The sequence below is a fragment of the Thalassobaculum fulvum genome (genome assembly GCF_014652915.1).
GTDB lineage: Bacteria > Pseudomonadota > Alphaproteobacteria > Thalassobaculales > Thalassobaculaceae > Thalassobaculum_A > Thalassobaculum_A fulvum.
The window spans coordinates 371,185-482,495 of sequence record NZ_BMZS01000002.1 but is presented as its reverse complement, the minus strand read 5'-3'; the positions used below and the strand labels follow the sequence as shown (position 1 = coordinate 482,495).

Annotated in this window: 109 protein-coding genes and 1 tRNA gene (2 of these 110 only partly in view); 44 read left to right on the top strand and 66 right to left on the bottom strand. The window is 71.6% G+C overall.

Annotated features, from left to right (window positions below):
- Positions 1 to 1,124: the 3' portion of an MFS transporter gene (locus tag IE246_RS05540; RefSeq protein WP_229836436.1), read on the top strand. The gene continues 142 nt to the left of window position 1, outside the view; the window shows 1,124 of its 1,266 coding nt (coding positions 143-1,266); its start codon lies off the left edge, out of view; its stop codon occupies positions 1,122 to 1,124.
- A gap of 31 nt (positions 1,125 to 1,155) precedes the next feature.
- Positions 1,156 to 1,503, top strand: coding sequence for a DUF4286 family protein (locus IE246_RS05535; protein ID WP_189987940.1), 348 nt, complete (start codon positions 1,156 to 1,158; stop codon positions 1,501 to 1,503).
- A gap of 49 nt (positions 1,504 to 1,552) precedes the next feature.
- On the opposite strand, the gene IE246_RS05530 is transcribed toward IE246_RS05535, so the two are convergent.
- From IE246_RS05530 to IE246_RS05520, 3 genes are all read right to left on the bottom strand, one after another.
- On the bottom strand, positions 1,553 to 3,178 hold the full coding sequence (locus IE246_RS05530) for a vWA domain-containing protein (RefSeq protein ID WP_189987939.1): 1,626 nt from the start codon (positions 3,176 to 3,178) through the stop codon (positions 1,553 to 1,555).
- A 150-nt stretch (positions 3,179 to 3,328) separates the two neighbouring features.
- Positions 3,329 to 4,249, bottom strand: a complete 921-nt coding sequence (locus tag IE246_RS05525) for a glutaminase (RefSeq protein ID WP_189987938.1) — start codon at positions 4,247 to 4,249, stop codon at positions 3,329 to 3,331.
- A gap of 25 nt (positions 4,250 to 4,274) precedes the next feature.
- Positions 4,275 to 5,582 carry a DUF1835 domain-containing protein gene (locus tag IE246_RS05520; protein WP_189987937.1) on the bottom strand — a complete coding sequence of 436 codons (1,308 nt, stop codon included), beginning with the start codon at positions 5,580 to 5,582 and terminating at the stop codon, positions 4,275 to 4,277.
- A gap of 275 nt (positions 5,583 to 5,857) precedes the next feature.
- Between IE246_RS05520 and IE246_RS05515 the strand changes: the two genes are divergently transcribed.
- The 3 genes from IE246_RS05515 (at position 5,858) to IE246_RS05505 (ending at position 9,397) form a co-directional block, all read left to right on the top strand.
- Positions 5,858 to 6,508, top strand: a complete 651-nt coding sequence (locus IE246_RS05515) for a CatB-related O-acetyltransferase (RefSeq protein ID WP_189987936.1) — start codon at positions 5,858 to 5,860, stop codon at positions 6,506 to 6,508.
- A gap of 109 nt (positions 6,509 to 6,617) precedes the next feature.
- A complete protein-coding gene (locus IE246_RS05510) occupies positions 6,618 to 8,969 on the top strand; it encodes a xanthine dehydrogenase family protein molybdopterin-binding subunit (RefSeq protein ID WP_444545900.1) in 2,352 nt (783 codons plus the stop codon).
- Positions 8,970 to 9,181: 212 nt separating this feature from the next.
- Positions 9,182 to 9,397, top strand: coding sequence for a hypothetical protein (locus IE246_RS05505; protein WP_189987935.1), 216 nt, complete (start codon positions 9,182 to 9,184; stop codon positions 9,395 to 9,397).
- A gap of 33 nt (positions 9,398 to 9,430) precedes the next feature.
- Here the strand turns inward: IE246_RS05505 and IE246_RS05500 are convergent, their stop codons facing one another.
- The 14 genes from IE246_RS05500 to IE246_RS05435 form a co-directional block, all read right to left on the bottom strand.
- Positions 9,431 to 9,790, bottom strand: coding sequence for a hypothetical protein (locus IE246_RS05500; RefSeq protein ID WP_189987934.1), 360 nt, complete (start codon positions 9,788 to 9,790; stop codon positions 9,431 to 9,433).
- A 51-nt stretch (positions 9,791 to 9,841) separates the two neighbouring features.
- Positions 9,842 to 10,516, bottom strand: a complete 675-nt coding sequence (locus IE246_RS05495) for a hypothetical protein (RefSeq protein ID WP_189987933.1) — start codon at positions 10,514 to 10,516, stop codon at positions 9,842 to 9,844.
- 23 nt (positions 10,517 to 10,539) lie between these two features.
- Complete coding sequence (locus IE246_RS05490) at positions 10,540 to 11,337, bottom strand: shikimate dehydrogenase family protein (RefSeq protein WP_189987932.1); 798 nt, start codon at positions 11,335 to 11,337, stop codon at positions 10,540 to 10,542.
- 224 nt (positions 11,338 to 11,561) lie between these two features.
- Positions 11,562 to 12,071, bottom strand: coding sequence for an NADH-quinone oxidoreductase subunit B family protein (locus IE246_RS05485; protein WP_189987931.1), 510 nt, complete (start codon positions 12,069 to 12,071; stop codon positions 11,562 to 11,564).
- 9 nt (positions 12,072 to 12,080) lie between these two features.
- Positions 12,081 to 13,589 (bottom strand): hydrogenase large subunit, encoded by a 1,509-nt coding sequence (locus IE246_RS05480; protein WP_189987930.1) that lies wholly within the window; start codon positions 13,587 to 13,589, stop codon positions 12,081 to 12,083.
- Positions 13,590 to 13,604: 15 nt separating this feature from the next.
- On the bottom strand, positions 13,605 to 15,056 hold the full coding sequence (locus IE246_RS05475; protein ID WP_189987929.1) for a hydrogenase 4 subunit F: 1,452 nt from the start codon (positions 15,054 to 15,056) through the stop codon (positions 13,605 to 13,607).
- On the bottom strand, positions 15,053 to 15,715 hold the full coding sequence (locus IE246_RS05470) for a hydrogenase-4 component E (RefSeq protein WP_189987928.1): 663 nt from the start codon (positions 15,713 to 15,715) through the stop codon (positions 15,053 to 15,055). Before IE246_RS05470 ends, IE246_RS05475 begins: the two co-directional genes overlap by 4 nt.
- Positions 15,715 to 16,671: a respiratory chain complex I subunit 1 family protein gene (locus IE246_RS05465; protein ID WP_189987927.1), complete on the bottom strand. Its 957-nt coding sequence runs from the start codon at positions 16,669 to 16,671 to the stop codon at positions 15,715 to 15,717. Before IE246_RS05465 ends, IE246_RS05470 begins: the two co-directional genes overlap by 1 nt.
- Positions 16,662 to 18,671: a hydrogenase 4 subunit B gene (gene hyfB / locus IE246_RS05460; protein ID WP_189987926.1), complete on the bottom strand. Its 2,010-nt coding sequence runs from the start codon at positions 18,669 to 18,671 to the stop codon at positions 16,662 to 16,664. Before hyfB ends, IE246_RS05465 begins: the two co-directional genes overlap by 10 nt.
- A 10-nt stretch (positions 18,672 to 18,681) precedes the next feature.
- On the bottom strand, positions 18,682 to 18,963 hold the full coding sequence (locus IE246_RS05455; RefSeq protein ID WP_189987925.1) for a helix-turn-helix domain-containing protein: 282 nt from the start codon (positions 18,961 to 18,963) through the stop codon (positions 18,682 to 18,684).
- A gap of 534 nt (positions 18,964 to 19,497) precedes the next feature.
- Positions 19,498 to 20,355, bottom strand: a complete 858-nt coding sequence (locus tag IE246_RS05450; RefSeq protein WP_189987924.1) for a carbon-nitrogen hydrolase family protein — start codon at positions 20,353 to 20,355, stop codon at positions 19,498 to 19,500.
- Between the two features lie 34 nt (positions 20,356 to 20,389).
- Positions 20,390 to 20,656, bottom strand: coding sequence for a glutaredoxin 3 (gene grxC, locus IE246_RS05445; protein WP_189987923.1), 267 nt, complete (start codon positions 20,654 to 20,656; stop codon positions 20,390 to 20,392).
- A 97-nt stretch (positions 20,657 to 20,753) separates the two neighbouring features.
- Positions 20,754 to 21,161: a hypothetical protein gene (locus IE246_RS05440; RefSeq protein WP_229836433.1), complete on the bottom strand. Its 408-nt coding sequence runs from the start codon at positions 21,159 to 21,161 to the stop codon at positions 20,754 to 20,756.
- A gap of 103 nt (positions 21,162 to 21,264) precedes the next feature.
- A complete protein-coding gene (locus IE246_RS05435; protein ID WP_189987921.1) occupies positions 21,265 to 22,026 on the bottom strand; it encodes a ComF family protein in 762 nt (253 codons plus the stop codon).
- Between the two features lie 71 nt (positions 22,027 to 22,097).
- Here IE246_RS05435 and IE246_RS05430 point away from each other — a divergent pair, with 71 nt between their 5' ends.
- Both IE246_RS05430 and IE246_RS05425 read left to right on the top strand, forming a co-directional pair.
- On the top strand, positions 22,098 to 23,009 hold the full coding sequence (locus tag IE246_RS05430; protein WP_189987920.1) for a methyltransferase domain-containing protein: 912 nt from the start codon (positions 22,098 to 22,100) through the stop codon (positions 23,007 to 23,009).
- A 258-nt stretch (positions 23,010 to 23,267) separates the two neighbouring features.
- Complete coding sequence (locus IE246_RS05425; protein ID WP_229836431.1) at positions 23,268 to 25,205, top strand: methyl-accepting chemotaxis protein; 1,938 nt, start codon at positions 23,268 to 23,270, stop codon at positions 25,203 to 25,205.
- Positions 25,206 to 25,247: 42 nt separating this feature from the next.
- Here IE246_RS05425 and IE246_RS05420 read toward each other — a convergent pair whose 3' ends face one another.
- Complete coding sequence (locus IE246_RS05420) at positions 25,248 to 25,841, bottom strand: LysE family translocator (RefSeq protein WP_189987918.1); 594 nt, start codon at positions 25,839 to 25,841, stop codon at positions 25,248 to 25,250.
- Positions 25,842 to 25,885: 44 nt separating this feature from the next.
- Between IE246_RS05420 and IE246_RS05415 the strand changes: the two genes are divergently transcribed.
- A complete protein-coding gene (locus tag IE246_RS05415; RefSeq protein ID WP_229836428.1) occupies positions 25,886 to 26,770 on the top strand; it encodes an AraC family transcriptional regulator in 885 nt (294 codons plus the stop codon).
- Between the two features lie 64 nt (positions 26,771 to 26,834).
- Here the strand turns inward: IE246_RS05415 and IE246_RS05410 are convergent, their stop codons facing one another.
- The gene (locus IE246_RS05410) at positions 26,835 to 27,947 is read right to left on the bottom strand and encodes an SMP-30/gluconolactonase/LRE family protein (protein WP_189987916.1); all 1,113 of its coding nucleotides are present in this window, start codon (positions 27,945 to 27,947) and stop codon (positions 26,835 to 26,837) included.
- A gap of 227 nt (positions 27,948 to 28,174) precedes the next feature.
- Positions 28,175 to 29,083, bottom strand: coding sequence for a LysR substrate-binding domain-containing protein (locus IE246_RS05405; RefSeq protein ID WP_189987915.1), 909 nt, complete (start codon positions 29,081 to 29,083; stop codon positions 28,175 to 28,177).
- 120 nt (positions 29,084 to 29,203) lie between these two features.
- Here IE246_RS05405 and IE246_RS05400 point away from each other — a divergent pair, with 120 nt between their 5' ends.
- The gene (locus IE246_RS05400; RefSeq protein ID WP_189987914.1) at positions 29,204 to 29,422 is read left to right on the top strand and encodes a hypothetical protein; all 219 of its coding nucleotides are present in this window, start codon (positions 29,204 to 29,206) and stop codon (positions 29,420 to 29,422) included.
- A 40-nt stretch (positions 29,423 to 29,462) separates the two neighbouring features.
- On the opposite strand, the gene IE246_RS05395 is transcribed toward IE246_RS05400, so the two are convergent.
- The 3 genes from IE246_RS05395 to IE246_RS05385 all read right to left on the bottom strand — a co-directional run bounded on the left by IE246_RS05395 (position 29,463) and on the right by IE246_RS05385 (position 32,152).
- Positions 29,463 to 29,918: a (deoxy)nucleoside triphosphate pyrophosphohydrolase gene (locus tag IE246_RS05395; RefSeq protein WP_373297855.1), complete on the bottom strand. Its 456-nt coding sequence runs from the start codon at positions 29,916 to 29,918 to the stop codon at positions 29,463 to 29,465.
- Between the two features lie 13 nt (positions 29,919 to 29,931).
- Positions 29,932 to 31,167, bottom strand: a complete 1,236-nt coding sequence (argJ, locus tag IE246_RS05390) for a bifunctional glutamate N-acetyltransferase/amino-acid acetyltransferase ArgJ (RefSeq protein WP_189987913.1) — start codon at positions 31,165 to 31,167, stop codon at positions 29,932 to 29,934.
- 100 nt (positions 31,168 to 31,267) lie between these two features.
- Entirely contained in the window at positions 31,268 to 32,152 is an 885-nt protein-coding gene (locus IE246_RS05385; protein WP_189987912.1) for a peptidylprolyl isomerase, read from the bottom strand.
- 75 nt (positions 32,153 to 32,227) lie between these two features.
- Between IE246_RS05385 and IE246_RS05380 the strand changes: the two genes are divergently transcribed.
- Positions 32,228 to 32,512, top strand: coding sequence for a hypothetical protein (locus IE246_RS05380; protein ID WP_189987911.1), 285 nt, complete (start codon positions 32,228 to 32,230; stop codon positions 32,510 to 32,512).
- 81 nt (positions 32,513 to 32,593) lie between these two features.
- On the opposite strand, the gene IE246_RS05375 is transcribed toward IE246_RS05380, so the two are convergent.
- Complete coding sequence (locus tag IE246_RS05375) at positions 32,594 to 33,274, bottom strand: hypothetical protein (protein ID WP_189987910.1); 681 nt, start codon at positions 33,272 to 33,274, stop codon at positions 32,594 to 32,596.
- A gap of 393 nt (positions 33,275 to 33,667) precedes the next feature.
- On the opposite strand from IE246_RS05375, the gene secA reads away from it, so the two are divergent.
- Positions 33,668 to 36,433 (top strand): preprotein translocase subunit SecA, encoded by a 2,766-nt coding sequence (gene secA / locus IE246_RS05370; RefSeq protein ID WP_189987909.1) that lies wholly within the window; start codon positions 33,668 to 33,670, stop codon positions 36,431 to 36,433.
- Positions 36,434 to 36,469: 36 nt separating this feature from the next.
- Here secA and IE246_RS05365 read toward each other — a convergent pair whose 3' ends face one another.
- Entirely contained in the window at positions 36,470 to 37,537 is a 1,068-nt protein-coding gene (locus IE246_RS05365) for a S8 family serine peptidase (protein ID WP_189987908.1), read from the bottom strand.
- A 513-nt stretch (positions 37,538 to 38,050) separates the two neighbouring features.
- Here IE246_RS05365 and IE246_RS05360 point away from each other — a divergent pair.
- The 3 genes from IE246_RS05360 to IE246_RS05350 all read left to right on the top strand — a co-directional run bounded on the left by IE246_RS05360 (position 38,051) and on the right by IE246_RS05350 (position 40,086).
- A complete protein-coding gene (locus IE246_RS05360; protein ID WP_189987907.1) occupies positions 38,051 to 38,551 on the top strand; it encodes an RNA polymerase sigma factor in 501 nt (166 codons plus the stop codon).
- Positions 38,548 to 39,345: an anti-sigma factor gene (locus IE246_RS05355; protein ID WP_189987906.1), complete on the top strand. Its 798-nt coding sequence runs from the start codon at positions 38,548 to 38,550 to the stop codon at positions 39,343 to 39,345. Before IE246_RS05360 ends, IE246_RS05355 begins: the two co-directional genes overlap by 4 nt.
- A gap of 240 nt (positions 39,346 to 39,585) precedes the next feature.
- Positions 39,586 to 40,086 (top strand): hypothetical protein, encoded by a 501-nt coding sequence (locus tag IE246_RS05350; protein ID WP_189987905.1) that lies wholly within the window; start codon positions 39,586 to 39,588, stop codon positions 40,084 to 40,086.
- A 45-nt stretch (positions 40,087 to 40,131) separates the two neighbouring features.
- Here the strand turns inward: IE246_RS05350 and IE246_RS05345 are convergent, their stop codons facing one another.
- Genes IE246_RS05345 through puuE form a run of 4 tightly spaced genes read right to left on the bottom strand, consistent with a single transcriptional unit; the run spans position 40,132 to position 44,282 of the window.
- Positions 40,132 to 41,544: an MFS transporter gene (locus IE246_RS05345; RefSeq protein ID WP_189987904.1), complete on the bottom strand. Its 1,413-nt coding sequence runs from the start codon at positions 41,542 to 41,544 to the stop codon at positions 40,132 to 40,134.
- Positions 41,541 to 42,650, bottom strand: coding sequence for an AbrB family transcriptional regulator (locus tag IE246_RS05340; RefSeq protein ID WP_229836425.1), 1,110 nt, complete (start codon positions 42,648 to 42,650; stop codon positions 41,541 to 41,543). Before IE246_RS05340 ends, IE246_RS05345 begins: the two co-directional genes overlap by 4 nt.
- Positions 42,651 to 42,676: 26 nt before the next feature.
- Positions 42,677 to 43,315 (bottom strand): flavin reductase family protein, encoded by a 639-nt coding sequence (locus IE246_RS05335; protein WP_189987903.1) that lies wholly within the window; start codon positions 43,313 to 43,315, stop codon positions 42,677 to 42,679.
- 49 nt (positions 43,316 to 43,364) lie between these two features.
- A complete protein-coding gene (puuE, locus tag IE246_RS05330; protein ID WP_189987902.1) occupies positions 43,365 to 44,282 on the bottom strand; it encodes an allantoinase PuuE in 918 nt (305 codons plus the stop codon).
- A 125-nt stretch (positions 44,283 to 44,407) separates the two neighbouring features.
- Here puuE and IE246_RS05325 point away from each other — a divergent pair, with 125 nt between their 5' ends.
- Positions 44,408 to 45,748 (top strand): amidohydrolase family protein, encoded by a 1,341-nt coding sequence (locus IE246_RS05325; protein WP_189987901.1) that lies wholly within the window; start codon positions 44,408 to 44,410, stop codon positions 45,746 to 45,748.
- A 13-nt stretch (positions 45,749 to 45,761) separates the two neighbouring features.
- Here IE246_RS05325 and IE246_RS05320 read toward each other — a convergent pair whose 3' ends face one another.
- Genes IE246_RS05320 through IE246_RS05310 form a run of 3 tightly spaced genes read right to left on the bottom strand, consistent with a single transcriptional unit; the run spans position 45,762 to position 49,114 of the window.
- Positions 45,762 to 47,324: an inorganic phosphate transporter gene (locus IE246_RS05320; RefSeq protein WP_189987900.1), complete on the bottom strand. Its 1,563-nt coding sequence runs from the start codon at positions 47,322 to 47,324 to the stop codon at positions 45,762 to 45,764.
- Positions 47,325 to 47,372: 48 nt separating this feature from the next.
- Positions 47,373 to 48,299: a dihydrodipicolinate synthase family protein gene (locus IE246_RS05315; protein ID WP_189987899.1), complete on the bottom strand. Its 927-nt coding sequence runs from the start codon at positions 48,297 to 48,299 to the stop codon at positions 47,373 to 47,375.
- Positions 48,300 to 48,331: 32 nt separating this feature from the next.
- A complete protein-coding gene (locus IE246_RS05310) occupies positions 48,332 to 49,114 on the bottom strand; it encodes an HpcH/HpaI aldolase family protein (RefSeq protein ID WP_189987898.1) in 783 nt (260 codons plus the stop codon).
- Positions 49,115 to 49,292: 178 nt separating this feature from the next.
- On the opposite strand from IE246_RS05310, the gene IE246_RS28105 reads away from it, so the two are divergent.
- Entirely contained in the window at positions 49,293 to 50,726 is a 1,434-nt protein-coding gene (locus IE246_RS28105; RefSeq protein ID WP_189987897.1) for an FAD-binding oxidoreductase, read from the top strand.
- A 304-nt stretch (positions 50,727 to 51,030) separates the two neighbouring features.
- Here the strand turns inward: IE246_RS28105 and IE246_RS05300 are convergent, their stop codons facing one another.
- The gene (locus IE246_RS05300) at positions 51,031 to 52,281 is read right to left on the bottom strand and encodes a GAF domain-containing sensor histidine kinase (protein ID WP_189987896.1); all 1,251 of its coding nucleotides are present in this window, start codon (positions 52,279 to 52,281) and stop codon (positions 51,031 to 51,033) included.
- 95 nt (positions 52,282 to 52,376) lie between these two features.
- Positions 52,377 to 53,576 carry an MFS transporter gene (locus tag IE246_RS05295; protein ID WP_189987895.1) on the bottom strand — a complete coding sequence of 400 codons (1,200 nt, stop codon included), beginning with the start codon at positions 53,574 to 53,576 and terminating at the stop codon, positions 52,377 to 52,379.
- A 71-nt stretch (positions 53,577 to 53,647) separates the two neighbouring features.
- Here IE246_RS05295 and IE246_RS05290 point away from each other — a divergent pair, with 71 nt between their 5' ends.
- On the top strand, positions 53,648 to 54,472 hold the full coding sequence (locus tag IE246_RS05290) for an AraC family transcriptional regulator (RefSeq protein WP_229836422.1): 825 nt from the start codon (positions 53,648 to 53,650) through the stop codon (positions 54,470 to 54,472).
- On the opposite strand, the gene IE246_RS05285 is transcribed toward IE246_RS05290, so the two are convergent.
- The 6 genes from IE246_RS05285 to IE246_RS05260 form a co-directional block, all read right to left on the bottom strand.
- Entirely contained in the window at positions 54,469 to 55,467 is a 999-nt protein-coding gene (locus tag IE246_RS05285) for an NAD(P)-dependent oxidoreductase (RefSeq protein ID WP_189987894.1), read from the bottom strand. The two genes, IE246_RS05290 and IE246_RS05285, sit on opposite strands and share 4 nt — an antisense overlap.
- A 120-nt stretch (positions 55,468 to 55,587) precedes the next feature.
- On the bottom strand, positions 55,588 to 55,911 hold the full coding sequence (locus IE246_RS05280) for an NIPSNAP family protein (protein ID WP_189987893.1): 324 nt from the start codon (positions 55,909 to 55,911) through the stop codon (positions 55,588 to 55,590).
- An 82-nt stretch (positions 55,912 to 55,993) separates the two neighbouring features.
- Positions 55,994 to 57,529 (bottom strand): bifunctional metallophosphatase/5'-nucleotidase, encoded by a 1,536-nt coding sequence (locus IE246_RS05275; RefSeq protein ID WP_189987892.1) that lies wholly within the window; start codon positions 57,527 to 57,529, stop codon positions 55,994 to 55,996.
- 95 nt (positions 57,530 to 57,624) lie between these two features.
- Positions 57,625 to 59,523: a cobaltochelatase subunit CobT gene (gene cobT, locus IE246_RS05270; protein WP_189987891.1), complete on the bottom strand. Its 1,899-nt coding sequence runs from the start codon at positions 59,521 to 59,523 to the stop codon at positions 57,625 to 57,627.
- A gap of 24 nt (positions 59,524 to 59,547) precedes the next feature.
- Positions 59,548 to 60,552, bottom strand: a complete 1,005-nt coding sequence (gene cobS, locus IE246_RS05265; protein WP_189987890.1) for a cobaltochelatase subunit CobS — start codon at positions 60,550 to 60,552, stop codon at positions 59,548 to 59,550.
- Between the two features lie 45 nt (positions 60,553 to 60,597).
- Positions 60,598 to 61,173 (bottom strand): J domain-containing protein, encoded by a 576-nt coding sequence (locus tag IE246_RS05260; RefSeq protein ID WP_189987889.1) that lies wholly within the window; start codon positions 61,171 to 61,173, stop codon positions 60,598 to 60,600.
- Positions 61,174 to 61,276: 103 nt separating this feature from the next.
- Between IE246_RS05260 and IE246_RS05255 the strand changes: the two genes are divergently transcribed.
- The gene (locus IE246_RS05255) at positions 61,277 to 61,543 is read left to right on the top strand and encodes a BolA family protein (protein ID WP_189987888.1); all 267 of its coding nucleotides are present in this window, start codon (positions 61,277 to 61,279) and stop codon (positions 61,541 to 61,543) included.
- A gap of 132 nt (positions 61,544 to 61,675) precedes the next feature.
- Positions 61,676 to 62,071: a ribbon-helix-helix domain-containing protein gene (locus tag IE246_RS05250; protein ID WP_268245267.1), complete on the top strand. Its 396-nt coding sequence runs from the start codon at positions 61,676 to 61,678 to the stop codon at positions 62,069 to 62,071.
- Positions 62,072 to 62,080: 9 nt separating this feature from the next.
- On the opposite strand, the gene IE246_RS05245 is transcribed toward IE246_RS05250, so the two are convergent.
- Genes IE246_RS05245 through IE246_RS05230 form a run of 4 tightly spaced genes read right to left on the bottom strand, consistent with a single transcriptional unit; the run spans position 62,081 to position 65,710 of the window.
- Entirely contained in the window at positions 62,081 to 62,698 is a 618-nt protein-coding gene (locus IE246_RS05245) for a DUF2889 domain-containing protein (RefSeq protein WP_189987886.1), read from the bottom strand.
- A gap of 46 nt (positions 62,699 to 62,744) precedes the next feature.
- Entirely contained in the window at positions 62,745 to 64,028 is a 1,284-nt protein-coding gene (locus tag IE246_RS05240; protein WP_189987885.1) for an HlyC/CorC family transporter, read from the bottom strand.
- 22 nt (positions 64,029 to 64,050) lie between these two features.
- Positions 64,051 to 65,175, bottom strand: a complete 1,125-nt coding sequence (gene aroB / locus IE246_RS05235) for a 3-dehydroquinate synthase (protein WP_189987884.1) — start codon at positions 65,173 to 65,175, stop codon at positions 64,051 to 64,053.
- A 28-nt stretch (positions 65,176 to 65,203) separates the two neighbouring features.
- On the bottom strand, positions 65,204 to 65,710 hold the full coding sequence (locus tag IE246_RS05230) for a shikimate kinase (protein WP_229836521.1): 507 nt from the start codon (positions 65,708 to 65,710) through the stop codon (positions 65,204 to 65,206).
- Positions 65,711 to 66,013: 303 nt separating this feature from the next.
- Here IE246_RS05230 and IE246_RS05225 point away from each other — a divergent pair, with 303 nt between their 5' ends.
- The 7 genes from IE246_RS05225 to IE246_RS05195 all read left to right on the top strand — a co-directional run bounded on the left by IE246_RS05225 (position 66,014) and on the right by IE246_RS05195 (position 72,626).
- Positions 66,014 to 66,151: a hypothetical protein gene (locus tag IE246_RS05225; RefSeq protein ID WP_189987882.1), complete on the top strand. Its 138-nt coding sequence runs from the start codon at positions 66,014 to 66,016 to the stop codon at positions 66,149 to 66,151.
- Positions 66,132 to 68,021 (top strand): hypothetical protein, encoded by a 1,890-nt coding sequence (locus IE246_RS05220; protein WP_189987881.1) that lies wholly within the window; start codon positions 66,132 to 66,134, stop codon positions 68,019 to 68,021. Before IE246_RS05225 ends, IE246_RS05220 begins: the two co-directional genes overlap by 20 nt.
- Before the next feature lie 20 nt (positions 68,022 to 68,041).
- Entirely contained in the window at positions 68,042 to 68,968 is a 927-nt protein-coding gene (gene xerD / locus IE246_RS05215) for a site-specific tyrosine recombinase XerD (RefSeq protein WP_189987880.1), read from the top strand.
- A gap of 83 nt (positions 68,969 to 69,051) precedes the next feature.
- Positions 69,052 to 70,005, top strand: a complete 954-nt coding sequence (locus tag IE246_RS05210; protein ID WP_189987879.1) for an acetyl-CoA carboxylase carboxyltransferase subunit alpha — start codon at positions 69,052 to 69,054, stop codon at positions 70,003 to 70,005.
- A 100-nt stretch (positions 70,006 to 70,105) separates the two neighbouring features.
- On the top strand, positions 70,106 to 70,966 hold the full coding sequence (locus IE246_RS05205; protein WP_189987878.1) for an NYN domain-containing protein: 861 nt from the start codon (positions 70,106 to 70,108) through the stop codon (positions 70,964 to 70,966).
- Between the two features lie 25 nt (positions 70,967 to 70,991).
- On the top strand, positions 70,992 to 71,723 hold the full coding sequence (locus IE246_RS05200) for a S1 family peptidase (RefSeq protein ID WP_189987877.1): 732 nt from the start codon (positions 70,992 to 70,994) through the stop codon (positions 71,721 to 71,723).
- A gap of 54 nt (positions 71,724 to 71,777) precedes the next feature.
- On the top strand, positions 71,778 to 72,626 hold the full coding sequence (locus IE246_RS05195) for a shikimate dehydrogenase family protein (RefSeq protein ID WP_189987876.1): 849 nt from the start codon (positions 71,778 to 71,780) through the stop codon (positions 72,624 to 72,626).
- Here IE246_RS05195 and IE246_RS05190 read toward each other — a convergent pair whose 3' ends face one another.
- Genes IE246_RS05190 through IE246_RS05180 form a run of 3 tightly spaced genes read right to left on the bottom strand, consistent with a single transcriptional unit; the run spans position 72,627 to position 74,482 of the window.
- On the bottom strand, positions 72,627 to 72,845 hold the full coding sequence (locus tag IE246_RS05190; protein ID WP_189987875.1) for a GDCCVxC domain-containing (seleno)protein: 219 nt from the start codon (positions 72,843 to 72,845) through the stop codon (positions 72,627 to 72,629).
- Between the two features lie 12 nt (positions 72,846 to 72,857).
- Positions 72,858 to 73,454: a DJ-1/PfpI family protein gene (locus IE246_RS05185; protein ID WP_189987874.1), complete on the bottom strand. Its 597-nt coding sequence runs from the start codon at positions 73,452 to 73,454 to the stop codon at positions 72,858 to 72,860.
- Positions 73,451 to 74,482: a GlxA family transcriptional regulator gene (locus tag IE246_RS05180; RefSeq protein ID WP_189987873.1), complete on the bottom strand. Its 1,032-nt coding sequence runs from the start codon at positions 74,480 to 74,482 to the stop codon at positions 73,451 to 73,453. The genes IE246_RS05185 and IE246_RS05180 overlap by 4 nt, the downstream gene beginning before the upstream one ends.
- 129 nt (positions 74,483 to 74,611) lie before the next feature.
- On the opposite strand from IE246_RS05180, the gene IE246_RS05175 reads away from it, so the two are divergent.
- Both IE246_RS05175 and IE246_RS05170 read left to right on the top strand, forming a co-directional pair.
- Positions 74,612 to 75,136, top strand: coding sequence for a PAS domain-containing protein (locus IE246_RS05175; RefSeq protein ID WP_189987872.1), 525 nt, complete (start codon positions 74,612 to 74,614; stop codon positions 75,134 to 75,136).
- A gap of 36 nt (positions 75,137 to 75,172) precedes the next feature.
- A complete protein-coding gene (locus tag IE246_RS05170; protein ID WP_189987871.1) occupies positions 75,173 to 75,568 on the top strand; it encodes a hypothetical protein in 396 nt (131 codons plus the stop codon).
- Positions 75,569 to 75,577: 9 nt separating this feature from the next.
- On the opposite strand, the gene IE246_RS05165 is transcribed toward IE246_RS05170, so the two are convergent.
- Positions 75,578 to 77,626, bottom strand: a complete 2,049-nt coding sequence (locus tag IE246_RS05165) for a molybdopterin-dependent oxidoreductase (RefSeq protein ID WP_189987870.1) — start codon at positions 77,624 to 77,626, stop codon at positions 75,578 to 75,580.
- Positions 77,627 to 77,816: 190 nt separating this feature from the next.
- On the opposite strand from IE246_RS05165, the gene IE246_RS05160 reads away from it, so the two are divergent.
- The 5 genes from IE246_RS05160 to panC all read left to right on the top strand — a co-directional run bounded on the left by IE246_RS05160 (position 77,817) and on the right by panC (position 83,258).
- Entirely contained in the window at positions 77,817 to 78,584 is a 768-nt protein-coding gene (locus IE246_RS05160; RefSeq protein WP_229836416.1) for a TVP38/TMEM64 family protein, read from the top strand.
- A gap of 74 nt (positions 78,585 to 78,658) precedes the next feature.
- Positions 78,659 to 80,086: a dihydrolipoyl dehydrogenase family protein gene (locus IE246_RS05155; RefSeq protein WP_189987868.1), complete on the top strand. Its 1,428-nt coding sequence runs from the start codon at positions 78,659 to 78,661 to the stop codon at positions 80,084 to 80,086.
- A gap of 10 nt (positions 80,087 to 80,096) precedes the next feature.
- Positions 80,097 to 81,470, top strand: coding sequence for a sensor histidine kinase (locus tag IE246_RS05150; RefSeq protein WP_189987867.1), 1,374 nt, complete (start codon positions 80,097 to 80,099; stop codon positions 81,468 to 81,470).
- Between the two features lie 109 nt (positions 81,471 to 81,579).
- Positions 81,580 to 82,314, top strand: coding sequence for a helix-turn-helix domain-containing protein (locus IE246_RS05145; RefSeq protein WP_229836413.1), 735 nt, complete (start codon positions 81,580 to 81,582; stop codon positions 82,312 to 82,314).
- Positions 82,315 to 82,382: 68 nt separating this feature from the next.
- A complete protein-coding gene (gene panC / locus IE246_RS05140) occupies positions 82,383 to 83,258 on the top strand; it encodes a pantoate--beta-alanine ligase (protein WP_229836409.1) in 876 nt (291 codons plus the stop codon).
- 150 nt (positions 83,259 to 83,408) lie between these two features.
- Here the strand turns inward: panC and gpt are convergent, their stop codons facing one another.
- On the bottom strand, positions 83,409 to 83,915 hold the full coding sequence (gpt, locus tag IE246_RS05135) for a xanthine phosphoribosyltransferase (protein WP_189987865.1): 507 nt from the start codon (positions 83,913 to 83,915) through the stop codon (positions 83,409 to 83,411).
- 125 nt (positions 83,916 to 84,040) lie between these two features.
- On the bottom strand, positions 84,041 to 85,219 hold the full coding sequence (locus IE246_RS05130) for a hypothetical protein (protein ID WP_229836405.1): 1,179 nt from the start codon (positions 85,217 to 85,219) through the stop codon (positions 84,041 to 84,043).
- A 273-nt stretch (positions 85,220 to 85,492) separates the two neighbouring features.
- Between IE246_RS05130 and IE246_RS05125 the strand changes: the two genes are divergently transcribed.
- A tRNA-Arg gene (locus IE246_RS05125) sits at positions 85,493 to 85,569 on the top strand.
- A gap of 78 nt (positions 85,570 to 85,647) precedes the next feature.
- Here the strand turns inward: IE246_RS05125 and IE246_RS05120 are convergent.
- Positions 85,648 to 86,454, bottom strand: a complete 807-nt coding sequence (locus IE246_RS05120) for an SDR family NAD(P)-dependent oxidoreductase (protein WP_189987864.1) — start codon at positions 86,452 to 86,454, stop codon at positions 85,648 to 85,650.
- Positions 86,455 to 86,552: 98 nt separating this feature from the next.
- Positions 86,553 to 87,641, bottom strand: a complete 1,089-nt coding sequence (locus IE246_RS05115) for a GlxA family transcriptional regulator (protein ID WP_189987863.1) — start codon at positions 87,639 to 87,641, stop codon at positions 86,553 to 86,555.
- A gap of 110 nt (positions 87,642 to 87,751) precedes the next feature.
- Between IE246_RS05115 and IE246_RS05110 the strand changes: the two genes are divergently transcribed.
- Positions 87,752 to 88,837, top strand: coding sequence for a class I SAM-dependent methyltransferase (locus IE246_RS05110; RefSeq protein WP_189987862.1), 1,086 nt, complete (start codon positions 87,752 to 87,754; stop codon positions 88,835 to 88,837).
- Between the two features lie 37 nt (positions 88,838 to 88,874).
- Here the strand turns inward: IE246_RS05110 and IE246_RS05105 are convergent, their stop codons facing one another.
- The 3 genes from IE246_RS05105 to IE246_RS05095 are packed head-to-tail and all read right to left on the bottom strand — an operon-like array spanning position 88,875 to position 92,841.
- Positions 88,875 to 90,245: a c-type cytochrome gene (locus tag IE246_RS05105; RefSeq protein WP_189987861.1), complete on the bottom strand. Its 1,371-nt coding sequence runs from the start codon at positions 90,243 to 90,245 to the stop codon at positions 88,875 to 88,877.
- A gap of 29 nt (positions 90,246 to 90,274) precedes the next feature.
- On the bottom strand, positions 90,275 to 92,398 hold the full coding sequence (locus IE246_RS05100) for a xanthine dehydrogenase family protein molybdopterin-binding subunit (protein ID WP_189987860.1): 2,124 nt from the start codon (positions 92,396 to 92,398) through the stop codon (positions 90,275 to 90,277).
- Positions 92,395 to 92,841: a (2Fe-2S)-binding protein gene (locus IE246_RS05095; protein WP_189987859.1), complete on the bottom strand. Its 447-nt coding sequence runs from the start codon at positions 92,839 to 92,841 to the stop codon at positions 92,395 to 92,397. The genes IE246_RS05100 and IE246_RS05095 overlap by 4 nt, the downstream gene beginning before the upstream one ends.
- Positions 92,842 to 93,062: 221 nt before the next feature.
- Here IE246_RS05095 and IE246_RS05090 point away from each other — a divergent pair, with 221 nt between their 5' ends.
- The 3 genes from IE246_RS05090 (at position 93,063) to IE246_RS05080 (ending at position 95,709) form a co-directional block, all read left to right on the top strand.
- Positions 93,063 to 93,944 carry an alpha/beta fold hydrolase gene (locus IE246_RS05090; protein WP_189987858.1) on the top strand — a complete coding sequence of 294 codons (882 nt, stop codon included), beginning with the start codon at positions 93,063 to 93,065 and terminating at the stop codon, positions 93,942 to 93,944.
- A 55-nt stretch (positions 93,945 to 93,999) separates the two neighbouring features.
- Positions 94,000 to 94,965 carry a UDP-glucuronic acid decarboxylase family protein gene (locus IE246_RS05085; RefSeq protein WP_189987857.1) on the top strand — a complete coding sequence of 322 codons (966 nt, stop codon included), beginning with the start codon at positions 94,000 to 94,002 and terminating at the stop codon, positions 94,963 to 94,965.
- Between the two features lie 135 nt (positions 94,966 to 95,100).
- A complete protein-coding gene (locus IE246_RS05080; protein ID WP_189987856.1) occupies positions 95,101 to 95,709 on the top strand; it encodes a class I SAM-dependent methyltransferase in 609 nt (202 codons plus the stop codon).
- Here IE246_RS05080 and IE246_RS05075 read toward each other — a convergent pair.
- From IE246_RS05075 to IE246_RS05055, 5 genes are all read right to left on the bottom strand, one after another.
- Entirely contained in the window at positions 95,694 to 97,154 is a 1,461-nt protein-coding gene (locus IE246_RS05075; protein WP_229836402.1) for a mannose-1-phosphate guanylyltransferase/mannose-6-phosphate isomerase, read from the bottom strand. The genes IE246_RS05080 and IE246_RS05075 overlap by 16 nt on opposite strands.
- Before the next feature lie 25 nt (positions 97,155 to 97,179).
- A complete protein-coding gene (locus tag IE246_RS05070; protein ID WP_189987855.1) occupies positions 97,180 to 97,491 on the bottom strand; it encodes a hypothetical protein in 312 nt (103 codons plus the stop codon).
- Positions 97,488 to 98,042 carry a D-glycero-alpha-D-manno-heptose-1,7-bisphosphate 7-phosphatase gene (locus IE246_RS05065; protein WP_189987854.1) on the bottom strand — a complete coding sequence of 185 codons (555 nt, stop codon included), beginning with the start codon at positions 98,040 to 98,042 and terminating at the stop codon, positions 97,488 to 97,490. Before IE246_RS05065 ends, IE246_RS05070 begins: the two co-directional genes overlap by 4 nt.
- A 39-nt stretch (positions 98,043 to 98,081) precedes the next feature.
- A complete protein-coding gene (locus tag IE246_RS05060) occupies positions 98,082 to 99,473 on the bottom strand; it encodes a hypothetical protein (protein ID WP_189987853.1) in 1,392 nt (463 codons plus the stop codon).
- A gap of 169 nt (positions 99,474 to 99,642) precedes the next feature.
- A complete protein-coding gene (locus IE246_RS05055) occupies positions 99,643 to 100,248 on the bottom strand; it encodes a superoxide dismutase (RefSeq protein WP_189987852.1) in 606 nt (201 codons plus the stop codon).
- Between the two features lie 207 nt (positions 100,249 to 100,455).
- Between IE246_RS05055 and IE246_RS05050 the strand changes: the two genes are divergently transcribed.
- Complete coding sequence (locus IE246_RS05050) at positions 100,456 to 101,256, top strand: phosphodiesterase (protein WP_189987851.1); 801 nt, start codon at positions 100,456 to 100,458, stop codon at positions 101,254 to 101,256.
- Here IE246_RS05050 and IE246_RS05045 read toward each other — a convergent pair.
- The 3 genes from IE246_RS05045 to pcaC are packed head-to-tail and all read right to left on the bottom strand — an operon-like array spanning position 101,241 to position 103,477.
- The gene (locus tag IE246_RS05045; RefSeq protein ID WP_189987850.1) at positions 101,241 to 102,155 is read right to left on the bottom strand and encodes an NAD(P)-dependent oxidoreductase; all 915 of its coding nucleotides are present in this window, start codon (positions 102,153 to 102,155) and stop codon (positions 101,241 to 101,243) included. The genes IE246_RS05050 and IE246_RS05045 overlap by 16 nt on opposite strands.
- Positions 102,155 to 103,084, bottom strand: coding sequence for an NAD(P)-dependent oxidoreductase (locus IE246_RS05040; RefSeq protein ID WP_189987849.1), 930 nt, complete (start codon positions 103,082 to 103,084; stop codon positions 102,155 to 102,157). Before IE246_RS05040 ends, IE246_RS05045 begins: the two co-directional genes overlap by 1 nt.
- Positions 103,085 to 103,099: 15 nt before the next feature.
- Positions 103,100 to 103,477, bottom strand: a complete 378-nt coding sequence (gene pcaC, locus IE246_RS05035; protein WP_189987848.1) for a 4-carboxymuconolactone decarboxylase — start codon at positions 103,475 to 103,477, stop codon at positions 103,100 to 103,102.
- 180 nt (positions 103,478 to 103,657) lie between these two features.
- Between pcaC and IE246_RS05030 the strand changes: the two genes are divergently transcribed.
- From IE246_RS05030 to IE246_RS05020, 3 genes are all read left to right on the top strand, one after another.
- Entirely contained in the window at positions 103,658 to 104,116 is a 459-nt protein-coding gene (locus IE246_RS05030) for a dihydroneopterin aldolase (protein WP_189987847.1), read from the top strand.
- Between the two features lie 96 nt (positions 104,117 to 104,212).
- The gene (locus IE246_RS05025; protein ID WP_189987846.1) at positions 104,213 to 104,923 is read left to right on the top strand and encodes a 2OG-Fe(II) oxygenase; all 711 of its coding nucleotides are present in this window, start codon (positions 104,213 to 104,215) and stop codon (positions 104,921 to 104,923) included.
- Between the two features lie 150 nt (positions 104,924 to 105,073).
- A complete protein-coding gene (locus tag IE246_RS05020; protein ID WP_189987845.1) occupies positions 105,074 to 106,942 on the top strand; it encodes a dihydroxy-acid dehydratase domain-containing protein in 1,869 nt (622 codons plus the stop codon).
- Between the two features lie 107 nt (positions 106,943 to 107,049).
- Here IE246_RS05020 and IE246_RS05015 read toward each other — a convergent pair whose 3' ends face one another.
- Complete coding sequence (locus IE246_RS05015; RefSeq protein ID WP_189987844.1) at positions 107,050 to 107,838, bottom strand: helix-turn-helix domain-containing protein; 789 nt, start codon at positions 107,836 to 107,838, stop codon at positions 107,050 to 107,052.
- An 80-nt stretch (positions 107,839 to 107,918) separates the two neighbouring features.
- Here IE246_RS05015 and IE246_RS05010 point away from each other — a divergent pair, with 80 nt between their 5' ends.
- The gene (locus tag IE246_RS05010) at positions 107,919 to 108,395 is read left to right on the top strand and encodes a hypothetical protein (RefSeq protein ID WP_189987843.1); all 477 of its coding nucleotides are present in this window, start codon (positions 107,919 to 107,921) and stop codon (positions 108,393 to 108,395) included.
- A 48-nt stretch (positions 108,396 to 108,443) separates the two neighbouring features.
- Here IE246_RS05010 and IE246_RS05005 read toward each other — a convergent pair whose 3' ends face one another.
- Entirely contained in the window at positions 108,444 to 109,547 is a 1,104-nt protein-coding gene (locus IE246_RS05005) for a helix-turn-helix transcriptional regulator (RefSeq protein ID WP_189987842.1), read from the bottom strand.
- Between the two features lie 191 nt (positions 109,548 to 109,738).
- On the opposite strand from IE246_RS05005, the gene IE246_RS05000 reads away from it, so the two are divergent.
- The gene (locus tag IE246_RS05000; RefSeq protein WP_189987841.1) at positions 109,739 to 110,344 is read left to right on the top strand and encodes a DUF4347 domain-containing protein; all 606 of its coding nucleotides are present in this window, start codon (positions 109,739 to 109,741) and stop codon (positions 110,342 to 110,344) included.
- A 158-nt stretch (positions 110,345 to 110,502) separates the two neighbouring features.
- Here IE246_RS05000 and IE246_RS04995 read toward each other — a convergent pair whose 3' ends face one another.
- On the bottom strand, positions 110,503 to 111,311 hold the 3' portion of the coding sequence (locus IE246_RS04995; RefSeq protein ID WP_189987840.1) for an SMP-30/gluconolactonase/LRE family protein. Its footprint extends 130 nt past the window's final position; the window shows 809 of its 939 coding nt (coding positions 131-939); the start codon falls outside the window, past its right edge — the gene reads right to left on this strand; its stop codon occupies positions 110,503 to 110,505.

The following is a 111,311-nucleotide window of genomic DNA, read 5'->3' as shown; positions in this document are numbered from 1 at the left end:
CGGCGGTCGAGGCCGAGTTCCAGGTGGCCCGCGCCGACGCCGCGCTGCCCTACACCATGACCATGGTCGGGTTCGCGGTCGGCGGCATCATGATGGGCCGCCTGGCCGACCGGTTCGGCATCCTGGTGCCGCTGCGCGGCGGTACCGTCGCCTTGGCGCTCGGCTATGCGCTGTCCAGCCAGGCGACCAGCCTGTGGCAGTTCGTGGCGGCCCAGGGCCTGCTGATCGGCCTGCTCGGCAGCTCGGCGACCTTCGGACCGATCATCTCCGACGTGTCGCTGTGGTTCGTGCGCCGCCGCGGCATCGCGGTGGCGATCGGGGCGAGCGGCAGCTACCTGGCCGGCACCGTATGGCCGCCGGTGGTGCAGGCGATGATGGATGCCTGGGGCTGGCGCGAGACCCATCTGGCGATCGCGGCGTTCTGCTTCGTCACCCTGCTGCCGCTGTCGGCGACCCTGCGCCGCCGGGCGCCGTCGACCCTGGCCACCGCGTCGGCCTCGGTGGTGCACAAGCCGGCGTCCGGGCCGGCCGCGCCCCCGATGTCGCCGTCGGCGCTGCAGACCCTGCTGATGCTGGCGGGCGTGGCGTGTTGCGTGGCCATGGCGATGCCGCAGGTCCATATCGTCGCCTACTGCTCCGACCTCGGCTACGGCACCGCGCGCGGCGCCGAGATGCTGTCGCTGATGCTCGGCGCCGGCATCGTCAGCCGGCTGACCTTCGGCTGGATCGCCGACCGCATCGGCCCGCTGCCGACGCTGCTGCTGGCGTCGCTGCTGCAGGCGCTGTCGCTGCTGCTGTTCCTGCCGTTCGACAGCGTCGCGGCGCTGTACGTGGTGTCGGCGCTGTTCGGGCTGTCGCAGGGCGGCATCGTGCCGACCTACGCGCTGATCGTCCGGCAGTTCTTCCCGCCGTCCCAGGCCGGCACCCGGGTCGGCCTGGTGCTGTCGGCGACGCTGGTCGGCATGGCGCTGGGCGGCTGGATGTCCGGTGCGCTCTACGACCTGACACTGTCCTACCAGGCGGCGTTCCTGAACGGCCTGGCCTGGAACCTCGTCAACGCGGCGATCGCCCTGTTCCTGCTGCTGCAGCTCGGCCGGCGACGGCCGGCGGCGGCGGTCGCCTGACTCCGAAACCGGCTCGAAAGGAGGACCCGCAATGCCGATTTCCGCCCGCTACGTGCTGATGGCCAGCATGGACGTCGATCCCGACAAGGACGCGATCTTCAACGAGGTCTACGACCAGGAGCACGTGCCCTACCTGCTGGAGGTGCCGGGCGTGCTGTCGGTGACCCGGGCGACCGCCGAGCCGCTGGCGATGATGCTGGGCGGCGAGCGGCGCGAGATGCCGTTCGAGGGGCCGCGCTACACCGCGATCTACGAGATCGAGAGCCCGGACGTGGTGCTGAGCCCGGAATGGGCCGCTGCCGTCGAGCGCGGCCGCTGGCCGAGCGAGGTCCGGCCCTACACCCGCAACCGCCAGCACAAGCTGTTCAAGGTCAGCTGACGGCGTCGGGCGGCACCGTCGCGGACGACGCCGCCCCGTTGCGTCCGCGTCAGGAGCCCTGCAGGCCGCGCGCCAGATCGACCAGGGTCAGGAAGCCGGCGCGGTAGCCCAGCGGGTCGTCGCCGCGGGCGCCGCGCGCCAGCTCGAGCACGTCGCCGTAGTCGAACCCGCCGGTGTGCTCGCCGCCGCGCAGGATCTGACCGAACGCCGCCACCGCCGCGGCGAAACGCAGGTCGGCACTGGCTTCGATCGAGCCCGACCCTTCGAGCAGGCTCGCCGCCAGCGGCTGCTCGATCAGCCGGCTGCGGTCCTGCCCGGGCAGCTTGTAGCGCAGCTTCAGGAACGCGAACTCCGCGGCGTCCGGCGAGACCGCGGCCGGACCCGTCGTGCCGTAGCGCAGCGGGTCGACCGAGCCGCGGCCGCCGGCCGGCACGATCTCGTACAGCGCCGTGACCGTGTGCCCGGCGCCGATGTCGCCGGCGTCGACCCTGTCGTTGTTGAAGTCGGCGCGCTTCAGCACCCGGTTCTCGAAGCCGATCAGGCGGTACTCCGCGACCTTGGCCGGGTTGAACTCGACCTGCACCTTCACGTCCTGGGCGATGGTGAACAGGGTCGAGCTCATCTCGTTGACCAGCACCTTGCGGGCCTCCGCCAGGCCGTCGATATAAGCGTAGTTGCCGTTGCCGACGTCGGCGATCTGCTCCATCAGCGCTTCCTGGTAGTTGCCGGTTCCGAAGCCGAGCGTGGTCAGCGTGATCCCGGTCCGGCGTTTGGCCGCGATCAGCTCCCTGAGTTGTCCGACGTCGGAGACGCCGACGTTGAAGTCGCCGTCGGTGGCCAGCAGCACGCGGTTGACGCCGCCGTCGATGCGGGCCCGCTCGGCCAGCTCGTAGGCCCGCTTCAGCCCGGCACCGCCGGCGGTGCCGCCGCCGGCCTGCAGCCCGTCGAGCGCCGCCCTGATCTCGGCCTTGCGGTCGCCCGGGGTCGGCTCCAGCACGGTGCCGGCGCGGCCGGCGTAGGTCACCACCGCGATCCGGTCGCGGGCGGTCAGCTGATCGGTCAGCATCTTCAGGCTCTGGACCACCAGAGGCAGCTTGTCCCGGGCCTGCATGGAGCCGGAGACGTCGACCAGGAACACCAGGTTGGCCGCCGGCCGGTCCGCGCGATCGATGTCGTAGCCCTTGATGCCGATCTGCAGCAGGAAGCTGTCCGGGTTCCACGGCGTGCGGGCCACCTCGGTGGTGACCGCGAACGGGGTCCCGGCGTCGGCCGGCCGGGCGTAGCCGTAGTCGAAGTAGTTGACCAGTTCCTCGACCCGCACCGCATCGGCCGGCGGCATCGTGCCGGCGTTCAGGAACCGGCGGACGTTGCTGTACGAACCGGTGTCGACGTCGACGCCGAAGGTCGACACCGGGTGCTCGGCCGCCAGCCGGACCGGGTTGCTGTCGATCGGCTGGTAGCTCTCGCGGTTCCTGGCGAGCGGCGGGAGGGCCGGCGCGGCGAACAGCCCCTGGGCCCGGGCCCTGGCGGGCGACGGTCCGGCCGGCGCCGGGGCGACGGCGGTGCTCCCCAGGGCCCGGTCGAAAGCATGGTCGGGCTGGGTCTCGCAGCCTGCGAGCAGGGCGATGGCGGCCAATGCCGCCATGGCACCGGCGCGATGGGCGATCGTGCGCATTCGGGTCCTCCCCCTTCGGATGGAACGGAACCGGGTGAGGAGACGGCGGTATTGCGGCGCAGGCCGGACCGTTGCAGGGCGAAAGCGGGTTCAAACGGGGCAATGCAGGGGCAGCACGCGATATCGAGGTCGTCCGCACATGCGGGGAGCTCAGAACACGCTCCAGCCCATCTCGTCGGCCAGCAGCTCGAGCGCGATGGTCCCGGCGTGCGAGTTGCCGTTGGCGTTCAGGCCCGGCGACCAGACGGCAATCGCAGCGCGTTTCGGCACGACCGCCAGGATGCCGCCACCGACCCCGCTCTTGCCCGGCAGGCCGATGCGGAAGGCCACGTCGCCCGATGCGTCGTAGTGCCCGCACGTCAACATCAGGGCGTTGATGCGCCGGGCGCGCTCGGCCGCCACGACCTGCTCGCCGGTCAGGGGATCCCGGCCGCCGGCGGCCAGGAACAGCCCGGCGCGCGCCAGCTGCACGCAGTTCATGCTGAGGGCGCACTGGTGGAAGTAGACGGACAGCGCGTCGTCGACCGGATTGCGGAGCCGGCCGAAGCTGGCCAGGAAATGCGCGAGGCTGTAGTTGCGGTGTCCGGTCTCGGACTCGGAGCGCGCGACCTCGTCGTCGATCGCCACCGTCGGGTCGTCGGCCCGCCGCCGTACGAAGCCGAGGATCTCGTCGATCGTCGTCCGTGGCGGCCGGCCGTCCAGCAGCACGTCGGTGACCACGATGGCGCCGGCGTTGATGAATGGGTTGCGCGGTATGCCGCCTTCGCGCTCGAGCTGCACGATCGAGTTGAAGGCGGATCCCGACGGCTCGCGACCGATGCGCTCCCAGAGGCTCTGGCCGACCTTGCCGAGCGCCAGGGTCAGCGTGAAGACCTTGGAGATGCTCTGGATCGAGAACGGCATCCGGGCGTCGCCGGCGGTCCAGACCTGGCCGTCTACCGAAACCACGGCGATTCCGAACCGCGACGGGTCGACCCGCGCCAGCGCCGGGATGTAGCCGGCCACGTGGCCTTCCGTCAGGTGCCGTCGCGCCCGCTCGGCGACCCGTTCGAGCGTCGAGGTCAGGTCCATCGTGCGATGCCCCCGGCCGATGCGCTCAGACCGGCACCGGCGCCTCCCGGTCCGGCGACCAGCGCCAGGATTCCGCGTCGCGCCGGATCGCGACGCCGCCGACCCAGCGTTCCGGAGGCCGGCAGGCCAGCCAGTCGACCCGCCGGTCCAGCACGTCGTGGCCGTCATAAGTCAGGACCAGCCGGCGGTGAGGCCAGGGTTCCAGCGCGGTCGCCGGATCGACCGCGAACGGCGGCCGCTCGGCCCGGTTCATCGCCGCGATGACGGCCCACAGCATCAGGTCGCCGAGGAACGGCAGCGGCTCGGTCTCGCGGGTCAGGACGCCGAACACCCGGCCGGCGGTGTCCGGCTCCGGTCGCAGGGCCGTCAGCGCCAGCCGCTCGGTCAGGGCCAGCCCGTCGGTCGTCCAGGGCAGTTCCTGGAGGTGGCGGTGGAGGGCCCCCGCCATGGTCGGCAGCTCCGGCGTGCCGGCGGTGGCGATCGCGTGCAGGGCGCTCGGGTCCGGTGCCCGCAGCGCCGCCCAGACCTCGGTGCCGAGCGCCAGCTGGGTGTCGAGCACCGGCGTCCGGGTCGACCACAGGCTGCGCAGCTCGACCGGGCTGAGCTGGCCGAGGCCGATGAAGCGGTCGATCAGCGGGAACCGGTCGATGCAGATGAGTTCCAGCCGCGGCGGTAGGGCGTTCGCGGCGAAGTGCGCCAGGACCCGCGCCAGAATCAGCTGGTCGTAGGAGTCGTGCTCGAACCACAGCACGACCCGGTCGTAGCCGTCGGCGGCCGACGCCAGCCCCTCGGCCTCGGCGTCCAGCCGCCGCCGCGCCTCGGCCGGCGGCAGGCCGTAGGCCTCGGCGACGAAGCGGGCCCGGACGGCCCGCAGGTCGCCGTCGGCCGGTACCGGACCCTGGCAGACCGGGTCGGAGACCTCCAGGAAGTCGCCGGCGAAGCCGGCCGCCCGCAAGCCGTCGCGGATGTCGCTGCCGCACCGGACGTGCAGGGTCGGGCGGTCGGCGTCCGGCGCTGTTGGCGGGCCGGCCAGGGTCCGTCGTGCCTCGGCCAGCCGGCCGGCATGGGCGACCAGTGCCGGCCAGCTGCCGAGCCCGAGCTCGCGGGCGATGACCAGCTGGGCATCGTCCGGCTGCAGGTGGATGGCGGCGAGGCTCTCGTCGGACAGGCCGGCGGCCCGCGGATGATGGGCCCGCAGGCGGGCGAGCGCGTCCGGCTCGCCGGCCAGGACCGCGCGCTGCAGGTCGCGGGCGCGCTGCCGCTGGCCTTCCAGGTCGAGCGGGCGGGGATCGTCGAGTTCGAAGTCGGGCTTCGCGGGCACGGCAACGGACATGGCGGCCTCCCTTGGACCGGCTCCGGTCCGGTCGGGCCCCCCGGACGGGCGGAGGGGCGCGCGGCCTGTCGGCGACGAGGGCTCCGGCGGACCGTCCGGTCGGCAGGGGTCCCGCCCTGCGCGCCGCCTCGTCGATGGACCGGATCTGCATCGGTCTCGTCCGACGACGCTAGCCACGGACCGGCCGGGGTGCAAGGGCGGCGCATGCGCAGTGGGTGCGGCCGGGCCGATCGGGTAGTGTCCGGTTCCACGCGACCGCAACCCGCCGGTGCATCATGGCCCCACCCGATCCCGACCGGCTGTACCCGCTGCCGGGCCACGACCGAACGGTGTTCCTGAAGCCGCTCCTGCGGCAGCGGCTGGCCGAGTGCGGGCGGCCGGACAACGTCGAGGTCGGCGATTTCAGCTACTACGACGACGCCGTCGACCCGCTGCCGTTCTTCGAGCGCAACCTCCGCTACAACTACGGCTACAGCGGCGCCCGCCTGACGATCGGCAGGTACTGCGCCCTGGCGTCGGGGACCACCTTCGTGATGCCCGACGCCAACCACGCGATGGCGGGGTTCACGACCTACCCGTTCCCGATCTTCGGCGGCGAGTGGGCGGAGCGGTTGCCGGTCGCGGAGCTGCCGGTGCCCGCGACGGGCGACACCATGGTCGGCCACGACGTCTGGTTCGGCTGCGAGAGCATGGTGATGCCCGGAGTCACGATCGGGACCGGCGCGGTCGTCGGCGCGCGGGCGGTGGTGGCCCGGGACGTGCCGCCCTACACGGTGGTGGCGGGCAATCCGGCCCGCGTGGTGCGCCGGCGCTTCGACGACGCCACGGTCGCCCGGCTGCTCGACCTCGCCTGGTGGGACTGGCCGGTCGAGCGGGTCACCGAGGCGATCCCCGACCTGGTGTTCGGTCGGATGGAGCGGCTCTGACCCGCCGTTCCCCGGCACGGGTGTCTTCCAGGCACGGGACTGGGCGAAGGCCGCGGAGTTCGTCTAGGTTTCGGCGCGACCGTCCGGTCCGCTGTGCAGGAGACATGCCGTGAACGCGATTTTCGACGAGGCGGAGCTCGCCACCATGAAGTTCGGCGTGGGCCAGCCGGTGCCGCGCAACGAGGACCCGACACTGCTGACCGGCCGGGGCCGGTACACCGACGACCTGAACCGCGACGGCCAGGCCTACGGGGTGTTCGTGCGCTCGTCGGTCGCGCACGGCGTGCTGAACGGCATCGACGCCTCGGATGCCCTGGCGATGCCGGGCGTGCTCGCGGTCTACACCGGCGCCGACCTCGCGGCCTACGGGCCGATCCGGTGCGCCGCACCGCTGAAGAACGCCGACGGCTCCGAGATGCGCAACCCGCTGCGCCCGTCCTTCCCGACCGACAAGGTGCGGTTCGTCGGCGACCCGGTGGCGCTGGTGGTGGCCGAGACCGCGGCGCAGGCGCGCGACGCCGCCGAGGCGGTGATGCTCGACATCGACCCGCTGCCGGCGGTCACCGACGCCCGCGCCGGTGCGGCCGACGGCGCGCCGCAGCTCTACGACGGGACCCCGAACAACGTCGTCCTCGATTACCACTACGGCGACCGCGAGGCGGTGGCCAGGGCGTTCGCCGAGGCCGCCCACGTCACCCGCCTGACGATCCGCAACAACCGCGTCGTGGTCTCGGCGCTGGAGCCGCGGGCCGCGATCGCCGAGTACGACCCGGCCGACGACCGCTGGACGATCCGCCTCGGCAGCCAGGGCGCGTTCGGGCTGCGCAACCTGCTGGCCGACGACATCCTGAAGGTCGACCGGGCCAGGGTCCGGGTGCTGACCGGCAACGTCGGCGGGTCGTTCGGCATGAAGGCGTTCGTGTACCCGGAGTACGCGCCGCTGCTGCACGCCGCCCGGGCGCTCGGCCGGCCGGTGAAGTGGACCGCCGACCGGTCGGAGAGCTTCCTGGCCGACCAGGCCGGCCGCGACCACGACATGACCGCGGAGCTGGCGCTCGATGGAGACGGCCGGTTCCTGGCGGTGCGGATCGACGGCTACGGCAACATGGGCGCCTATGTCGGCCAGGTCAGCCCGGTCGCGGCGACCCTGAACATCGTCAAGAACGTCACCAGCGTGTACCGGGTGCCGGCGCTGGAAGTGTCGAGCAAGTGCGTGTTCACCAACACCTCGCCGGTCAGCGCCTATCGCGGCGCCGGGCGGCCCGAGAGCAACTACTACATGGAGCGGCTGGTCGACACCGCCGCCCGCGAGACCGGCATCGACCGGATCGAGCTGCGCCGCCGCAACCACATCCCGGCCGACGCCATCCCGTACGACGCCTGCTCCGGCCTGACCTACGACAGCGGCGACTTCACCGCGCTGATGGAGCAGGCGGTGCGGTTCGCCGACTGGGACGGCTTCGCGGCGCGCAAGGCCGAGAGCCGGGCGCGCGGCAAGCTGCGCGGCCTCGGCCTCGGCGACTACCTGGAGGTGACGGCGCCGCCGGCGAACGAGATGGGCGGCATCCGCTTCGAGGACGACGGCACGGTCACCGTCATCACCGGCACCCTGGACTACGGGCAGGGCCACTGGACGGCGTTCGCCCAGGTGCTGCACAGCCGGATCGGGGTGCCGTTCGAGAAGATCCGGCTGCTGCAGGGTGACAGCGACGAGCTGATCGCCGGCGGCGGCACCGGCGGGTCGAAGTCGATCATGGCCAGCGGCGCCGCCATCGTGGAGGCCGGCGACAAGGTGATCGAGGCCGGCCGGCAGATTGCCGGCCACCTGCTGGAGGCGGCGGTGCCCGACATCGAGTTCAGGGCCGGCCGGTTCTCGATCGCCGGCACCGACCGGTCGATCGGGATCATGGAGATCGCCGAGAAGCTGCGCGCCGGCCTCGATCTGCCGGCCGACGTGCCGCACACCCTGGACGTCCGGCACGTTCACAAGGCGTCGCCGTCGGCGTTCCCGAACGGCTGCCACGTCGCCGAGGTCGAGATCGACCCGGACACCGGCGTGGTCGAGGTCGTGCGCTACCACATGGTCAACGACTTCGGGACGGTGGTGAACCCGCTGCTGGTCGAGGGCCAGTCGCATGGCGGCATCGTCCAGGGCATCGGCCAGGCGCTGATGGAGCACTGCGTGTACGACCGGGACGGCCAGGTGCTGACCGGCTCGTACATGGACTATGCGGTGCCGCGCGCCGGCGACGTGCCGATGTTCGCGTTCGAGACCCATTCGGTGCCGGCGACCACCAACCCGCTGGGCGCCAAGGGCTGCGGCGAGGCCGGCTGCGCGGGCTCGCTGACATCGGTGATGAACGCCGTGGTCGACGCCCTTTCAGAGCTCGGAATCAAGCATATCGACATGCCGGCCACGCCCGAGAAGGTGTGGCGGGCGATCCGCGACGCGCGCCGCTGACCGACGGAACCGACAGCCGGCGGACGTTCGGACTGGCCGTCGGCGGGCTTTTCGGCAATGCTGCCGGGTGCATGGGTCTTGTGCTGCGTGGAGTGACGGCGATGCGTGCGTTGATGGCGGCGGTACTGCTGCTCACGGCAGTTGCGTTGGTTCCGCGGGGCGCGTCGGCCGAGGCGTCCGCCCCGGCGGCCGCTTCCGGAGGTTGGTTCGGCGTGTCGACGGAGGCGCCGTCGGCGCATCAGACCACCGGCGACGACGTCATGCGGTCCATGTACGTCGCGATGGGGGCGATGACCGGCTACATGTTCGCGGTCATGCCGGTCACCACGACGGCGGTGACCGCCGCGGTCGCCAGTGGCCTGGTGTCGATGTGGGCGTACGACTACATGCTGGCGCCGGCGCCCTTGCACGGCGCGCCGGCCCAGTAGAGGACGCCGGCACCCGCCACCCGTTGCGGCGGGCTATTCGCTGACCAGCCAGTAGCCGACGCCGGCGCCGGCCGCCGCGGTCGCCAGGACCGTGATGGTGCGGCACAGCGCCTGACGGGCCGGCGCCGACAGGGCGGCGGCGCCGAGCATGTTGCCGCCGACCGCGTTCGACACCGCCGGGCCGACCATCGGGGCCAGCATCGTCCCGCCGGTCACCATGTTGAGGGCGACCACGCCGACCACGGCGCCGGTTCCGACCGCCAGCATGGTGGCGGTGCTCCATCCGCCGCTATCGGCGGCCGGCGCTGCCGGTACCCCTGCAGTCTGGGCCGCGGCGCCGACCGGCGCGAGCAGGAGGCCGAGCGCTACAGCAACTGCTTGGATCGTCCGCATAAGATCCTTCCCTTTCCGGTGGCGGTCACCAGGGTACCACAACCGGGCGGGCTATTCCTGCAGCAGGTAGGCGAGGGTGTAGTTCTGCCGGAAGCCTGGGCGGAAGCCGAGGCCGGCCGACGCGACCAGGGCTTCGATGTCGCCGGCCGCCGCGTCCAGCAGGCCGGGGTCGTAGGCCTCCACCACCACGACGCCGTCCAGCGACTGCTCGCCGGTGGCGCTGCGCAGGGCGCGTTCGTTGGTCTCGGTGCGGGTGACCTCGCGGTCGCATATCCCGATATGCGCACCGACGACGCCCTCGATCCCGGCGACCCGCTCGACCAGCGTCCGGGCGGCCGCTTCGTCGAGGCTGCCGTCGGGCTCCAGGCGGATCGTCAGGACGCTGCCGGCATAGCCGTGCGCGGCGCCGGCCGTGGCAACCCGGCGGCAGGCGCCGCGCATGAAGTTGCGGAACGCCGGTGCCATCTTGCGGGTCCACTCGGTCGGCGCGTTCAGGCGCTCGAGATAGGCCGGGCTGTTGAATACCGACAGGTCGGCGCCCTCGTATAGCGTGAAGCAGCGCTGCTGCGGGGCGTCGTCGCGCATGTAGCGGCGGCCGGCCAGGAAGCCGGGGATGCCGACGCGCTCGGGCATGTGCTCGTAGGTGTGCCAGCGGTGCCACTCGGGCTCCATGGCCGGGTCGATGTCGTGCCAGATCGCCAGGAACGCGCCGGTGCGGCTCTGCATGGTTTCCTCCGGTTGTCTGTTGGTCAGTCGCGACCGAGCAGGAAGTCGGTGATGACGTCGACCTGGGCCCGGTACATCTCGGTGCCGGTGTTGGTGGTGCAGCCGGCGGCCCGCGCGGCGACGATCAACGGTGGCACCTCGGGGGCGGTCACCACGTCGCCGACGTGCATGGCCGGGGTCAGCCCGGCGGCGTCGACCGGCAGCGGGTCGTCCGGCCGCATGCCGGCGGGCGAGGCGTTGGCGATCAGCCCGTAGCCGGCCGGGTCGGCGGCCGGCGCGGCGGCGACGTTCGGATATCGCGTCGCCAGCTTGCCGACCAGCGCGTCGCGCCGACCGGTGTCCAGGTCGAACACCGCCAGGCTCTCGACCCCGCCGTCGAGCAGCGACAGCGCGATCGCCGAGCCGGCGCCGCCGGCGCCGATCAGCAGGGCGCGGCGACCGGCGAGGCCGATGCCCTTGGCGCGCACCGCGTTGCAGAAGCCGATGCCGTCGGTCATGTCGCCGTGCCAGCCGCCGTCCGGGTTCCGCCGCAGTACGTTGGCCGCGCCCAGCAGCTCGGCGCGCGGCGAGACCGTGGCGCAGGCCTGGCGGGCCCGGAACTTGTGCGGGATTGTCACCACCATGCCGTCGAGGTTGCCGATGTCGGCGGCCAGCTCGAAGAACATGTCGATGCGGTCCGGCGGCACCTCGACCGGGACCAGGATCGCGTTGGCGCCGCGCGCCTCGAACCCGCGGGTGATGCCGCCGGGCGACTTCACCTGGGGGATCGGGTGGCCGACGGTGAGATACAGGCGGGTGTCGCCGCTCAGGCGCTCGAGCATGGAGCCCTCGGTTCCGGTCCGGACCGGGGCATCATGCCATCGTTGGGGGCGCTGCCAAGGGGCGCCCGTCGCTTCGTGGGTCCCGGATGCGGGCCGCCTCCGGCGCTCCGCTCCGGGATGACGTCAGGAAGAAGGGCGCCGGCGGCGTTTCTTTCCCGACGTCATCCCGGACGGACGCGCCGCCCCGGCGCGGTCGATCCGGGATCCACCGGTTGCTCCGTCGGCTACCCCCGCTCGGCCTTCTCCAGCAGCGCCAGCAGGCCCTGCAGCAGGGCGGTCGGCGAGGGCGGGCAGCCGCGGATGTGCAGGTCGACCGGGATCACCGACGAGACCCCGCCCTCGACCGCGTAGCTGCCGGCGAACAAGCCGCCGTCGAGCGCGCAGTCGCCGACCGCGACCACCCATTTCGGGTCGGGGGTGGCGTTCCAGGTCCGTTCCAGGGCCTCGCGCATGTTCCTGGTCACCGGCCCGGTCACCAGCAGCACGTCAGCGTGGCGCGGCGAGGCGACGAACCGGATGCCGAACCGGTCGAGGTCGTAGAACGCGTTGTTGAGGGCGTGGATCTCCAGCTCGCAGCCGTTGCACGAGCCGGCGTCGACCTCGCGGATCGACAGGCTGCGGCCCAGTTTCCGGCGGATCCGGGTCGCCAGCTCGGCCAGCCCGGCATCGTCCGGCGGCGGTGCCGGCTCGGTCAGTGGGCGCTTCAGCAGGCCGTCGAGGAGGAGCTTGCGCATCGCCGTCTCCTAGAGATCGTGGCCGGAGTAGGAGCAGTTGAACGATTTGTTGCAGAGCGGGAAGTCCGCGACGATGTTGCCTTCGATCGCGGCCTCCAGCAGCGGCCACTGGAACCAGGACGGGTCGCGCAGCCGGCAGCGCTCGACCGTCCCGTCGGCGGCGATCCGCACCCAGGCGTGCACGTCGCCGCGGAACCCCTCGACCAGCGCCGCACCCTCGCCGGAACCGGCCGGCAGCGGCACGTGGAGCGGCCCGCCGGGCAGGCGCTCCAGCAGGGCCTCGATCAGCGCCAGGCTCTGGCCGACCTCCTGGATGCGGATCCAGACCCGGGCGTTAACATCGCCGTCGTGGCGCACCGGCACCTCGAACGGCAGGTCGGCATAGGGCGCGTAGCCGGGCAGCCGGCGGGCGTCGAAGCTGCGGCCGGAGGCACGGCCGACATAGCCGCCGGCGGCGTACTGCCGGACCAGCGGCTCACCGACGATGCCGGTGGTCACCGTGCGGTCCTGCAGCGAGGCGGTCTCGTCGTACAAGGTGACCAGCGGCGGGAAGCTGCGGTGCGCCTCGGCCAGCAGGGCGCGGATCGCGGCGATGCCGTCGGCGGTAAGGTCGACGGCGACGCCGCCCGGGACGACCCGGTCGCGCATCAGCCGGTGCCCGAAGGCGGCGTCGGATGCGCGCAGCACGCGCTCGCGCAGCACCCCGGTGTGGGCGTGCATCATCGCGAACGCCGCGTCGTTGCAGATCGCGCCGATGTCGCCGAAGTGGTTGGCCAGCCGCTCCAGCTCCGCCATCACCGCGCGCAGGGCGACGGCGCGGGCCGGAACCTCCATCCCGAGTGCGGCCTCGACCGCCGCCGAGAAGGCCAGCGCATAGGCAACGGTGCTGTCGCCGGAGGTGCGGCCGGCCAGCATCGCCGCACGCTCGATCGCCGCGCCGGCCATCAGGCTGTCGATGCCCTTGTGGACGTAGCCCAGCCGTTCCTCCAGCCGCACCACGGTCTCGCCGTTGGCGGTGAATCGGAAATGCCCGGGCTCGATGATGCCGGCATGCACCGGGCCGACCGGGATCCGGTGCAGGCTCTCGCCCTCGGCCGGCAGGAACCGGTACTTCGGCAGCGGCTCGAAGTCCTGCTCGGCGCTCCCGAGCGGATGCCGCACGCCCCAGCGGTCATGGTCAAGCCAGGCGCGGTCGTCGGCCAGGCCGACCGGCTCCAGCCCGTACAGGTCGCGCAGCGTACGTTCCAGGCGCAGCGCCGGCGGGTGCCGGCGGGCGATCGACGGGTAGCGGCGATCCGGGCAGTCCAGGCTGACGGTGCCGACGGTGGCGCCGGCCTCCTCCAGCAGCGTCATGTGCACCCGGTCCGGCTCGCCCCACAGGTCGAGCAGCGACCAGTCGCCGGCCGCGAGGTGCGCGGCCGCGACCTCCCACAGGTCGGCGTCGACGATGGCGCGCGGCCACGGCCGGTGGCCGTCGACCGGCCGGCCCTGCTGGATGAGATCGATCAGCGCCGTCATGTCCGCGTCTCCCTCCTAGCCGAGCAGGGCGGCGACGTTCTGGAACCAGGCGACCACCGGCCCGGGCAGGAACAGCCCGGCCGCCAGCACCAGCGCCAGATGCGCGAACATCGGGACATACGAGGCGTGGGCCGGGGCGGTCGCCCCTTTCGGCTCGCCGAACGCCAGGCCGTTCAGCCGCATCAGCAGGGCACCGAACGCCAGCAGCAGGCCGGCGACCAGGATCACGGTGAGCACCGGCGCGCGGGCGAAGGTCGAGCTGACCAGCAGGAACTCGCTCATGAAGATGCCCATCGGCGGCAGCCCGGCGATCGCCACGACGCCCAGCACCAGGCTCCATCCCAGCCAGGGATGGGTCTCGGTCAGGCCGCCGATCTCGGACATCCGCTGGGTGCCCTTGATCTGGGCGACGTGGCCGACCGCGAAGAAGATCGCCGACTTGGTGAGGCTGTGCATGACCATGTGCAGCAGCCCGGCGAAGTTGGCGAGCGGCCCGCCCATGCCGAAGGCGAACACGATGATGCCCATGTGCTCGATCGAGGAGTAGGCGAACAGCCGCTTGATGTCGCGCCGGCGGTACAGCATGACCGCCGCCAGCAGCACCGAGGCCAGCCCCATGGTCACCATCAGCGGCCCGGTGGCGATGCCGCCGGGGTTGGCGGCCAGCAGCAGCTTGAAGCGCAGCACCGCGTACAGGGCGACGTTCAGCAGCAGGCCGGACAGCACCGCCGAGATCGGCGTCGGGCCCTCGGCGTGGGCGTCCGGCAGCCAGGCGTGCAGCGGCGCCAGCCCGACCTTGGTGCCGTAGCCGAGCAGCAGGAACACGAAGGCGACGTTGACCAGCGCCGGGTCGAAGCCGGCGGCGCGCTCCAGCAGCACGGTCCACACCATGGCGTCCATGCCCTCGCCGACCACCGGCCGGGCCGCCATGTAGACCAGGATGGTGCCGAACAGCGCCAGCGCGATGCCGACGCTGCCCAGGATGAAGTATTTCCAGGCCGCCTCGAGCGCCTCGTGGGTGCGGTAGATCCCGACCATCAGCACGGTGGTGAGCGTCGCCAGCTCGACCGCGACCCACATCAGGCCGATGTTGTTCGCGACCAGCGCCAGGTTCATCCCGAACATCATGACCTGGTACATGGCGTGGTAGAAACGCAGGTAGGTCGGGGTCAGGCGGCCGCTCTCCAGCTCGTGGCCGATGTAGCTGGCGCTGAACACGCTGGTGGTGAAGCCGACGAAGGTGTTGAGGACGATGAAGACGATGTTCAGGTCGTCGACCAGCAGGTAGGTCCCGGGCTCCGGCCGGCCGTCCAGGACCAGCGCCAGCGCCGCCGCCAGGGTCAGTCCCGAGACCAGCACGTTGAGCCGGGCGGTCAGCCGGTAGCCCGGCAGCACCGCCAGCAGCGCCGCCCCGGCGAGCGGCAGCAGCAGGACCGCGGCGACCGCGTCGAAGCCGAGCCCGTTCATCGCCGCTCTCCCCGGAACCGGTCGAGGGCGTGCAGATCGACGGTGTCGAAGCGCTCGCGGATGCGGAACAGGAAGATCCCGATCACGATGAACGCGATCAGGATCGAGAACGCCACGCTGATCTCGACCACCAGCGGCATGCCTTTGGCGCCGGCGGCAGCCAGCACCAGCCCGTTCTCCAGCGACATGAAGCCGACCACCTGGCTGACCGCATTGCGGCGGGTCACCATCATCAGCAGGCCCAGCAGCACGACCGACAGGGCGAACGCCAGGTCCTCGCGGGCCAGCGGCTCGGCCTCGGGTGTGATCCGCAGCATCACCGCCAGCGACAGCGCCACCAGCCCCATGCCGGCCAGCATGGTCGGGCCGACGCCGCCCACGGTCTCGATCTCGCGGTGGATGCCGAGGCGGCGGATGATCCGGTGCAGGGCGGTCGGGATGACCACCGCCTTGAAGGCCAGGGCGATCGCCGCGGTCACGTACAGGTGCGGCGCGTCCTGCGCGAAGGCCTGCCAGGCGACCGAGGCCGCCAGCACCACGGCGTGCAGGGCGTAGACGTTCAGCAGCGCGTACAGCCGGTCCTGGTACAGCATGACGAAGCTGAGCAGCACCAGGCCGCCGGCGAGCATGTGGGCGATGTCGAAGGTGAGGTCGCCCATCAGAGGCTCCGCGACACGAACAGCAGCAGGGTGCCGAGCAGGCCGAGCATCAGGGCTGCCCCCAGGAACTCCGGCACGCGGAACACCCGCATCTTGGCGATCGAGGTCTCGAACACCGCCAGCAGGACACCGCCGACCGCGAGCTTGGCCAGGTAGGTCACGAGGCCGACGGCGTAGGCGCCGCCGCCGGTGCCCGGCAGCGCCAGCCCCCACGGCACGAACAGCGCGGCGATCAGCGACACGTACAGCAGCAGCTTGAGGGACGCGGCCAGCTCGATCATCGCCAGGTGCCGGCCGGAGTACTCCAGCACCATGGCCTCGTGCACCATGGTGAGCTCCAGGTGGGTGGCCGGGTTGTCGATCGGGATCCGGCCGTTCTCGGCGATCGCCACCATCACCAGGGCGACCAGGGCGAGGCCGAGCGATACCCTGAGGCCGACCTCCGGCCGGGTGAACAGCTCGGCGATGGTAGCGAGCTGGGTCGACCCGGCGGTCAGCGCCAGGGTGAAGACGATCAGCAGCATCGCCGGCTCGGCCAGCGAGGCGATCATCATCTCGCGGCTGGCGCCGATGCCGCCGAAGCTGGTGCCGACGTCCATGCCGGCCAGCGCCAGGAAGAACCTCGCACTGCCGAGCAGCGCGATGATGGCGATCAGGTCGGCCGACCAGCTGAAGATCAGGCCGGTGGCGAAGGTCGGGACCAGGGCCGCGGCCACCCAGGTGGCGGCGACCATCAGGTAGGGTGCCGCCCGGAACAGCCAGGACGCGTTCTCGGCGACTACGGCCTCCTTGCGCAGCAGCCGGGCGAGGTCGCGGTAGGGCTGCAGCACCGAGGCGCCGCGCCGGCGCTGCAGCCGCGCCTTGATCTTGCGCACGAAGCCGGTCAGCAGCGGTGCCAGCAGCAGCACCACCGCCATCTGCGCGCCCTGGACGAGGAGGTCGAGGATCAGGGCCATAGCGCGATCACCATGAGCAGCCCGACCAGCGACAGGAACACCATGCCGAGGTAGCGGCGGATGGTCAGGAACTGCAGCCGGTTCATGCGGTCGGCAATCCACCCGACGGCGGCGGCGACCGGGGCGTACAGCCAGTCCCAGACCGGGTCGTGCATCTCGACCGTCAGCCGCGCCGGGCGGGGATCGCCGGGCGGCGGCATCTCGACCCGCTCGCGGGCGCGGAACGCCATGCTGGCGAACACCCGGCGGATCGGCTGCGCGAAGCTGCCGGCGGTGTACTGGGTGTCCGGGCTCGGCACCGGGAAGCCGCAGTCCCAGGCCGGCGCCCGGCGCACCGCGCGCGAGGCGAACCGGTGGATCGCCAGCACCGCCAGCGACGCCGAGGCGGCGATGAACAGGAACACCAGCAGGCCGTTGTACGAGCTGCGGCTCTCGGCGATCGGCACGATGGTCAGCCAGTCGACCGCCTGCTGGGCCGGCATGCGGCCGCCGACCGCCAGCTCGGCGGCCGGCGCCAGGGCGTCGATCAGGGTGCCCGGCAGGATGCCGGCCAGCAGGCACAGCACGCCGAGGCCGGCCATCGCCGCGATCGACAGCCGGTCGACCTCGTGCGCGGCCTCCGCCGCCGCCGACCGCGGGCGGCCGAGGAAGGTGATGCCGAACGCCCTCACGAAGCAGGCACCGGCCAGCGCCGCCGCCAGCGCCAGCAGGCCGCCGACCGCCGGCACCATGATGCGCAGGCCCCATTGCGGCAGCTCCGGGCTCTGCAGCACCGCCTGGAACGCCAGCCACTCCGATACGAAGCCGTTCAGCGGCGGCAGCGCCGAGATCGCCACGCAGCCGACCAGGAACAGCGCGCTGGTCGCCGGCATCCGGTGGATGAGCCCGCCGAGCCGCTCGACGTTGCGCTCATGGGTCGCCGACAGCACCGCGCCTGCGCCGAAGAACAGCAGGCTCTTGAACAGCGAGTGGTTCAGGACGTGCAGCAACGCTGCGGTGAAGGCGAGGGCCGCCGCCAGCGCCATGCCGTTCGACCGGAATGCCAGGGCGAGGCCGAGGGCCACGAACACGATGCCGACGTTCTCGATGGTGCTGTAGGCGAGCAGACGCTTCAGGTCGGTCTGCATCAGCGCGTACAGCACGCCGAGCACGGCGCTGGCGCCGCCGATCGCCAGCACGACCATCCCCGACCACCACGGTGACGGCCCCAGCAGGTCGAAGACGATGCGCACGAATCCGTAGATCGCGACCTTGGTCATCACCCCGCTCATCAGCGCCGACACGTGGCTGGGCGCCGCCGGGTGCGCCAGCGGCAGCCAGACGTGCAGCGGCACCAGGCCGGCCTTGGAGCCGGCGCCGATCAGCGCGAGCACCAGCACCAGGGTCGCCATGCCTGCCTCGCGCTCTACGCCGCGCATCGCGGCGAAGGCATAGCCGCCGTCCGGCCCCGCCAGCAGGCCGAGGGTGAGCAGCAGGGCGAGCGTGCCGAAGCTGGCCATCACCAGGTAGACGTAGCCGGCGTGACCGTTCTCGGGGTCGCGGTGGTGAGCCAGGACCAGCGCCCAGGACGCCAGCGACATGAACTCCCACGACAGCAGGAAGCCGAAGGCGTCGGCCGCCATCACCACCAGGTTCATGCCGGCCAGGAACGCCGGCAGGAACGGCAGCACCCGGTGCGGCGCCTCCTCGTGGCGGCCGTAGCCGAGCCCGTACAGGCAGGCGAAGGCGGCCCCGAGGTTCACGACCGCCAGGAAGAACGCCGACAGCGCGTCGATCCGGAAATGCGCTCCGAGCCAGGGCAGGCCGAGCGGCAGCACGACCTCGGAAGCGGCGGCCGGGGGCGCGACCATGGCCGCGACCGCCGAGCCGAAGGCGACGACGGTCGCCACCAGACCGAGGCCGTAGACCAGCGGCCGGCCCGCGGGATGCCGGCCCGCCGCCATCCCGACCACGGCGGTCGCGAGCAGCACGGCGACACAGGCGAGGGAGACGACGGTCATCGCGCGCGGCTCACTTGGCCTGGGTCGATGGAGCGTCGGCGGTGGGCGCCGACTTGAGGCGGATGCCGCGGCCGCCGTCGCTGCTGACGGCGCCCTCGGCGATCAGCTCGATGCCGGCGGCGTCCAGGGCGCCGACCAGCTTCATCAGCGAGTCGACGTTGCCCCGGATCACGCCGGCGCTGGCCTCCATGCGCTGGATGGTCGGCACGGACAGTCCCGACAACTCGGCCAGCCGGCGCTGGTCGATGCCGAGGAGGGCGCGGGAGGCGCGCAGTTGGGCGGCGGTGATCATTCGAGTCGGCTGGGTAGACGGACAAGCAGGAGATATGAATGCTGATACCACGTATGTGATGTGTCAAGCATCAAAACTGCCGGATAATGATCGACAGCAACACAGCTATTGCAAGTCATTCGCATTAATGTCACGAATAACGGCGGCAACAGACCCGACGCAGGCGGTCGCCCTGCGGGAAAGGCGAGACGTGACGGTCCAGCGAATGGTGGGGGCGATGGCCCTGGTTCAGGCGATGCGCCGGGATGGAGCGGTGCGGGATGGGGCGGTGGAGATGGAGATGTGGGCACGGCCGACCGTATTGCGCCGCTCGGCACGGGACGAATGGGCCGAGCCCGCGCCGGCCCGGGCGATGCACGAGGTTGCAGCGTCGTAGCCTGCAACCGCGACACTGGTCCCGGCTCTCCGCGGCAGTGCCGCTACGGCCGGGATGAGGACAAAAGTCAGACTACTCCCTCCGGCCTCATCCCGGACGCCGCGCCAGCGGCGAGCCGGGACCCAGGGTAGGGGAGCACTCAGCCGTGCGGCGTGCCGCTACTCACCGGCCTGCCGCAACGCGGTGCCGTAGACCGCCGGGTCGCCGATCTGGCGGTCGTGGGTCAGCGATGGGATCTTGCCGCGGGCCGCCGCCACCTCGTCGAGGTCGATCTCGGCGGTGATCACGCCGACATCCTCGCCGGCGTCGGCCAGCACCCGGCCCCAGGGGTCGACGATCACCGAATGCCCGAAGGTCTGGCGCCCCCCGGCGTGCGTGCCGGTCTGGGCGGCCGAGACCACGAAGCAGCCGGTCTCGATGGCGCGGGCGCGCTGCAGCACGTGCCAGTGCGCCTCGCCGGTGACCTTGGTGAAGGCGGCGGGGGCGAACAGCACCTCGGCGCCGGCATGGGCCAGCTTGCGGTACAGGTACGGGAACCGGATGTCGTAGCAGATGGTCATGCCCATCCGGCCCCACGGGGTCTCGGCGATCACCGCCTCCTCGCCGGGCTGGTAGGTGTGGCTTTCCCGGTAGGTGTGGCCGTCGCCGACCTGCACGTCGAACATGTGGATCTTCGAGTAGCGCGCCACCACGTTGCCGCGGTCGTCCAGCAGGAAGCTGCGGTTGGCGAGCTTGTCGTCGGACACCTTGATCGAGATCGAGCCGACCAGCAGCCATACCCCCAGCTCGGCCGCGAGGCCGCGGAACGCGGTCAGGACCTCGTGGGTCTCCTCGGACTTCGCCTTGGCCAGTGCCTGGTCGCGCTTCGGCTCCAGCATGCCGACGATCTCGGGCGTGGTGATCAACTGGGCCCCGCGTGCCGCCGCCTCGCGGATCATCGGCGACACCAGCTCGACGTTCTCGAGCGGATCGGGCGTCGAGTTGGTCTGCACGCAGGCGACGGTCAGCTTGGTCATCGGGGGCCTCCGGGAGGGCGCGGCAACAACGGGCTCAGGCGGTCAGGCCGAGCATCTCGTCGAGCTTACCCTGACGGTCGAGTGCTGCAAGGTCGTCGGAGCCGCCGATGCCCACATCGTCGATGAAGATCTGCGGCACGGTGTGCCGACCGGCCGCCCGCTCGCGCATCTTGGCGCGCGCCTCGGACGAGCCGCCGACGTCGTATTCGGTGAACTCGACGCCCTTGCTGTTCAGCAGCGCCTTCGCCCGGTAGCAGAACGGGCAGAACATGGTGGTGTAGATCTCGATCTTCTTGGCCATGCGGGTCTCCGTGGGTACCGGCGAAAGATAGGGCCGGTCCGGCGGTTCCGCCAGCGGCGGCGCTGAATGACAGCCGTCACATTCGCGCGCGGAAACGCTAGAAGAAACCGTCGAGGAACGCCGCCGTCCGTTCAGAGATCCCGACGATCTTGTTGGTGGCCTGACGGTAGAACTTGAAGTTCAGCTCGGTCTCGGGCCGGCCGTCGGTCCAATCGGTGAACGGTCGAAGGGCGCTTCGCCCGAGCGGCCGCTTCGCCAGCGCCATGCGTCGGATCGTCAGACTGACGCGCGGGGTCTGACGGGCGATGCCGGGGCTTCGCGCGATGCTCTCGGCGGCCGTAACGATGCCGCGCGCAACGAGGCCCGTTCCGCCCTCGTTCTCGCTGGCGAACACGAAGATCGTGTCGCCCGCGGCGATGTTCTTGCCGCCATACATGGTCTTCTGACCGGCGAGCACGAAGGACCCAGCCGACGGGTCGTCGATGGCCGCCTTGATCGCGAACACTAAACTCATCCTCCCGGGCCGTGCCCGAATGCCGTGTTCAAGCCGCCTGCCCAGGCCGGCGGCGCGCCACCGGGCGGGAAGACCCGCGGCCTCAGGCTGCCAATCATACTACCCGGGCCAGGGTCAGCAGGTCGACCGCGCCGGCGCCGGCGCGCAGCAGCACCCGGGTGCACGCCGCCGCGGTGGCGCCGGAGGTCAGGACGTCGTCGACCAGCAGGACCCGGCGGCCGGCGATCTCGCCCTGCCGCCGCGGCTCGACCCGGAACGCGCCCTGGACGTTGCGGGCGCGCTGGCTGCGGGTCAGGTTGCCCTGGCTCGGCGTGCGCCTGACCCGCAGCAGCGCCCGATCGGCGACGGCGGTGCCGGTGGCGTGGCCGAGCGCTTGCGCCAGCACGGCGGACTGATTGTAGCGCCGGGCGACCAGCCGCCAGCGGTGCAGCGGCACCGGCACGATCACCTCGGCACTGTCCAGCAGCTCGGCCCCGGCCGCCTGCATCCAGCCGGCCAGCAGCGCCGCCAGGTGCAGGCGGTCGCCGTGCTTGAAGTCGAGCACCAGGGGGCGGCTGGCGTCGTCGTAGCGCAGCGCCGAACGGCCGCGCTGCCAGGGCGGCGGGGCGGCGAGGCAGTCGCCGCACAGCGGCTCGCCCGGCGGCGCGGTCTCGAACGGATCGCCGCAGACCGCGCACAGCGGGTGGGCGATGAAGGCCAGCTTCGACCAGCACCCCAGGCACAGGGTGCGCGGCCGGTCGACCGGTTCGTCGCAGGTGGCGCAGCGCGGCGGCAGCAACGCGTCCAGCACGACGGTCGACACGCCGCGCGCCAGGGTCAGGACGGTCGGGCTCAGCACGGTTCCGGGCCGGGTCATTCGGCAGACTATGGAACGGCCAGGCGGAATTCGGGGTGCGCTCGGCCGGCGGCTGCGCCATATACCCGGCCATGACCGACCCGATGCTCGTGTTCGACCGATCCCTGGTGCGCCGCCGCCGCGAGCGCGCGATCCCGGGCTATGCGGACTTCGCGTTCCTGGAGCAGGAGGTCGCCGAGCGGCTGGCCGAGCGGCTCGACGACATCCGCCGCCGATTTCCCGTGGCGCTCGAGCTCGGCGCCCGGTCCGGCGCGCTCGGCCGGCTGCTGCGGGCCAGCGGCAAGGTCGACACCCTGATCCAGGCCGACCTGGCGCCGGCCTGGGCGCGGGCGCGGGCCGCCGACGGCCCGGCCGCGGCGGTCGACGAGGAGGCGCTGCCGTTCGCCGACGGCTCGCTCGACGCGGTGTTCGGCGCGCTGTCGCTGCACTGGGTGAACGACCTGCCGGGCGCGCTCGCGCAGATCCGCCGGGCCCTGAAGCCGGACGGCCTGCTGCTGATGGCGATGCTCGGCGGCGACACCCTGGTCGAGCTGCGCGACGCGCTGTTCGAGGCCGAGAGCGAGGTGACCGGCGGGGTCAGCCCGCGGGTGTCGCCGTTCGCCGACCTGCGCGACGTCGCCGGCCTGCTGCAGCGCGCCGGCTTCGCGCTGCCGGTGGCCGACGCCGACACCATCCCGGTGACCTACGAGACCGCGTTCCACCTGCTGCGCGACCTGCGCGGCATGGGCGAGGCCAACGCCGTGCTGGAGCGCCGCCGGCAGTTCAGCCCGCGCGCCCTGTTCGCCCGCGCCGCCGAGATCTATGCCGAGCGCTTCGCCGGCCCCGACGGCCGGGTGCCGGCACGCTTCCAGGTGCTGTACCTGACCGCCTGGGCGCCGTCGGCCGACCAGCCGAAGCCGCTGCGGCCGGGCTCGGCGTCGGCCCGGCTGGCCGATGCGATCGGGGCGGCCGAGCGCGGAACGGGCGATCTCGCCGGCGGGTAAGCCGCTTGTGGCGGAGCGCAGTTGACCCGGGTAGATACCCGGAAGCGCCGGTGGCTACGCAATGGGGCGAAAACAAATCTTCCTGCTTTCCAGATCCATTCCGAATTCGTCGCGTATATCCACTTGAAGATCTATGTCGGCCCAAGGCGAAAAGCTCGGTCGCGAGATCTCCTTATTGCAGAACGCGGGGAATCAATGAACAACCTTGGGGTATCGGCGAAGGTCGGCATCAACTCTGGCGCGATCCTTTTGTTGTTGTTGGCGGCATCCGCGGTGACCGTGCTGGGGTTGATCCAGGCGGAGGACATGTTCGGGACCTACCGGCGGCTCACCCTTCAGACCAACGCGGTGTCGGCGGTGGAATCGGAGCTGTCGCGGGTCCGTATCGGCGTCAAGACCTTCATCCAGACGGGCGATCCGAAGGCCGCCCAAGAGGTCCAGGAGCGGGAGCGCGCCGCCAAGGCCGCCATCGACGAGACCCTGCAGCTGGTCGTCAATCCGGAGAAGCGGGAACTGGTTCGACAGATCGGTGTCAGCATCGCGGCCTATGAGCAGGCATTCGAGGGAGTCTTGCCGCTCCGCGACAGGCTGGAGGCCTTGGTCGAGACCCTGAACCGCATCGGGACCGAGGCCGAGCAGGAACTCACGGCGGTGATGGAGGCGGAACAGCGGCTGGGCAATGCCGGCGCCGTGTATCGCGGTGGCCTTGCCCTGCGGTCGCTGCTGCTGGCGCGCATCTATTCGAACCGGTTCCTCGTCGAGAACGGCCAGGAACAGATCGACCGCGTGGCACAGGAGTCGAAGGCGCTCCGGGACAACCTGGGCCCCCTGGGCGCCCTGGTCTCGAACGATCAGTCGCGCTCGGGACTCGCCAGGCTGTCGGCGCTGGCGGACGAGTACGATGCAGCGTTCCTGGCGGTCGGCCGGGTGATCTTCGAGCGGAACGCGATCATCGAAGGCAAGCTGGACGTCATCGGTTCGCAGGTCGCCACGGCTCTCGAGGAGCTCAAGGAAGAGAACAGGAGAGGCCAGGACGCCCTCGGCTCGCAGGCGACGGCGGCGATCGTGCGGTCGGAATGGCTGGGTATCGTCGTCTCGATCGCCGCCCTGCTGATAGGCGTCGTACTGGCCTACGTCGTCGGCCGCGGGATCTCCCGCCCGATCGTCGCGATGACCGACGCCATGCGCCGTTTGGCCGGCGGCGACAAGACCACCGAGATTCCGGCCCGTGGCCGCAAGGACGAGGTCGGCGAGATGGCCGAGGCGGTCCAGGTATTCAAGGACAACCTGATCCGCAACGAGCAACTGGCAGCCGAGCAGGAACAGCAGCGTCGTGCCCGCGAGGAGCGCGCGCGCCGGATCGAGGACCTCACCCGCAACTTCGACGCGGCGGTTGCCGAGGTTCTGATGCAGTTCGGCTCGGCGACCGACCAGATGCAGACGACCGCGACCTCGATGTCGGCGACGGCCGAGGAGACCAGCCGTCAGGCGACGGCGGTTGCCGCGGCGGCCGAGCAGGCGTCGGCGAACGTCCAGGCGGTCGCGTCGGCTGCGGAGGAGCTCTCGGGCTCGATCGAGGAGATCAGCCGGCAGGTCACCCAGTCGGCCCGGATCGCCAACGACGCGACCGCCAGCGCGGAGGCCACCAACATCCAGGTGCAGTCCCTTGCGGAGGCGGCGCGCCGTGTCGGCGAGGTCGTCAACCTGATCCAGGACATCGCCGCCCAGACCAACCTGCTGGCGCTGAACGCCACCATCGAGGCCGCCCGTGCCGGCGAGATGGGCAAGGGCTTCGCGGTGGTAGCCGGCGAGGTGAAGAGCCTGGCGTCGCAGACCGCCCGGGCGACCGAGGAGATCAGCCAGCACATCGGCGGCATCCAGACCGCGACGGGCGAAGCGGTGTCGGCGATCCAGGGCATCGGCACGACGATCAACGAGGTGAACGAGATCGCCGGCAGCATCGCCTCGGCGGTCGAGGAGCAGGGGGCGGCGACCCGCGAGATCTCCCGCAACGTCCAGGAAGCGGCGCGCGGCACGCACGACGTCTCGCAGAACATCGTATCGGTCACCCAGGCCGCCACCGACACCGGCGCCGCCGCGGGCCAGGTCAACTCCTCGGCCGGGCTGCTGGCCTCGCAGTCGGCTGCCCTTCGGCGGACCGTCGAGGAGTTCCTCGCCGGCGTGCGGGCGGCCTGATCCGGGCCGCCGGGCGAGGCTCCGGTCTCGCCCGGCGGTGCTTCAGAACGCCACAGCGAACGTCACCGATGCCAGCAGCAGCAGGGCGAAGCCGACGTTGACGAGCCGGCTGGTGCGCGGGTCGCGGAACAGCCGGGTCAGCGCAGCACCGGTGACCAGCCAGGCGATGTTGACGGTGCCGATGACCAGGAACAGCACGGCGATCTTCGCCGCCACGTCCAGCCCGGCGCTGCCGCCGACCAGCACGAAACCGGAGAACAGCGCCGCCATCGCGGCATAGGCCTTGGGATTGACCAGCGACAGCAGGACGCCGGCCAGGAACGACGGCTGGCGCCGGTCGCCGGTGCCGTCGTCGAGCGGCGGTGCGGTGGCGATCCGCCAGGCCAGATAGACGAAGTAGCCGGCGGCCGCGGCCGTGATCGCCGGCGCCGCCCCCGGCACCGCGAACAGCACGCCGATCACCCCGCTGGCGGTGATCGCCATCACCGCGACCATGCCGAGGTTGAGGCCCGTCATGTAGGCGAGGCCCCGGCGCGCCCCGAAGGCGGCGCCGGTGGCGGCGAGGCTGAGGGTGTTCGGCCCGGGGCTGCCGGCGAGCGCGAAGCCGGCCATTACGAAACCCAGCAGGTCCTGCATGTCGACGGCTCTCCTTGGCGCTATGCTGAGCTATGGCAACCGATATGGACCATGGAGCCGCCTCCGGTCTTGAACGATCGTGCGCGGCCGGCGACCGTGCCGGCTGGATCCGCAGCGCACCGCCGGGCCCGGGGCTGGAGCGGATCGAGGCGTATTTCGCAGGCCACGGCTTCGATCCGCATCGCCACGATACTTACGCGATCGGCTTCACGTTGCGCGGCGTGCAGGCGTTCCGGTACCGCGGGGCGTCGACTTGCAGCGTGCCGGGGCAGGTGTTCGTGCTGCATCCCGACGAGGTCCACGACGGCCGGGCCGGGACCGAGGACGGCTTCCGCTACCGCATCCTCTACGTCGAGCCGGCGCTGATCCGGGACGCCCTCGCCGAGACCCGGCGCTCGCTGCCGTTCGCCCGCGACGCGGTGACCGACGACCCGCGGCTGCTCCGGGCGGTGGTTCCGGCCCTGGCCGATCTGGACGACCCGCTCGACGAGCTGCAGCGCGACCGCATCGTGCAGGGCCTGGCGGACGCGCTGGCGGCGGTCGACCCGATCGGCGGACGACCGCTTCCGGCGCGCGACCTGGCCGCGGTGCACCGGGCCCGCGAGCGGCTCGACGTCGCTGTCGAGGCCGGAACCGGGGTCGGGGTCGGCTCGGCCGAGCTGGAAGCCGTCACCGGCCGGTCGCGCTACGCGGTGGCCCGGCTGTTCCGGGCCTGTCTGGGGACCAGTCCGCATCACTATCTGGTGCTGCGCCGGCTGGACCGGGCGCGGTCGCTGATCCGGGCCGGCATGCCGCTCGCCGATGCCGCGACGGCCAGCGGCTTCGCCGATCAGAGTCACATGACCCGGCAGTTCCGGCGCGCCTACGGCCTGTCGCCCGGGCGCTGGTCGGTGCTGGTCGGCATCGAGCGTGGAGCGGCGGCGCGATGATCCTGACAATCCAAAGCCCGGCCGGCGGCGGTCGCCACCCGCCGCCGGTTCGCGTGAGCCGCCGTCAGGTGATGTGGGCGCCCCGGGTCTCGACGTAGACCGCGTACAGGCTCTGGCTGGCGGTCATGAACAGCCGGTTGCGCTTGGTGCCGCCGAAGCAGACGTTCGAACAGATCTCCGGCAGCCGGATCTGCGCGATGCGGGCGCCGTCGGGTGCGAACACGTGGACCCCGTCGTAGCCGTCGCCGACCCAGCCGGCCGACGACCAGACGTTGCCGTCCTCGTCGCAGCGGATGCCGTCGGCGAAGCCGGTGCGGCCCTCCCAGGTCATGCTGGCGAACTCGCGACCGTTGGACAGCGTGCCCTTCTCGCCGTCGAGGTCGAACTGCCAGATCCGGCTGGCGGCGTCCGGATAGTGCGAGACCCCGGTATCGGCCACGTACAGCTTCTTGTAGTCGTGGCTGAAGCACAGACCGTTGGGTTTGAACGGCGCGTCCGTCACCTTGGTGACCGCCCCGCTGTTCGCGTCGATCCGGTAGACCGCCTCCTTGACGAAGGGCTGTACCGAGCCGGTGTCGGCGCGCCGGCCCTCGTAGTTCATCAGCTGGCCGTAGCCCGGATCGGTGAACCAGATCGACCCGTCGTTCGGATGCACCACGGCGTCGTTCGGGGCGTTGAAGCCCTGGCCTTGGTCGTTCTTGTCGGCCAGCACCGTGACGGAGCCGTCGTACTCGTAGCGGACTACGCGGCGGTTGAGGTGCTCGCAGGCGATCTGCCGGCCGCGGTAGTCGAAGGTGTTGCCGTTGCTGTTGCCGGAGGGCGCCCGGAAGCCGCGGCTGACGTGGCCGTCCTCCTCGATCCAGCGGAGCTGCTCGTTGTTCGGGATGTCGCTCCACAGCAGGTAGCGTCCGACCCCGTTCCAGGCCGGCCCCTCGGCCCACAGCGTCCCGAGATGCAGGCGCTGGATCGGGGTGTTGCCGAGCTTGGCCTTGAAGCGCTTGTCCAGGGCGATGATGTCGGGGTCCGGGTAGCGGACCGGCTCGGTGCCCGGCCCGAAGTTGCGGGCGAACGCCTCCGGCGCCATGGCCGTGGTCGCGGCGATCGTCGCGGCGGCGGCCAGGAAGCCCCGGCGGTCGAAACGTGGCGTCCCGTCGTCGGGTCGGTCGGTACGGGTCATGGAGTCCTCCCTCGGTCGGGGCGGGTGCCGTTGGGGCCGGCGGGGGCAGCGGCACAGTGGCGAGTCTCGTCCGCGGCCCCGGCGTCCCGGCCTGCCCTGCACGGCGGGACCGCCCCTTGCTGGTGCCCTGCTGACGCCGTGCCGGCGGAGGTACGGCCGGTGCGTGATCAAATGGCCGTATGGTAGTATGTTATATGACTAATTATGGTGTGGCAACCGATCGGCGATCATTCAGATCCGGAAATCCCCGCTTCCGCGAAAACGAACTCGCGGAACGCGACGATCGCCGGATCGTCCCGGCGGCTGCTCGGATAGCATAGCCAGTAGCTGGCGCCGGCCCCGACCGGCCGGTCGTGCAGGGTCAGCAGCAGGCCCTGGTCGATCAGGCCCCGGGCCAGCGCGACCCGGCCCAGCACCACCCCCTGGGCCGCCATGGCGACGTCGATCAGCACGCCGGCTTCGTGGAACACGGCACCGCTGGACACGTCGGCGCCGACCACCCCGGCGTCGACGAACCAACGCCGCCAGAAGTCGCGGGTCTCCTCGTGCTGAAGCGGGAGGCCGGCGATCGTCTCCGGCGACAGCGGCAGGTCGTCGGCGCTCAGCCCGTGACGCTCCAGCAGTGCCGGCGAGGCGATGGGCAGGGCGTGGCCCGGCATCAGCGGATAGGCGGTCAGGCCTGGCCAGGGGCCGGTGCCGTAGCGGATCGCCACGTCGACGCTCTCGCGGGTCAGGTCGACCAGCCGCGTGGAGTGTTCGAGCCGGACGTCGATCTCCGGGTGGGCGGCGCTGAACGCGGCCAGCCGCGGCACGATCCACCGGTAGGCGACCGAGGGAGCCGAGGTGATGGTCAGGATCTGCCGGCCGCCCTGGGCCCGGATCTCCGACGCCCGGGCCGCCAGCCGGTCGAACGCGTCGGTGACCACCGGCAGCAGCCCGGCCCCGGCCTCGTTCGGCTCGATCCGGCGATGCTCGCGGCGGAACAGCGGTCGCCCGAACCAGTCCTCCAGGGCGCGCAGCTGGTGGCTGACGGCGGCGTGGGTCACCGACAGCTCGTCGGCAGCCCGGGTGACGCTGCCGAGCCGGGCGGTCGCCTCGAAGGCCCGCAGTGCGGTCAGCGGCGGCAGGGTGCGCATGTTTGTGAGAATAACTTACACATCCGGTGAAAACGTATCGTTTGAGAAACCGGCAGTACAGCACGATTTTCCGGGCATGGCACAGAGCCCCGGTGGCTCGATCATGTAAGGAGAATTGTCATGCTGAGCGAAGCGCTTTTCCGACTGGTCAACGTTGCCGGCGGGCTCGGCCTGGACGACGAGCTGTGGCACCGGCAGGTGCTCGGTCCGGATCCGGCGGCCGGACGTCGGTCCGCGCGCGAGCGGATCGCCGCGGCCGCCGAGGCCCGGCGCCGGCAGCCGGCAGCACCGTCGCTGAACCGGCTGACGCCGCGGGCGGCCCTGGTCTCCTGGTGGTAGGTCGCTTGCGGGCGCCGTTCGGGGATGGCCGTGCTCGGCGCTATCCCAGGATGTCGTGGACCATCGCGATCAGCGGCGCGTCGGCCGGCGGCATCGGGTAGTCACCGAGCCGGGCCGGTCGCACCCAGGCGAGCTTCTGGTGCTCGCGCGCGGTGACCGTGCCGATCCAGCGCCGGCAGGCATACAGCGGCATCAGCAGGTGAAAGCTGTCGTAGCGGTGCGAGGCGAAGGTGAGCGGCGCCAGGCAGGACTCGGCGGTGTCGATGCCGAGTTCCTCCCGCAGCTCGCGGATCAGCGCGGCCTCGGGGGTCTCGCCGGGATCGACCTTGCCGCCGGGGAACTCCCACAGACCGGCCATCGACTTGCCTTCCGGGCGCTGGGCGATCAGCACCCGGCCGTCGACGTCGACCAGGGCGACCGCCACCACCAGCACGGTCGGAACCGGCGGCAGGTCGGCGGCGGCCGAGGCCGCCATGCACCCGTCGAGCTCGCCCATCGCCGGCGCCGCGTCAGCTGCGGTAGTCGGCGTTGATGTCGATGTAGCCGTGCGTCAGGTCGCAGGTCCATACCGTCGACCGCCCGCGGCCGACCCCGACATCGACGGTGATCGCGATCTCGCTTCCCTTCATGTGGGCCGCCACCGGGGCCTCGTCGTAGCCCTCGACCCGGGCCCCGTCGCGCGCCACCACGACGCCGCCGATGTCGACGGCGAGCCGGTCGCGGTCGGCCTTCTGGCCGGACTTGCCGACCGCCATGACGATGCGGCCCCAGTTCGCGTCCTCGCCGGCGATCGCGGTCTTGACCAGCGGCGAGTCGGCGATCGCCAGGGCGATCCGTCGGGCGGCCCGCTCGGAGGCGGCGCCGGTCACGGTGACCTCGACCAGTTTCTGGGCGCCCTCGCCGTCGCGCACCACCTGCAGGGCGAGGTCCTTCAGCAGGTCCTGCAGCTTGGCGCGGAAGTCGCGCAGGGCCGGGTCGCCGGCCCCGGTGATCGCGGCGTGCGGGACCTGTCCGGTGGCGAACAGCAGCAGGGTGTCGCTGGTCGAAGTGTCGCTGTCGACGGTGATCGCGTTGAAGGTGCGCGCGGTCGACCGGCTCAGCAGGGTCTGCAGCACGTCGGCCGGGACCTGCGCGTCGGTGACCACGAACGATAGCATGGTCGCCATGTCCGGCGCGATCATGCCCGAGCCCTTGGCGATGCCGTTGATGCGCACCGGCACGCCGCGGATGTTGGCGGTCCGGCTGGCGGCCTTGGGGAAGGTATCGGTGGTCATGATGGCGCGGGCGGCGTCGGCCCAGCTGTTGTCCGACAGCGACGCCTGCGCGCCCGGCAGCGCGGCGACGATCCGCTCGTAGGGCAGCGGCTCCCCGATCACACCGGTCGAGGCCAGCATGATCTCGGACGGCGGGCAGCCGAGCAGTCGGGCGGCGGCCGCCGCCGTCTCGTTGCAGGCGGTGCGGCCGTGGGCGCCGGTGAACACGTTGGCATTGCCGGCGTTGACCACCAGGCCGCGGGCGCGGCCGGCCGGCAGCTGGGCCCGGCACCAGTCGACCGGCGCGCCCGGCATCTGGTTGCGGGTCAGCACGCCGGCGACGGTGGTGCCGGGGACGAACTCCGCCAGCAGGACGTCGCGGCGCCCCTTGTATCGGACGCCCGCCTCGACTGCCGAGAACCGGCAGCCGGCGACCGGCGGAAGCGCGGGAAGGCCTTCGGGGGCGAGCGGCGAGACGGGGAGCGGGGCCACGGTTCGAACCTCTTGCGGGAGAGGGACGGCCCGGACGGGGATGCCCGGACCGGCAGGCACGGCGGGTCGGTCTGTTCGGGTGTTCCGGTCTGTTCGGGCGTTACTGGGGCGCCGGCATCGGCGTGCCGTCGGGGCCGAAACGCTCCACCTCCACGCCCGAGCGCAGCTCCTGGAGCTTGGCGGAGATCAGTTCGCGCGTCATGTCGGACGCGAGCTGGTCGCGCATCTGCTCGAACGGCGGGGCATCGGCGGTCCGCTTGTCCTCCAGCAGGATGACGTGCCAGCCGAACTGGCTCTTCACCGGCGCCTTGCTGTAGGCGCCGGGCTCCAGCGCGAAGGCCGCCTCGGAGAACTCCGGAACCATCTGCTCGGCGGTGAACCAGCCGAGATCGCCACCTTCGGACGCGCCCGGGTCGGTCGACCGCTCCTTGGCCAGCGCGGCGAAGTCGGCGCCCTTGTCGAGGTCCGCGATCACCGCCTTCGCGGCCTCCTCGGTGTCCACCAGGATGTGGCGGGCATGCGCCTCTTCCCGGCCGGCCGTGTCGGCTGCCGCCTTCTCGTAGCGCTGCTTCAGCGCCTCGTCGGTGATCTGCGCGGCGATCGACTCCGACAGATAGACCTGGGACAGCACCTGATCCTCGGCGCGCCGGATGCGCGTCTTGACGTCGTCGCGCCCGATCAGGTCGGTCTTGCGGGCCGCGTTGGCGATCAGGCGTCCGTCGATCGCGCGCTCGAGCAGGGCCGGGTAGATCATCTGCAGCGGCATCTGCCGGTACTGCGGCGGCAGTTCTTCGCGCATGGCGATCAGGTCGGCGAGGGTGACGGTGTCGTCGCCGACCCGGGCGACGACGATCGTCGCTGGATCCGGCATGGCGCCGGTCTCCGCCGGCGCTGCCGGTGCGGTCTGGGCCAGTGCCGGGGTTCCGGCGGCCGCGGCTGCCAGCAGGGCGATGGCGGCGACGGCCGCAGAGCGCAGGATCGGCATCGTGGTCCTTTCGTTCGGTCGGCGCGTCGGGCGGCCGCGAGGGGTGCTCGGTTGCCACCGCCGGCGCGGTTCGCAGTGGCGCAGGGGTATCAGATCGCCGGTACCCGAACAAGCCGGCGCCTGGCCGACCAGGCGCGCGGTGCCACAGAGCAGATCTCGGGCGAGATCGACGGCATTCGCTCGGTCTCAGGAGAGGTGGTCGGATCGCTCGATGCGATCCGCGGCACCATGCAGGAGGTGCTGGAGTACGTCACGTCGACGGCGTCGGCCGTCGAGGAGCAGAGCGCGGTGGCCAGCGACATGTCGGCGAACATGCAGCGCGCCGCGGCCGAGGCCAACGCCATGGGCAGGGCAGCCTGACCCCGCAGGGGGAATGACGGGGGGATGACCGGGGGATGACGGCAGGCGCGGACGTGGCCGCGGCGGCGGCGGAGCGTCGGGTCAGTCCGACCGGCCGCCGGACCAGCCGGGATCGAACGGGACGTGCACGTCCATGTCGACCACCCAGGTCGACGACCGGCCGGTGACGAAGTCGCTCGCTTCGGCACGGATCAGCACGCACACCCCCTCGGTGTCCTCGGAGATCCCGAAGGACGGCAGGTCCGTTCGCACCGTCTCGACGATGTCGTGGGCGGTCGCGGCCCCGGTCTCGCCGGTATCCACGTAGAAGCCGGGGGTCGGCTCGCGCACGGTCTCCGACGCCCGGATGTCGAAAACCACGCCGGAAGCTCGGAAGTCGAAGGCGTTGCGGAACTCGACGCCGCCGACGTCCACCGACAGGCGGCCGTTGTCGGCGCTGAGCTCCATCTTCACCTGCTCGAACGACAGCCCGATCGGCCGGCGGTCGACGTTGCGGCCGTAGGACCGGTAGCGGGGCAGCGCGTCGCGCACCCAGTCGAGCGCCGCGGCCCGGAAGCCGTCGACCAGACCGCCGGTACGCTTGGAATCGATGCCGAGCAGGGTACCGGCCATCTGCCGGATCGCCTGGCCGCCGCGTCGCAGCACGCTGTCGAGATCGCCGGCGAGCAGCGAAGCCGAGCGCGCGATCACAACCTCGGCCTCGCGGTCGGCCTCCTTGCGGATCGCCTTGGCGACACCGCCATAGGCCTGCACGGCGCGCACCGCGGCCCGCCGGCGCGGCGGCGCGTCCAGCGCATCGTCAAAGGACTCCGGATCGCGGCGAGCATCGGCCTCGCCGTCGTCTCCGACAACCCCCCTCCACCGCCCGCGCTCGCTACCGCGCATGCGGATGGACAACTGTGTCTGGTCCTGCGCCCGCACGCCTGCTGCGGCGACCGACGGAGGCCCCACTATGTTATCGACCATGACGAGGCTTTCTGCCGAATGGTCGCGACGTCCCCGTTGGAAGCATACCGGGGCGTCGTGAAAACGCAACAAATCTGCGCGTTCCGGCGGCTTGGCGCGCGCGCCGGTCGCGTTGACAGGATCACGGCCTCCCCCTAAATGTCGGTGGCCCGTCGGCCGCCGGCCGGGGCGAACAACTCGGGGAACTCCATGCTCGGCGCCATCGCCAAGGCCCTGTTCGGGTCGCAGAACGACCGCATTCTCAAGGGACTGCAGAAGCCGGTCGCCGCGGTCAACGCGCTGGAGGCGGAGATTTCCGCGCTCTCGGACGACGACCTCCGGGCCAAGACCGACGCGTTCCGCAAGCGCCTGGAGGCCGGCGAGAGCCTCGACGACCTGCAGGCCGAGGCGTTCGCGGTGGTCCGCGAGGCCGCCAAGCGCACCCTCGGCCAGCGGCACTTCGACGTCCAGCTGATCGGCGGCATGGTCCTGCACCAGGGCAAGATCGCCGAGATGAAGACCGGCGAAGGCAAGACCCTGGTCGCGACCCTGCCGGTCTATCTGAACGCCCTGAGCGGCAAGGGCGTGCATGTGGTCACCGTCAACGACTACCTGGCCCAGCGCGACAGCGCCTGGATGGGCCAGATCTACCGGTTCCTCGGCCTGACCGTCGGCTGCATCGTCCACGGCCTGACCGACGAGGAGCGGCGCGCGGCCTATGCCTGCGACGTGACCTACGGCACCAACAACGAGTTCGGTTTCGACTACCTGCGCGACAACATGAAGTTCCGCCTGGAGGACATGGTCCAGCGCGACTTCAACTACGCGATCGTCGACGAGGTCGACTCGATCCTGATCGACGAGGCGCGCACGCCGCTGATCATCTCAGGCCCGGCCGACGACAGCTCCGAGTTGTACCGCCAGGTCGACAAGCTGATTCCGCTGCTCAAGCCCGAGCACTACGAGAAGGACGAGAAGCAGCGCACCGTCACGACGACCGACGACGGCGCCGCCGAGATCGAGCGGCTGCTGGCCGAGGCCGGGCTCCTCAAGGAAGGCGCGCTCTACGACATCCAGAACATCTCCCTGGTGCACCACGCCAACCAGGCGCTGCGGGCCCACAAGCTGTTCAGCCGCGACACCGACTACATCGTCAAGGACGACAAGGTCGTCATCATCGACGAGTTCACCGGCCGCGCCATGGAGGGCCGCCGTTACTCCGACGGCCTGCACCAGGCGCTCGAGGCCAAGGAAGGGGTCACCGTCCAGAACGAGAACCAGACCCTCGCCTCGATCACCTTCCAGAACTACTTTCGCCTGTACCCGAAGCTGGCCGGCATGACCGGCACGGCGATGACCGAGGCGGCGGAGTTCGCCGAGATCTACGGCCTCGAGGTCGTGGAGATTCCGACCAACGTGCCGGTCCGCCGCAAGGACGACGACGACGAGGTCTACCGGTCGGCGCGCGAGAAGTACGAGGCCCTGGCCGAGCTGATCGAGGACTGCCGCCAGCGCGGCCAGCCCGTGCTGGTCGGCACCGTGTCGATCGAGAAGTCCGAGACCGTGTCGGCCCTGCTCAAGCAGAAGGGCATCCCGCACCAGGTGCTGAACGCCCGCTTCCACGAGCAGGAGGCCGGAATCATCGCCCAGGCCGGCGTGCCGGGGTCGGTCACCATCGCCACCAACATGGCCGGCCGCGGTACCGACATCCAGCTCGGCGGCAACCTCGACATGCGGCTGGCGGTCGCGCTCGCCGGCGTCGAGGACGAGGCCAGGCGGGCCGAGGTCACGGCTGCGGTGAAGGCCGAGGTCGAGGCCGGCAAGGCCAAGGCGCTGGCCGCCGGCGGGCTGTACGTGATCGCCACCGAGCGGCACGAGAGCCGGCGCATCGACAACCAGCTGCGCGGCCGATCCGGCCGCCAGGGCGACCCGGGCGCCTCGAAGTTCTTCCTGTCGCTGGACGACGACCTGATGCGGATCTTCGGGTCCGAGCGGATGGACGGCATGCTCCAGAAGCTCGGCCTCAAGGAAGGGGAGGCGATCGTCCATCCCTGGATCAACAAGGCGCTCGAGAAGGCGCAGCAGAAGGTCGAGGCGCGGAATTTCGAGATCCGCAAGCAGCTGCTCAAGTTCGACGACGTGATGAACGACCAGCGCAAGGTCGTCTACGAGCAGCGCAAGGAGATCATGCGGGCGCCGGACGTCCACGAGATGATCGCCGACATGCGTCACGAGGTGATCGAGGACCTGGTCGCCCGCTGCATCCCGCAGGGTGCCTACGCCGAGCAGTGGGACCTGGACGCCCTGCACGAGGAATGCCTGAGGCTGCTGGCGCTCGACCTGCCGGTCAGGGACTGGGCCAAGGAGGAGGGCATCGCCGACCGCGAGATCCTGGAGCGGATCCGCGACGCCTCCAACCGCCGGATGGCCGAGAAGGTCGCCAACTACGGCCGCGACCTGATGCGCATGGCCGAGCGCAGCCTGCTGCTGCAGCTGCTGGACCAGCAGTGGAAGGACCACCTGCTGTCGCTCGACCACCTGCGCCAGGGCATCAACCTTCGGGCCTACGCCCAGAAGGACCCGCTGAACGAGTACAAGCGCGAGGCGTTCTCGCTGTTCGAGGCGATGCTGGCGAACCTGCGCCAGGTGGTGACCAGCGTGCTGTCGCACCTGGAGATCCGCATGCAGGCGCCGGAGGAGCTGGAGGCCCGGATGGCCGCCGAGCGCGCCCAGGCCGAGATGCACGAGACCCGGATGGACCCGGCGCTGGCCTCCGACCAGGCGGCCGCAGTGGACGACGAGGGCGCGCTGGCGGCTACCGGCACCGACGGCGGGGCGACCGTCGCGACCCGTCGGCCGGCGGCCGGCGGCGTCGACCCGAACGACCCGTCGACCTGGGGCAAGACCCCGCGCAACGCCCCGTGCCCGTGCGGCAGCGGCAAGAAGTACAAGCAATGTCACGGCAGGCTGGCGTAACCGGACCGTCGTGAGGCGTGGACCGGCCCTGAGGGCCTACCGCCCGCACGGCGTCTCCAGGTGGATGACGCCCCAGCCGTAGACCGGGTCCCGGCCCTGCGGGCCGAGGTCGACGGCGTGGCCGCGGGCCCAGGCCGCGACCTCCTCCGACCGCGTGGCCCGCAGCGGGGCGGCGCCGGCGACGAAGCCGGCGAACAGGGCGGCGGCCAGCGAGGTTCCGGTCCGTCTCTCGCCCGATCCGCCGGTCCCGGCGGTCCACAGCTCCACGCCCGGCGCCGCGAACTGCACGTAGTCCCCCTGGTTGGCCCACACATACGGTCGCTGCCGCTCGTCGACGGCGGTGACTGCAATGACCCGGTCGTACGCCGCCGGATAGGCCGGCGGTGCCGCCGGCCCGCCGTTGCCGGCGGCGGCCACCACCACGATGCCGCGGTCGACGGTACGGGCCAGGGCGGTCTGCAGCAGCAGGTTGGGGGGGCCGGCGAGGCTCAGGTTGATCACCCCCGGCCGTGCCTGCACCAGCCAGTCCAGAGCCTCGGCCAGGTTGAACGCGTCTGCCCTGACGTCGTCCTCGGGGCCGAGCGAGAAGGCGTTGGCGGCGTACAGGCGGGTGTCGGGCGCCATGCCCGGGAACCGGCTGGCGGGATCGCCGACCAGCAGGGCCGCGATCGCCGTCCCGTGCCCGTCGGCAGCCGGCGTCGCACCGGCGGCAGGCAGGAACCGGGCGACCGTGATGGCGCGCGACCGCAAGGCCGGGTGGCTGCGTTCGACCTCGGTGTCGACGATGCCGATCGGCATCGGCTGCCGGCAGGCCGACGACAGCCGGGCGGCGCGCCGCAGCCCGGCCACGGTGCAGCCGCCGTCGCCGCAGGTTCCGGACATCGGCCGATACACGCTGTTCGGGGCGAACACGGCGTTACCCGCCCGCTCGGCCTCGCGCAGACGCACCTGCGCGGCGGCGGCCTGGTCCGGCGTCGCGGCCCGGAACCGCGAGATCACCAGGCCGAGCGACGACAGCGAGCGCTCCTCGACCTCGAGCCCGAGCTGCTGGGCGAGTTCGACGGTGTCCGGCGAGGCGAACAGGCCGACGAACTCGTTGCTCACATCCGGACCCCGGCCGCCGCCGCGCAGCCCGCGCTGCGCCCGCGCGCCGGTGGGCGCGGTCTGACCCCGCTGGCCGGCACCGGGCCTGCCGCCGGCGGTGCCGCCCGCGGGGCCGGCACCCGGCCCGCCCGCCGTGCCGCCTCCCCCGGGGCCCGGTCCGGCTTCCGTACCGCCCGCGGGGCCGCCTGCGCCGGGCCCGCCCGCGCCAGGGCCACCTGCGCCGCCGCCGCCACCTCCGCCGCCACCTCCGCCACGGGCGAAAGCCGGCCCGTCGGCGCCGACGAGCACCATCAGCAGCGCCGCGCAGACCGTCAGAAGTGCCAGCGACACCCGCGGCTTGTTTCGTCGATTGTGGTTTGGCGCCATGCTCTGGCTTCTGCGCGCTTCGCGTCCCTGGTGTGGCCGACAGGCGGTCGAGACCGGAAATCGGGCTTCTGGAGGAGAACGTATGGCGACCAGGGAATTATTCCCGCCGCTGCGGCGTTGTCGAGACAGCAAGGCATCAAGCGACTGATGGCGACGCCCTTCACAGCGCAGCTTGTCGCCTTGCTGCCGAGGCTCAGGCGGTTCGCCCATGGACTGGCGGGCGCCGCCGATCAGGGAGACGATCTCGTGCAGGAGGCCTGCGAGCGTGCGATCCTGCGGCAGCATCAGTTCGAACCGGGCACGCGGCTCGACAGCTGGATGTTCCGCATCATCCAGAACCTGTGGATCGACCGCCAGCGGGCCGGCCGCCGGCGCGGTCCGACGGTCGAGATCGGCGAGGCCGACACCGTCATGGGCGCCGACGGCGAGTCCGACGCGACCGCCGCCGTCGACCTGGCCCGGGTCAGGCGGTGCATCGCCGGGCTGCCGGAGGACCAGCGGTCGGTCCTGCTGCTGGTCTGCGTCGACGGCCTGTCGTACCGCGAGGCGGCCGACGCGCTCGACCTGCCGATCGGGACCGTCATGAGCCGCCTGGCCAGGGCCCGCCGGCGCCTGCACGAAATGTTGAACCCGGGGGATCAGCTGTGAGCGAGACGGAATTCAGCGACGAGGTGCTGATGGCGTTCGCCGACCGGGAGCTCGATCCCGCGACCGCCCGCGAGATCGCCCGGCGCCGCGAGACCGACCCGGCCCTGGACGCGCGGATCCGCGTGTTCGAGCAGACCGCCGGGCTGGCCCGCCGGGCGCTCGAGCCGCTCGCCCGGGAGCCGGTGCCGTTCCGCCTGCTGGCGGCGGCGCAGGGCGCGAACCAGGGTGACGGCCAGGGGGGCAGCCGGGACGCCGGCCAGGACGCCCGACGGGGCGGGGCCCGGCTCGCGATTCCGCGCGAGCTCATGGCGCTGGCGGCCAGCGTTCTGCTGGTCATCGGCATCGGGGCCGGCTTCCTGGCGAGCGGCTGGCCGGACGGCGAGACGTCCGGAGGACTCGCCGCCCTCGACGCCTGTGGCGGCACGGGCCTGTCGCGCGCCCTGGAGACCACGGCGTCCGGCGAGCGGCAGGTCGAAGGCGGCTGCGCGATCGTCCCGGTCGCCAGCTATCGGGAGGAGGGGACGGTGTGCCGGGCCTTCCAGGCTGTTTCGGGCGGCGCATCCCGTCCCGAGGCGATGGCCGGCATCGCCTGCCGCGACGACGACGGCAGCTGGCGCACTCGGGTCGCCGTCGACCTGACGCCCCGCCCGGGGGCCGGAGACACCTATCGTCCGGCGAGCGGTGCCAGGGTCGGCCTCGACGCGCTGCACACCGCCGCCGGCCTGAAGGCAGCCCCGCTGTCGCCGGCCGACGAACAGGAGCTTCTGCGCAACGCCTGGCAGAGCGCCCGCTGAGCGGCTTCAATCGATAATTTCCCGAACATGCCTCCATCGACGGAATAGATCGGCGGCGCGGTCGTTGTCGAATCGAGGGGCCGAGTGGCGAACACCGCCGCGGCCTCCCGGACGATCGACCGACGGAGAGCCGCCGTGCCGTTCCCTTCCGCAGATCCCGGCTTCGTCGCCCGGTCGGTCCGGCACCCGCGGCCCGAGGGACCGCTTCGACACCCAGTGATCGGGAAGGAGACGATCGTGATGCCACCGGACGACCTCAAAGCCATCGCCGCCTTGGCCGGGCGCCTTCGGTTTCCCGCCGCCGTGCATGCCGGCCCCGCGGGCCGGGAACCGCGGACCTCTGCACCGAAAGGCTCCTTCGAGGCCGCCCTGGAGGCGATCCGGTCGGCGTCCGCAGGCGGTCCGGACCGGGCGACGACCGGGCGCCGCGGCGCGGTCGCGGGCGGCCTGCTCGCGGGCGGGACGCTGGCGGCCCTCGGCCGGGCGGCGACGCCGCCGGACGGCGCGCGGGCGCGGCCGGAACCGTGGCCGGCAGCCGGCGATCCGACGGTCGGCGAGGCCGGCGTCCTGATCTGGCCCGGCCCGAACCCCTGTGCGGCGGGCCGGCGGCGCTCGGCCGGCCAGCCGGCGGGATCCCGGTCGGGGCCGGATCCGACCCAAAGCCCGACCGGAACGGATGCGGTCGAACCACAGGTCGCGGTGGTCGGCGTCGACGAGGAGGAGGCGACGCCACGGGCGTGATCCTCGTCCTGCGGGCAGGGACCGGCGGTCTGCTCTTCCCGGCCGTCAGTCCCGGGACGGCGACGGCGCAGCCGGCGCCGCGCCGTCCGCCCGTTCGAGATGCTTCAGCCGCAGGATGCTGACGACCGCCGAGGTGGCGGCGAAGCCGGCGCCCAGCACCAGCGCCCAGGTGGCGCCCTGGATGCCGAGCCGGCCGAGCAGCAGGGCGACCAGGGCGGCACCGACCGCCTGACCGGTCAGCCGGGCGGTGCCCAGCATGCCGCTGGCGGCGCCGCTGCGGGCGCGCGGCGCGGCGGTGATCAGGGTGCGGTTGTTGGGGGCCTGGAACAGCCCGAAGCCGGCGCCGCACAGCACCATCCGCCAGGCGATGTCGAAGCGCCCCGGGTCGTCCGGCAGCAGCGCCAGGGCCGCCAGCCCGGTCGCCATCAGCGTCATGCCGGCGCTGACGATGATCGCCGGCGACCAGCGGTCCGACAGCCGGCCGGCGAACGGTGCCACCACCGCGATCGCCAGCGGCCACGGCATCATCAGCAGCCCGACCTCCAGTGGCGGGAAGTCGTGGATCCGCTGGAACGTGAACGGCAGCGACACGAACGCCAGGACCTGGGCGACGAACGACGCGGTCGAGGTGGCGATCGACAGGCTGAACACCGGCTTGGCCAGCAGGTCGAGCGGCAGCAGCGGCTCCGGCACCCGCAGCTCGCGGCGGACCAGCAGGGTCGAGGCGATGACGCACGCCACCGCCTGGGCGACCACCAGCGGCCACGCGAGGCCGTGGCCGATGCTGTCGAGGGTGGTCACCACCAGCCCGATCGAGGCGGCGCTGAGCCCGGCGCTGACGACGTCGAAGCGGCGGCTGGCACGGTCGCTGTCCGGCAGGGTGAACCAGCCCATCGCCACCACGATGGCGCCGAGCGGCAGGTGGATCGCGAACAGCCACGGCCAGTCGACGACCGACAGAATCAGCCCGCCGATCGTCGGCCCGACGGTCGCCGACGACGCCACCACCATGGCATTCACCCCGATCGCCGTCCCGAACCGGGCCTTCGGCACCGTATAGCGCAGCAGCGCGGCGTTGACGCCCATCAGCCCGGCGGCGCCCAGGCCCTGGACGATGCGGATCGCCGTCAGCTCGCCCAGCGAGCCGGCGAACGCGCAGCCGACCGCGGCCACCGTGAAAAGCGACACGCCGGCCAGGTAGACCCGGCGGTAGCCGACGATCTCGCCGAGCGAGGCGAGCGGCAGCAGGCTCATCACGATGGCGAGCTGGTAGCCGTTGACGATCCAGATCGAGACCGCCGGGCTGGCGTCGAAGTAGGTGGCGATGGTCGGCAGCGCGATGTTGGCCATCGAGCTGTCGAGCACCGCCAGGGTCACCCCGAGCAGGATGGTCGCCCAGGCCCAGTAGCGTCGCGGCGTGTCGAGTCCGTCCGGCGACTCGGTGGCCGTCTGACTCATGGCCGCACCGCGGGGGCGACCCCGGTGCGGCGCGCGATGAAGCGGGCGAGGCTGGGGCCGGTGAGGATCACGATGATCACGCGGGCGGTCTGCATGGCCATGACGAACGGCAGGTCGACGTTGCTGGACGCGGCGATGATGGCGGCGGAGTCGGCACCGCCCGGGCTGGTGGCGAGGTAGGCGGTCAGCGGGTCGACTCCGGCGAACACCACCAGGGCCGCCGCGAACGCGCCGCACAGCGCGATCAGCGCGAAGATCGAGGCCAGCACCCGCGGCAGCGCCCGGGCGGCGTGCCGCAGGATCGGCCGGGTGAACTTCAGGCCGATTACCCAGCCGACCAGCGCGTAGCTGACCGCCAGCAGCCAGGGCGGCAGCTCGATGGTCAGCCAGCCCGCGTCCTGCAGCACCACGCCGATCGCCAGCGGCAGCAGCAGCGGCCCGGCCGGGACCTTGAGGCGCAGGGCGACGGCGATGCCGACCGCCGCGGTGGCGCCGGTGGCGGCGAAGGCCGGCCAGTCGATCGCCGGGAACCAGTCGACGGGCGGGCCGCCGCCGGCGCCGTCGGTCGAGAGCCGGGCGACCAGCGAGGCCACCAGCACCACGCACAGCACCCGCAGGTACTGCATGAAGGCGACCAGCCGCATGTCGGCGCCGTAGGCCTCCGACAGCAGGGTCATGGTGGTGGCGGCACCCGGCGAGAACCCCCAGACCGCGGTGGTGCCGGGCAGGATGCGCCAGCGGGTCAGCAGCCAGCCGAGCACCACCGACGCGGCGATCGCCCAGCCGACCCCGAGCAGGAACAGCGGCCAGTCCCGGGCGATCTCGCCGAGGATCTCGACCGGGATGCCGCGCGCGATCATGCAGCCGATCACGCCCTGGGCGATGTAGAACGGTACCGCCGGTACCCGGACCGGACCGCCGGCCGTCGCCACCAGGATCCCGGCGATCATCGGGCCCAGCAGCAGCGCGGCCGGCAGGTGAACGAGTTCGAGCAGCACGACCAGCACGGCCGACAGCGTCAGCAGGGCCGCCCACCGGACCGCGGCCGGCCGGCCGTCCAGCGGGCCGGATGCGGCGTCGTCGGGCGCTGGATCGGATGGTGCCAAGCGGGTTCTCCCGGCCGTCCGGCCGCCTACGACACGCCCGGCTCGCGCTCCGGCCGCGGCATCTCCCAGACGTCGCGGGTCGTGCAGTACAGGTCGCCGCCGAGCCGGCCGACGGTGTCGAGCCCGGCCTGGTCGATGCGCAGCCGCTGCTCGTCCACCAGGTCGGCGCGCACGACCACCCGCAGCACCTCGCCGATCACGATCTCGCGCCGGTTGCCGAGTTGCAGGGTGGTGTGGCGCTTGCACTCCAGCGCCGCCGGCGCGGTCGCGATGCGCGGCGGCCGGACGGTCGTCGACGGCGCGGTCTCCAGGCCGGCGACGTCGAGCTCCGATTCGCCGGGCTCCAGGTCGAGCGCGCACAGGTTCATCTGCTCCGCCAGCGCCCGGTCGACGATGTTGACCACGAACTCCGGCAGCTCGCGGATGTTGGCCGAGGTGTCCTTCGGGCGCCGGTCGGGCCGGGCGTCGACCCCCAGCACCACCATGCATGGGTCATAGGAGACGGCGTTGAAGAACGAGAACGGCGCGGCGTTCACGGTGCCGTTCGGCGCCAGCGTGGTGACCAGCGCGATCGGCCGCGGCGTGACCACGCTGCGGAACACCTTGTAGGCGTCCACGGGGGTCATGTCGGCGAACAGGAACTCCTTGATCGCGCTCTCGGGCATTGGGCTATCCGGCATCGAGCTCTCGGGCATCGGTCTCTCTGGTCGGGTGTCAGGCGGGCGGGTGCGCAGCGTGCCAGTGCCGGGCGATGTCGATCCGCCGGCACACCCAGGCGCGGTCGTGGGCCTTCACGTGGTCCAGGAAGCGGGCCAGCGCGCGGGCCCGGCCGGGCCGGCCGACCAGCCGCTGGTGCAGCCCGATCGACAGCATCTTCGGGGCCTCCGCCCCTTCCTCGTAGAGCTGATCGAAGCTGTCGATCAGGTGCCGGAAGAAGTCCTCGCCGGAGCCGTAGCCCGGCGGCGCGCCGAACTTCACGTCGTTGGTGTCGAGCGCGTAGGGCACGACCAGGTGCGGGCCGCCGTCGACCTCGACCCAGTACGGCAGGTCGTCGTTGTAGGCGTCGCTGTCGTACAGGAAGCCGCCGTGCTCGACCAGCAGCCGCCGCGTGTTGGCGCTCGGCGCGTAGCGGCAGTACCAGCCGGCCGGCGGCGCGCCGGTCAGCCGCTCGATGGTCTCGACGGCGCGGGCGATGTGCTCGCGCTCCTCGGCCTCCGACAGCTCGAAGTGGTTGATCCAGCGCCAGCCGTGGCCGGCGAAGTCGCAGCCGTACTCGGCCAGCGCGGCGGTCGAGACCGGGTTTCGCTCCAGCGCCTGGGCGCAGGCGTAGATCGTGAACGGCAGGCCGCGGTCGCGGAACAGCTTGAGGATGCGCCAGACCCCGGCGCGCGAGCCGTACTCGTACAGCGACTCGATGCCGAGGTCGCGCTCGCCCGCCGGATGGCGGCCGCCGACCGCCTCGGACAGCGCACTCTCGTTGCGCGGGTCGCCGTGCAGCACCGAGGATTCCGACCCCTCCTCGACGTTCAGCACGAAGTTGACGGCGATCTTCGCACCGTTCGGCCAGGCGGCGTGCGGCGGCTTGCCGCCGTAGCCGACCATGTCGCGCGGATAGGGCTCGGGCGTGCTCATGGCGGCGGATCTCCTCGGATGTCGGTGCGCGGCCCGGGCAGGCGCGGTCGGAAGGCCGTGCTAGGATACGCCATCCTCGGGCCGGTGCCACCGGCCTGTCCTGCCGCTTTCCGGGAACTGTTGCCATGCCCGAGCGCCCCGTCGCCTGCGATCTGCTGATCCGCCATGCCGCCGTCCTGACCCTGGTCGAGGGCAGCGCCCTGCTGGCCGACGGCGCCGTCGCGATCGCCGGCGACCGGATCCTGGCGGTCGGGCCGGACGCCGAGCTGGCGGCGGCCCACGCGCCGGTCGAGACCGTCGACGCCCACGGCGGCATCGTCATGCCGGGCTTCGTGAACACCCACAACCACACGCCGCTGATCGGCGTGCGCGGCATGTTCGAGGACCTCGGCTTCGCGCCGGCCTACACCGCCGGCATCCCGCAGATGGCGGCGCTGTCGCCCGAGCAGATGCTGGTGATGGCCCGGCTCGGCCAGTATGAGATGCTGCGGGCCGGCAGCACCACGGTGGTCGACTTCTACCGCCGGCCCGACGCGCTGGCGCAGGCCGCCCACGAGATCGGCCTCAGGGCCTTCATCGGCGGCCGGATCATGGATGCCGATGCCGCGGCGCTCGCGGCCGGCCGCTGGGAGACCGACACGGCGCTCGGCGACCGGCTGTTCGACGAGAACGCCGCGGCGATCGAGCGCTGGGACGGCATCGACGGTGGGCGGATCCGCTGCGGCTTCGGCCCGCACGCCGCCGACACCTGCTCGCCGGACCTGCTGCGGCGGGTCGCCGAGGCCGCCCGGGCCAGGGGCGGGCCGGTGCACACCCATCTCTGCCAGAGCCGGCGCGAGGTCGAGGTGGTGCGCGAGCGCGACGGCCGCAGCCCGGTCGACCGGTTCGACGAGGTCGGGCTGCTGGGCGACCGGCTGATCGCCGCGCACTGCGTGTTCCTGGACGAGGCCGGGGTCGAGCGGGTCGGGGCGGCCGGCGTGCACGTCGCGCATGCGCCGATCGGCAACTCCTCCAGCGGCATGGTGGCGCCGATCCTGGCGCTGGCGCGGGCCGGCGCCAACGTCACCCTGTGCGGCGACAGCAAGACCGCCGACATGTTCGAGAGCATGCGGATGGCGACCGCGCTGGCCCGCATCCGCGATGGCGGGTTCGAGCCGACCGCCCCGACCCTGCTGGGCTGGGCAACCGTCAACGGTGCCGCCGCGCTCGGCCTCGGCGACCAGGTCGGCCGGCTGGCGCCGGGCATGAAGGCCGACCTGGTCATGCTGGACGCCGCCGAGCCCAGCCTGGCGACGGTGGTCGACGGCTATGGCATCGTGGCCCGCAGCGCCTCGGCGCTGGCGGTCGACACGGTGGTGGTCGACGGGTCGGTCCGGCTGCGCGGCGGCCGGCCGGTCGGGTTCGACGGCGACGCCATCGTGGCCGAGGCCCGCGATCTCGCGCGTTCGCTGTGGGCGGCGGCCTGAACGGCCGTTCGGATCAGAGGCCGGGAACCAGCCGGACCATCACCAGGAAGATCAACGCGCCGATCAACGCCGACAGCGGCACCGTGATCAGCCAGGCGGCGGCGATGGCCAGCAGGTGACGGCGGCGCACCAGCCGGCGCTTCGCCGCCTTGCGAAGCACGGCCGGGTCCTCGGACGGGTCGGGTGCCAGGCCGGGCAGCCAACCGTCCGCCGCATCTTCGGCCTGCTCTTGGGCGGCGGCCGCCCGCGCCGCCCGGTTTAGGCGTGCCTGCCGGCGGATATGGCCGCCGCGATGGGCGTGCCACTCGCGCGCCAGGCCGACGCCGAACACCGCGCCCACGGCGATGTGGGTGGAACTGACCGGCAGGCCGAGGGCCGACGCGATCAGCACGGTCACCGCCGCCGACAGCGCCACGCAGAACGCCCTGACCGGGTTCAGGCGGGTGATCTTCTCGCCGACCATGCGGATCATGCGCGGCCCGAACAGGGCGAGGCCGACGGAGATGCCGGCGGCGCCGATCAGCATGATCCAGCCGGGCACGGCGACCTTGGCGCCGGCGACGCCCTGCATCGCCGCGACGACCGCGGCCAGCGGGCCGATCGCGTTGGCCACGTCGTTGGCGCCGTGGGCGAACGACAGCAGCGCGGCGGCGACGATCAGCGGGGCGGTGAACAGCGTGCCGACCGCCTTCTTGGTGTTCTCCAGCCGCGGCGCCTGGCGCGCCACCAGCCGCGAGACGGTGCCGAGCGTCGCCGCGAACACCCCGCCGACCAGGGCGAGCAGGACCCACAGCGGCGGCTTCCAGACCTTGGACAGCCCCTTCTGGATCAGGTAGGCGGCGAAGGCGGCGGCGGTGATCGCCACCACCACCGGCACCCAGCGGCGGGCCGCCGCCACCCGGTCGTCGGCCTGCAGGATGAGCTGGTCCAGCAGCACCAGCATCAGCGCCGCCCCGATCCCGCCGAGCATCGGCGAGACCACCCAGCTGGCGGCGATCGCGCCCAGCACCGGCCAGTTGGCGGCCTGCATGCCGGCCGCGGCGAGGCCGGCCCCGAGCACCCCGCCGACGATCGAGTGCGTGGTCGAGACCGGCGCCTCGAGCCAGGTCGCGAGGTTGAGCCAGAGGGCGGCGCCGAGCAGGGCCGCCATCATCAGGGCGACGAACGTGCCGCGGTCGCCGACCGCCGCCGGGTCGATGATGCCCTTGCTGACCGTCGACACCACGTCGGCCCCGGCGATCAGCGCCCCGCCGGCCTCGAAGATCGCCGCCACCAGGAGCGCGCCGCCCATGCTCAGGGCGCGCGCCCCGACGGCCGGCGCCATGTTGTTGGCGACGTCGTTGGCGCCGATGTTGAGCGCCATGTAGCCGCCGATCACCGCGGCGGCGACCACCACCCCGGTCCCGGCCGTCGTGCTCCAGTCCGCCAGCACCCAGACCAGCACCAGGAACACCAGGCTGAGGCCGAGGGGAAGCAGGCGCAGGCCGCCCTGGTGGCTGACCGCCTCGAGCGCGACGATCTTCTTCAGGTCCTTGTCGAGCGCCTGCTTGCGCAGGGAGGAAGGGGGCAAAGGCATGTTCGGGCACCGGCCTCCGGCGGCGGATGGGGTGGCCGGCCCGCTGTACTATTTCCCCCAGCGCAACGCCAGCACGTCGGCCTCGCGCGCCAGCTCCAGCAGGCCGGCCTTGGTCGCCGGGTGCAGCGGCTCCAGCGGGTGGCGGACGGCGTCGGACTTGATCACCCCGCCCTCCATCATCGCGGTCTTGGTGGCGCGCAGGCCGCACTGCCGGTTCTCGTAGTTGATCAGCGGCAGGATGCGGGCGTAGATCCGGGCCGCCTCGTCGCGGCGGCCGGCCAGGTGCTCGGTCACCACCGGCTTGATCAGGTCCGGCAGCAGGGCACTGCACATGGTGCCGGTGGCGCCGGCGTCCAAATCGGCCATCAGGGTGATCGACTCCTCGCCGTCGAACGGCCCCTTGATGGCGGCGCCGCCGGCCTCGATCAGGGTCCGCAGCTTGGCGGCGGCGCCGGCGGTCTCGACCTTGAAGTGGGTGACCTGCGGCACCGCCTGGCCGAGCCGCACCAGGAACGGCACCGACAGGGTGACGCCCGACAGCGGCGCGTCCTGCACCATGATCGGCAGGCCCGAGGCCTCGGCGACGGCGGCGAAATGCTCGACGATGCCCTTCTCGTCGGCCTTCAGCGCGGTACCGTGATAGGGCGGCATCAGCATCAGCATCGACGCCCCGGCCTCGGCCGCCCGCTTCGAGCGCTCGGCCGCGAGGCGGGTGGAGAAGTGGCTGGTGGTGACGATCACCGGCACCCGGCCGGCGACGTGGGTCAGGCACAGATCCAGCAGGGTGTCGCGCTCGGCGTCCGACAGCAGGAACTGCTCGGAGTAGTTGGCCAGGATGCAGATGCCGTCGACGCCTTGGTCGATCATGCAGTCGAGCACCCGCTTCTGGCCGTCCAGGTCGACCTCGCCGGTCTCGGTGAACGGGGTCGGAGCGATCGGGTAGATGCCGCTGTTCGGCATGACGGGGGCGGGCATGGTTTCCTCCGGCTTTCTGGTCGGTCGTCGCCTCAGAGCATCTCACGAAGCGCCTTGGCGCGCTCCGTCGCCGCCGCCATCAGCAGCGGCAGGTCGTTGCCGCCGAGGATCAGGCGGGCGCCGATCTCGATGTAGCGCTGCATCAGCGGCGGGCTGTAGACGCCGCCCATGCCCGGGTGCTTGCCGTGCTTGCGGCAGGCCTCGACCACGGTCTCGTAGGCCTTGGCGATGTCCGGATGGTCGACCTGGCCGGGGATGCCCATCTCCATGGTCAGGTCGCTGGTGCCGATCAGCAGCGCGTCGACGCCCGGCACCGCCGCGATCTCGTCGGCACGGGCGATCGCCGCCGGGCTCTCCAGCATCACCACCAGCAGGGTCTCGCGGTTGATCGCGGTCGTCGCCTCGGCCAGCGGCGTCGGCTTGAAGTCGAGCTGCGGCAGCGCGCCGGTCACCGAGCGGTGGCCGACCGGCGGGTAGCGGCACTGGCTGACCATGCGGGCGGCGGTCGCCGCGTCGTCGACGTGCGGCACCACGATGCCCTGGGCGCCGCCGTCGAGCGCCCTCGTGGCGTGGAACGACTCGTAACCCGGCACCCGAACCACCGGGGTGATGCCGGCGTCCTGGGCGGCCACGCTGATCTGCACGGCGGTGTCCAGGTCCATGGAGTTGTGCTCCATGTCGATGAACAGCCAGTCGAAGCCGGCGGTACGCATGGCCTTGGCGATGTCGACGGTGCGGGTCTGGCGCAGCCCGACGCCGATCGCGAGCTGGCCGGCCCGCAGCCGGTCGAGGGCGGCGTTCTTCAGGTCGGTCACGGAATCCTCCGGGGTGGTATCTCGTATGACGCCCGGATCAAAGCAGGGTTCGCCGGCCGCGTCATCCATCGCCGTCATCCGTCGGCGTGGCCGGGCGGATGCCGGCTTGCCGTGACGCGGCGTCCCGCGCCACACTCCGCCGACCGACCGTCCCAAGACCACCCACCGGAGGAAGCCCGTGAACCAGCAGACCCCGCCGGCGGCGGCCGTCGAGGCCGTGGCGCGCATCAAGCAGGCGCTCGGCCCGAAGGGCTGGCTGGAGGATCCGGCCGACACCCTGAAATACCGGACCGACTGGCGCGGCCGCGACGTCGGCGAGGCGCTGCTGGTGGCGCGCCCGGCGTCGACAGGGGAGGTCGCCGAAGTGGTGCGGGTCTGCGCCGAGGCCGGGCTGGCGATGGTGCCGCAGGGCGGCAACACCGGGCTGGTGCTGGGCTCGATCCCGACCGAGCCGCGGCCGGCCGTGGTGCTGTCGCTCGACCGCATGACCCGGGTCCGGTCGATCGATCCCGACAACTTCGCGATGGTCGTCGAGGCCGGCTGCGTCATCAAGGCGGCGCAGGACGCGGCGGCCGAGGCCGGCCGGCTGTTCCCGCTGTCGCTGGCGTCGGAGGGCAGCTCGACGGTCGGCGGCACCCTGTCGACCAATGCCGGCGGCAACCAGACCATCCGCTACGGCAACGCCCGCGAGCAGGTGCTGGGCCTGGAGGTGGTGCTGCCCGACGGCACCGTGTTCGACGGCCTGAACACGCTGCGCAAGAACAACACCGGCTACGACCTCAAGCACCTGTTCATCGGCGCCGAGGGCACGCTCGGGGTGATCACCGCGGCGGCGATGCGGCTGATGCCGGCGCCCAAGGGCCGCGAGACCGCGCTGCTGGCGGTGCCGGACCCGGCGGCGGCGCAGGCGCTGCTGGGGCGCGCCCGCGAGCTGTCCGGCGACACCGTGCTGGCCTACGAGCTGATGCCGCGGATGTGCCTGGACCTGGCGATCCGCCACATCGAGGGCATCGCCGATCCGCTGTCGGCGCCATCGCCCTGGTACGTGCTGGTCGAACTCGCCACCGCCTCGCCGATCGACGATCTGCGCGCCAAGCTGGAGGCGATCCTGGCCGAGGCCATGGAGCAGGAGCGGGTGACCGACGGGGTGATCGCCGAGAGCGAGGCCCAGCGCGCGGCGCTCTGGCGGATCCGCGAGGAGCAGGCCGAGGCCGGCCGGCGCGAGGGCGGCGGGGTGGCCTGCGACGTGTCGGTGCCGGTCAGCAGGGTCGCCGGGTTCCTGGCGCGGGCCGAGGCGATGCTTCGGGAGCAGGAGCCGGAGATCCGCCTCAACACCTTCGGCCACATGGGCGACGGCAACATCCACTACCTGATCCTGCGGCCGCTGGCGATGGCCGCGGAGGCCTGGCAGCAGCGCAGCTACGACCTGGTCGACCGCCTGAACGGGCTGATCGCCGAAATGGGCGGCAGCTTCTCGGCCGAGCACGGCATCGGCGCCCAGAAGCGCGAGGACCTGGTGCGCTACGCAGCCCCGTCGCGCCTGACCCTGATGCGGGCGGTCAAGGCCGCCATCGATCCGGCCAACGTCATGAACCCGGGGAAGATCCTGTAGCCGCCAGGGCTATCGGCAGGCGGGGTCTTGTTCGGGCGGCGGGCAGAACTCGCGGATCTTGCCGCACACTTCGGCCAGGAAAGCCGGGGACATCCGGTCCGGGCCGTTCATTTGCAGCGTGTCAGTGTGTTGTCGGCACGACCCGCCGGGTCCGTCGTAGCGCGGCGTCGCGACCCAGTTCAGCACCGCCATGCCGAGGGCCAGGGCGACGATCAGGATCGCAAGTCGGACGATCAGCGAGTTGCGGGTTTCCGGGGCGGGCCTGCGTATCTTCCGGTCCTCCGGTCGTGCAGGTCGGGATCGGCTACGCCGCGGACGTCAGCACCCGGGTCTTCGGCAGGGTGAACGCGACCGTGGTTCCGGCACCCGGCGTACTCTCGATGGTCAGCCGGCCGCCGTGCAGTTCCACCAGGCGCCGGGCGATCGGCAGGCCCAGGCCGGTGCCGCCGACCGCCGGGGCGGTCTGGCTGGGCTCGACCTGGCTGCGGCCGTAGGGCTGCATGGCGCGCTCGATCTGGGCGGGGGTCATGCCGGGGCCGTCGTCGCGCACCCGGATCTCGACCGGGTCGCCGTCGCGGAACTCGATCACCACCTCGCCGTTCTCGGGGCCGAACTTGATGGCGTTGCCGACGATGTTGATCATCACCTGCTGGATGGCCCGCCGGTCGGCCCGGGCGCGCGGGCCGTAGCGGCCGTCGATGCGCAGCCCGACGCCGCGGCCGTCGGCCAGCGGCTCCAGCATGCGGACGGTGGCGTGGGCGATCGCCGACAGGTCGATCCAGTCGGCCTGCAGCTCGATCGCCCCGGCCTCGATCCGGGCCAGGTCGAGAAGGTCGTTGATCAGGTCGAGCAGGTGCCGGCCGCTGGTCGCGATGGTGTCGACGGAATCCCGGTAGCGGGCCGGCAGCGGGCCGTGGATCTCCAGCCGCAGCATGTCGGCGAAGCCGATCACGGCGTTCAGCGGGGTCCGCAGCTCGTGGCTCATATGCGCCAGGAACTCGCTCTTCGCGCGGTCGGCCATCTCGGCTTCCATCTTGGCGCGGGCGAGGTCGGCGACCGCGTCGACCGTCATCTGGCGGGATTCGAGGAACCGGGTGGCGACCTGCGCGATGTCGCGCAGCGAGTCGCGCTGGTCTTCGGTCAGGCGCTGCGGATGCGTGCCGATCGCGCACAGCGAGCCGACCCGGTGGCCGCTGCGCAGCCGCAGCGGAGCCCCGGCATAGAACCGCATGCCCGGCGCGCCGGTCACCAGCGGGTTGCGCGCGAACCGCGGGTCGTCCCAGACGTCCTCGACTTCGGTGATGTCGTCGTCGGCGAGCGACGCTGCGCACAAGGAGCCCTCGCGCGGGATCTCCCGGAGGTCGCCGAGCCCGACCGCCGACTTGAACCAGATCCGGTCGGAATCGATCAGGGCGATCGCCGCGATCGGCGTGCCGCAGGCCCGGGCGGCCAGCCGGGTGAGCTGGTCGAAAGTCATCTCGGGCGGGGTGTCGAGCACCTGCAGCGCCCACAGGGCGGCAAGCCGTGCGTCCTCGTCGTCCTGCGGAACCGGCATCACCACGCCGCACCCGTCATCTCAGCCAGCCCTCTCACAACCAGAGAGGTTAGTCGCGACGGGTTAACGGCCGGTTAAGCGAGTCGCGCGGCCCGCTAATCGGCCGCCGTCACGGCGGTCGCGGGGCGCGGGGCGGGCAGGAAGGCGGCGGCGGCGGCAATGGCCGCGGCGGCGGCGGCGCAGATCAGGAACAGGGTGGTGAAGCCGTCGCCGGCCGACGAGCCGTGCAGGCGCGAGATCACCGGGACGACCGTCGAGGCGACCGCGAACGACAGCACGTACTTCACGGCATAGGCCCGGGCCCGCCAGTGCTCCGGCGTGTTCCGTGCCACCAGGGTGTCGGTGATCGGGATCTGCCCGAACACCAGCATCATCATGGCGAGCGCCAGCGCGGTCATGGTCGAGCCGGTGGCGTCGGCGGCCAGCAGGAACACCGCGATGTCGCCGACCGTCAGGACCAGGAACACCAGCCGGATCGAGTAGCGGTCGATCAGGTGGCCGACCGCGACCTGGGTGAAGGCGGCGGCGGCGAACACCAGGGCGATCAGGCCGCCGGCCCCGGACGCGTCCTCGGTCAGCGCCATCACCCGCTCGTCGAAGATCTTGGGCAGCGCGATGGTGGTGCTGTTGAAGATGAAGCCGCCGACCGCGGTCGCGAAGAACACGATCGCCAACGTCCGCTTCCACTGCGGGCTGGGCTCTGCCTTGGCCTTGCGGGCCGCGGTGCCGGCGGCGGTCTCGGCGCGTCCGGCGACGCTCCGGCAGTGCAGGATCCACAGCCCGCCGATCGCGATGCTGGCCAGTCCCGGCACCACGAACGCGGTGCGCCAGCCGAAGCTCTCGCTCAGGAACGCCGCCAGCAGCGGTGCCGCGGCCACGCCCATGTTGCCCCACACGCCGTTGACCCCGAGCCGGCGTCCGATGGCGCCGCCGCCCTGGCTGACCATGGCGATGCCGACCGGGTGGTAGATCGCCGCGAACACCCCGATCGCCAGCAGGCCGGCGGCGATCTGCAGGCGCCCGTCGGCCAGCCCGGTCAGCACCGCGGCACCGCCGATTCCGACGAAGAACAGGGCGATCATCGCTTCCCGGCTCCAGCGGTCGGCGAGCCAGCCGGCCGGCAGCGAGCAGGCGCCGAAGGCGATGAAGCCGGCGGTCGACAGGAACAGCAGCTCGCCGTAGGTGGCGCCGAGTTCGACCGCCATGAACACCGCGGCGGTCGGAAACACCAGCATCATCAGATGGTCGACGGCGTGGCCGGCGTTCAGGAACAGGAAGCGGGTGTCGAGACGCATGGACTCCTCCCTGGCGATGGGGAGATGATGCCTTGAGCGACTTCTTCCGTCCTTCGATAGTACGCCAATCAGTGTTGCATATCGGACAGAACCTGCGCAGCCGGGATCCGGCGGTCGAGGCGCGCCAGCGCTGGCCCAAGGCGGTCGTCGGCTACGCCGTCGACTACGCGGCCGGCCACAGCACCGGCCGGCACGCCCACGAACGGGCGCAGCTGGTGCACGGCGAGAAGGGCGTGATGACGGTCCGGACCGACGACGGCGCCTGGGTGGTGCCGCCGGGCTATGCCGTGTGGGTGCCGCCCGGCGTGGTTCACGAGGTCCGGGCCGCCGGCGCGGTCGCCATGCGCACGCTCTACCTGCGGGAGGATTCCGGCGTGCCGGTGGCGTCGCGCTGCCGGGTGGTGCGGGTTCCGGCCCTGGCGCGCGAGCTGATCGCCCGGGTGGTCCGGCTGCCGGCGGACTATCCCGAGGCCGGGCCGGAGGCGCGGTTGGTGGCGGTCCTGGTGGACGAACTCGCCGATCTGCCGGCCGCCCCTCTCGACCTGCCGCTGCCGCGCGACCGCCGGGCGATGGCGGTCGCCGAGGCGCTGATCGCGATGCCGGCCGACAACCGCGACCTGGAGGCCTGGGGGCTGCTGGTCGGGGCCAGCGACCGGACCCTGGCCCGGCTGTTCCGCAAGGAGACCGGCCTGACCTTCGGGCGCTGGCGCCAGCGCCGCCGGCTGCTGGCGGCGCTCGAGCGGTTGGCCGCCGGCGAGCCGGTGACCGCCGTCGCCCTCGACCTCGGCTACGAGAGCCCGAGCGCCTTCATCGCCATGTTCCGGCGCGCCCTCGGTGCCCCGCCGACCCGCTACCTGCGGCTCGGCGGGGACGCGACCCAGGAGCCGCGTTCCTAGCCGAGCACGTCCTTGTTGATGACGTTCTCGCCGATGATGTCGCCGTCGAAGGCACTGAGGATGTTCTTGGCGGTCTGCAGGCCCATGCGGTCGAGCGCCTCGTGGGTGACGCCGGCCATGTGCGGCGCGGTGACCACGTTCGGCAGCCCGAACAGCGGGTTGTCGGGCTGCGGCGGCTCCTGGGCGAACACGTCGATGCCGGCCCCGGCGAGTTTGCCGGCGGCCAGCGCGGCATGCAGGGCGGCCTCGTCGACGATGCCGCCGCGCGCGGTGTTGACCAGGAAGGCCGTCGGCTTCAGCTTCGCCAGCCGGGCGGCGTCGAACATCCCGACCGTCTCCGGCGATTTCGGGCAGTTGATGCTGACGAAGTCGGCGCGCGCCAGGGCGGCGTCCAGGTCGCCTGCCGGCTCGGCCCCGGCCGCAGTGATCTCCCTGGCGTCCTTGTAGGGGTCGTGGACCAGGACGTTCATCTCCATCGCCGCGCAGCGCTTGACCAGCCGCGAGCCGATGCGCCCGAAGCCGATCACCACGACGGTCTTGCCGAGCAGGTCGGACGGGATCGCCTTCAGCCGGTCGGACCAGCGGTTTCCCTTCACCAGCGCGTCGAGCTCGGCGCCGCGCTTGGCCAGCGCCATCATCATGAACAGGGCGGCCTCGGCCACCGACGGCGAGTTGGCGGTCCCGACCGTCATCAGCGGGACCCCGCGCTTGCTGAGCGCCGCCAGGTCGATGGCGTCGAAGCCGACGCCCAGGCGCGTGACCACGCGCATGTCGCCGGCGGAATCGAGCTCGTCCTCGCCGAACCGGGTCGGGCCGAGCGTCACCGCATGGACCGGAGCGTGCTCCCGCAGCAGGGCGTTGAAGTCGGCCTGCGAGATCCCGTTCGGGAACGACACGACCTCGATGTCGCTGCGGCTGTCCAGCAGCGCCCTGCCGCTGCCGGAGAAGGTTTCGGTGGTCAGGACTCTCTTCCTGTTGGTGGTCGCGGTCGCCATCGCGTTTCCTTCCCGGGCGAGTGTTCGGCGTCGTCGGGCCGCCGTATCGTGATGTGGTTCCGGTCCGGACGGCGGCGAGGGCGGTCGCTCCCTCCGCCGTCCGGCCGGGTCGTGCCGCAGTCAGCGCTTGAACGGGTAGAAGCTGACGTCGTTGAACAGCATGTTTTCCTGGCTGTAGAGGGCGCCCAGCTTGGCGCTCTCCTGGGTGTAGGCGATCCAGTCCGGGTCGGCCTGCATGGCGGCCCGCTTCTTCTCGCGGTCGCCGGCGTTTTCGTAGGCCCAGATGTGGATGTAGACGTTCGGGTCGCCGGTCTCGCACTTGGCGTACAGCACCGGCAGGCCGAGATGCTTGGCCTGCGGCGCCTTGCCCATGCGCTCGTAGAGCTCCAGGTGCTTGGCGATGGTGCCGGGCCGGCAGGTGTACTTGCGCACGTCGAACAGCATGGACGTCTCCTCCTGATGTCGTCGGTGGTCTTCGAGGTGGGAGGCCGAGCTTACCGCAGGAGGAGGCGTCCGGAAGAGCCGATCAGTCGATCCGTCGAATCCTTCCCTCGACCGCCGGCGCAACCGTCCCTTTGGCGGCCACGAAGTCCCCGACCTGGCCGGCCATCAGCTGTGCGGCGTTGGCGTCGACCAGCCGCCTGGCGCTGGCGAACGCCGTGTAGCCGTCGCCGCCGCGCGCCATGAAGTCGTTGGTGGCGAGGGTGTAGCTTGCGGCCGGGTCGAGCGGTCTGCCGGCGACCGTGACGTCGGAGACCCGCTGGCCGGCGGGCTGGCCGGGGCTGTAGGCGAAGCCGATGCCGGAGACCTGCGGGAACCGCCCGGCCCCGTCCTCGACCTGGCTGACGCCGTTCTCCAGGGCGGCCAGCAGTGTCGCACCGGTCACCTCGAGCTTGAGCGTGCGGTTGCCGAACGGCAGCTCGGCCAGGACGGTCTTGCGGGTCAGGGTGGTGCCGGCCGGGTAGGTGGTGTCGCCGCGGATGCCGCCGCCGTTGGTGATGGCGACGTCGGCACCGGTGGCGGCGCGCATCGCGTCGGCGATCAGGTTGCCGATCGCCGCCTCGCCGCCGCGCACGGTCGCGCGACGGGAGTCGAGTTCAGTCGTCGTCGTGCCGATCGCCTGGCCGAGCTCGGAATCGAGCCTGGCGAGGTAGGTGTCGACCTTGGCTTGGACGTCGGGGTCGGGCGTGACCGCGCCGGTGTGGATCTGCGCGAAGTCCGGGGTCCACACGACCTTCGGGCCGTTGCGTCCCTCGACCTTGTCGATGGTCAGGACGAGACGACCGACGAAGATTCCCTCGGAGCCGGCCTTCAGGACCGCGTGCCTGCCGTCGTAGTGGGTGAGGGCCAGGTGGTCGTGGCCGCCCAGCACGATGTCGATGCCGGGGGCCGCCTGCATCAGGGCAAGGTCCTCGGTGTAGTCGTTGTGGCTGAGCGCGATCACGACGTCGGCGCCCTTGTCGCGCAGCGATTTGGCGAGACGGGGGCCGGCACTGGCATAGGCCTCGAAGCCGACGTCCGGGCCGGGGCTCGACAGCAGCGGCGTCTCGGGCGTGGTCAGGCCGAGCAAACCGATCTTGTAGCCGCCGGCCTCCACCATGGTGGCGTCGGCGACGCCCGGAAAATTGGGCAGGCCCTTGGCGGCGACGTTGCCGGCCAGCCACCGGAACGACGACTCTGCGACCCGGGTCTCCAGGACCTCCGGGCCGAAGTCGAACTCGTGGTTGCCCAGCACCGCGTACTGGATGCCGACGGCGCCGGCCATGTCGATCATGTTGGCGCCCTTGTCGATGCCGGACAGCAGCGAGGGTGAGATCAGGTCGCCGCCGAAGGTGACGATGACGGTGGCGCCGGCGGCCTCGGCACGCGCCTTCTCGGCCTTGATCACCGCGGCGATCCGGGCGGCGCCGCCAGCCCCGTCGACCGCCTCGATGCGGTCCCAGTCGTTGACGTGCAGGATGACCAGCTTGGCCGGCTCGGCCGCCAGCGGGCCGGCCAGCCAGAGGGCCGTGGCGACCGCCAGCAGGGCGGCCCGGACCAGACGGGGCAGGGATCGGGGCATGGGGCGCTCCCTCGATGTGGGAGCGCCAGCCTAGCCGGGTCGCGTTACGGTCGGAAGCGGGTCCAGTTCAGCGATCCCGGGTCAGAGGGCGCAAATCAGAGCACCCGGGCCTGGGCGCGGCCGCCGCGGCCGCTGCGCGCGGAGGCCGCGTTGTCCTTCTCGTCGAACAGGGCCGCCAGCTGCTCCATCATGGTGCCGCCCAGCTGCTCGGCGTCGACGATCGTGACGGCCCGGCGGTAGTAGCGGGTCACGTCGTGCCCGATGCCGACCGCCACCAGCTCCACCGGCGACTTGGTCTCGATGTAGCGGATCACGTCCCGCAGGTGCTTCTCGAGGTAGTTGCCCGGGTTCACCGACAGCGTCGAGTCGTCGACCGGGGCGCCGTCGGAGATCACCATCAGGATGCGCCGCTCCTCGGGCCGGGCCAGCAGCCGCTGGTGCGCCCAGTGCAGCGCCTCGCCGTCGATGTTCTCCTTGAGGATGCCCTCGCGCAGCATCAGGCCGAGCGACTTGCGGGCGCGGCGCCACGGGGCGTCGGCCGGCTTGTAGACGATGTGGCGCAGGTCGTTCAGGCGGCCGGGGTTGGCCGGCTTGCCGGACGAGATCCAGCGCTCGCGCGAGGAGCCGCCCTTCCAGGCGCGGGTGGTGAAGCCGAGGATCTCGACCTTGACCGCGCAACGCTCGAGCGTGCGCGCCAGGATGTCGGCGCAGATCGCTGCGATGGTGATCGGCCGGCCGCGCATCGAGCCGGAGTTGTCGATCAGCAGGGTCACCACGGTGTCGCGGAACTCGGTGTCCTTCTCGACCTTGTAGGACAGCGGGAACAGCGGCGCCGTCACCACGCGCGACAGCCGGCCGGCGTCCAGGATGCCTTCCTCGAGGTCGAACTCCCACGACCGGTTCTGCTGGGCCATCAGCCGGCGCTGCAGGCGGTTGGCCAGCCGGCCGATCACGCCTTGCAGGTGCGACAGCTGCTGGTCGAGCAGCGTGCGCAGGCGGTTCAGCTCGTCCGGGTCGCACAGCGTGTCGGCCTCGACCACCTCGTCGAACTCGGTGGTGAAGGCGCGGTATGCGGTGTCCTGCCAGTTCCGGCCGTCCATGTTGGGATGGAGAGGCGAGCCCGGGTTGCCGGGGTCCTCGTCGCCGGAGCCGGGCTCCAGGTCCATCTCCTCGGCTTCTTCGCCGTCGGCGCTCTCGTCGCCGGCCTGCATGTCGGACGGGATGGTCTCGGTGTCGGCGCCGTCCTCCGAGGTGCCGCGGGTGCCGCCCTCGCTGGTCTCGTCGACGTCGCCGCCCTCGTCCTCGCCCTCGGCCTCGCTGCCGTCGTCCTCCGCCATGCCCTCCTCGCCGATCTCCAGGTCGAGGTCGGCGATCATCTGGCGCGACGCCTTGGCGAAGGCGTCCTGGTCGTCGAGGTACTTGTCGAGGTCCTTGAGGTCGTGGCCGACCTTGCTCTGGATCCACGGCCGCCACAGGTCGATCACCCGCTGGGCGCATTCCGGCGGCGGCGTGCCGGTCAGGGCCTCGCGGGTCAGCAGCCGCATCACGTCGACCAGCGAGACGTCGTCCTTCTCGGCGCGCTCGAGGCCCTTGCGCCGGTAGGTCTCGTCCATCACCGCGTCGAGATTGCCGGCGACGCCGGCCATGCTGCGGGAACCGATCGCCTCGATCCGGGCCTGCTCGACCGCGTCGAAGATCTCGCGGGCCGCCTGGCTCTGCGGAACGCGGCGGGCATGGACCGTGTCGTCGTGGTGCTTCAGGCGCAGCGCCAGGGCGTCGGACGCCCCGCGCAGCCGGGCGAGGTCGGCCGGGTCCATGTCCTTCGGCGGGGCCGGCAGGCGGGCGCGGTTGCCCGCCAGACCGGCCTGCTCGGCGCCGTAGGTGACCTCGACCTCGCGCTCGCCCGAGATCGCCCGCACGCAGGCGGCGGTCGCACGCTTGAAATCCTCGAACGCGGTGTCGTCCGGGGCCTTGTTGCTGGTGTTGCTGCGCATGGCGGAAGCGTCTCGCGTCGCTTGCTACTCCGCGGCCCGGGCGCCGGCCGAGCCGATCTCGTCGCCGAAGCAGCGCTGGTAGTATTCGGCCACGATCGCCCGCTCGACCTCGTCGCACTTGTTGAGGAAGGTCAGGCGGAACGCCAGCTTCAGGTCGCCGCCGAAGATGTCGGCGTTCTCGGCCCAGGTGATGACGGTCCGCGGCGACATCACGGTCGAGATGTCGCCGGCCATGAAGCCGGCACGCGTCAAATCGGCGCAGGTCACCATCTTGGCCACCAGATCGCGCTTCTCGGCGCCCTGGTAGGTCGGGCACTTCGAGAGGACGATGTCCACCTCGGCGTCGTGCGGCAGGTAGTTCAGCGTCGTGACCACGTTCCAGCGGTCCATCTGACCCTGGTTGATCTGCTGGGTGCCGTGATACAGGCCGGTGGTGTCGCCGAGCCCGACCGTGTTGGCCGTCGAGAACAGCCGGAAATACGGGTGTGGGTGGATCACCTTGTTGGTGTCCAGCAGGGTCAGCTTGCCGTCGACCTCGAGCACGCGCTGAATCACGAACATCACGTCGGCGCGGCCGGCGTCGTACTCGTCGAACACCAGCGCCACCGGGTTCTGCAGCGCCCAGGGCAGGATGCCCTCGCGGAACTCGGTGATCTGCTTGCCGTCGCGGATGACGATGGCGTCCTTGCCGATCAGGTCGATACGGCTGATGTGGCTGTCCAGGTTGACCCGGATGCACGGCCAGTTCAGCCGCGCCGCCACCTGCTCGATGTGGGTCGACTTGCCGGTGCCGTGGTAGCCCTGGATCATGACCCGCCGGTTCCGCGCGAAGCCCGCGAGGATCGCCAGCGTGGTGTCGTGATCGAACAGATAGGCCTCGTCCCGGTTCGGGACGTACTCGCTGGGCTCCGAGAACGCCGGAACCTGCATATCGATGTCGAGACCGAAAGCCTCCCGCGCCGAGACGGTGGTGTCCGGCTTGTCCAGATGGTGGGCGGGCTTGCGCTCGATGACGGTGTCGTTCGCCATGGACGAAATTCCTGTAGGGAGGGAGGCCGGTGCGTCGGGGACGGCTCAGCCAAGAAACCGACGCAAAGTCGTATAGGCCTCGTTGATACTTTTCAACCGTTCCTCCGCGCCTCGGTCGCCGCCGTTGGCGTCGGGGTGGTGTTTTTTGACCAGTTCCTTGTACCGACGCTTCAGTTGATCGAGGGTCAGCGGCGGTTCAAGACCCATCACGGCGAAGGCCCGGCCCTCGGGTGACTGGGAGGATGGCCGGGCGGCTCCGGTCCTGCGTTCCTCGCCGTCCTCGTCATCGAACACGCCGAACGGGTCGCGGACGTTCCGGAAGGCCTGGCTGCGGCGACCGCCGTCGGCGGCGCCGAACCGCCAGGTAGGCCGTTCCCAGGTGGTCGAGCGGCGAAGGTCTGCCTCGACCTCGGCGTCCGACATGCCGGCATAGTAGTTCCATGACTTATTGTACTCGCGTACGTGTTCCAGGCAGAACCAGTAGTAGTCGTCCAGCCGGGCGCGCGACCGCGGTGCCCGGTACTCTCCGGCTTCTGCGCAACCCGGATGATCGCAGGCCCGCAGCGCACTCCGCGGGTCCATGCGATCGGACATCAGACCTTCCGGATTGGCCTTCGCCATGGGAGCGACCATTTAACCGCCAGACAGTGGGAGCGGGACCCGAGCCGGAACGGCCGGTCCCATCCCGACCGACCCTAACCGCGCACCGCAGAAAGTCCAGAGAATGAGCATGAGAGACAGGCTTGCCGCCAAGCTGACCGCGGCCTTCGAGCCGAGCACGCTGATCGTGGAGGATGAATCCCACCGCCATGCCGGCCACGCCGGGTCCCGGCCCGGCGGGGAAACCCATTTCAACGTCCAGATGGTTTCGGCGGCATTCATCGGCAAGTCCCGCGTCGAACGCCACCGCATGGTCCATGCGGTCCTGGAGGCGGAGCTGCGGGACTCCGTCCATGCGCTCGCGCTCAAGCTGGAGACGCCATCCGCTTAGGGTGATCCCGGACAATCAACCAGAAATAGCTGAGTTCGAGCTTAAACGTTAAATGGTTGCATAGGCCACAAATCCGTGGCATTGCTAACGTAGCGGGAGGACAGTCGGCGGGATTCGCGCCAAGACAGAATAGTGGGGCCAAACTTGTCCGCGTCGGAAGACAAATCCTCGATTCTGGAGAGTCGGAACGTTACCGTCGGCGGCCGCCGCACCAGCATGCGGCTGGAACCGCAGATGTGGGACGCGATCGAGACGATTGCCCGCCTCGAGGGCATGACGCTCAACAGCCTGTGCGCGGAGATCGACAGGCGCCGGCGCGACATCGGACTGACCTCGGCGACCCGGGTGTTCATCATCAGCTACTACCGGCACCTCGTCAGGAGCTACGAGGGTGGCGGCCCGAAGCCGAACGGTTCGCTGGCGCGCGTGGTGCTCGACACCGTCGTGGGGCGTCCGGTCGATCGAATGCCGGTGCTGCGGCCGACCGCCGAACGGGGGCGCAACCTGGCCGCGACCGGCGAGGACTGAAGACGACCGTCAGCCGGTGGAGCGGGACGGCGGAACCGCGGCCCCGTCCTCGGCCGGCCGGTACCAGCGCGGCCAGAGCTTGGCGACGACCGGGCCGGAATCGGCGAACGCGTGGCAGGAATTCAGCAGCCGCGGCCGCTTGTTCGGGTCCTCCGGCGCCGCCGGTTCGCCGCGGGCCTCGGCCTCGCGACGCTCCCGGGCCATCTCGCCGAAGATCGTCTGGTAGGCGGTGGTCGCCAGCGGGCCGAGCAACTCGACCAGATGCGTGCAGCCCTGGGCACCGCCCAGCCGCTCGCGCACCGCGCCGCGCCAGCCCTTTCCGATCGACAGGCCGATCAGGCGCCTGAAGTTGGGCGCGATGTCCGGGCAGACCGGGAACGGCCCGGTGTCGGTGACCGCCTCGGCGTCGAGGACGGTCAGGTCGCGGTCGATGGTGAGCCGCAGCCACATGTCATGGATCGGCTGCCCGGCCTCGACGTAGCCGCGGTATTCGTTGGGAAACCCGTAGGTCTTGGTGTCGACCAGATGGCCTTCGATGTCCCAGTGGCCGTCGGCCCGCCGCCAGCCGCGGCAGACGACGGTGCGATCGTGGACGAGCTCGCGCTCGACGGGAGGGCTCAGGGGCATGGCGGGTCTCCGTCGGGGGGACGTCGGGGATCGGGCGGAGCGAATCTCACGCCGTCGGCTGGTTGTCCAGCGGCGTCAGCCGCAGCAGGGTGATCTGGTTGCGCTGACGCCGCAGGATCCGGAACCGGAAGCCGTGGAACACGAACTCCTGGCCGACCTCCGGAATCCGCCGGGCCTCGTGCAGGACCAGCCCAGCAATCGTCGAGGCCTCCTCGTCCGGCAGGTTCCACTCGAACTCGCGGTTCAGGTCGCGGATCGTCACCGTGCCGTTGACCACGATCGAGCCGTCGGCCTGCACGCGCACGCCGGCGACCGCGACGTCGTGCTCGTCCAGGATGTCGCCGACGATCTCCTCGAGGATGTCCTCGAGGGTCACGACGCCCATGAAACTGCCGTACTCGTCGACCACCAGGGCGAAGTGCTCGCGGCGCTCGCGGAACGCCTGCAACTGGTCGAGCAGGGTGGTGGTGTCCGGGATGAACCACGGGTCGTTGGCGATCTCGACGAGATTGAGGTCCTCGGGCGCCGAGCCGCCATGCGCCCGGATGGCGCGCAGCAGCGCCTTGACGTGCAGAACCCCGACGATGTTGTCGGACTCGCCCTTGTACAGCGGCAGGCGCGTGAACGGGCTGTCCAGCACCAGCTCCAGCAGCTCGCCGAGCGGCGCGTCGGCGTCCAGCATCCGCACGTTGCGCCGGTGCGTCATGATCTCCGACACCTCGACGTCGGCCAGGTCGAGGATGCTGCGCAGCATGGCGCGCTCGTGCTCGACCTCCTCGCCGCCGTCGGCATGCATCTCGATCAGGCCGCGCAGCTCCTCCTCGCGCTCGTCGTGGCCGAGGCCGGCGGCGACCGACACGCCGCACAGCCGCAGCACGCCGGAGACCATGGCCTGCACCGTGACCGAGATCGGCGTCAGCACCCAGACCAGGGCGCGGATCACCGGGCTGACCGCGACGGCGGTCTGGTCGGGCCGGTTGATCGCGAAGGTCTTCGGCAGCACCTCGCCGAAGATCACCACGACAACCGTCATGCCGATGGTGGCGTAGAACACGCCGGTCTCGCCGAACAGGGCGATCAGGGCGCTGGTCGCCAGCGCCGAGGCGAAGATGTTGACGACGTTGTTGCCGATCAGGATGGCGCCGATCATCCGGTCGCTGCGCTCCTTGAGCGCGATCACCGTCGCCGCCCCCTTGCTGCCCTTGCGGGCGAGCTGCGACAGCCGCGCCTGGCTGGCCGCGGTGAGCGCGGTCTCCGATCCGGAAAAGAAGCCGGACAGCAGCAGGAGCAGGAAGATGCCGCCGACCGTGAGAGCGAGCGAAGTGTCCATCGAGCCGGCTCTGACGTTCCCCTCAGGCGGCTCGCGGCCGGTCGAGCAGGGCGCTGACGGCCGCCCGGTCGACGTCGCCGCGAACCACCGCGTGCCCGAGCCGCTCGAGCAGGACGAACACGATGCGGCCGTCGAGGGCCTTCTTGTCCTTGACCATGTGGCCGATCAGGTGCTCGGCGGTCCAGTGGCGGCCGGCGTCGACCTGGTCGAGCCCGGTCGGCAGGCCGACCGCCGACAGGTGCGCCGCCAGCCGCTCGGCGTCCTGGCCGGTGCACGGGCCGAGCCGGGCCGACAGCCGGGCCGCCAGCACCATGCCGGCGGCCACGCCCTCGCCGTGCAGCAGCGAGCCGTCGTAGCCGGCCATCGCCTCCAGGGCATGCCCGAAGGTGTGCCCGAAGTTCAGCAGCGCGCGCGGGCCGCCGGCGGTCTCGCGCTCGTCGGCGGCGACCACGGCGGCCTTGGCCCGGCACGACACGACGATGGCGTGGCGGCGGGCGTCGGCGTCGCCGTCCAGCAGGCGGCGGCCGTTGGCCTCCAGCCACTGGAAGAATTCGAGATCGCCGATCGCCCCGTACTTCACCACCTCGGCATAGCCGGCCAGCAGCTCGCGCCGGGGCAGGGTGTCGAGCACGGCGGTGTCGATCAGCACGCGCCGGGGCTGATGGAACGCGCCGACCAGGTTCTTGCCGTGCCGGGTGTTGACCCCGGTCTTGCCGCCGACCGAACTGTCGACCTGGGCCAGCAGCGTGGTCGGGATCTGCACGAAGTCGAGCCCGCGCAGCGCGACCGCCGCCGCGAACCCGGCGAGGTCGCCGGTGACGCCGCCGCCGAGCGCGATCACCACGGTCCGCCGGTCGATGCCGAGCGCCAGCATGCGGTCGAGCAGGTCGGCGAGTCCGTCCATCGACTTGGCGGACTCACCGGCCGGGACGGTCAGGGCGTCGACCGAGCGGGCGACGCCGGTCAGGCCGCGGACCAGCGCCGGCAGATGCAGCCCGGCAACGGTCTCGTCGGCCACCACGACGGCCTTGCGGCCCGCCAGCAGGTCCGCGAGCTCCTCGCCGGCCCGGTCGATCAGCCCGGCGCCGACCCGGATCGCGTAGCTTCGGTCGGCGAGCGCGACTTCGACGGTTTCGACGGCGCTCATCGCGCAGAAATCCTCACGGGTCCGGCCTTCACTGGTTCAGGTGGCACTGGTTCAGGTGGGCGACGAGCGCCTGATAGACCTTCTCGACGGTGGTCTCAATCGGAACCCGCCGGGTTTCGACGACGATGTCGGCCTCGGCGTAGACCGGGTAGCGGATCGCCATCAGGTTGCGCAGCGTCTCCTTGGGGTCGGCGGTCTTCAGAAGCGGCCGGTTGGACCGGCGGGCGACCCGCTCGAACAGGGTGTCGAGGTCGGCCTTCAGCCAAAGCGACAGCCCCTTCTCCTTGATCGCCTCGCGGGTATCGGGCGCCATGAAGGCGCCGCCGCCGGTCGCCAGGACGTGCGGGGTGCGGTCCTCCAGCAGGCGCCGGATCACCCGTCGCTCGCCGTCGCGGAACGCCGGCTCGCCCAGTTCCTGGAAGATCTCGGGGATGGTCCGGCCGGCCGCGGCCTCGATCTCTGCGTCGGCATCCACGAAGTCGACGCCGAGACGCTGGGCCAGCCGCCGGCCGATGCTGCTCTTGCCGGCTCCCATCAGGCCGACGAGGACGAGCGTGCAGGGAAGAACCGGATGGACGCGGATCGGATCGGACGGTCCGGCCGCCGATTCGGGCGCTTCGACGCGCGCCCCGCTGGCTGCGGTCATGCGGGGACCCCCCGCCTGCGCCGGGTTCGGGCGCCGCGTTGCGTCGGATTCCTGCGGTCGGTACAGTGCCGAAGTCGTGCCATAGTCCGACGGTACCACACGCCTCGCGGCGGTCGCCAGACCGGGCTCGGCCGGCCGGCGGGGCCTCGGGTCCGCCGCATGGAATCGTTCACCGGATCGAGGCCCGCGGTCATGCGTTTTCTGGCCTTCCTGCTGGTTCTGCTGGTCCTGCTGCTCGGCGGCGGGGCGGCGTTCCTGATGACGTGGGACATCCCGCCTCCGACCGCGCCGGTGCAGAAGGTGATCCCGAATGACCGCCTGCCCAAGTAGCGGCCGCCGGCGCGTGGCCGCGCCGGGCCGGCGGGCCGCCCTCGGCGTCGTTGCTTCCCTGGTGCTCACCGTCGCCGCGGCGGTCTCCGCCGACGCACAGTCCAGGGGGCCGGTTCTGCTCGGGCCGCCGACCCCGCTCGGACCGGCAGCGCCGCCCGCCTCCGGCAGCGACAGCGCGCCGCCGTCCGCGCCGCCACCGCTGTTCGTGCCGCCGCCGGCGGATACCGCGGCACCGGCCGCCGCCGGTCCCCGCACGACCGCCGACGGAGCGATCCGCATCGAGGGGCTGGGCCGGCTGACGACCGATGCGGTCGGAACCCTGACGCCGGAGAGCGGCGGCCTCAGGACCGATCTCTGGCAGGGCACACCGGGCCCGATCGCGCTGCGCCTGGTGGCGCTGCTGCCGGCTGCGCCGAACGCCCAGGCGCTTCGCGACCTGCAGCGCCGGCTGCTGCTGTCGTCGGGCCCGGGGCCGTCCGGCCTGACCGGGGAGGGCCGGCTGCTTGCCGCCCGGGCCGAGCGCCTGCTGGCGATGGGCGCGCTCGACGAGCTCGGAGCGCTGGCCCGGATGGTTCCCGGCCGCGCCGACGACCCGGCGCTGGCGCGGCCGCTCGCCGAGCGGGCCGCGGCGGTCGGCGACGACGCCACGGCCTGCGGTCATCACGACGCGGTGGCGGCCCGGGCCGACGACCGCTTCTGGGTGAAGCTGGGCATCGTCTGCGACCTGTGGCGCGGCGATATCGCGAAGGCCGAGCTCGGGGTCCGGCTGCTCGGCGAGATCGGCGAGGCCGACGCGCTGCTCCAGGACCTCGTTCAGCTGGCGGTCCCGGGCGCCGGTCGGTCCGGCGGCCCGGCCCGGCTGGTGGGCGCCGAGCCGCTGCATCTGGCGGCGGCCCGGCTGGCCAAGGCGGCGGTCGACCCGGACGTGATGCAGATCGACTCGCTGCCGGTGCTGGTCGCGCTGGCCCGCGGCATCGGCGATCCGCCGTTTGCCGCCCGGCTGGCTGCGGCCGAACGCGCCGAGGAGGCCGGTGCCCTCGGCACGCAAGCGCTGATCGACCTGTACCGCGATATTGCGGTCGACGGCGGGACGGTCGACGGCGCGCTGCTGGCGGCCGAGGCCGACCAGTCCGCCTATGCGCGCGGCCTGCTGTGGCGCACGGCCGACGCGAACGGCGACCCCGGCCAGCGGGCCCGGGTCATCCGCAAGGCGCTGGAGATCGCCGAGGACGGCACCGCGTGGCGGCAGACCGCGAGACTGTTCGCGCCGCTGGTCCGACGGCTGACCATCCAGCCGTCGGTCGAGGCGATGGCGCCGGATGCGGTGCGGGTGCTGGTGGCGGCGGGACAGCCGGCGGCCGCCCGTCCGTGGCTGGAATGGCTGCGCACCCGGGCCGACGCCGGCAGCCCCGACGCCCGGCTCGCGCTGCGCCGGCTGTGGGTGGCGGCGCGGATCGGCGGCGGCGACCTGCTGGTGCCGTACCAGGAAGCCGCGGTCTCTGCGTGGTGGGACGACCGGCGCGACAACGACCCGGACGGGGCGTCCAACCTCGGCGGGGCGGCGCTGTCGCTGCTCGACGCCCTGGGCGAACCGATCGGCGTGGACGCGTGGCGCGGGCTTGCGGCGCTGCCGCCGACCACGCCGTACGAGGCGCCGACCGCGGCGTTCCGCAACGGTGTGGCGGCGGCTGCTGCCGCCGGCCGGCTGGCCGAGGCGGTGGCGCTGGCCTGTGCCGGCTTCGGCGACGTGCCGCTCGAGGAGATCGATCCGACGGCGGTGGCTGGGGTGGTCGGGGCGTTGCGCGCCCTCGGGCTGGAGGACGATGCCCGCCGGCTCGCCGGCGAGGCGGCGGTGGCCTACGGGCTCTGACGTGGATCGGAAACCCTGAGATGGCGCGTCGTGCGGCGCCGCGCGGCTGGTCGCCGGCGGTCGAGACCTTCCTCGAGATGATGGCGGCGGAACGCGGCGCGGCCCGCAACACGCTCGACGCGTACGGCCGCGACCTGACCCACGTCGAGGCGTGGCTGGCCGGCCGCAACGGCTCGCTCGAGACCGCCGGTACCGACGACCTGCGCGGCTATCTGGCCGCCGCCGCGGCCGAGGGCGTGGCGCCGCGCACCGCCGCCCGGCGGCTGTCGGCGCTGCGGCAGTTCTACCGCTTCCTGTATGCCGAGGGCCGGCGCGGCGACGATCCGACGGCGGTGCTCGACGCCCCGCGCCGCGGCCGGCCGCTGCCGAAGATCCTGTCGGAGGCCGAGGTCGACGCCCTGCTCGACACCGCCCGCGACCGGGACGGCCCGGAGGGCCTGCGGCTGGTCTGCCTGCTGGAGGTGCTGTATGCGACCGGCCTGCGGGTCTCGGAGCTGGTCGGGCTGCCGTTCGCGGCGGTGGCGCGCGACCCGCGGGTGCTGATCGTGCGCGGCAAGGGCGGCAAGGAGCGGATGGTGCCGCTGACCGAGGCCGCGATGGCGGCGCTCTCGGCCTACAAGGCGGTGCGCGGCGTGTTCCTGGCCGCCGGCGAGACCTCGCCCCACCTGTTCCCGTCGCGCTCGCAGGAGGGTCACCTGACCCGCCGGCGGTTCGCGCAGCTGCTCGACGAGACCGCGGCGCTGGCCGGGATCGATCCCGCCAAGGTCTCGCCGCACGTGCTGCGCCACGCCTTCGCCACCCATCTGCTGGACCATGGCGCCGATCTGCGCAGCGTTCAGCAGATGCTCGGCCACGCCGACATCTCGACCACCCAGATCTACACTCACGTCCTGGCCGAGCGCCTGCGGGCCCTGGTCGAGACCCATCATCCGCTGGCCGGCAACTGACCGGCGGCGGGGCCGGTGCCCGGCTTGTAGGGCGGGGGCGGCGCCGTTATGGTGCGGCCGCTTTTAAACGGGGCTTGCTGCACATGCGTCATTTTCTCGATTTCGAGAAACCGATCGCCGACCTCGAGGGCAAGATCGAGGAACTGAAGCACCTGTCCGGCACCGGCGAGATCAACATCGCCGACGAGGTCGGCAAGCTGCAGGCGAAGGTCGAGCGACAGCTCCGGGCGACCTACCAGAAGCTCACCGCCTGGCAGAAGGTGCAGGTGGCCCGCCATCCGGACCGGCCGCACGCCGCCGACGCGATCGCCCATCTGATCGAGGACTACCAGCCGCTGGCCGGCGACCGCGGCTATGCCGACGACGCCGCCATCGTCGGCGGGCTCGGCCGGTTCCGCGGGCGCTCGGTGGTGGTGATCGGCACCGAGAAGGGAGCGACCACCGAGCAGCGGGTGAAGCGGAATTTCGGCATGGCGCGGCCCGAGGGTTACCGCAAGGCGCGCCGGCTGATGGAGATGGCCGACCGGTTCGGGCTGCCGATCCTGACCTTCGTCGACACCGCCGGCGCCTATCCCGGCGTCGACGCCGAGGCGCGCGGCCAGGCCGAGGCGATCGCCCGCTCGATCGAGACCTGTCTGTCGGTGCGGGTGCCGCTGGTCGCGGCGATCATCGGCGAGGGCGGTTCCGGTGGTGCGGTGGCGCTGGCCGCCGGCAACCGGGTGCTGATGTTCGAGCACGCGGTCTATTCGGTGATCTCGCCGGAGGGCTGCGCCTCGATCCTCTGGCGCTCGGCCGAGTTCGCCAAGGACGCCGCCGAGGCGCTGAAGATGACGGCGCAGGACCTGGAGCGGCTGGGGGTGATCGACGGCATCGTGCCGGAGCCGCTGGGCGGCGCCCATCGCGACCCGAAGGTGGCCCTGGCCGCGCTCGGCAAGGCCATGGGCACGGCGCTCGACGACCTGGCCAGGCGCGACGGCGGCCAGCTCCGGGCCGAGCGGCGCGACAAGTTCCTGGCGATGGGCGCCACCGAGGATTGAGCGTCCGCGGGCACGGTTCCGACCCGCCCCTGTGCGGCCGGGGCGAGGTGGTGCACGATGGGCATCCGGTCAGGCGTTGGCTGCTCCGCGAGAGGCTCCGATGACGGTTCACGATTCCGACGACAAGCTGGCGGTGTTCTGCGACTTTGAGAACGTCGCGCTCGGCGTCCGCGACGCCAAGATCGCCAGGTTCGACATGCAGCTGGTGCTGGAGCGGCTGCTGCTGAAGGGCAGCATCGTCGTCAAGAAGGCGTACTGCGACTGGGAGCGCTACAAGGAGTTCAAGACCGCCATGCACGGGGCGGCGTTCGAGCTGATCGAGATCCCGCATACTCGGCAGTCCGGCAAGAACTCCGCCGATATCCGCATGGTCGTGGACGCGCTCGACCTCTGCTACACCAAGGAGCACATCGACACCTTCGTGATCATCAGCGGCGATTCCGACTTCTCGCCGCTGGTCAGCAAGCTGCGCGAGAACGCCAAGACGGTGATCGGGGTCGGGGTGCGCAACAGCACCTCCGACCTGCTGATGAACAACTGCGACGAGTTCATCTTCTACGACGACCTGGTGCCGGCCGACGCACCGAAGCGGAAGGCCTCTGCGAAGGCTCCGGCCAAGGACAAGGCGCCGGCCAAGGGCAAGACCGAGAAGGCGCCGGAGCCGGCCGCCAAGGCGGCGGCCAAGGACTCCGCCGCCAATCCGGCGGACCCGTATGCCGAAGCCATCGACCTGGTCCTGGAGACCGCCGCCGCGATGCTGGCCGAGGGGTCCGACCGGGTGTGGGGTTCGGCGGTGAAGCAGACCCTGAAGCGCCGGCGCCCCGGCTTCAGCGAGTCGTCCTACGGCTTCCGGTCGTTCAGCGACCTGCTGGAGGAGGCCGAGGAGCGCGGCCTGCTCGACATGGAGATGGACGAACGCTCCGGCGGCTACGTCATCCGCTCGGTCCGGCACGACGATTGACGGGCGGGGGGAGCAGGGACGCACGATGATCGAGCCGCTCCTGCTGACCGCGACCCGGGTCCTGACCTTCGCGCAGCAGGCCCGGCTCACCTCGGCCACCGGCTTCTTCTTCGAGCGCGACCGGCGCCTGTACCTGGTAACCAGCCGGCACGTGCTGATCGACGAGGCGAGCGGCCACCGTCCCGACCGGATCGAGATCGAGCTGCACACCGACCCGGACAACCTGGCGCAGTCCACCGGGTTCTCGATCCCGCTGTACCGCGACGGCAGGAGCGTGTGGCGCGACGGACTGGACGGTGGCGGTACCGTCGACGTGGCGGTGCTGGCCATCGATCGCGACGCCCTGCCGGAGCGGACGGTCTATCGGGCGTTCACGCCGGACCACCTGCCGGCGCCGGACGAGCGGGTCGAGATCGGTGCGACGCTGCTGGTGGTCGGCTTCCCGCTCGGCTTCCACGACACTCTTCACCACATGCCGGTGGCGCGGCAGGCGGTGGTCGCATCGTCGTTCGGCCTGCGGTTCCAGGGCCATGGCTACTTCCTGTCCGACGCCCGCACCCACCGCGGCACCAGCGGCGCGCCGGTGGTCGCACGGGTGCCGGGCGGCGAGCAGGCCCTCGGCGACCTGCCGTGGATGCTGCTCGGCATCCACTCGGCCCGCCTCGACATCGGCACCCGCGACCTGCAGCTCGACGAGGCGCTCGGCCTGAACTGCACCTGGTACGCGGACATCCTGCTGACCCTGACGGAGGCGTGAAATGCATCGGCAGGGGTGCTATGGCTTGCCGTCCGCTGCTCCAGGGAAGCATCCATGACAGGCAATCCGGAATTCCGCCTCGGCCTGATCGGCGACGGCATCGGCCGGTCCTCGGCGCCGCGGCTGCACGAGCTGGCCGGGCGGATCGTCGGGCGGAGCGTCAGCTACGTCCGCTACGACCTGGACGGGGTGACCGACGCCGGCTTCGAGGAAACCCTGGCGGCGCGCGGGCGCGACGGGCTGGCCGGGGTCAACGTCACCCACCCCTACAAGGAGCGGGCGGCCCGGATCGTCCCGATCCAGGATCCGCGGGTGCGGCGGATCGGGGCGATCAACACCGTGTTGTTCCGCGACGGCGCGCCGGCCGAGGGCCACAACACCGACCACAGCGGCTTCGTCGCCGCGTACCGGGCGCAGATGGGCGACGCCAGGCCGGGCGCGGTGGCGCTGGTCGGGGCCGGCGGGGTCGGCCGGCCGATCGCGGTCGGGCTCGGCGAGCTCGGGGCCGATGAGATCCGGGTGTTCGACATCGACCCGGCGCGGGCCGCCCGGCTGGCGGCCGAGCTGACCACCGACGAAGCGCCGGTGCGGGCCTGCGCGACGGTCGAGGAGGCGCTGGACGGGGCCGCCGGCATCGCCAACGCCTCGCCGATCGGCATGTACCGCTACCCCGGCAACCCGGTGCCGGAGGCCGCCATGGGCCGGCCGCGCTGGGTGTTCGACGCGGTCTACACGCCGCGCGACACCGAGTTCACGCTGGCGGCCGCGGCGCGCGGCGCCGAGGTGGTCTCCGGCTACGAGCTGTTCTTCTGGCAGGGCGTGCACGCGTTCCGGCTGTTCACCGGGCTGGAGGTCGACCGCGACGCGCTGCGGGCGGCGCTGGCGGAGCCGGCCGGGGCCTGATCAGCTGCAGCACCGCCGGTCGGACTGGATCGGCGGGCAGGGCACGCTGCCGTACGAGCAGAACACGCAGCAGTCGCCCGGTTTCGGCCTGAGCAGCGCGCCGCAGCCCTTGCAGTCATAGAACCACTGGCAGGCGTCGGTCGGCATGGTCTCGACCGCCCGGAACCCGCATTCGGGGCAGGCGATCTCGGAGCGGAGCTGGATCGTGGAGTCGGCCATCGGTCCATCCTGTCACACTTCGCCGGCGTAGGGCGGGGCCGGGTCGTACTGCATGGCGCGCTGGACCTTGCGGGCGAAGGCCGGCTCCCAGATCTCGCCGACCAGCCACAGCGCCATGTCGATGCCGGCCGACACGCCGGCCGAGGTGATCACGTTGCCGTCGCGCACGTAGCGGACCTCCTCCAGCACCTCGGCCGCGTCGCCGCGGCCGCGCACCAGGTCGACCGCGGCCCAATGCGTGGCGATGCGCCTGTCCTTGGCCGGTCCGGCGGCGGCCAGCAGCATCGAGCCGGTGCACACCGAGGTCACCCAGGTGCAGCCGGGCGCGACCTCGGCGATCCAGCCGAGCAGGATCGGGTTTTCGACCTCGCGTCGCGTGCCGCGGCCGCCGGGCACCACCAGCACGTCGAGCGCCGGGGCGTCGGCGAACCCGTGGTCCGCGACGATCCTCATGCCCTTGGCGCAGCGCACGGTGCCGCCGTCGGCCGCGATGGTGACGCAGTCGATGCCGGCCTCCGGCCGCAGCTGGGCGGCCATGGTGAAGACCTCCCAGGGCCCGACCATGTCGAGCTCCTCCAGGTCGTCGAACATCAGGAAGCCGATCTTCATCCTGCTCTCTCCCGGGCCGGTGAACCGAAGCGTTGGCGATAGTCGGCGGGTGCGATCCCGAGCTGGCGCAGGAAGCTGCGGCGCATGCGCTCGGGGTTGCCGAACCCGGTGTCGTGGGCGATCGCCTCGATCGAGGCGGTGCCGGCCTCCAGCCGGCGGCGGGCGGCGTCGACCCGGGCGCGCTCCACGAACCGCGCCGGGCTGACCCCGACGGCGCGGGTGAACACCCGGTTGAAGTTGCGTGGGCTCATGGCGGCGCGGCCGGCCAGGTCCTCGACCGTCAGCGGCGAGGACAGGTTCTCGAACACCCAGCCCTGCAGGCGGGCGAGTCGAGGCTCGTCGGCGGTCTGCAGCGCCAGCTCGGCGCTGAACTGGCTCTGGCCGCCCGGGCGGTGCATGTACATCACCTTGGAGCGCGCCAGCTCCAGCGCCGGCCGGCGCCCGAGGTCGGCGGCGATCATGGCGAGCGCCATGTCCATGCCGGAGGTGACGCCGGCGGCGGTCCAGATACCGCCGTCCTGCAGGTAGATGCGGTTGGCCTCGACCCGGATGCGAGGGAACGCCGCCGCGAGGTCGTCGGCATGCCGCCAGTGGGTGGTGGCACGGCGGCCGTCCAGCACGCCGGCCTCGGCCAGCAGGAAGGCGCCGGTGCACACCGAGCCGAGCCTGCGCACCTGGCCGGCGGCCCGGCGCAGCCAGTCCAGCAGGGCCGGGTCGGGATCCGGGCGGCGGGCGCCGACGCCGCCGGCGACGATGATCGTGTCGAACCGCTCGGGCGGGACGTCGGCGATCGCCGCATCGGCGTTCAGGGACGGTCCGACGCTCGGCGGCACCGCGCCGTTGCGCAGGCCGAGCAGGCTGCAGTCGTAGGCGTAGGGACCGTCGTTCTGGCCGTCGAAGGTGGCGGCCGCGAACAGCGCCATCGGCCCGGCGACGTCCAGCAGCTCGAAGGCGTCGACCGCGACGATCGCGACCGGTCGCACGGTACCGATGACGGGAAGCTCGGCGGAAACGGGGTCGCTGGTCATGGCAGGGATCCTGCGGCGACTGGCGCTTGGCCGCAATGACCATAGCCCCTCGTTTTCGGCCATCGCATCTTCGCACGGTTCCAGCCCTGGCCCGTCCATAGCCGAGCCGTTGCTTTGGAGGAGGTGGCCATGGAGGCGGTCTTGGACGACGACGGTCGCGTGATGCTCGGGGCGTTCCCGGATCCCGTCCGCTGGCTGGAACGGCTGGTGGCGGTCTGGCACGACCAGCGCGCCGGGGCGGTCCTGCCGGATGCCGACGAACTGTTCCTGGCGGACATGGCCGAGCTGGTCCCGCACCTGCTGCTCGCCTATCGCGACGAGGAGACCGACGACTTCCGGATCGAGTTCGCCGGCGGTGCCGCCCGACGCCTGCTGTCGCTGGAGCCGGTCGGGGAGCTGCCGGAACGCTGCCCGAGCGGGCACCCGCTCGCCTGGCTCGGCGCCGGCTTCGTCCGGGTGCGGCGGCCGGCGGTGCCGGGGATGATCTGGATGCGCGAGGAGGAGCGGCTCGGTCTGTTCCTGCCCTACGGAGCGGCGGACGGCCGGGTGACCATGATCCTGGCCGGCATCGCCCGCTGGCCGGCCGGTGGGAGTGACGGCGGCAAGGTGGTTCCGCTGCGGCCGGGCGGTGGAAGCCGTGGCGGGGACGGCTGACTTGACCTAAAGTTGCCGGAGGACGGGATGACCGAGATGAACACAGCAAAGGCCGTCGAGAGCCTGACACGGACCGGGTTCAGCGAGGAGCAGGCCCGGGCGGTCGTCGACGTCGTGTCCGGGGTCGTCGACGAAACGGCCGCGACCAAGCAGGACTTCGCCGAGCTCAAGACGACCATGCATACCGAGTTCGCCGGCCTGACCAGGAGATTCGAGGCCCTGGAGGGACGTTTCGGAGCTCTGGAGGGACGTTTCGGAACTCTGGAGCGGCGGTTCGGATCTCTGGAGGGCCAGGTCGGGACCCTGGATGTCACGATCGACGCCAAGGTGGCGAGGCTCGAGGCGAGCATCGCCAACGCCAAGACGCAGATGGTGCTCTATACCGGCGGCATCGTCGCCGGGGTCGCCGCGATCTCCAAGCTGTTCGGCTGATCCCCCCGCCTACGCCGGCGCCACCTCGACCCTGGTGTCGTTGAAGCAGGCGCCCTCGCACAGATCGGCCTTGGCGCTGACCATCAGCGCGTTGACGGTGTCGCCGGTCGGGCTGGTGCGGGCCCAGGTACCCTTCGGCGAATACACCACGCCCGGCCGCACCGCGTCGGTCACCACCGCCTTCAGGCGGGTCTCGCCGAGGTCGTTCCAGACCCGAACCTCGGCGCCGCCGGCGATGCCGCGGGCGGCCGCGTCGTCCGGGTGGATCTCCAGCGGCGGCATGCCGGACGAGGCCTCGTGGCTGCCGAAGGTGGCATTGGTGCGGTCGGCCGAGGACGGGGTGATCAGCGCCAGTGGCCACGTGCTTTCGAGTTTCCGGTAGACCGGCACCCGGAACCCGCGCTTCGCCTCGGTCAGCTCCGACGCCAGCTCGGCCTTGCCGCTGGGCGTGGTCGGGAACACCGTGGCGAACGGCACGATCGGCGAGGCGCCGTCGGGTGCCGTCATGTTGCGGGCCGAGGCGAGCGGCAGCCGGCTCGGCCGGATGCCGCCCAGTCGCGGGTCGTCGCCGTCGACCGCGTCGTCCATCAGCTCGGAATCGGTCGCCCTGAAGCACGGCTCGTCGAAGCCGAAGCGGGCCGCCAGCCGCCGGAAGATCTCGGTGTTCGGCAGCGATTCGCCGACCGGCGGGATCACCGCGTCGGCCCGTTGCAGGTAGGTCTGGCCATAGGCGGGGAACAGGTCGGCGTGCTCGAAGTGGGTGCAGGCCGGCAGGATCACGTCGGCATAGGCCATGCTGTCGGTCATCTGCACCTCGCAGCCGACCACGAACAGGTCGGGCCGCGACAGGGCTTCGCGCACCAGCCGCTGCTCCGGGTGCACCGCGACCGGGTTGTGGTTGTAGACGAACAGCGCGCCGATCGGCGTGGCCTCGCCGGGATCGAGGATCAGCCGCGGCACGTCCATGATGTTGAGCGTGCGGGTGCCTTCGGGCGCCAGGTCCGGGCGCTGCAGCCTGGCCGGGGTCTTCGGCACCGCCGCGCCGGCGCGCACGACCGCGCCGCCGCCGACCACGCCCCATTTGCCGGCCAGTGCCGGCAGCGCGACGATTGCGCGGATGCCGTTGCCGCCGTTCCGGTTGCGCTCCAGCCCGTTGCCGACCGCGATCAGCGCCGGCTCGGCGTCGGCGTACCAGCGCGCCAGGGTGCGGATCTGCTCGGCCGGGATCCCGCACTCCGCGGCGGCCCGCTCGACGGTCCAGGCCCGAGCCTCGGCCAGCAGCTCGTCGGCGCCGACCGTCCAGCGCTCCACGAAGCCGCGGTCGATCGCCTGCAGCCGCTCCAGCTCGGCGGCCAGCGCCAGCGCCAGCGCGGCATCGGTGCCGGGCCGGATCGCCACGTGCATGTCGGCCTGGTCGGCGACCTTCACCCGCTTCGGGTCGATCACCACCAGCTTCGCGCCCTTGGCCTTGGCGCGGTTGACGGTGCGGATGAAGTGCAGGTTGGAGACCGTGACGTTGTTGCCCCACACCACGATCAGCTCGGCCTCGACGCCCTGCTCGGGCGGCGTCCCCGGCATGTTGCCGTAGACGCTGACGCAGGCCTCGGTCTTGACGCCGCCGCACATCGGCGGGCGGTCGAGTCTGCTGGCGCCCAGTTTGTGGAAGAACCGGTAGTCCATGGAGCCGACGGCGAGCATGCCGTGCGGGCCGGCGTAGCTGAACGGCACCACGCTCTCGGGGCCGAAGCGCTCGATGGCGGCGGCGAGTCCGTCGTGGACCCGGTCGATCGCCTCTTCCCAGGAGATCCGCTCGAACCGGCCCTCGCCGCGTGCGCCGACCCGCTTCAGCGGATGGCGCAGCCGGGTGGCTCCGTGCACGAAGTCCGGGTAGTACCGCGCCACCTTGTTGCACACCACGCTCTCGGTCAGCGGGTTGGCGTCCGAGCCGCGGACCGCGACGACCCGGTCGTCCTCGACGGTCACCGCCAGGCTGCAGGTGTCGGGACAGTCCAGCGGGCAGACGCTGTCGCGGGTGACGGCTGCGTGTCCGTCGGGCATGGCGGCCTCCTGTGATAGATTGGAGCGCGATCACTATCCGCGTCGTTTGGCCTGATCGATAGGGCCATATTCCCGGGCGATGTCGGGCCAAGCGGCCGTGTCGATCACGACCGGTCACGGCATATTGACTGGCGGCGGGAGGCGGTTTGCATAGGTTTTGGGCATGTCGAGCGCGGATGGGCCAGATCGTTTGAATTCCGCCACCACCGGGACAGAAACCGAATCGACCGATCGGCCGTCGCCGTGCGCGCGAACGTCGCCGATCCGGCGCTGGGGGCTGGCGGCGGTGCTGGCGGCCGGGTTCGTCGCGTTCTTCGCGTTCGATCTCGGGCGTTTCGTGTCGCCCGCGGCACTGGCGCGCAACTGCGACGCCCTCGAGGTCTGGGTCGATGCCCATCCGGTTCTGTCGCGCGGGGCTTATGCGGCGGCGTACTTCCTGGCAATCGCGTTCTCGCTGCCGATCGGCGTGGTCCTGACCATCGGCGGTGGCCTGGTGTTCGGCCTGCTGGAGGGGACCGCCATCACCGTCCTGGCGGCCACCGCCGGGGCACTCGCGGTGTTCCTGGCGGCCCGCAGCGCCATCGGCGATACGCTCCGGCGCCGCGCCGGCCCGTTCGCCAAGACCCTGGAGCGCGGCTTCCGCGAGAACGCCGTTTCCTACCTGCTGGTTCTCAGGCTGGTGCCGCTGTTTCCGTTCTGGCTGGTGAACATCGTGCCGGCGCTGCTGGGCGTGTCGGCCCGGACCTACGTGATGACGACGTTCCTCGGGATTATTCCGGGCACCTTCGTGTTCGTCTCGGTCGGCAACGGGCTGGAGACCATCATCGACCGCGGCCAGTTGCCGGGGCTGGAGATCTTCCTGGAGCCGTCGGTGCTGATGCCGATCGTCGGCCTGGCGGCGCTGGCCCTGGTTCCGGTGGTCTACAAGCGCCTGCGGAACCGGCCGCCGCGCCCGTAACCTTCCTGGATCGCCGCCATTTTTACCTGTATCAACGGGCAGGATACGGCCCCGCGCAACCCGTCGGACCGCGTATGACCGAAGCCATCGACGTCGATCTCTGCGTGATCGGAGCCGGTGCGGGCGGCCTCTCGGTCGCCGCCGGCGCCTCCCAGATGGGAGCGTCGGTCGTGCTGTTCGAGCGCGGTGCGATGGGCGGCGACTGCCTCAACGTCGGCTGTGTGCCGTCGAAGGCCCTGCTGGCCGCTGCCCACGCGGCGCATGGCGCCGACGTCGCCGGACGCTTCGGCCTCGACATGACGGTTGCCCCGACCGACTGGCGGCGGGTCCGCGAGCACGTGCGGGGCGTGATCGCCGCCATCGCCCCCGTCGACTCGGTCGAGCGCTACGAGGGTTTCGGGGTGCGGGTGATCCCGGCGCACGCCCGGTTCACCGGACCGCGCACCCTGGAGGGCGGCGGGGTGACGGTGCGGGCCCGGTTCGTGGCGATCGCCACCGGATCGACGCCGTCGGTGCCGCCGCTCCCGGGGCTCGACGGGGTGGCGTACCTGACCAACGAGACCGTCTTCGACCTCGACGAACGGCCGTCGCACCTGCTGGTGCTGGGCGGCGGCGCGATCGGCTGCGAACTCGCCCAGGCGCATGCGCGGCTCGGTTGTCGGGTGACCCTTGTCGAGGCGGCACGGCTGCTCGGCCCCGAGGATCCGGAGGCGGCCGACGTCGTCCGGCTGTCGCTCCGGCGCGACGGGATCGATGTCCGCGAAGGGGTGTCGGCGGTGTCGGTCGGCCGGTCCGGCGACGGCATCGCCCTGACGGTGAACGGGGCGGACGGAGCGGAGACCCTGACGGGTAGCCATCTCCTGGTGGCGACCGGTCGGCGGGTGTCGTTCGAGGGTCTCGACCTCGACCGGGCCGGGATCGCCACCGACGAGCGCGGCCGGCTTGTGCTCGACGCCCGGCTGCGAACCAGCAACCGGCGGGTGTTCGCGGTCGGCGATGCCGCCGGCGGGCCGCAGTTCACCCATGTCGCCGGCGCCCATGCCGGCGTGGTCATCAAGAACACGCTGTTCCGATGGCCGGCCAGGGCCGACAATGCCGGGGTGCCGAGAGTGACCTTCACCGCACCCGAACTGGCCCAGGTCGGCCCGACCGAGGCGGAGCTGCGGAGCGCCGGCACGGCCTTCGGGGTGCTGCGCTGGCCCTATGCCGAGAACGACCGCGCCCAGGCCGAGCGGTCGGTGGACGGGTTCGCCAAGGTGCTGGTGGCGCCGAACGGCCGGATCCTCGGGGCGACCGTGGTCGGCGATGCGGCCGGCGAGCTGATCTCGGTGTGGGCCCTGGCGATCGCGCAGCGCCTCAAGGTCGGCGCCCTGGCCGGGCTGGTCGTGCCGTACCCGACCCGGGCCGAGATCATCAAGCGGGTGGCGTCGAGCTGGTACGTTCCCAAGCTGTTCGGCGATCGCACCAGGGCGCTCGTCCGCTTTCTGATGCGTTTCGCCTGACGGCCGGCCCATGCGCTTCTCGTTCCGCTCCCTGTCGTTCCGCCTGCTGCTGCTAACGATCTTCTTCGTGATGCTGTCGGAGGTGCTGATCTACACCCCGTCGGTGGCCCGGTTCCGGCTGGTGTACCTGCAGGAGAAGCTGGACTCGGCGCATCTCGCGGCGATGGCGGTGAACGTGGCGCCGGACCGGATGGTCAGCGAGGAGATCACCTACGAGCTGCTCGACCATGTCGGCGCCTGGGCCATCAAGGTGGTCCGCGACGGCGTGCCGATGGAGATGCTGAAGCGCCCGCTGCGGCCGGAGCCCGACGTGCGCTACGACCTGGACCGGGCCGGGGTGGTGACGCTGATCCTGGACGCCTTCGAGTCGCTGTTCCAGACCCGCAACCGGGTGCTGCAGGTCCGCGGGACCTCGCCGCAGAACCCGAGCGCGGTGGTGGTGGTGACCATCGACGAGTTTCCGCTGCGCCGCGAGATGTACGACTACTCCTGGCGAATCCTGAACCTGTCGATCGTGATCTCGGTGACCACCGCGACCCTGCTGTTCGTCACGCTGCGCTGGCTGATGGTGCGGCCGCTCGAACAGCTCACCCGCAGCCTGACCGCGTTCCGGCGCTCGCCCGAGGACCGCTCCAGCGACCTTGCCGACGTCGGCCGGCGCGACGAGATCGGCGTCGCCCTGCGCGAGATGGCGGCCATGAAGGAGGGCCTGCGCAGCGCGCTCCGCCAGCGCACCCGGCTGGCGGCGCTCGGCACCGCCGTGAACAAGATCAGCCACGACCTGCGCAACATGCTGGCGACCGCGACCCTGATCTCGGACCGCTTGGCGCAGAGCCAGGACCCCGAGGTCCAGCGCATCACGCCGACCCTGGTGCGCGCGATCGATCGGGCGGCGGCGCTGTGCTCGACCACCCTGAACTTCACGCGCGAGACCCCGCCGCTCAGGGTCGAGCCGGTGACCGTGGCCGAGCTGCTGCGCGACGTCGAGCACGGGGTGCCGGCGTCGGAACTGGGTGCCCTGCGGATCCACCTCGCCGACGGCGGCGACCTGGCGGTCCGGGCCGACCGCGACCAGATGTTCCGGGCGATCGCCAACCTGATCGGCAACGCCGCCGGGGCCGGCGCCGGGCGGGTGACGGTCACGGCGATGCGCCGCGACCGCCAGGTGGTGCTGGACGTCGCCGACGACGGCCCGGGCATCCCGGAAGACGCGGTCGGCAAGCTGTTCCAGCCCTTCCAGTTCAGCAGCCGCAAGGAAGGCACCGGGCTCGGCCTGACCATCGCCCGGGACATCGTGCAGGCGCATGGTGGCCGGCTGACCCTGGACCGTACCGGTCCGGACGGCACCGTGTTCCGGATCGAGCTTCCGGAGGCCGATCGCTAGCCGGGCGACGTTGCACTGCGGCATCTCACAACTTGGCCGACCAGCGCCCTGGTGATAGCTTCTTTGCGTCCGCGGACCGGCAGGCAGGTCCGAACGTGGAGGAGTGGTCGTGGAGCGCGCCCAACTCGGTGCAGCGCCCGTTTGCGGGTTCGATCTTCCGGAGCAGTGCGGGAACTGCGAGGTCCGGCACCTCACGCTGTGCGCGCCGCTCGACAGCGGCGAGATGCAGCGCCTCGTCGAGATCCTCAAGGTGATCGACGTGCCGGCCGGCGCCAGCGTGACCGAGGAGGGTGAGCCGGCCGAACACGTCTTCAACGTCACCGGCGGGGCGCTGCGGCTTTACAAGCTGCTGGCCGACGGCCGGCGGTCGGTGACCGGGTTCCTGTTTCCCGGCGACTTCCTCGGGCTGACCGCCGGCGACACCTACACCTGCTCGGCCGAGGCGATGACGCCGGTCCGGCTGTGCCGGTTCCCGCGCAGGAGGCTCGAGGGCCTGTTCTCGGAGCTGCCGAAGCTGGAGCGCCGGCTGCTGGCCATGGCCTCGAACGAGCTGGCGGCGGCGCAGGACCAGATGGTCCTGCTCGGCCGCAAGACCGCGGCCGAGAAGTTGGCGTCGTTCCTGCTCCAGCTCAGCCGCCGGCAGGAGGCGAGGCACCTGCCGCCCGACCCGGTCTCGCTGCCGATGGGACGCTCCGACATCGCCGACTATCTCGGCCTGACCACCGAGACCGTCAGCCGGACCATCACCCAGTTCAAGACCACCGGCGTCATCTCGCTGCAGCCGCAGGGGCGTGTCGTGCTCCGCGACCGGCTGGCCCTCGAGGAGTGTGCCGAGGGCGCCTGAGCCCGCCCCCGCAGCCGTCGTCGGAGCGCCCCATGAGCGCTGGTCCACCCGTGGATCCGGAGATCCCAATGAGCATCGGTAGCGGTATTCCCGGCCTCGGGATCGAGGTGGCGCGTGTGCCCGAGGCGGTGCGCCGTCGGGTCGAGGCGTGGCGGGCCGCCGGCGAGACGGTCGCCCTGGTGCCGACCATGGGGGCGCTGCACGAAGGGCATCGGACCCTGGTCCGGTCCGCCAGGGCCGGGGCCGACCGCGTCGTGGTGTCGATCTTCGTCAACCCGCGGCAGTTTGCGCCGACCGAGGACTTCGCCACCTACCCGCGGACCGAGAATGCCGATTTGGAGGCGTTGACCGAGGAGGGCGCCGACCTCGCCTGGGTGCCGGCGCCGGACGTGGTGTACCCGCCGGGCTTCGAGACCACGGTGAAGGCCGGCCCGCTCGGCCAGCCGATGGAAGGCGCGCATCGTCCCGGTTTCTTCGACGGCGTCGCCACGGTGGTCGCCAAGCTGTTCGCGCTGGTCCGGCCGCATCGCGCCTATTTCGGGGAGAAGGACTTCCAGCAGCTGCTGGTGGTCAGCCGAATGGCGCTCGACCTGGACCTCGGCGTGGAGGTGGTGCCGGTTCCGACCGTGCGCGAGGCCGACGGCCTGGCGCTGTCCTCGCGCAATGTCCACCTGTCGCCGGAGGACCGGGCCGTGGCCCCGGCCCTGCACCGTACCATGGCGCGGATGGCCGCCCGGCTGGCCGACGGCGCCAGCGCCCCGGAGGCCGAGATCGCCTGGGGACGCGAGCGGATCCTGGAGGCCGGATTCGCCGGGGTCGACTATCTGGACATCCGCGATCCGCGGACCCTGGAGCCGGTGACCCGGGCCGGGGTGCCGGCCCGCATCCTGGTGGCGGCCCGGCTCGGCACGGTGCGGCTGATCGACAACGTGTCGGTGGCGTGACCGCGGCGAACGGGTCCCGGCTCCGCGCTCTGCGCCGTCCGGGATGAGGACGGAGAAAGATTCTCGAAACCCTCATCCCGGACGTCGCGGCGCAGCCGCGGAGATCCGGGGCCTATGAACGGCGAGGGTTGAATCTTGTCGACGGGCCGCTCAGCGGCGCGGGCGCATTGCGGCGATCGGGTCGACCGGGCGCTGTTCGAGGTCCCAGGGGAAGTAGATCCAGGTGTCCTGGCTGACCTCGGTCACGAAGGTGTCGACCAGCGGTCGGCCGGCCGGCTTGGCGTAGATCGTCGCGAAGTGCGCCTTCGGCAGCAGCGCCCGTACGGCGCGGGCGGTGACCCCGGTGTCCACCAGGTCGTCGACGATCAGCCAGCCCTCGCCGTCGCCCTCCAGGGACGGCGGCTTGACGATCTTCAACTCGCCGCGCTTCTTGTCGTCGCCGCTGGTGCCGTAGGTGGTCACGCACACCGTGTCGACCACGCGGATCGCCAGCTCGCGGGCGACGATCGCGGCCGGCACCAGGCCGCCGCGGGTGATGGCGATGATGCCCTCGAACGGGCCGGCATCGACCAGCCGCCAGGCCAGCGCCTTGCCGGTCCGATGCAGTTCCTCCCAGGAAACCGGAAACGCCTTTTCGGGCGCGGAGCCCTCCGCCATCGCTCACCTCCCTTGTCGGTGAATGGCCTATAGCGCGGCGGGGGCCGGCTCGGCAACGACGGGCGCATCGCCCGACCGTCGCAGCCCCCGCCGTCAGGCGTCGGGGGCGGACGAGCCGGACCGGATCAGCGGACGAAGATCCGGACCTCGTTGGTCTGGGCGTCGGCGGCGGTGGTGGCCGACAGGGCGATCCGGCTGGTCGGCAGGCCCATGTCGGTCAGCGCCCGCATCACGCCCTGGGCGTTGCGGCGGGCCGCGTTGGTGTCGAGTGCCGCACGGCCGGTGCTGCTCGACTGCGGGCTGACCGCGACGACGTCGAAGAACGCGTCCGGCCGGCGCTCCAGCGCGCGGCTGACGGCGCTGTACAGCGGCTGCTCGTACTGCACGTTCGGGCGGTCGAAGCGGATCACCACCAGCGGCCGCCGCTCGGCGGCGCCGGGAAGCGCGAGGCCGCGCGGAGCGCCTGCCGGGGCCGGCGCGAAGCTGGCGCCGGTCTGCGGGATGGTGCGGTTGGCCAGGCTGGTTCCGAACAGCTCGCCGTGCTTGATCGCCACGGCCATGGCGTTCAGGTCCTGCCGCTCGGTCGCGACATAGGCGCTCTGGCGGCGGATGTCGTCGCTGAGTTCGGTCAGCAGCCGGTCGACCAGCACGACGGTCTGGTTGGTGTCGTCCTCGAGCACCGCGAGCTGGCGATGGTCCTCCTCGACGGCGCCCGACAGGCCGTAGGCGGCGCGCACCGACTCCAGCAGGTAGGTCGACAGCGCGGCGTCGGCCGAGACCCGGTTGGCGAGCGCGTTCATCTGGCCGATGTCGGCGTTGACCATCTCCAGCTCGCGCTGGGCGCGGGCCCAGGCGTCCACCAGCTGCGGGTTGCCGGGGGTGGTGCCGACCTGCAGGCGCGATTCGATGCCGGCCACGGTCGAGTGGTAGTTCAGCGCGTTCTGGACGGTCTGCTCGCGCAGCTGCTGCAGCGAGGTGTTCTGCGCGCGCACGGAATCCTGCAGGCGCACCAGGTCCTGGCGCAGCTGGTCGACCTTCTGCCCGACGAAGGTCCCGGTCGGCTGGCCGGGCTGCGGCGGGGTCAGCTTGAAGTTCGTGTTGCCGAGCTGCGGCGGGGCATTCAGCGGTTGGCCGGAAAGTTCGCCCTGGGACGGCTTGATCGCGATCTTCTCACCGGAACCCTGGGCCGCCGGCGGCTCTCCGCTCAGCGACGGCCAGAGCGAATCGGTTGAGCAGCCGCCTAGCGCCAGCACGCCCACGCCGATGGCGGCGAGGCGACGCAACGAGTGGAACGATACGGTCACCGCGTCTTCCCTTGTTGTCCTTGTCCAGGGTGGGCACCCCGGAGACCCCCATAGCGCTACGACTGCCCGCCACCGTCGTGCGCCCGACCGATCGAGCCCGCGCCACTTCACGCCGATTGCGTAGAGGGCCGCGAATCGTGCACCCGATACTACTTAAACCCAGGAATCAGAACAAGTTATTTTGGTTCGTGAATTCGTGGCTTTCGGCCCTTGCCAAGCCAATCGGGTTTGAGTAGGTTGCGCGGCCTTCGGGGGACGCTTCCTCCGGACGACGCGCCCGTAGCTCAACTGGATAGAGCACCTGACTACGGATCAGGAGGTTAGGAGTTCGAATCTTCTCGGGCGCGCCATTCTGAGGCCCCGGAACCTAAGCGGTTCCGGGGCCTCTCCATTTCCGGGTCCTGGCGATGTCGCCGGACCCGCGCTTCCTACCGGTCCGTGCACTTCAGGGTCAGGCCGCCGTCGACCACGATCTCGGCGCCGGTGACGTAGCGCGCCTCGTCCGAGACCAGGAACAGGCAGGCGTGGGCGACGTCCCAGCCGGTGCCCATGAAGCCCATGGGAATCCGCGAATTGCGGCGGGCGATCAGCTCCTCGGCGTTGCCGCCGGCCTGCTGGCCCGCCAGGTAGGCCTCGACCATCGGGGTGTGCATCTGGCCCGGGATCACCGTGTTGCAGCGGATGCCCTTGGGCGCATACTCCAGCGCCACCGAGCGGGAGAACCGCACGATCGCCGCCTTCGCCACCTGGTAGGCGATCTGCTGCTGGCCGGTGAAGGTGACGCCCGAGGTCGAGCCGATGTTGACGATGGCGCCGCCGCCGGCCTTCTCCATCACCGGGATCGCGTGCTTGGCGGCCAGGAACACGTGCCGCAGGTTGACGTCCATCTGGGCGTCCCAGTCCTCCTCCGACAGCGTCACCGGGCCGCCCGGCTTGGCCGCGCCGACGTTGTTGTGGAGGATGTCGAGGCTGCCGAACGTCTCGACGCAGGCCGCCACCATGGCCGCGACCTGGTCGGATCTGGTGACGTCGCAGACATGGGTCGCGCAGGTGCCGCCTTCGCCGGCGATGATCCGGCGGGTCTCCTCGACCGCGTCTGCCCGGTTGTCGACCAGGAACACCTTGGCGCCCTCGCGGGCGTACAGCGTGGCCGACGCCTTGCCGTTGCCCCAGCCCGGCCCGACCGAGCCGGCCCCGGTGACGATCGCGATTTTGCCGTTCAGCCGTCCGCCCATGGCTTCCTTCCCCTCTTCATCATGGCTTGCCGGGAGGATCCGCGGCCGCGGTCCCGGTTCCCCCTACAGTCCGGCCGCCGGGGCCGGAGCGCAATGCGTCAGGACCGGTGCCGGGCGATCGGCCGGAAGCGCTGGCGATAGCGGGCCGGAGTCATGCCGGTGCGGCGCCTGAACAGCCGGCGGAAGAACGCCGGATCCTCGTAGCCGACGGCGGCGGCCACCGAATCGGTCGGCTCGCCGGTGGTCTCCAGCATCTGCTTGGCCTCCTCGACCCGCAGCGCCTGCACGTAGTCGACCGGGGCATGGCCGGTCGCCGCCTTGAACCGGCGCTTGAAGGTGCGCTCGGCCAGCCCGGACTGCCGGACCATCCGGGCGACCGGGTTGGGGCCGGCATAGTGCTCGGCGATCCAGGCCTGGCAGGCGGCGACGACCGCGTCCTCGTGCGGCCGGGCGCGTTCCGGGCCGGCGAACGGCAGCTGGCCGTCGCTGCGGTCGCCGAGCAGGAACACCTTGGCGATCCGCACCGCCTCGGCCTCGCCGCAGAACCGGGCGATCAGGAGCAGGGCCATGTCCTCCCAGGCCGCCGCCCCGCCGCCGGTCAGCAGCCGGCCCGCGGCGTCGCCATCGCACAGGATGCGCTCGGGCCGCAGCCGAACCGCCGGGTAGTACCGCTGGAACACGCCGGCGGCGCTCCAGTGCGTGGTCGCCTCGCGACCGTCGAGCAGGCCGGCCTCGGCCAGGAACAGCGAGCCGGTGCACACCGAGCAGACGGTGGCGCCGCGTCGGTACTGCTCGCGCACCCAGGCCGTCTCGATCGGCCACCGTTCGTGCGGGGCGGCGTCGAGCGGCACCGCCAGATCGGTCACCAGCACGACGTCGGACCGGCCGTCGGGCAGGGCACCGGACGGGGCGATCGGCGGACCGAGGGCGCTGGCGAACGGCTCCGCCGTGCGGGCGACGATGCGGGCGTCCATCCGGCGCACCGGCGCCGCCTCGCCGGTCAGCTGGTGCCACGCCACGCCGACCGCGGCGAACACCTCCAGCAGTCCGTACAGCGCCGCCGGGGTCGATTCCGGCAGCGCCAGCAGGCTGACCGCGACGGGGGCGCCAGTGGCGGGGGCGCCAGTGGCGGGCGGGTCGGTGGCGGGCGGGTCGGCGGCGGGCGGGTCGTTGGCGGGCGGATTCATGGGGTCAGATGGCACGAATGCCCCGGTTTTGTCCAATCGGCCTCTCGCTGGGGCCGCGTCGGGCCGGTATTCCGCCGCGGTTCGCAACCTGCAGACGAAAGGACCCCGAAATGACCGTCATGATGAAATCCGCACCGTTCGACCAGGGGGCCGCCGAGGCGTTCGCCGAGCGGATCGGCGGCACGATCGATTCCGGTGCCGTCGCCTTCATGCTGTCGGTCGGCCACCGGCTCGGCCTGTTCGACACCCTGGCCGGCATGGCGCCGGCGACCAGCGGGGAGATCGCCGCCCGGGCCGGTCTGGCCGAGCGCTACGTCCGGGAGTGGCTGGCCGTCATGGTCACCGCCCGGATCGTCGAGTACGACCCGGCCGGCCGCCGCTACGTCCTGCCGCCGGAGCATGCCGCCTGCCTGACCCGCGGGGCGCCGCTCGGCAACCTGGCGGTGTACGGCCAGCACGTCGCCATCATGGGCGCGGTACAGGACCGGGTGCTGGCGTGCTTCGAGACCGGCGAGGGCATGGCCTACGACGACTACCCGTGCTTCCACCAGATCATGGCCGAGGACAGCGGCCAGACCGTGGCGGCGCCGTTGTTCGATTTCGTCCTGCCGCTGGCCGACGGCGTGACCGACGCGCTCGCGGCCGGCATCGACGTGCTCGACGCCGGCTGCGGCCGGGGTGAGGCGCTGCGCGCCATGGCGGCGCGGTTCCCGGCGAGCCGGTTCGTCGGCTACGACCTGTGCCCGGACGCCATCGGCTTCGCCCGGGACGCCGCCCGCGCCGACGGGCTGGCGAACATTCGGTTCGAGCGGCGCGACCTCACCGGCTATGACGAGCGCGAACGCTTCGACCTCGTCACCAGCTTCGACGCGGTCCACGACCAGAAGGACCCGGAGGCCCTGATCCGCGGCCTGCACGGGGCGCTGAGGCCGGGCGGCGTCTATCTGATGCAGGACATCGGCGGCTCGGCGCGGCTCGAGAACAACCTCGACTTCCCGATGGCCTCGCTGCTGTACGCGATCTCCTGCGTCCACTGCACGCCGATCTCGCTCGGCCAGGGCGGGGCCGGCCTCGGCACCATGTGGGGCTGGGAGACCGCCGAGGCGATGCTGCGCGGCGCCGGCTTCGCGAGCGTCGAGCGTCACGTCCTGCCGCACGACCCGATGAACGTCTGGTTCGTGTCGCGCAAGGCGTGAGCTGCAGCCCGGGGACCGGGTGTGCCGGCCGGCGGGGTCAGAGCGTCTTCAGGTACTCGATCAGGTTCGTCTTCTCCTGTTCGGAAAGGTCGGTCGCCGGATAACGGTGACCGGCGTTGCTCAGGCCCCGCAGCGCGGTCCGGTAGTAGAGCCTCCGGTCCTCGGGCGTCACGCCGTCCGGCACGGCGGTGAACCGGGTGACCTCCAGGCCCATCTTCGTGTGGTCGTAGCCGTTGTCGGTCCGCAACCAGACGGCAGGGCGTGCGTCGGGGGTCAGCAGGTCCCACATCGTCGGCACCGAGCCGTTGTGGAGGTACGGTGCGTTCGCCCAGATGCCGTCGAGCGGCGGTGCGACGTACCCGCCCGTCTCGGGGTACAGCGCCACCGCCCCGTAGTCGCCGACCCAGCCTTCCGCCAGGTGGCGCTTGAAGGCGACCGGGAAGTCGTGGACCCGGACCGGGTCCGTGCCGATCTCGTCGAGCGGTATCACGCGCTCGGGGTAGCTGCCCTCGCCGCTGTAGGTGCCGTGGCACGACGCGCAGTTCTTGAGGTAGACGAGCCGGCCCCGGTCGGCCGCCGTCCGGTCGATGTCGCCGGGGTATTTCGGCGGCTGCACCGAGTTGATCCACGCGAAGATGTCCTTGAAGTACGGCTCCATCTCCGCAACCTGCTGCGGCGTGACGCTGTACTCGAACACGAACTGCATGATGTCGCGGTGCGTCTTGCCGATGAAGGCGTCGTAGTAGTAGCGGGTCTTTCGCTTGGAGAGCCAGAACGGCGGGGTCTTGACCGGGATGTCCAGTTCATCCGGGGCCTTCACCGGGAACTGCGGAGCCTCGGTGACGTTCAGGTCCCTGTCGCGCATCGCCATGAAGGAGATGGCGGCCCCCCAGGCGTTGTTGAGCCCGCGGGTCGGCTCTTCCGCGAACGGCGGCGCCTTCGGGGGCGGCGGCGACGGCTCCCGGCCGTTTGCGGCGAGGTAGCGCGCCAGGTCGTCGGTGAACGTCCGCAGATTGATCAGCGAGTTGCCGAGGCCGATCGTCACCTTGCCCTCGACCGGGCCACCGTGACAGGCGAGGCAGTTGATCGAGACGTTGCCCTTGTCGTCCGCGGTGAACTGCTGCGGGAGGTTCCCCGGGCGATCGGCGGTCAGCTGGAAGCCGTAGCGCGCCAGCGTCATCTGCAGGCGCTCGCCCGGCGAGGCCTTCTCGGCCCGGCTGCGCGCAGGCTCCGGCCAGACCTGCCAGATCCTGTCGAAATCGGCCTCGGTCATGAGCCGCACCCCGATCGGCACCGTCAGCAGTGTCCGGTAGCCGCGTTCGGCGGCCGTCTCTTCCGCTGCCGCCGGGACGGTGAGCGCCGAGAGGCCGATGGCGACCGTCGCGGCAAGAGTGAGAAGCTTACGCATGGCCGTGGTCCTCGATTGGTTGCCTCGGGTCAGCCGTTTCGCCGGTGGATCGGCAGTCGGAAGGTCGGGCGGCCGGTCGCGGCGAGGATGGCGTTGCAGAGCGCCGGGGCGATGGGCGGAACGCCCGCCTCGCCGACCCCGCCGAGGTCGGCGTCGCTGTCGACGATGGTGACGTCGATCTCCGGGGTGTCGCGCAGGGACAGGAGCCGGTACTGATCGAAGTTCTGCTGCTGGACCCGGCCGTTTCGCACCGTGATCTCGCCGTACAGCGCGGCCGACAGGCCGAAGATCATGCCGCCTTCCATCTGCGCGCGGGTCGCGTCCGGGTCGAGGGCCATGCCGCAGTCGATCGCGCAGGTGGCGCGGTGCAGCACGGGCCGGTCGCCCTGCATGGAGATCTCGACCGACTGGGCGACGATGCTGCCGAACGATGCGTGCAGCGCGGTGCCGCGGAAGCGGCCGGCGGCCGGCGGTTGCGGCCAGAGGTCCCGGTCGGCCCGCAGGACCGCGGCATGGCGTGGTCGGTTCGCCAGCATCGCCAGCCGCAGCGCAACCGGATCCCGTCCGGACGCCCGCGCGGCGATGTCGAAGGCGTGCTCGACGAACCAGGCGTTGTAGCTGTGCCCGACCGAGCGCCACCAGCCCATCGGCACCGGGATGCCGGCGTCGTGCCAGGTGAGGCGATGGTGGGAAACGTCGTAGGGGAACGGGGCGGCGCCCTCGACCGCCGTGGGATCGACCGAGGCCGGCGGATCGGCCGGGATTTCGGCCGGCGCGCGGCGGAGATCGGGGACGGCCAGCCGCTGCTGCCAGCTGACCGGCCGGCCGTCCCGGTCGAGGCCGATGGTGATCGCGGTCGCCGCCGGCGGCCGGTAGAAGTCGTGCCGCAGGTCCTCCTCACGCGACCAGATCAGCTTGACGGGCCTTCCGGCGGCCCTGGCGGTCAGCGCCGTCTCGACCATGTGGGCGACCTGCAGATTGCGGCCGAAGCTGCCGCCGGCGAGGGTGGTGTGGATGCGCACCGCGGCCGGCGGCACGCCCAGCCGCGCCGCGATCGCGTCGCGCGCGGCGGTCTGCGACTGGGTCGGCGCCCAGGCGTCGACGCCGTCCGGGCCGATCGAGACGGTCGCGCTCAGCGGTTCCAGGGGCGCGTGCGCCAGCAACGGGACCTCGAAGCGGAGATCGAGCCGCTTCAGGATTTCGGCGTCGGCCTGCGCGGCATCGCCGTGTTCGGCCACAAGGGCACCGCGGCGGCCGAGGGCCGCGTCCAGGCTCGCGCCGATCGCTGCCGAATCCAGCCCGGCGTTCGGGCCGGGATCCCAGTCCGGCTGCAAGGCCTCCAGCGCGCGCGAGGCCTCCCAGAACGACGGGGCCAAGACGGCGACGGCGTCCTCCAGCGGCACCACCTGGGCCGACGGCACCCGGCGGACGGCCGGCCCCGGGTCGACGCTTCGCAAGTTGCCGCCGATCACCGGGCTGTGCCGGATCGTGCCGACCAGCATGCCGGGGACCTGCAGGTCGATACCGAAGACGGCGGACCCGGCCAGCTTCTGCGGTCCCTCGTGGCGCCGCATCGGACGGCCTAGAACGCGCCAGGCGGACCGCGGCTTCAGCCCGACCTCGGTCGGCGGCTGCAGCCGGGAGGCGGCGGCTGCGAGCACCCCATAGGGCAGGATGTCGCCGCTGGTGCGGTTGCGTATCCGTCCCGCGGCCGCCTCGCACCCGGTCGGGTCGATGCCCCATCGCTCGGCGGCGGCCGCGACCAGCATGTGCCGGGCGGCGGCGCCGGCGATGCGGAACGGCTCGAACCACGCGATCGCGCTGGTGCTGCCGCCGGTCACCATCGTCCCGTAGTATCGGTTCTCGAACGCAGGTGCGACCGGCGCCGCCTGCACCCGGGCGTCGGCGGGGTCGATCTCCAGCTCCTCGGCCACCAGGCCGACCAGCAGCGTATGGACCCCCTGTCCCATCTCGGTCGGCGGGGCGCTGACGGTCACCGTGCCGTCGCCGGCGACGCTGATCATCGCGTTGAGCCGGTCGCCGGGCGCGGCGCTGGCCTTGCGTGGCGGCCAGGCGAGCGAGCATGCGACGGTGAGGCAGGCGCCGCCGCCGATGGCCCTCAGCATCGCGCGGCGGCCGATCGGCCGGGTCATCGCCCGACCATCGTGCGAAGAGCCCGGATTACGCGCGGGTAGGTTCCGCAGCGGCACTGGACGCCGATGTTGTTCGCCAGATCGGCGTCCGTCGGGTTCGGGTTCGCCCGCAGCAAGGCAGCGACCGCCATGATCATGCCGGGCTGGCAGTAGCCGCACTGGGACACCCCGGCGTCGAGCCACGCCTGTTGTACCGGGTGGATCTGCCCCGCGGGGACGAGGCCCTCGATCGTGACGATCGCCAGTCCCTGCACGTCGGCTGCGGCCACCGTGCAGGCCGGGATCGCGGATCCTTCGAGATGGACAGTACAGGCCCCGCAGATGCCCTTGCCGCAGCCGTATTTCGTTCCGGTCAGCCCGAGTTCGTCGCGCAGGACCCAAAGCAACGGAGTGTCGGCGCTCGACTTGATTTCATGGAGTGCGCCGTTCACGGAGAGCTGCATGACGCCGGTCTTGTCGTGCTGCGGTCATTGGGAACTTACGGTCGGTAAAGATTACGCTGCTCTCGGTTCAGGTGCCTATAGGCAAGTATAGGATGACATGATGTCCAAGACCTGAGGCAGGTCTTCTCTGTGGTCTCAATGGCGGCCGCTCGCTGTCGAACGGCGTTGCACGGGGCCACGCCGCTTCCTAGCCTCGCACGTCAGCACCGATGGAGAGGCCCATGCGCGCCCGGATTCGCGATACCGAGATCTACTTCGACGTCGACGGGGCCGGGCTGGTGCCGGACGGCGCACGGATGCGCGAGAAGCAGACCGCCTTCGTCATCCATGGCGGGCCGGGCAGCGACCACAGCGACCTGAAGCAGAGCTTCGGCCGGCTGACGGACCGGCTGCAGGTCGTCTATTTCGACCATCGCGGCCAGGGCCGCTCGGCCCGCGGCGACGTCTCGAAGTACACCCTCGACGAGAACGTCGAGGACATGGAGGCGCTGCGCCTGCATCTCGGCCTCGGGCCGATCGTCAGCATCGGCACCAGCTACGGCGGCATGGTCGCGATGGCGCACGCCGCCCGCTATCCGGACTCGGTCTCGCACCTGATCCTGGTGGTCACCGCCGCCCATGCCGGCTTCAACGCCCGGGCCCGCCGGATCGTGGCCGAGCGCGGCACGCCCGAGCAGATCGCCGCCTGCGACGATCTGTGGGCCGGCCGGCTCGATACCGAGGCCAAACTGCGCCGCTACTACGAGGTCATGGGGCCGCTGTATTCGCTGAAGCACGACCCGGCGGCGGCCCGGGCCGGCCTGGACCGCCGCATCCTGTCGGCGGACGCGATCAACCGCGCGTTCGCGCCGGGCGGCTTCCTGCAGAGCTTCGACCTGCGCCCGGAACTCGGGCGGATCACTGCCCCGACGCTGATCCTGGCCGGCCGGCACGACTGGATCTGCCACCCGGACTTCTCGGAGGAGATCCACCGCCTGATCCCGGGCTCGGACCTGCGGGTGTTCGAGCACAGCAGCCACTCGATCCGGGTCGACGAGACCGATGCGTTCCTGGACGCGGTCGCCGGCTTCGTCGTGTACAAGACCCGCCGGGCCGCCGGGTGATAGCATCCGGCGGTGATTCGGGCGTCACGTGCCGCCCGGCGGATCTGGGGTGGCCATGCGGGGTGTCAGGCGGCGGGTGCTGGTGACCGGCGGGGCCGGGTTTCTGGGCTCGCATCTGTGCGAACGGCTGGTGGCGCGCGGCGACGACGTGCTGTGCGTCGACAACTTCTACACCGGCACCAAGGACAACGTGGCGGCCCTGCTGGGGCTGCCGACCTTCGAGCTGTTGCGGCACGACGTGACGTTCCCGCTCTACGTCGAGGTCGACGAGATCTACAACCTCGCCTGCCCGGCCTCGCCGATCCACTACCAGCGCGACCCGGTGCAGACCACCAAGACCAGTGTGCACGGCGCCATCAACATGCTGGGCCTGGCCAAGCGCCTGAAGGCCAGGGTGCTGCAGGCCTCGACCAGCGAGGTGTACGGCGACCCGACGGTGCACCCGCAGACCGAGGACTACTGGGGCAACGTCAACCCGCTGGGCCCGCGTGCCTGCTACGACGAGGGCAAGCGCTGCGCCGAGACCCTGTTCTTCGACTATCACCGCCAGCACCGGCTGCCGATCAAGGTGCTCCGCCTGTTCAACACCTACGGGCCGCGCATGCATCCGAACGACGGGCGCGTGGTCTCGAACTTCGTGGTGGCGGCGCTGACCGGCGCGCCGATCACGGTGTACGGCGACGGCTCGCAGACTCGTTCGTTCTGCTACGTCGACGACGTCATCGAGGCGATGATACGGGCGATGGACACCGACGAGTCGGTGACGGGACCGATCAATGTCGGCAACCCCGAGGAGATCCCGGTGATCGGGCTCGCCGAGCTGGTTCGCGAGATGACCGGTTCGCGGTCGCCGATCGAGTTCCGGCCGCGGCCGGCGGACGACCCGATGCAGCGTTGTCCGGACATCACGCGCGCCCGCGGGCTTCTGGACTGGCAGCCGACGGTCGGCCTGCGCCGCGGCCTGCAGGCCACCATCGCCTATTTCGACGGTCGCCTCGCCGGCGCGGCCGGCGTCCCCTAGCGGCACCCGACCGCCGCGACCGAGCGACGCGATGACGACACTGACGGCTTCTTTTCCGGTCGTGTCATCGCTATGTCATAGTGTTCTTGGAACGACCGTTCCACCGAACCAATCTCGAGGTGCCCAGCGAGGGCCATGAGCGACGCCGTTCAATTCCTGCGCGCCTGGATCGCCGACCCCATCCGACTCGGTTCGATCACCCCGTCGAGCAGCGCGCTCGCCGCGCTGATCACGTCGGAGATCACGCCGCAGACGACTCCGGTCGTCGAGCTCGGTCCCGGCACCGGCGTGTTCACCAAGGCGCTGCTCGCCCGCGGCGTGCCGCCGGACCGGCTGCTGCTGGTCGAGCGCGAGGCGAAGTTCGCGGCGATGCTGCGGGAGCGTTTTCCGGGAGTCGGCGTGCTGGCGATGGACGCCACCGACCTGGGCCGGGCCGAGCTGTTCGGCGGCGAGCCGGTGAAGGCCGTGGTCAGCGGGCTGCCGTTCCTGTCGATGCCGACTCGCGCGATCATGGGCGTGCTCGACGGCTGCTTCGCCCACATGAGTCGGGACGGCTCGTTCTACCAGTTCACCTACGGGGCACGGTGCCCGGTCCCGCGCGCCGTGCTCGAACGGCTCGGGCTGAAGTCGGCGCGGGTCGGCCGGACCTTCTCGAACTTCCCGCCGGCGACGGTCTACCGCTTCCGCCGGCGGCCGATGCGCCGCCTGTATGCGGTTCAGGGCGACGGTCAACCGCGGCCGTAGGCGTCGTCGTAGCGTTCGATGTCGTCCTCGCCGAGATAGCTGCCCGACTGGACCTCGACGATCGCGACCGGCTCCTCGGTCGGATTCTCCAGCCGGTGCACCCATCCGAGCGGTATGTCGATCGACCGGTTGATCGGCAGGTCGACGGTCTCGAGCGAGTCCTGGGCCGGTCCCCGGGTGACCCGGGCGGTTCCCTCGATCACCACCCAGTGCTCGGCGCGGTGGCGGTGGCTCTGCAGCGACAGCCGGCCGCCCGGGTTGACCCGGATCTGCTTGACCTGGAAGCCCGGGCCGTGGTCGAGCGTCCGGTACGAGCCCCAGGGCCGATGCACCTCGGGATGGCCGTCGGCCTCGCTTCGGCCTTCCGCCCGCAGCCGGTCGACCACCGCTTTCACGTCCTGTGCCCGATGGGCGTCGGCCACCAGCAGGGCGTCCGGGGTGGCGACGATCATCAGGTCGGCCACGCCCAGGGTCGCCACCAGCGGGCCGGTGCTGCGGATCAGGCAGTCGTGGGTGTCGAGCGTGACCGCGTCGCCGACGACGGCGTTGCCGGCCGGGTCGCGGCTGGCGAGCGCATGCAGAGACGCGAACGAACCGACGTCGCTCCAACCGGGATCGCAGGGCACGACCGCCGCCCGGTCGGTCTTCTCCATGATCGCGTAGTCGATCGAGATCGCCGGTGCGCGGCCGAAGGCGGCGGGATCGAGGCGCTCGAAATCGAGATCGCGGGTGGCGGCGGCCAGCGCGGCGCGGGCGGCTTCCTCGACCGCTGGTGCCAGGCGGGCGATCTCGGCCGACAGCACCGCCGCCGAGGCCAGGAAGTTGCCGGAGTTCCACAGGTAGCGGCCGTCGGCCAGATAGGCAGAGGCGGTCGCCGCATCGGGCTTCTCGACGAACCGGTCGACCCGGTGCACGCCCCGGGCTTCGGGGTGCTCGCGGCCGGTCAGCACGTAGCCGTAGCCGGTCTCCGGGCGGTCGGGGCGGATGCCGAAGGTCACGATGCAGCCGGCGTCGGCCGCGGCGCGTGCGCGATCGACGGCCTCGACGAAGGCGGCCGGCCGCGCCATCGCGTGATCGGCGGCGAGCAGCAGGACCATGGCGTCGCCGTCGTCGGCCGTCGCGCGCAATGCGGCGACGGCGGCCGCGGGTGCCGAGTTGCGGCCCTCCGGTTCCAGCACGATGGCGCGCGGCCGGATGCCGGCCTCGCGCATCTGCTCGGCGACCAGGAACCGGTGCTCGACGTTGGCGACGACGATCGGGTCGGCGAACCGGGTCGGATCGGAGACCCGCCGGGCGGTCGCCTGCAGCATGGTGCCGCCACCCAGCAGATCGAGGAACTGCTTGGGATGGTCGGCGCGCGACAGCGGCCACAACCGGGTGCCGGCGCCGCCGGACAGGATCACCGGGACGATCCGGGTGCTGCGGGCCACGGACCGGTCGCTCACGGCCGGGACGGTTCGGAACGCGCGCTCATCGCACCCGCGCGCAGGCGAAATTGCGTTCGACCATGCCGGTGTCGGTCCGTTCGACGCAGCGCCAGATCTGGCCGTGGCCCCGGAACACGGTGACCAGCGACAGCCCGCCCTTCGTATCGTCGGCGGCAGCCGACGACACCACCTCGACCTGGCCGTCCCGGACGCCGCGCCACAGGTCGTTGACCGTGACGTTCGGGGCGTACACCCACGCCGTCGCCGGGTTCGCCGACTTGACCTGGGCCCGGGCCACCGGCGCTGCCGCCAGAGCCAGAACGAAGGCTGTGACCCATCCGACCTGCTTCATCATCGCCCCATCTCCTCGCCGTTCGAGATACCGGCTCCGGTGGTGCCGATCAAGCGCGCCACGAGCGTTTCGAGGTCGCCGCCGCCATACCGGTGGCCGGCGATGCCGGCGGGGGCGCCCGCCTGCATGTCGGTCTCCTGGTCGCCGATCAGGAAGGAACGGTCGGCCTTGACCGGCCAGTGGCGCATCAGGTCGAGCAGCATGCCGGGCGCCGGCTTTCGCCAGCCGGCGAATGCCGCGAACCGGTCCGGCCGATGATCCGGGTGGTAGGGGCAGTACCGCCAGTCGTCGACGCGCGCGCCCTGCTCCGCCAGGCGCTCGGCCATCCAGCGGTGCAGCCGCTCGACATCGGCGGTTCCGTAAAGGCCGCGCGCGACGCCGGACTGGTTGGTGACGACGAATACCAGGTAACCGGCGGCGTTCAGCCGCCGGATCGCGGCCGCGGCCCCCGGGATCCACTCGATCTGATCGTTGCGATGGGCATAGCCGACATCGCGGTTGAGCACGCCGTCGCGGTCGAGGAACGCGGCCGGACGGAACTCGGGATCGGCCATCCTGTCCTCGGTGCCGGGGCTGGGAACGGCCGACGACCGTCAGACCATGCAGATGGTGAACACCGACCGTGGCGTCGGATGGGTGCGGCGGTACAGCGGCAGGCTGAGCCGGACCCAGTCGAACGGCGTCGGTCCGCCCTGGGTCATCAGCACGCCGCGGCAGCGGTGCACCAGCGGCGCGCCGCGCCGGACCGCGGTCTGGACGTCCAGCTCGACCCGCCGCGCGAGACGCCGGTCCGGCATGTCGACCAGCCGCTTGCCGCCCATCTGGGCCGGGGTGATCTCGTCCCACAGGCGCAGGTCGCCGGCCTCGTAGGCGGCGATCCGGAACTGGTTGTCCTGGTCCAGCTCGACCAGCTTGGCCCGGGCGCTCTGGGCGCCTTCGCGCTCGAGCGCCTCGATCAGGCCGGACCCCTCGTCGCCGTTGCCGCCGAACGCCCACCATGTGCGGACCGCCCGGTCGATCAGCTCCCGGTGATGCGGCGCCACATCGTTCGGCAACCGGTCCGGCTCGATGGCGATCGACTGGATCGTGGTCGGGAACTGGGCGTACTGGCGGGCCGTGACCAGATGGTGGATCCGGTCGGCGACCTGCTCGGCGCGCCCGTACTCGTTCTGCCAGGTGGCGCCGTCCCACCATGCCAGCGAGACCGGCTCCAGGCTCTCCGACCAGATGACGCACAGATCGGTCAGGCGTTCCACGGTCGCCGGCTCGACGCTGTGCGGATCGACCACGATCCGGGTCGGCGCGATCGAGTCCAGGCTGGTGCCGGCATGCAGCCAGGACCGCTCGATCGCGGCCCAGCCGAGCGAGTGCAGGGCGAACAGCACCATGTCGGGGGCGTCGTTCGGCAGCTCGTCGCCGAGCCGGCGGCGATAGCGACCGTCGGCGTCCAGCCACTCGGCGGCCCGCAGGCGGGCGGCAAGCGTCTCGGCCGAGATCATCGCCATCTCGATCGAGCTGATCGAACGCGCCGTACCGGTCTCGGGCGGGGCGGCGATCGGCGCGGGCGGCTGGGCGTGGCCGTCGCTCTCGCCGGACAGGCCGGTTCCCCGCAGGATCTCGTCGATCGTCGGCGGCCCCTTCGGGCCGCGGCGGCTGCGCACCGAGTCCTGGAGATAGCGGATCGCCGGCTTCACGTCGGTGAAGCAGACCGAGACCGGCCGGGTATCGGCGCGTACCAGGTTGATGGTGATCCGGCGGCCGGCCGCCCGGCTTTCCAGGGCGCCCGGAAGCAGGCCGAGAACCTCGTCGCCGACCACTTCGGGGTCGACGTGGACATCCGCGACCTTGACGCCGATCTCGACGTCGACCCACCCCATCAGGTTGATCGCGGTGGCCCACATCGTGCGCTCCGCGCCCTGGCCATCGGACAACCGCGGGCCGATTCCTTTCGGGGTGAGCCAGAACGATGCGATCTCGGAGTCCATTGCCGCGAATCCGTCCGGAATATCCGGAGCGAAAGTCTTGCACGCCACCCGGAGGGCGAACAAGAACCAATTGAGACGGCGTCGAAATACGACGGTCTTCGAACGATTATAAGGTAGTGGGCGCGGCGCCCGGCCGGCGCCGCGCCCATCGTCGGTCAGAGGACGTCGGTCAGGAAGCCTTCGCCAGGAGCTCGGCGACGCGCTCCCAGTTGACCATGCTGTCGACGAACGCCTTCACGTAGTCCGGCCGGCGGTTGCGGTAGTCGATGTAGTAGGAGTGCTCCCACACGTCGCAGCCGAGCAGGGCGGTCTCGCCGAGCGCCACCGGGTTCACGCCGTTCGGCGTCTTGGTGACCTTCAGCTTGCCGTCGGCACCGACCGCCAGCCAGCACCAGCCCGAGCCGAACTGGGTGACGCCGGCGTTGACGAAGTCCTCCTTGAACTTGTCGACGCTACCGAAGTCGGAAACGATCCGCTTCTCCAGCTCGCCCGGCATGGCGCCGCCGCCGTTCGGCTTCATCCACTGCCAGAACTCGATGTGGTTCCAGTGCTGGGCGGCGTTGTTGAACAGGCCGGTCAGCTTCTCGTCCTTGTAGGACGCCTTGACGACCTCCTCGAGCGACTTGTCCTCGAGGCCGGTGCCCTTCAGCAGGTTGTTGCCGTTCACGACATAGGCGTTGTGGTGTTTGTCGTGGTGGAACTCCAGCGTCTCGGCCGACATGTACGGCGCCAGCGCGTCGTACGCGTAGGGCAGCGGGGGAAGTTCGAATGCCATCGGTCGCTCTCCTCTCGTGAATCCCTCGGTGTCTCTCGGGCACGGTCACTGGGGGCCCGGACTCTGGGGGGCCGGGTCGGGGCCCGAGTCCGCGTAGATGTAAGCCCAAGAAAAATCTTGTCCAGAGAAGAAGCGGGCCGACCGGTTTCCGGCTAGGATCGCGGCATCGCTCCGACCCGCCGGGGCATCGATCCAGGACCTTCTGCCATGCTGTTCGCTCAGATCACCGACCTGCACATCCGGGAACCGGGGATGGCGCTGTCCGGGCGTGTCGATACCGCCGGCTTCCTGGAGCGGGCGGTCGTGCGCGTCAACGCGCTGTCGCCGCGGCCCGATTTCCTGCTGATCACCGGCGACCTGATCGACGGCGGGTCGGAGGCGGAGTACCGGCACCTGCAGCGGCTGCTGGAGCCGCTCGCGGTCCCGGCCTACCTGGTGCTGGGCAACCACGACGGCCGCGAGGCGTTCCGGGCCTGCTTCCCGGACCTCGAGTACTGGCGCCCGGACCAGAAGTTCGTGCAGTACGCCCTGGATTTGGGGGCGCTGCGGCTGCTGGTGTTGGACACCCACGACCCGGGCAAGTCGTCCGGCGCGCTGTGCGCCGACCGGCTCGACTGGCTGGCGGTCCGGCTGGCCGAGGACCGCGACACCCCGACCGTCGTGGTCATGCACCACCCGCCGGTCGCGGTCGGGCTGCCGGGCATGGACCGGCTGCGGCTGCTGGAGGGCGCGGAGCGGTTCGCCGAGGTGGTGCGCGTTGCCCCGAACGTCGAGCGTATCCTGGCCGGCCACCTGCACCGGGGGGTCACCGTGCGGTTCGCCGGGACGGTGCTCGACGTGATGCCCGGCGCGGCCCACCAGGTGCACTACGACTCCGAAGGCGCCACCCCGCTCGCCCTGGTCATGGAGCCGCCGATGCTGCAGCTGCACCGGCTGGTCGCCGGCACCGGCCTGGTGAGCCACAAGCTGTACGTCGACAGCTACGGCGGGCCTCAGTCGTTCGGCTGATCCATCTCGGCGACGGCCGCCAGGAAGTCCTCCAGGGTGTCCGGCCCCTTCGGTCCGAAGCGGTCGCGCAGGCCGAGCTCGGCCACCCACATCTGGCGCCGGCCGCTGCCGACCGCGGTGAACGGGTCCATGCCGAGGTCGCGCAAGGTGTCGGCGACCGAGTCCATCTCGATGGCGCGGCGCCGGCCGTGCTGGGCCATGCGGCCCATGTGGTAGGTCGCGAGCTTGCGCCAGTCGAGGTCCGGGAAGGTGCCCTGGATCGAGGCCAGCACCCGGTCGGCGACGCCGGCGCGGTCGGCCGCCACCAGGCTCTCGCACAGGATCGCCTCGAGGCCCTTCATGAACACGCTGCGCGCCATCTTGATGGTCGAGGCCTGGCCGACCTTGTCGCCCACCACCTCGACGTTCATGCCGAACGCCGCCAGGCGCTCGGCCGCTTCCGGCGCCGCCGCGCCGGCCAGCAGCATCGGCACCTTGTGGCCGCGCCCCGGCACCGTGTCCATCACCGCGACGTCGACGTAGCGCGCCGCCGAGGCCGCCTCGACCGCCGCCGAGGCCTTGACCTTCTTGCCCGGCGAGCACGAGTTGAGGTCGAGGTAGAGCTGGCCCGCGCGCAGGTGCGGGGCGGCGGTGGTGGCCGCCTCCAGCGCCCGCTCCGAGGTCACGGTCGACAGGATCAGGTCGGCGTCGCCGAGCGCCTCGGCGGACGAGGTGCAGGCCCTGGCCGGCACCGCCTCGGCCTTGGCGATCCAGGCGTCGCGGGTCTGCGGGTCGTCGACCAGGATGTCGTACGCCGCCACCGAGCTGGCACCGGCGCCGAGCAGGCCCCTGGCGATCAGCGGCCCGGCCTCGCCGAACCCGATGAACGCCAGCCCGGGCACGTTCGAGCCGCTTGCCATCACGCCTTCTTCCCGGGCTTCAGCTTGGTCGCGTTGGCCCGCTCGTAGTACTCGATGGTGACCTCGTGATCGACGCTGGGAAGCTGCGTCGAGGCCTGCTGCCAGATCTCGTTCATGGTGTGCAGCAGCGGCGCGAACGCCTCCTGGTCGCCGGCCAGCCCGGCGGCGATGCCGACGTCCTTGGCCATCAGCGCCGCCGAGAACCCGGAGCCGTATTTCCGGTTCAGGACGCGCTGGTGGTACTTGGTCTCGGTCGAGTTGTTGCGGCCGGTCGACACGTTGATGATGTCGATCATGGTGGACGGGTCGAGGCCGAACTTCTGGCCGATGATCAGCGCCTCGTTGGCCGCCGTCAGACCGACCGCCGACAGGTAGTTGTTCAGGCACTTCATGGCGTGGCCGCAGCCTAGCGTGCCGCAGCGGAACACGTTCTTGCCGGTCGCCTGGAACACCGGCATGACCTTGGCGATCGCCGCCTCGTCGGTGCCGCCGACCATGATCGACAGGGTGGCGGCGTCGGCGCCGGCGGTGCCGCCGGACACCGGCGCGTCGATCAGGGTGACGCCCAGCCGGTGCAGCTCGTCGCCGAGCGCCCGGGTGCCGGTCGGGGCAGACGAGCTCATGTCGACGACGATGGCGCCGGGCCTGAAGCCGTCGGCCAGCCGGTCGCCTTCGCCCGGCTTGTCGGCACCGAGGCAGATCTGCCGGACCACCTTGCCGTCTGGCACGATGGTCACGATCACGTCCGACATCTCGGCCAGCGCCTTCAGGGTCGGCGCGCGCTTGGCGTCGAACTCCTCGGCGAACTTGCCCATCCGGCCCTGGTCGACGTCGTAGACGGCGATGTCGATGCCGGCCTTCTTGGCGTTGCGGGCCATCGGCCACCCCATGTTGCCGATGCCGATCCAGCCCACGGTCATGTCCGCCATGGCGGCGTTCTCCCCTCAGATACCCAGTTCCTTGAACACTTCGCGGGCGTTGCGGAAGGCGTCGATCGCCGCCGGCACGCCGCAGTAGATGGCGGTCTGCAGGAACACCTCGCGCATTTCCTCCTTGGTGACGCCGTTGTTGATGGCGCCGCGGATGTGCAGCCGCAGCTCGTGCGGGCGGTTGAGCGCCACCAGCATCGCCAGGTTCAGCATCGAGCGCTGCTTGCGCGGCAGCTCCTCGCGGCCCCACACGGCCCCCCAGCAGTACTCGGTGACCAGCTCCTGCAGCGGCATGTTGAAGTCGTCCGCCGACTGGATCGACTTGTCGACGTATTCGGCGCCAAGCACCTCGCGCCGGTTCTTCAGGCCGGCCTCGAACATGGCCTTGTCCATGGGGGTTCCTCCGGGAGTGTATACAAAATTCGGCGGAGCGTAGACCGGCGGCGGGGGCGCCGCCAAGGTGCCGCGTCGATATGGGTGTCGGGCCGTTCCGTGGGCGACCGGCGAGGACGGGTTTGCGACGGCGCCGCTCAATCCCTAGGTTAGGCTCGCGCGATCAGGCAGGAGACCGGCATGGCCCCAGACGATGGAGGGCGCGCCTACGGAGGCGCGGCGGACGACCGTCCGAGTGCCGCCGCCGGCACCGCCGCGGCGGTCGACAGCGGGTTCGTCGACGAGCTGTACGTGGTGCGGCTGCGCGGGCTGGTCGTCGATTTCCGGATCGGCGTGCACCCGCACGAGCTCGACGCCCCGCAGCGCGTGCGGATCGACACCACCGTCGAGGTCGCACGGCCCGAGGGCGGGTTCCGCGAGGACTACCGGCGGGTCTACTGCTACGAGCGGCTGGCCAAGGGTATCCGCCAGCTCGCCGCCGGCGGCCATATCAGGCTGGTCGAGACCCTGGCCGACCGGATCGCCGAGCTGGCGCTAGTCGACCCGCAGGCGCGCCGCGCCGAGGTGACGGTCGAGAAGCTCGACATCTTCCCGGACGCCGAGGGCGCCGGCGTGACGGTGGTCCGACGCCGGACCTGAGCCGCCGACCCCGTGTTGCCGCCGCAAGAACCGGAGTGAGTGGCCGGGCCGGCTTCGCTACGGTCCGGACCCGTGTCTGGAGCCTAGGGAGCCGCCATGACCGACATTCCCGCCCGGGTGTCCGCCCTCGACTGGGACCGGCTGGGCGCCGACATGGACCGCTGGGGGGCCGCCGCCACCGGGCCCGTGCTGACGGCCGAGGAATGCCGGTCGCTGATCGCGGCCTATCCCGACGACGCGCGCTACCGCAGCACGGTGGTGATGGCCCGTCACGGCTTCGGCAGCGGCCAGTACCGGTACTTCGCCTACCCCCTGCCGCCGCTGGTGGCGGCGCTGCGCGAGGCGCTGTATCCGCGGCTGGCGGCGCTGGCCAACGCCTGGGCCGAGCGCCTGGGCGAGCCGGCGCGCTATCCCGGGCGGCTCGCCGACTGGCTGGCCGAGTGCCATGCCGCCGGCCAGACCCGCCCGACCCCGCTGATCCTCCGCTACGGCCCCGGCGACTACAACTGCCTGCACCAGGACCTGTACGGCGAGCACGTGTTCCCGCTGCAGGCGGCGTTCCTGCTGAGCGAGCCGGGCCGGGACTTCATCGGCGGCGAGTTCGTGCTGACCGAGCAGCGGCCGCGCATGCAGTCGCGCGCCGAGGTGGTGGGCCTGACGCAAGGCGAGGCGGTGATCTTTCCGGTCAACCGCCGGCCGGTGCAGGGCTCGCGCGGGATCTACCGGACCGCCATGCGCCACGGGGTGAGCCGCCTGCACTCGGGCGAGCGCTATACCCTGGGCATCATCCTGCACGACGCCGCCTGAACGGGCGGTGCCCGGCCCCAGCTTGGCCGACAAACGGCCGATGCACTAACATTGGCACTGGACCCGCCAGGGCCGGCTGAGCATTGTCCCCCGTGGCGACCGCTCGCCGCCCGCAGAGCAAGAAATCCGTGCCGTCTTGAGGAAACCCCCGTGAAGAACTCGAAAACCGTACTCATCGACCGCCATCCGGGCCGATCCGCGCAGACCATCGGGCTTGCGCGCGAGCTCGGCACCGATCCGGACCTGATCCACGAGCCGTCGGTCGGCGTCGTCGGCACCAAGGGCGACAGCCAGTGCTATCTCGGCGTGCTGTCGAAGGTCGACGCGATCCACGCGGCGCTGAAGAGCCGGATCGGCCAGGGCGAGGGACAGCTCCGGCTGCGCCTGGTCCAGCCGGAGTACACCATCGCCACCTCCGACGGCATCCGCAACGGCACCCGCGAGATGCGCTACTCGCTGATCGGCCGCGAGGTCACCCACGACGCCCTGTGCGAGCACCTGGAGGCGACCGGCCTCGCCGGCACGATCGCGGTGGTCGCCTGCGACAAGCCGCCGGTCGGCACCCTGGCCGCGCTGCTCGAGCACAACCAGCCGGCCATCATCATGTCGGACGGCCCGATCCATCCGGGCCACGACCCGAAGACCGGCGAGGCCCTGGACATCGTCAGCGCCTACCAGGTCGCCGGCAATCCGGACCCCGAGTTCCGGCACCACATCGCCTGCCACGCCTGCCCCGGCATCGGCAGCTGCGGCGGCATGTTCACCTACAACACCATGCAGACCTTCATCGGCGTCGTCGGCATGCAGCCGCTGCAGATGGTGGCGCCGGCCTCCGACGACCCGCGCCGGATCAACGAGTTTCCGGCCCTGCTGGTCGAGCATCTCGCGGCGATGATCGCGAACGACCTGAAGCCGCGCGACATCGTGGTGCGGGACTCGCTCCGCAACGCGGTGATCGTGGCGATGGCGATCGGCGGCTCGACCAACGTCACCCTGCACGCCCCGGAGATCGCCCGCGCCGCCGGCTTCGGCGACTTCTGGAAGGAGGTCATGACCCCGGAGGAGTTCAACCACCTGTCGCAGCACGTCGTGCCGGTGCTGACCGACGCCCGACCCTACGGCAAGTACTCGATGGTCGACATCGACGCGGTCGGCGGCGTCCAGGTGATCGTCCGCGAACTGCTCGAGGCCGGCCTGCTCAACGGCGACGTCATGACCTGCACCGGCGAGACGCTGGCCCAGCAGGTCGCGCGGCTGGAGGCCAAGCCGGTCGACGGCAAGGTGATCTATCCGGTCGAGAAGCCGTACAAGCCGACCGGCGGCCTGCGGGTGCTCGGCGGCAACCTGTCGCCGGACTTCTCGGCGATCCTCAAGCTCGCCGGCGTCGAGGGCGGCCTCGAGAACAACACCTTCGTCGGCAAGGCGCGGGTGTTCGAGGGCGAGCAGGGCCTGCTCGAGGCGCTCGACGAGACGCCCGAGAGCTTCCAGAACCACGACATGGTCATCGTGCGCTACGAGGGGCCGAGCGGGGCGCCCGGCATGCCGGAGATGCTCGACCCGACCTCGCGCATCACCACGCTGTGCCGAGAGCGCGGCATCGTGGTCGGGCTGATGACCGACGCCCGGTTCTCCGGCGGCTCGGTCGGCCTGGTCATCGGCCATGTCGGGCCGGAGGCGGCGCTCGGTGGTCCGATCGCGTTCATCGAGAACGGCGACGACATCGTGGTCGACCTCAACACCAACGAGCTGAACTGCCCGGCGCTCAACGACCCGGCGACCCTGGCCGAGCGCAAGGCGGCCTGGGCGAAGGTGGTGGCGGACAACGGCGGCATCCATCCGAACTGCGGCATCGCCGACACCCGGCTGCTGCACCGGGCCCGCCACACCGCGGTGCCGGCGACCCGCGGCGGCGGCCTGCACCCGAACCGCGAGGTCTGGGTGCGCGAGCCGCGCGAGGCCGTCCGGTCGGGCTTCTCGCCGAAGAACAAGTACCGCCCGCAGACCGACAAGGCGTTCTGACGGCGCCGAGGGAGGCCCGCCACCGCCAATCATCGGACCGATCGGCCGCGGAGGAACTCCGCGGCCGATCGTCTTTTCGGGCCGGCAGCCCGGCGGCGGCGGCCGTCTCAGCCGCCCGCCATCGCCTCCAGCACGGCCCGCGACGGCTCGTCGGCCGGGAAGAAGCTCTCGATCCGGATGTCGTGCAGGGCGAGGTCCTGCGGCTCGCCGAGCGTCGTGATCGTGGAGAACAGCCGGACCGCGACGCCGTCCTTGGCGACGTCGAGCGTCAGCACCGGCGGCAGCGGGAGATCGTCGCCCTCCGCGGACCGGCCGCCGCCGGCCGCCCAGTGCGGCGCCGCCGGGCCGAGCCGCCGGGCCATGTGCGGCAGCACCTCGTCGCGGTTGCGGAGCCACGGGCCGAGGCCGTCCGGGTCGAAGATCCAGGCAGCCAGGTCGATGGCGCCGTCGGTCGCGGTAGGCAGCCCGTCGGGGGCGAGGAACGCCAGCATGCGCTCGGCCGCCGCGTTCGCCCGCCGCAGGCGCCAGGCCCGGTCGACGACGATCGCCGGGAACGGTTCCTGCTTGTCCAGGATGAAGCTCAGCGCGGCCTCGACGGCGGCGAGGTCGGGATCACTGTCCTGACGCGCCAGGAAGGCGGGCGAGAATCCGGCCGCGGCGAGCAGGGCGTTGCGGTCGCGCAGCGGCACGTCCAGCGCCCCGGCGAGCGCCACCACCATGTAGCGGCTCGGCCGGGCCCGGCCGGTCTCCAGGAAGCTGACATGGCGTTGCGAGGTGCCGGCGTCGAGCGCCAGGTCGAGCTGGCTGGTGCCGCGCCGGCGCCGCCAGCGGCGCAGCAGCACCCCGAAATCCTCGGGCGGCTGGGTCGCGTCGTGCAGGTCGAGCGCGCTGACCATGATTACTCCCGGCGTAATTGAGGCGGCCCGGCCTCCGGCGTGATCGTCCGGCCAGGATACGACAAGCCAAGGAGACGATCATGTCGATGTTCGATCACCCGGAGAAAGCCCTACTCCCGGAGAAAGCCCTGCGCCCGGAGAAAATGCTGCGGGCGGTGCTGTGCCTGAACGCCGGATCCTCGCTGCTGATCGGCGGCGCCATGGCGGTGGCCGCCGGTCCGCTGGCCGAACTCTGCCTGACCGGCCAGGGGCCTTATGGCGGACTCGCCGGGGCCGACTGGATCCGGGCCGTCGGGCTCGCCCTGTTGCCGTTCGCCGGTCTGGTGTTCTGGATCGCCGCCCGGCCGGCGGCCCGGCCGGGCCTGGTGCGGGCGGTCTGCGCGATGGACTGGTCCTGGGTGCTGGGCAGCGCCCTGCTGCTGGTCCTCGGGTGGAGCGCCTTCACCTGGACCGGTGCGGTCCTGGTCGATCTGATGGCGGTGGCGGTGGCCGGCTACGCGGTCCTGCAGGCCCGTCTGCTTGCGGCCGCTGGCGGCGGTGCGACGGCGGCCGGCTGAGGTCGCGCCGGGGGGCGCGCCGGGGCGACGCGGCGGGCCGGGTGCCGGTCAGGCGGGCAGCCCGCGACCCGGTCCCGCCGCACCCGCGACGGGCTGGTCGGAGCCGCCGAGCTCGAGCGCCCAGCGGCGCATGATCTCGACGTCCGGCAGTCCGCTCGCTTCGGCGAGCGCGGCGGCGCCGACGCCGTCCGCCCGCCGGCGGCCGGCCGCCTCGCGCACCTCGCTGGGCGACATGCCGAAATGCCGGCGGAACAGCGTGCTGAGGTGGCTCTGGTTGGCGAAGCCGAAATCCAGGGCGATGTCGTAGATCCGGCGGCCGGCGTGCCGGGGCGATCCGATCGCGCGGAAGCAGGCCATCAGCCGGCGCTGCTGGATGTAGGTCCGTACCCCGCCGTGATCCCTGAACAGCCGGAACAGGGTGGCGCGCGACATCCGGAACTGCTCGCACAGCCGGTCGGCGCCGAGGTCCGGGTCGCCGAGGTGGTCGTCGACGTACCGCCGCAGCGCCAGGATCGCACCGCGCTGCGCATCCGTGGCGACCGGATCCTGGTGGGCCAGCAGCGAGCCCAGGAGCCCGACCAGGGATTTCGAGACCACCGGCGCATCGGCGATCGTCGCCTGCGGCAGGCTTCGTCGCAGCGACAGCGCGAAGTCGGTGAACAGGCGCGCCGCCATGCTGCCCTTCGGCAGCACCGGGCCGCGGGCGTCCCGCAGCGCCGGCAGGTGCTCGGCGAGCCAGTCGCGGGGCAGGACCAGCGAGAGGGTATCGGCGCCGGCGGTCTCGGCCTCGGTTTCGTAGCCGAGATTGACCGCATAGACCCCGTCGGGCTCCTGGACGAACCCGGTGCCGCCGTTGGTGCCGCTGTTGCGGCCGGCCAGGAACACCTGGAGCAGGACGTGGTCGGCGTCGTCGTGCCGGCGGTTCCAGTCGGCATCCCGGACGAACCGCTGCCCCGGAAACCGGGCGTCCACGAACACGAAGTCGCCGAGATGATACTGCCGGCTCTCCAGCGGCTGCCAGGGTGTGCCGTGCTCGCGCACGGGAATGCAGTCGAAGAAGGGCACCAGGCTGCGCCGCCAGTGCCAGAACAGTTCTTCGTTCGAGAGCCGGCCGGGCAATAGCGATGCCGACGGCAACCGTGCAAGCTCCATGGCTTTGCTCCGCAACGTCCGCATCGTCCCCGCGGACAGGCTAGCGGTATTTTGAGACGACGAAGAAACAAATTTGAGACGCCGGCGCAATCGCAGCGGGAGAATTCGCGGTATCCCTTGAGGGTGAACGACAAACGGTCTGCCCGGACAGAAACCGGCGGCCCGCCCGCATTCCAGAACGGAGGCAGGGGATGGAAGAGTTCATCGGGGATCGCGGCGATTCGCTGACGCTGGAGCGCGCCGGAGCGACCGCGGGGCAGGGCCCGGGAGCCGGCCCGGTCTTCGGCGGCGAGGTCCTGATCGTCGATCCCGGCGTCCCGGTGTCGACGACGCTGGTCGACGGGCGGCGGCCGGGAATCGACGTCGTCCGACTGGCGGACGGCGGCCGCGGGCTCGAGCAGATCGCCGAGCGGCTCGTCAACCGCCGGGCGATCGCTGTCCTGCACGTCTTGTGTCGCGGCGAGCCGGGGGCGGTGGTGCTGGCGGGCGACCGCGTCGACCTGCCGGCGCTGGCGATGCGCCGCGGCGTCCTGGCCGACATCTCGCAAGCGCTCGGCGACTCCGCCGTGGTGGCGCTATACGGTAGCTCGGTCGCATCGGGGGCGGTCGGCCTGCGCTTCCTCGACTATCTGGAGACGGTTCTCGGCGTTGCCGTCGCGGCGTCGGCCGGACCGGTCGGTTCGGCGGCGCAGGGCGGCCGCTGGACGCTGCGCGACCGGCACGGCACCACGATCGAGACCGCATTCCCGGCGATTTCGCGCGCGACCTATCCGCTGCTGCTGGCCGGCGGCCGCTGACCGGCGGCGCCGCCGGCGCGTGAGTGGGGTGGGGCGAGGGGGCTTCGTGGCCCTTCGCTACGATGCCGGCACCTCGGGGCGATGGGTGCGATGTTTCCGTCGCGACCCCCAATACCCGCCGCCTCGGGGTGCCGTGCACCGTCGGCTGCGGCCCGGCCTCAGGCGTTGGCGCCCTCGTTCAGGAAGTTCAGCGGCAGCCCGGGACGGGGCCATTCCATGGCGACCAGCCGGCCGGTGATGCTCAGCGTGATGAACGCGGTCCGCAGGCCCGGCCCGCCGAACGCGATGTTGGTGCAGTAGGAGTCCGGCATCGGGTGGAACTCGAAGGTGCCGGTCGCCGGCGAGGCGACCGTGACACCGCCGGTGCCCAGGGTGGCGACGCAGATCGCGCCGCCGCGCTCGACCGCCAGGCTGTCGAAGCGCCGGAAGCCGGCATCGCAGGCGACCAGCCGGCCGCCATTCGGCGACGGGAACGGCAGCTTGGCGACCTCGCCCTCGCCGGTGATCTCGTAGGCCCAGAGGCGGCCGCCCTCGGTCTCGGCGACGTACAAGGTCTTCTCGTCGGGCGACAGGCCGATGCCGTTCGGCATCACCATCGGGTAGATCGCCTCCTTGATCAGCCCGGTGTCGGGCCGGCAGTAGTAGACGCCGCCGCGGTCGGAGTCGCGCTCGCGCATCTTGCCGAGGTCGGTGAACCACAGCCCGCCGGTGCGATCGAACACCAGGTCGTTCGGCCCCTTCAGCGGGTGGCCGCCGCACTCGGTGAACAGCACCTCGACGGTGCCGGTCTTCAGGTCGACCCGCTCGATCCGGCCGCCGGAATAGTCCTTGGCCTGGCCGATGGTCCGGTGGTGGCCGGTCTCCGGGTCGACGTGGAACTCGAAGCCGCCGTTGTTGCAGATGTAGACCTTGCCGTCCGGCCCCATGGCCGCGCCGTTCGGGCCGCCGCCGGTCTCGGCCACGATCT

Coding starts and splice junctions, on each gene's coding strand:
- IE246_RS05535 (WP_189987940.1), top strand. CDS start 1,156: ATGCCGATTTCCGCCCGCTACGTGCTGATGGCCAGCATGGACGTCGAT.
- IE246_RS05530 (WP_189987939.1), bottom strand. CDS start 3,178: ATGCGCACGATCGCCCATCGCGCCGGTGCCATGGCGGCATTGGCCGCC.
- IE246_RS05525 (WP_189987938.1), bottom strand. CDS start 4,249: ATGGACCTGACCTCGACGCTCGAACGGGTCGCCGAGCGGGCGCGACGG.
- IE246_RS05520 (WP_189987937.1), bottom strand. CDS start 5,582: ATGTCCGTTGCCGTGCCCGCGAAGCCCGACTTCGAACTCGACGATCCC.
- IE246_RS05515 (WP_189987936.1), top strand. CDS start 5,858: ATGGCCCCACCCGATCCCGACCGGCTGTACCCGCTGCCGGGCCACGAC.
- IE246_RS05500 (WP_189987934.1), bottom strand. CDS start 9,790: ATGCGGACGATCCAAGCAGTTGCTGTAGCGCTCGGCCTCCTGCTCGCG.
- IE246_RS05495 (WP_189987933.1), bottom strand. CDS start 10,516: ATGCAGAGCCGCACCGGCGCGTTCCTGGCGATCTGGCACGACATCGAC.
- IE246_RS05490 (WP_189987932.1), bottom strand. CDS start 11,337: ATGCTCGAGCGCCTGAGCGGCGACACCCGCCTGTATCTCACCGTCGGC.
- IE246_RS05485 (WP_189987931.1), bottom strand. CDS start 12,071: ATGCGCAAGCTCCTCCTCGACGGCCTGCTGAAGCGCCCACTGACCGAG.
- IE246_RS05480 (WP_189987930.1), bottom strand. CDS start 13,589: ATGACGGCGCTGATCGATCTCATCCAGCAGGGCCGGCCGGTCGACGGC.
- IE246_RS05475 (WP_189987929.1), bottom strand. CDS start 15,056: ATGAACGGGCTCGGCTTCGACGCGGTCGCCGCGGTCCTGCTGCTGCCG.
- IE246_RS05470 (WP_189987928.1), bottom strand. CDS start 15,715: ATGGGCGACCTCACCTTCGACATCGCCCACATGCTCGCCGGCGGCCTG.
- IE246_RS05465 (WP_189987927.1), bottom strand. CDS start 16,671: ATGGCCCTGATCCTCGACCTCCTCGTCCAGGGCGCGCAGATGGCGGTG.
- hyfB (WP_189987926.1), bottom strand. CDS start 18,671: ATGACCGTCGTCTCCCTCGCCTGTGTCGCCGTGCTGCTCGCGACCGCC.
- IE246_RS05455 (WP_189987925.1), bottom strand. CDS start 18,963: ATGATCACCGCCGCCCAACTGCGCGCCTCCCGCGCCCTCCTCGGCATC.
- IE246_RS05450 (WP_189987924.1), bottom strand. CDS start 20,355: ATGACCAAGCTGACCGTCGCCTGCGTGCAGACCAACTCGACGCCCGAT.
- grxC (WP_189987923.1), bottom strand. CDS start 20,656: ATGGCCAAGAAGATCGAGATCTACACCACCATGTTCTGCCCGTTCTGC.
- IE246_RS05435 (WP_189987921.1), bottom strand. CDS start 22,026: ATGACCCGGCCCGGAACCGTGCTGAGCCCGACCGTCCTGACCCTGGCG.
- IE246_RS05430 (WP_189987920.1), top strand. CDS start 22,098: ATGACCGACCCGATGCTCGTGTTCGACCGATCCCTGGTGCGCCGCCGC.
- IE246_RS05420 (WP_189987918.1), bottom strand. CDS start 25,841: ATGCAGGACCTGCTGGGTTTCGTAATGGCCGGCTTCGCGCTCGCCGGC.
- IE246_RS05415 (WP_229836428.1), top strand. CDS start 25,886: ATGGACCATGGAGCCGCCTCCGGTCTTGAACGATCGTGCGCGGCCGGC.
- IE246_RS05410 (WP_189987916.1), bottom strand. CDS start 27,947: ATGACCCGTACCGACCGACCCGACGACGGGACGCCACGTTTCGACCGC.
- IE246_RS05405 (WP_189987915.1), bottom strand. CDS start 29,083: ATGCGCACCCTGCCGCCGCTGACCGCACTGCGGGCCTTCGAGGCGACC.
- IE246_RS05400 (WP_189987914.1), top strand. CDS start 29,204: ATGCTGAGCGAAGCGCTTTTCCGACTGGTCAACGTTGCCGGCGGGCTC.
- IE246_RS05395 (WP_373297855.1), bottom strand. CDS start 29,918: ATGGGCGAGCTCGACGGGTGCATGGCGGCCTCGGCCGCCGCCGACCTG.
- IE246_RS05385 (WP_189987912.1), bottom strand. CDS start 32,152: ATGCCGATCCTGCGCTCTGCGGCCGTCGCCGCCATCGCCCTGCTGGCA.
- secA (WP_189987909.1), top strand. CDS start 33,668: ATGCTCGGCGCCATCGCCAAGGCCCTGTTCGGGTCGCAGAACGACCGC.
- IE246_RS05360 (WP_189987907.1), top strand. CDS start 38,051: ATGGCGACGCCCTTCACAGCGCAGCTTGTCGCCTTGCTGCCGAGGCTC.
- IE246_RS05350 (WP_189987905.1), top strand. CDS start 39,586: ATGCCACCGGACGACCTCAAAGCCATCGCCGCCTTGGCCGGGCGCCTT.
- IE246_RS05345 (WP_189987904.1), bottom strand. CDS start 41,544: ATGAGTCAGACGGCCACCGAGTCGCCGGACGGACTCGACACGCCGCGA.
- IE246_RS05335 (WP_189987903.1), bottom strand. CDS start 43,315: ATGCCCGAGAGCGCGATCAAGGAGTTCCTGTTCGCCGACATGACCCCC.
- puuE (WP_189987902.1), bottom strand. CDS start 44,282: ATGAGCACGCCCGAGCCCTATCCGCGCGACATGGTCGGCTACGGCGGC.
- IE246_RS05325 (WP_189987901.1), top strand. CDS start 44,408: ATGCCCGAGCGCCCCGTCGCCTGCGATCTGCTGATCCGCCATGCCGCC.
- IE246_RS05320 (WP_189987900.1), bottom strand. CDS start 47,324: ATGCCTTTGCCCCCTTCCTCCCTGCGCAAGCAGGCGCTCGACAAGGAC.
- IE246_RS05315 (WP_189987899.1), bottom strand. CDS start 48,299: ATGCCCGCCCCCGTCATGCCGAACAGCGGCATCTACCCGATCGCTCCG.
- IE246_RS05300 (WP_189987896.1), bottom strand. CDS start 52,281: ATGCCGGTTCCGCAGGACGACGAGGACGCACGGCTTGCCGCCCTGTGG.
- IE246_RS05295 (WP_189987895.1), bottom strand. CDS start 53,576: ATGCGTCTCGACACCCGCTTCCTGTTCCTGAACGCCGGCCACGCCGTC.
- IE246_RS05285 (WP_189987894.1), bottom strand. CDS start 55,467: ATGGCGACCGCGACCACCAACAGGAAGAGAGTCCTGACCACCGAAACC.
- IE246_RS05280 (WP_189987893.1), bottom strand. CDS start 55,911: ATGCTGTTCGACGTGCGCAAGTACACCTGCCGGCCCGGCACCATCGCC.
- IE246_RS05275 (WP_189987892.1), bottom strand. CDS start 57,529: ATGCCCCGATCCCTGCCCCGTCTGGTCCGGGCCGCCCTGCTGGCGGTC.
- cobT (WP_189987891.1), bottom strand. CDS start 59,523: ATGCGCAGCAACACCAGCAACAAGGCCCCGGACGACACCGCGTTCGAG.
- cobS (WP_189987890.1), bottom strand. CDS start 60,552: ATGGCGAACGACACCGTCATCGAGCGCAAGCCCGCCCACCATCTGGAC.
- IE246_RS05260 (WP_189987889.1), bottom strand. CDS start 61,173: ATGGCGAAGGCCAATCCGGAAGGTCTGATGTCCGATCGCATGGACCCG.
- IE246_RS05255 (WP_189987888.1), top strand. CDS start 61,277: ATGAGCATGAGAGACAGGCTTGCCGCCAAGCTGACCGCGGCCTTCGAG.
- IE246_RS05245 (WP_189987886.1), bottom strand. CDS start 62,698: ATGCCCCTGAGCCCTCCCGTCGAGCGCGAGCTCGTCCACGATCGCACC.
- IE246_RS05240 (WP_189987885.1), bottom strand. CDS start 64,028: ATGGACACTTCGCTCGCTCTCACGGTCGGCGGCATCTTCCTGCTCCTG.
- aroB (WP_189987884.1), bottom strand. CDS start 65,175: ATGAGCGCCGTCGAAACCGTCGAAGTCGCGCTCGCCGACCGAAGCTAC.
- IE246_RS05230 (WP_229836521.1), bottom strand. CDS start 65,710: ATGGGAGCCGGCAAGAGCAGCATCGGCCGGCGGCTGGCCCAGCGTCTC.
- IE246_RS05225 (WP_189987882.1), top strand. CDS start 66,014: ATGCGTTTTCTGGCCTTCCTGCTGGTTCTGCTGGTCCTGCTGCTCGGC.
- IE246_RS05220 (WP_189987881.1), top strand. CDS start 66,132: ATGACCGCCTGCCCAAGTAGCGGCCGCCGGCGCGTGGCCGCGCCGGGC.
- xerD (WP_189987880.1), top strand. CDS start 68,042: ATGGCGCGTCGTGCGGCGCCGCGCGGCTGGTCGCCGGCGGTCGAGACC.
- IE246_RS05210 (WP_189987879.1), top strand. CDS start 69,052: ATGCGTCATTTTCTCGATTTCGAGAAACCGATCGCCGACCTCGAGGGC.
- IE246_RS05205 (WP_189987878.1), top strand. CDS start 70,106: ATGACGGTTCACGATTCCGACGACAAGCTGGCGGTGTTCTGCGACTTT.
- IE246_RS05200 (WP_189987877.1), top strand. CDS start 70,992: ATGATCGAGCCGCTCCTGCTGACCGCGACCCGGGTCCTGACCTTCGCG.
- IE246_RS05195 (WP_189987876.1), top strand. CDS start 71,778: ATGACAGGCAATCCGGAATTCCGCCTCGGCCTGATCGGCGACGGCATC.
- IE246_RS05190 (WP_189987875.1), bottom strand. CDS start 72,845: ATGGCCGACTCCACGATCCAGCTCCGCTCCGAGATCGCCTGCCCCGAA.
- IE246_RS05185 (WP_189987874.1), bottom strand. CDS start 73,454: ATGAAGATCGGCTTCCTGATGTTCGACGACCTGGAGGAGCTCGACATG.
- IE246_RS05180 (WP_189987873.1), bottom strand. CDS start 74,482: ATGACCAGCGACCCCGTTTCCGCCGAGCTTCCCGTCATCGGTACCGTG.
- IE246_RS05175 (WP_189987872.1), top strand. CDS start 74,612: ATGGAGGCGGTCTTGGACGACGACGGTCGCGTGATGCTCGGGGCGTTC.
- IE246_RS05170 (WP_189987871.1), top strand. CDS start 75,173: ATGAACACAGCAAAGGCCGTCGAGAGCCTGACACGGACCGGGTTCAGC.
- IE246_RS05165 (WP_189987870.1), bottom strand. CDS start 77,626: ATGCCCGACGGACACGCAGCCGTCACCCGCGACAGCGTCTGCCCGCTG.
- IE246_RS05155 (WP_189987868.1), top strand. CDS start 78,659: ATGACCGAAGCCATCGACGTCGATCTCTGCGTGATCGGAGCCGGTGCG.
- IE246_RS05150 (WP_189987867.1), top strand. CDS start 80,097: ATGCGCTTCTCGTTCCGCTCCCTGTCGTTCCGCCTGCTGCTGCTAACG.
- panC (WP_229836409.1), top strand. CDS start 82,383: ATGAGCATCGGTAGCGGTATTCCCGGCCTCGGGATCGAGGTGGCGCGT.
- gpt (WP_189987865.1), bottom strand. CDS start 83,915: ATGGCGGAGGGCTCCGCGCCCGAAAAGGCGTTTCCGGTTTCCTGGGAG.
- IE246_RS05120 (WP_189987864.1), bottom strand. CDS start 86,454: ATGGGCGGACGGCTGAACGGCAAAATCGCGATCGTCACCGGGGCCGGC.
- IE246_RS05115 (WP_189987863.1), bottom strand. CDS start 87,641: ATGAATCCGCCCGCCAACGACCCGCCCGCCGCCGACCCGCCCGCCACC.
- IE246_RS05110 (WP_189987862.1), top strand. CDS start 87,752: ATGACCGTCATGATGAAATCCGCACCGTTCGACCAGGGGGCCGCCGAG.
- IE246_RS05105 (WP_189987861.1), bottom strand. CDS start 90,245: ATGCGTAAGCTTCTCACTCTTGCCGCGACGGTCGCCATCGGCCTCTCG.
- IE246_RS05100 (WP_189987860.1), bottom strand. CDS start 92,398: ATGACCCGGCCGATCGGCCGCCGCGCGATGCTGAGGGCCATCGGCGGC.
- IE246_RS05095 (WP_189987859.1), bottom strand. CDS start 92,841: ATGCAGCTCTCCGTGAACGGCGCACTCCATGAAATCAAGTCGAGCGCC.
- IE246_RS05090 (WP_189987858.1), top strand. CDS start 93,063: ATGCGCGCCCGGATTCGCGATACCGAGATCTACTTCGACGTCGACGGG.
- IE246_RS05085 (WP_189987857.1), top strand. CDS start 94,000: ATGCGGGGTGTCAGGCGGCGGGTGCTGGTGACCGGCGGGGCCGGGTTT.
- IE246_RS05080 (WP_189987856.1), top strand. CDS start 95,101: ATGAGCGACGCCGTTCAATTCCTGCGCGCCTGGATCGCCGACCCCATC.
- IE246_RS05070 (WP_189987855.1), bottom strand. CDS start 97,491: ATGATGAAGCAGGTCGGATGGGTCACAGCCTTCGTTCTGGCTCTGGCG.
- IE246_RS05065 (WP_189987854.1), bottom strand. CDS start 98,042: ATGGCCGATCCCGAGTTCCGTCCGGCCGCGTTCCTCGACCGCGACGGC.
- IE246_RS05060 (WP_189987853.1), bottom strand. CDS start 99,473: ATGGACTCCGAGATCGCATCGTTCTGGCTCACCCCGAAAGGAATCGGC.
- IE246_RS05055 (WP_189987852.1), bottom strand. CDS start 100,248: ATGGCATTCGAACTTCCCCCGCTGCCCTACGCGTACGACGCGCTGGCG.
- IE246_RS05050 (WP_189987851.1), top strand. CDS start 100,456: ATGCTGTTCGCTCAGATCACCGACCTGCACATCCGGGAACCGGGGATG.
- IE246_RS05045 (WP_189987850.1), bottom strand. CDS start 102,155: ATGGCAAGCGGCTCGAACGTGCCCGGGCTGGCGTTCATCGGGTTCGGC.
- IE246_RS05040 (WP_189987849.1), bottom strand. CDS start 103,084: ATGGCGGACATGACCGTGGGCTGGATCGGCATCGGCAACATGGGGTGG.
- pcaC (WP_189987848.1), bottom strand. CDS start 103,477: ATGGACAAGGCCATGTTCGAGGCCGGCCTGAAGAACCGGCGCGAGGTG.
- IE246_RS05030 (WP_189987847.1), top strand. CDS start 103,658: ATGGCCCCAGACGATGGAGGGCGCGCCTACGGAGGCGCGGCGGACGAC.
- IE246_RS05025 (WP_189987846.1), top strand. CDS start 104,213: ATGACCGACATTCCCGCCCGGGTGTCCGCCCTCGACTGGGACCGGCTG.
- IE246_RS05015 (WP_189987844.1), bottom strand. CDS start 107,838: ATGGTCAGCGCGCTCGACCTGCACGACGCGACCCAGCCGCCCGAGGAT.
- IE246_RS05010 (WP_189987843.1), top strand. CDS start 107,919: ATGTCGATGTTCGATCACCCGGAGAAAGCCCTACTCCCGGAGAAAGCC.
- IE246_RS05005 (WP_189987842.1), bottom strand. CDS start 109,547: ATGGAGCTTGCACGGTTGCCGTCGGCATCGCTATTGCCCGGCCGGCTC.
- IE246_RS05000 (WP_189987841.1), top strand. CDS start 109,739: ATGGAAGAGTTCATCGGGGATCGCGGCGATTCGCTGACGCTGGAGCGC.